This window comes from Paenibacillus sp. J22R232, assembly GCF_056269165.1.
On the sequence record NZ_JBWDNK010000003.1, the window covers coordinates 288,204 to 403,546 of the forward strand.

A 115,343-nucleotide genomic window follows, 5' to 3' on the forward strand; every position below is an offset into this window, starting at 1 on the left:
CAATACGGGATTAAGCTGTTGCGGAATGAATCGGTATCCGAAGCGGATTTTCAATTAGTCGGGATCGATGATTACGGTACGGGACACAGTAAAATCAACAAATCATTTCAGGACGTAACCGGTTCGAAGCCGATTGTGATCATTACCCACGATCCTAATATCGTACTGAAGCTTAAGCGTCCATACGCTTATCTAATGGCGGGCCACTTGCATGGAAAGCAGCTGAATGTGCCATTCTTCTTCAGGTTTAAACCGAAAGGCCCGCTTACTAAGAAAGGGATATATAAAGGGCTTCATTCGGACGAGAACGGCTTCTATTACATATCCAAGGGAATCGGGCAAGCGGGGGTCAATGCGCGCTTTATGGTTCGAAGCGAAATCACGCTGCACCAGCTATAATATCAAATCAGAGCGCATCGTATGCAAAAGGATCAGTCTGGCTCGCTTCGCCTGGCCTTCCGATAAGCCGCCGGAGGCAGGCCTTTGGCTTCCGTAAAGGTTCTAGTGAAATAATGGACAGACGAGAAGCCGCAGCTTTCTGCTATGTTTTTGATAGGAGCAGCCGTCTCGGACAGCAGCTGCTCGGCCGCACGAATTCGTTCGTGCCGGACAAGAATAGAAAATGATTCATGCACGCTTTGGGAGAATAGCCGGGACAGATGCCGCTCCGAGATATTTATATAGCCGGCAACCTCCGCTAAGCTCAGTTGAGCCCCTAAATTATCACGTATATACAGCTTGGCGCGACTAATCAGCATGGCGGTATTGGAACCAGGCAATATGGTTTCGGGAATGCCTTTTTTCCCGCCGATAACCGACTGGAAGCTTACGATAAGCGAATGCGCAAGCTGCTGCATAATCGAAATCGGAATAGGGGAGCAATCACCGCTTGGAATAAGCAAGGAATGCCAAATATGAGAAGTAGGCGAGTGCTGCTGCATGTCAATCCAGATAGGACCGCTGCTCAGCGTTTGATTGAAATAGTCGTATTCATCTTGCTTGGACAGCTTCTTGTCGAGCTCGAACGCAACATATAATAAGTCCAATCGGTCGACATCTCGAATCTGGTGCATCACGCCCGGCCTTGAGCAGAATAATACGCCTTCCCGCAACTCATATTCAACATGGTTTTCTTCATAAATGCCAGTTCCCCCAGCAACGTAGCAAACCTCGTAAAAGGAATGCTTATGCCTGATATTCTCGATTAAGCTTGGAACCGCTCCCCAGTAATAAACATGCATCGTTAAGCTCTCACCTTGCAGCAACCGTGCATAACGGTTTAAGCGTTCCTCGCTTTTAGCCCAAGCATACATCGGTACAATCAACTCCTATGGCGTAATTGTGCAAATAGTAGTCTTTGCCAGACAAATACGATTTCCTTATATACTGTCTATAATAAAAGTATGTTCAAACTAATTATAGATTAAGGAGAATGAGGATGTCCGTCAATGATAATGCGCAATTTTACAAAGAAAATGGTTTTTTTCTGGCACGAGGAGTTTTTAATGAAAGCGAAGTGCAGGAGATGAGAGCTGCGGTCGAGAAGATCGTTAAGCGGGCAGCATTGGCGCAAGCGGATGACAATCATGCTTGGCAGGGTGATTTCTTGCCGCCGGAGCAGCTGAAGAAGCTTGTGCTGAAAGGGTTCCATGATGTGCATTATCATGATGCTGCTTTCACGAGAGCGGCGATTCATCCACGGATGGTAGAAGTATTAAACGACCTTATCGGTCCGAATGTTCAACTGCATCATTCCAAAATGCTCGTTAAGCCTCCAGCTAACGGTGCCGCTTTCCCTATGCATCAGGATTATCCGTATTTTCCTCATGCCAATCATTCCATGCTGGCTGCCAGCGTTCATTTGGATGACGCGGATGAAGAGAACGGCTGCTTGGCTGTCGTGCCAGGCTCGCATTTGCAAGGTCCGCTACCGCATGTTGGGAAATACTATCTCAACCATAAGGAGCATCCGATTTCATCGGGAACGCTTTGCCCGGCCAAAGCGGGCGATGTACTGTTTTTCAACTATTTGACCATCCATGGCTCGGATGTGAATCGGAGCGAGAGAACAAGAAGAAATGTTCTGTTCCAGTATCGTGATGCTGACGATAAGCCAACGGAACAGGTGCATTTTGACTGGGGGATGGGTCTGATGGTAAGCGGCGAGAACCGGGATTTCCTGAACGTGAAACCAAGCTTCGAGCTGAAATAGCCACTTGCAGGCAAAGTCTTGTTGGAAGCGCATAACAACAAACGTTCATAATAACGTTGACAAAATGAAAGACACTCGTTAATATTTGAATATAACCAAGTAATTCAATGCGATAATATGTATTTAGTGGAATGATGTTTTCATATGCTTTTCATGCGACCGTAAAAACGGAGGTGTCCTTTTCTAAAGGATTACCTCCTTTTTTTATTCAGAATGGAGGAATGGTGAATTTGGCAGAGAAAACGATCGTATCGGAAGCATTTGAAATTAAGCTTAGCGAGCAGCTTTTTTTGCGGGGAAAGGTAAAGACGCTTGAGGGAGGGTCAGCAAGGCCTGCCGTTATTGTTGGGCATGGCTATAGAGGCTTTCAGGATTGGGCATTCTGGCCGGAAGTAACGGACCGTCTGGCTGAGAATGGCTTCTATACCGTAAGCTTTGATTTCTCGCGTATTACGGCAAAGGAAGCCGGAGGCGACGAGGCTGTCATTGCAAAAGCGAGTACGGTCTCGCAGGAGCTTGCGGATCTGGATGTTATTCTTCAGCACGTGAAACAGAAGCTGCTGCCGCATAGCGAACGGGCTGATCCTACGCGAGTTGCACTGATCGGCCATAGCAGAGCGGGGAGCAGCAGTTTAATTCTAGCAGCCGAGCAGCCAGCGGATGTGCAGGCCGTCGTCGTTTGGAATGGTGGAGCGGCGCCTTCCGGTACTGCAGCGGAACAGAACGCTACGCTGCTTCAGCAGACGGTGGCGCAAGACGCGGAAGCCAATAAAATTCGCTTTAATGTGCTGGAGCATTTCGGGTCATTGAAGCAACCGGTGCTGCTCGTGCAAGGAAGCAGCGATAATGAGCGGCTTCTAGCGGTTAATGAGAAGCTGAAGCAAGCGAATCCAGAGCAAACCTTCGTTTCCATCGAGGGCGCTGATCATGTGTTTGGCGTGCGGCATCCTTACGAAGGAGCAACGCTATATTTATCAGAAGCTTTGCAAGCTACTTTAAGCTTTCTAAACAAGGTTTATTAATTTCTTAAATGGTTAACAAAAGACGCCGCACAACCGGTTAATATCGGTAATGCGGCGTCTCTTGCTGTCATTATGCTAGCAGCCCAAATTGAAGGGAAGGTTTCCTCGTTGCTATGAAGAAGAAATTTCATATTGACACAAAGGAAATAGCGGTGATATATTGTTTTCAGTAAAGCGCAGTAATCTCATCGGAATTATATTTAATTAATTTCCAAGTTAATTAGTGCGTTGCAGAATAGAAAATAGACAGAGGGGAAGATTGTCGCATTATGGAAAATAATTTATTAACGGCGCTAGAAAACAACTGGATTACGCTGCTCGTTTCAGCGGTGCTATTAGGCGGGCTTTACTTTCTGGCTAAGAAGCGTGTCGGTTTCGGAACGAGGGTTCTAGTCGCGCTTGGGCTTGGATTGGTTGCGGGCATTCTATTCAATAATTTTGAATTGGAGACGGAAGGCGTAGGCACGATTGGATCGATCTACATTAACCTAATCCGAATGATCGTTATCCCGCTCGTGTTTGTTCTTGTCATCAACAGTATTATCTCGATAACGAACATCGAGTTTTTACGCAAGCTGAGTGTTAAGACGATCGCTTGGTTTTTAGCTACGACAGGCGTAGCGACGATAATCGGGCTGCTCGTTGCATCTGCTATTAATCCAGGAGCCGGATTTGAGCTAACGACTCCGGAAAACTTCGAAGCGCGTGAAGTACCGAGTTTTTTCAAAGTTATCCTGGATCAAGTTCCATCCAATCCAATTAGCGACGCGGCTGACGGGAAAGTTGTGCCTATTCTCATATTCGCCCTTTTCATCGCGGTTGCGATTGTCAAGGTAGGAGCCAAAAACCCGGATTCCGTTCAGCCTTTCAAAGCTTTTATTCAATCCGCAACGGTTATTTTGCACCAAGTAGTTAAATTCGTACTCCGCTTTACGCCATATGGCGTGTACGCACTGATTGCGGTTATGGCAGCCAAATACGGCTGGGAAACGCTTGAGCCGCTTGCTATGCTGATAGCTGTAAGCTATATCGCGCTTATTCTTCATTTCATATTCGTATTTGGCGGCTTGGTGACGTTCGTTGCCAAAGTTAATCCGCTGAAGTTTTTCAGAAAAGCATATCCGACGATCGCAGTAGCCTTCACGACGCGAAGCAGCTTTGCTACGCTTCCGATCAACTTGGAGGTCATTACGAAACGCCTGCGCATATCGCCGAAGATTGCGAGCTTTGTAGCTCCGCTTGGGGCAACGATGAACTTTAACGGCTGCGGCGGCGTGTGGCCGGCTGTTGTGTCCGTTTTCGTAGCGCAGGTTTACGGCGTGGCTCTTACTGCAACCGATTATGTGCTTATCGTAGTCGTAAGCGTCATTTCTTCAATCGGCGTTGCTGGCGTACCTGGACCAGCATCCATCTCGACAACGGTTGTTTTGACGGCAGTTGGTCTTCCGCTCGAAGGGATCGCGCTTGTAGTTGCCGTTGAATCTCTCATCGATATGGGACGTACAGCGGTTAATGCAACCGGTACGACGGTAACCGCGTTGCTCGTTGCGGATTCCGAAGGAGAATTCGATCGCGAAGCGTTCAATCGCGGAGACGAGGACGACTTGGAGCTTAATCCGGCATAAGGATAAGATCGATTTAACCGCTGCCAGCATATGCTGGCAGCGGTTTTTCTTTTTTATTGGTCCGTGCACTCGGATATAGGAAGAAGCCCGAATCGAAAAAAGTCCCTGCCAAGCACGCTTGAAGCGTGTGGGCAGGGACGATGTGCAATTACGGTTCGTCGTGCACCTCGGGGAAGGAATGGTCGTATTCGTCTTCACCGGGATAATCTCGCGGCAGTCCGTCGTGCAGGGCTCTATTCTCGTAGTAAAAGCGGTTGGATGGTCTTTGGTCTACTCGCCAAGGCGTGCTTTTGCCCAGCGATTCCATGAGCAGGTCGGAGCCATACGGGCCATCCGGAAATTCCTCCGGAACCAGGTCGTTGCGCTGCGATTCTACCGTCGAAACATCGGTATACGGCTGGCGATTTTCTTTCATAAATCGATCCATCGGCAGACTCCTCCCAAAACGGTATGTCATTACCATTTCAGTGTACCCTGATTAATCGGTAAAATGCACCGTTCCAACTACAAAATACAGAAATTGAGCAAGCTCGGAAGCCTCTTCCTCCGTCAGCTTAAACGTATGTTCCAGATATCCTTCTTCTTCTAGGTCATCGGGACCGATGATGGCGGTTTTGCCAAATTGGAGATCGGTTATCAGCTTCTTTCCATAAAAACGGCTTGTCGAAGTGATGGCAAGATCAAAGCGTTTTAAGCTTGGGCCGATAAATGTCACATACCTTGTTGAGGTTTCTTCCGTTGAATCGGACATAAAATCAAAATCGGGCAACAGCATGTTGTATGGCCTCCACTTCATTAATACAGTCATTATACAATAACAAAATGCTTGTAATAAAGAAATCATTATGATAGCATGAAGGCAATCGAATAATTGAACGTGGAGGAAGCACCTCCTTTGCCTTAGGGCAAAGGAGGTGCTTTTTTTGTTTTACGGCATCCCCTCTTTCATTTGAAGCGGCTGCCCTCGTTCAAGCCATTCGCGAAATCATGACTTATTGGAGGATTGAGTAGAACATGCAAATCGTATTTTTAAACACGTTCGAGAAACCGACCGAAGAACAAGAGATCGTAAGCGCACAGCTTTCCATCAGCGAAAGCCAAGGCATTTGGTCCGTGCATTGGATGGAAGGCGAGGATGAGAGCGGAAGTCCGCATACCTGGTTTGAGGGAACGTCATGGGAGGAAATGATCGTAGCCTTTCGGCATGGGATCGCTCGCGTCATGGGAGAAGGCTATACGCCGGTTATCGATGGAATGCTCGATGACCGCAGGCCTTCTTCGGGCAGCTTCGTAACGATGCTGCAATGCTACGGCGAGCTTAACCATGATCCTGATCTTTTCCAAAAGCTTCGCGAATGGCGGCGTGCCACTGCCATTGCAGAGAAACGCTCTGCTTATCTCGTTGCAACGAATCGAATGTTGTGGATGATTAGCGCATTCGCTCCGAAGTCAGCGGATGAATTGTCCCAGATTCCCGGATGGGGCAGTGCGAAGCATGCCGCCTACGGTGCGGAAATGCTCGCGATCATGGAGGAAACGGAACGAGCAACGTCCTTCCCGTTGCAATGGGTAACGGAGAAGCTGGATACAGGCATATACACGCAGTGGCTGTACAAACAGAAAGAAGCCAAGTACAAGACGCAGATGGATCGGCAATTGGTTAAGAAGCACATTCTAGCGACCGTGCATGAAGGCGGTTCGCTTGAACAGCTAGGTACTGAGCTAGAGCTCTCCAGGCGCGAGCTAATGGACCGGATCGAGCAGCTGGAGCAGGAGGGCTATGATATGGATTCCTTAATTTCAAGGGAGCTCCATACCGTATCGGAGGACGAGCAGCTTCTGGTATGGGAGGCGATGTCACAGGTAGGAGATAAATATTTGAAGCCGGTGCTGCAGCAAGTGTATGGGACGACGGAGGCGTCGCAGCTGGATAAGCCGGTTGATGTCTTATATGAACGCTTGCGTTTGATTAGGCTGCGTTTCCGGAGAAGCTTGGCGAGTAAAGCCGTGTAACCAATCGGGGGCAATGAATCGATTGCTGCCGTGAACAAAGGCGTCTTCGCTAGGAAGACGCCTTTGTTATCCCTATTTGGTCAGGCCATACCGTCTCCGCGAATCGAATGCGCGTATCAGACTCGCAAGAAAGCCCGGTTTCATAAGAGCGGTTGCTGATCAGGGTAATTGCTTGCTCGCGCAGTTCACGCACCGATGAACGATCCTCCTTGGTAAGCTGAGGGCCCTCGTGAGCTCTTAGCCAGACGAGGATAGCGCGAATGACCTGAGTGCCATCCAGAAGGGCATCTTTCCATAAACTCCATACGCTCTCATGGTTGTAGGCAGTTCCGTTTACCGGATCAAGCCAAGGCTCTTCTGATAAGTTTAACACATCAAAGGGAAAGGGCTCCTTCTTAAAGACGAAGGGTTCAATTTGACCGAGTGTGAGCGTCCTTTTTATTCCCGTAGGATCGTGGAACAGGCGCTGTGCGGCAATGAAATCGCGGCATGCTTGATTGAAGTCCTCCCGCTTGACCATTGGCGCAAGATCGCCGTAGTAATTTGAAACAATGGACTCGAACGCATCCAAGACAGGCGAAGGAAACGAACCGTTAGTGTCGACGTATGTCCAGACTGCGGTTTTCCACGTTTCGACTCCCCACAATTCTCTCGCGATAATCGTATCCATCATGATCTCAAAGCGTTGATGGTCCCATTTGCGGAAACCGGATTTACTGAAAACATAGGGGTGCAAATTACGGTCTAAGATATGATGCAGCACAAAACCAAGTGAGTATAGGATAGAGGGATCAGGACTTTTAGGGCATGCTTTCCTCCCATTGACGCTATCAAGCAGCTCAACGAGGACGGGACCGCAGTGGAAATTATGCATTTCGGTGCCTAAACGGTTTAAAGCCGCGCTTCGCTGCCACGGAAAGAAACGATGATAGAATAAAAAGTCAGGTCCCTGACAGCCCAAATTAAACATGTTTTTATGCTCCTTCAATTGAAGAAGCTCGCTTTCGCCTAGCTTTTCAAGCACAAGCTGTCCGAATATGAAATGAGCCCATACGTTTGGCAAGCAGAGAACCCTCCAGTCATTACGGCAGTTTACCGTTTTCGAAAAGAAAACATAGTTCTTTAGGTATATATATTTTTTTTATAGTATACTTGTCCTAATGAATTAAGTATAATATAAATTAAACAAGACAAACCGCGAATTTTGTCGAAAAGGAGCGTATCTTCATTATGAAGGCAGAATACATTAACCCGTTTCTTGAATCCGCAAAAATCGTGATTGAGCAAGTCGTTCAAATACGTCCTGCGACTGGTGAGCTTGGCCTCAAGGATATCAAGTTTGTAGAGAACTATATTTGGATTCAAATTGGACTCAATGGACAGATGAACGGAGACATTGTATTCGGGCTAAGTGAAGAAGTAGCTATGAAAATGGTTTCTGCGATGATGGGCGGATACGTAATTTCTGAAATCGACGAAATCGTGAAAAGCGCTATTTCTGAGCTCGGCAATATGATTAGCGGGAATGCCAGTACCATGTTGTTTAATCAAGGAGTGCGCGTCGACATTACGCCTCCGAAGGTTATCCAATCTGCGCAATCAGCAGGCTTCACTGCGCAGAAGGCACTTACCATTCCGCTTATTATGGATGGAATCGGAGAGCTTGACATCCAAGTTTTAATCGCATCTTAGCACAGAAATGGCTCCTTAGGGAGCTTTTTTTGCGTCTGCAGAAGCAATCAAGTAAACTTGTAAATGGGTGATGTTGGATGTTAAAGGACAAAGTTATATTCATCTCCGGGGCATCGAGCGGGATCGGGGCGTTAACGGCTATCAAGCTGGCGGAACGCGGTGCAATTCCCATTCTGACAGGCCGGAATGTCGGGAAGCTGAAAGAGATTGCCTTGAGCATGAAAGGCAATGTTTCTTATTATCAAATGGATGTAACCGACAATAAGCAAGTGCAGCAAACGGTCGAAGCCGTCATTGCGAAATACGGTAAAATAGATGTGTTGTTGAATAATGCCGGATACGGACAATTTGAGCCTTTCGCGAGCATGCCTGTCGATCATTTCGAACAAATGATGGATACCAATTACATGGGCGTCGTGCGGTGCACAAAGGCAGTCATTCCGCATATGGTGAAACGCGGAAGCGGGCATATTGTTAATATCGCATCGCTGGCAGGTAAGATTGGCACAGCCAAATCAACCAGTTATACGGCTACGAAGCATGCGGTGCTCGGCTTCACGAATTCGCTCAGAATGGAGCTTCGCGGGAGCGGCATACAGATATCGGCCGTCAACCCGGGACCGATCGATACGCCCTTTTTCTCCTTGGCTGATCCTTCCGGCTCTTACGTGAAAAACGTCAGTTGGTTTATGATGAAGCCAGAGTACGTAGTCGATCGGATCGTGAAGCTGATTGAACGTCGAAAAGACGAACTGGATCTACCTAAAAAGGCGGCGGTTGCCATCAGGCTCTACCAGCTGCTGCCGCGCACGATTGATCGGCTCTTCGGCGGTATGCTGAATCGAAAATAAAGGTTTATTTGAGAGAGGATTAAAGAATGAGTAAGCACACTTGGAATGAGATTGGTATTAATGAGCTGCTTGAAAGCAAGCTTGCGGCGAACGGGATATTGGAACCGACAGATGTTCAAGCGGAGACGATTCCGATTCTGCTCGGAGGCAGCGACGTATCAGCAAGATCCCAGACTGGCACGGGCAAAACGTTAGCCTATTTGCTGCCAATGCTGCAAAAGCTGAATTCGTATTCGAATGCGGTACAGGGCGTGATCCTAGCTCCCACACAGGAGCTGGCGATGCAAATTGTACGCGTTGCGGAAATTTACGCGGAGCCGCTTAATATTCGCGTTCAACAGCTTATAGGCGGTGCGGCGCTAAAACGCCAGGTTGAGAAGCTGAAGCTTCGTCCTCAGCTTGTAATCGGCACGCCGGGACGTATCCATGAGCTGCTTAAAATACGAAAGCTTAAGCTAAACGATGTCAATAACGTCGTCGTGGATGAAGCGGATCAAGTTTTCCAGCTGGGCTCCACAAAAGAAGTCGAAGTGATTCTTCACAATATGGGCAAAGGGCGGCAAATCGCGTTTTTCTCGGCCACTTATCCGGATCAGATGGCTCGGTTCGAAGGACGCTGGATGAAAAACCCGGTGCGCATTCAAATAACGCCGGAGCACAGGGTGTCCCAAACGATTGATAATTATTTCGTAGTCAGCGATAAGCGAGATAAGACGGATACGGCACGCCGCCTCGTGCGGTTGCTGAATCCCTCTTCGGCATTGCTTTTCTTGAACGATACCGACAACATCTCCAACTGGGAATCGAAGCTCAGCTATGAAGGCTTTACGGTCGAGGCTCTTTACGGAGATGCCGACAAGCAGCGCAGGGCGGCGACGCTAGCCCGGTTTCGCGAGGGCCGCTGCCAGCTGCTGCTCGCTACCGATGTCGCTGCACGGGGCTTAGATATTGAGGGCTTGCCACTCGTTATCCAGTTGGATCCAGCAGCCGATGCGGACCATTACGTTCACCGTGCAGGCCGTACGGGACGTATGGGACGAGCCGGGACGGTCATTTCCATCGTCATGCCTCAGGAGCTGTTTATTATGGAGAAGTTCCGGAAGCAGCTTGGCATCGATCTCTCGGAGCGAACGATGTTTAGAGGCAAGCTTCTGTCTGCGGAAGAGCTGAGGGAAGCCACTCGCCCATTCGCTGCACGGCATGAAGCGAAGCTGGCTGAGCGCTCGGAAGTTCAGTCGAAGCGATTGCAGGAGCGCAAGGAGGCGCCGGCAGCAGCAGCTGCCCCGGCCAAGGAAACGAAGCTTGTTGAGGTTCATGCGGCAACGGCTGCTCCTAAACCGAAGGCTGCCGCTAAAGCGGCTCCCAAGCCATCTCCAAAGAAAGTGGAGCGCAAGCGCGAAGGGAAAAACAAAGGTGCGCCAAAATGGTTGAAAGCAAAGCGCGAGGCCGAAAAAGAAAAATAAAATAAAAAAATGTTGAAAGCCACCCTCTTAAATCGAACTGCCTCCCCCGAAACCTATGGGCGAAGGTAAAAAATGCGGCAAAACCCGCAATCGAAAAAGGAGAGTGGCTTTCTTGATGAAACAAACGATGTGGAAAAAGACAGCAATATCCTCGCTTGCGCTGCTAATGCTTGCAGGCGGAGCAACGTCAGCTTTTGCAGATGGTGGTGGCAAAGGCAAAGGACAGGGAGGCGGCCGTGACGACGATAAAGGCCGACACGAGGATAAGAATGACAAGAACGATAAAGATGATGATTATAAGGTAACATGGAAGTTCGAAGATGAGGATGACCTGAAATGGGCAATGGAATACATTATGCGGCTTGCATCCAAAGGTGTATTCACTGGTTACGAGGATGGAACCTTTAAGCCGAATCAAAAAATTAGCCGAATCGAAACATTGACTGCGGCGATTAGGCTGATGGGACTGCGTGCCCAAGCAGAATCGACAGAAGAAATGAACACGGACCTGCAGTTCAAAGACGCTGACAAAATCGAGAAAAAATACCCGTGGGCTGTCGGCTATGTAGCGGTTGCGCTGGAAAACGATTTATTCTCCGAAACGGAAACGGAAGTGAAGCCGGAGGCAAACGCAACAAGGTTGTGGTCTACGATCCTGCTTGTAAAAGCGCTTAAATTGGAAGATGAAGCGAAAGCGCTCAACAATACGAAGCTGGACTTCAAGGATGCGAAAGAGATACCTGCAGGCTCTGTTGGTTATGTCGCCTTGGCACTCAAAAAGGGCATCATTACCGGCTACGACGACAAGCATGGCAAAACATTCCGTCCGAACCAGCCGGTTACTCGCGCGGAGCTGGCAGCTTTGCTGGACCGTACAGATACTGAAATGCCGGATCAGGATGCACAAGCCATTACGGGCAAGCTGAAGGCAGCTCCAGAGGGCGGCAAGCTGACCATTATCAAAGCGGACAAGTCCGAGGCTGCGCTTGCTATTGATTCGAACGTATTTATTTTCCGCGATGACAAGAAAGCTCCTCTGAGCGCATTGCGCGCAGGCGATGAGGTTCTTGTCCGCACTTATCAGAACAAAATCGTATTTATAGAGGTAACGAAATCCGCTCCTGCGGTAACGGCTTTCTCGGAGCTAGGCATCATTAATTCGCTTACGTTCAATGCGCAGGCGAAGCTTGCGACGATCTCCATTTCGCGCGTTGAGAACTCGCAAACCGTTATGCTGACGTACAACGTGGATGCCAATGTAACGATTGCGGGAGACGCTTCGCTGTTGAAGGCTGGACAGCTCGTGCTGGTAAAGGGCGACAACGCCTTGGCAAAAGCAATTGAAATCAAATAATGATTATGGAGGAGCGTCATCGCGATCGATGATGCTCCTTTTTATTTGAATGGTAAAGAGCAAGCAGAAGTGGCGAAAACAGGGTGTTTTTATAATTCCGACAAAAACGATGGGATAAATTAAAATAATCGTTGACATGGCATTCTTTGGGTAATAGAATAAACATGTAATCAAAATGCGTTGGCTAACCATTTTGTAGGATAACTAAAGAAGAATAATCTACTGGACCACCAGAGATTCGATGAGCGCGCCATAAGGCGTCTTGTTGAGTCTCCTTTTTTTTATCCAAGCAAAGTTAAGCAAGGGGGAAGAACACAGGCCTTTTAAACAACATTTGTATTTCTCAAAAGGGTAGCACCAAACAAGCATGAAACGAAACAACAATAAAACGACGCTCAAGGAGCGAAGCGAAAGGGATGTTCACACACATGAAAAAACTGACATTAACATTGATCTCCGCAACGGTAGCTTTCTCGGCACTCACTTACGTAGCCGTATCTGCGAAACAGGCCCAAGGGGCTCCGGTTCCGAAGAGCAGTACCGCTGTTACTGCTCCTGTACAAGAAGAAACACCGGCAGTAATTGAAACGCCCGAGGTGAAAACGGCTGCAGTTGTAGAAGAAACAAAACCTCAGGCAGACGCTGCCGTTGTAGCGGTAGAAGCAGCAGCTCCACAGGCCGAAAAAGCATCTGAACCAGCAGCAGAGCCAAAAGCGGAAGTTAGCGCTGCTCAAAAAGACTCCGCAGCCAAAGAAGTTAAAGCTGCAGCAGTTGAAGTGAAAGAATCGGTACAACCAAAAGCAAGCGCATCGGCAGCCAAACAAGAAACACCTAAAGCCGCTGCACCTGCCGTAAAAGAAGTGAGTGCGCCGAAGGCTGCTGCTACAGCGGCACCGGTCGTTAAAGAAGAAAAACCAGCTGCTGCTGTGAAGGAAGAAGTGAAAGCAGCGCCAGCAGTCAAGGAAGAAGTAAAAGCTGCTCCAGCTGAAACGGCACCAAAAGAAGAGAAAAAGCCCGTTACGATTATTAAAAAAGATGCGGCACAGCCTAAGGCTCCAGCTGCTTCTAGCTCTTCATCCTCGTCAGGCTCCTCTTCAGCACCTGCTGATTCCGGCACAGCCGTAGAAGAAATTTGCTAATCCGTAAGTATGCGAAGAAGCTTCGTACGAAATTCGTTTCTTAAAAAGCAGTATACAGGGGAATGGGCGGCTAATACCGCCCATTCTTTCTTTTTTACGATTACATTGCTAGCATGCTTCTTAACGAGATTTCATATAGGGGGAAGAGGGTTTGGACTATTTATTGGCTTTTTCGGCGGGGCTGCTGTCTTTTTTGTCACCATGCGTGCTTCCGCTCATACCTGTCTATTTAAGCTACATCATTGGCTCCTCGCTTCCGGGAATAGATTCGGGCAAAGCCAAATTAAACGCAGGCGCCAAATCGGTATTTTTTATTATCGGTTTTTCACTTGTATTCATAATATTAGGCGTTTCAGTAAGCTCGATAAGCAAGCTATTTGCCGATCAAATGGTTCTGATCAGACAGGCCGGAGGCATCCTCATTATTATTTTTGGATTACATATGATTGGTCTGTTTAAAATTAAATTTTTGTATGCGCAGAAAAGGTTTATGCCCTCCGCGCCAACCAATAAAACATGGAGCTCTTTCTTGCTCGGGATGGCGTTCGCCGCGGGCTGGACGCCTTGCATTGGGCCGATTCTGTCAACGATCCTAATCTATGCGGGCAGCATGGATACGATTGAGAAGGGCGTATCGCTGTTAGCTTTGTACTCGCTTGGCATGGGCTTGCCGTTCTTTCTATCGGCTCTGCTTGTTGATCGCCTGACCCATTATTTGAAAAAGATATCTAGGTTTATTCCAGCCGTATCCATCATCAGCGGCTTCATCCTGCTTGCGATGGGCATTCTTGTTCTGACCGACAAGCTGGACATGATCAACCAATCGTTCAGCTTCTTTGGCTAATCATAGGTCGAATGCGTTTGACCGCTGTTCAAGGAACCCAAAACATTGTTTTTTTGATATTGGCCCCATAATTCGGTATGCTGTTTAATAGCTTATACCAATTTGCAATGTTGAAGGTGATAGAATGGAATCCATATTGAAGGTTAGCGGATTAACCGGGGGTTATAGTCCAAGAAGACCCGTGCTGCACGATATTACCTTCGAGGTAAAAGCAGGGGAAATGATTGGGCTGATCGGGCTTAACGGTGCAGGGAAAAGCACGACGATCAAGCATTTATTAGGTCTGATGAAGCCGCAAGCCGGCGATGTACGGATTGATGGCGTGACCCTGGAGGAGGAAACAGAGCGATACCGATCCGCGTTTGCTTACGTGCCGGAGACGCCCGTGCTGTTCGATGAGCTGACGGTGGAGGAGCATTTGCGCTTAACCGGCATGGCTTACAGCGTGAAGGACGAACATTATGAGGAGCGGGTGGAAGAACTGCTCAAGCAATTCCAAATGGTGCCGAAACGCAAAGCATTTGCTTCCCACTTGTCAAAGGGCATGAAGCAGAAAGTGATGATTATGAACGCGCTGCTTGCGGAGCCGCCTTTGTACATTATCGATGAGCCCTTTCTAGGGCTTGATCCGCTCGGCATTCGCTCCTTGCTCGAACGGCTTGTAGAGGTGAAGCGGAAAGGCGCAGCCATTCTTATGAGCTCGCATATTTTATCCACCGTGGAAGCCTATTGCGACCGATTTATCGTCATGCACCATGGGAGAATCGTTGCGATAGGCACGCTGGAGGATGTTAGAAGGGCAGCGGGAATGGAGATGCGCGGCGGTTCGCTGGAGGATGCCTTCTATAAGCTCGTAACAGGAGGCAATGCTTAATGGACAATGATCGGACGCTTGAAGCGTTATGGCATCGCCGGGGGAAGGCGTTCCGCGAGGAGGCATTTCCTTATTTTCGCTACATGGGGCAAAGCGGCTTTCCTGCATTTATGTCTTTGTTCGTTATTTCCTCAGCTATTGGTTATATCGGATTGATTCGCAATATGCCAGCTGATTTCCCTTTTGCTGCGGTAGGCATAATCGCTTTGACGCTTGTGCTGTGCTGGAGTCCGCTTCGTACATGGCTCGCTGCCGGAGACACCGTATTTCTTATGCCGAGGGAAGCGGAGATGAACGCATACCTACGGCTATCGTTCCGTTATACGACGATTGGCTGTTCCGTACTGGCAGCTATCGTGTTTCTACTGTATTTGCCTATTTACTCGCAAGGCCAGTCGCTAAACGGGGCATGGATGCTTGCTGCCGTTGCTGCGGGCTTGAAGGCTGCCAATGTATGGGGAGCATGGAAAGAGCGCCAGATGGGCTGGCCGGGCATGAGACGGCTTCTTCGCGCGCTGCGCTGGGCGATGACGGCGTTAACCCTTGCGGCTTGGCTCTCCAGCGTGCTGTGGCAGGCGGCTGCCTTTACGCTGCTTCTCGGGCTTCTTTACGCGGTGCTCTACCGGCTGCCGAGCAAGCATCGTTTTCCGTGGGAGAGGCTGATCGATGAGGAAGCGCGGACACGGAAACGCTATTATGCTTTTTTTGGACTGTTCATTGACGTACCGACGCTGCCATCCAGCACGGCCAAACGTTCCTATTTGACTTGGCTGCTCCGGATGATCCGATACACGAATCGCCACACATTCGTGTATCTCTATTCGGCATCGCTGATGAGAACGGAAATGGGCGGCATTATCGTTCGGCTGCTTTTCCTAGGCTGCTTGATTACGTATTGGTTTGCTGAGGCGGTTTCGCTGTCAGGGTACGGTAGCGTCATCTCTTTCGCCGTGTTTATGGGCTTAATAGCCGTTCAATTAGGCGGGCTGCGGCATGTCCATCGCTACTCGGTTTGGAAGCATGTGTACCCGCTACCGGAAAAGCAAAGAATCGATCAATTTCTTAAGGTAGATCGCTTCGCTATGCTGCTGTGCACGGTGCTGCTTTGGCTGTTTGCGGCATTGCCCCTTGCTTTGTCAGGCGTGTACATGCCTTCGATTGTCGCAGCAGCGCTGGCTGCTGCTTATCTGATGATTCGGCCAGGCCGCTTGCGCAAGAAGCTTTCATTAGACGAAGAAGAGGATTAATGGAGCTTGAAAGGGAAAGTTAAAAAAAAACGTGCTCGAGTTTGTCAGCAGACAAGCTTCGAGCACGTTTTTTTTGCAAGCAGATTGCTGTTAGGCGATCAATTCATTAACAGCTTTGAATATGGTATCGAACAATTCTTCAAGGTTTTCTTCCTCAATGCAAGAGAAGGCAACACGCAGATCCGTTTCGCCGAGCGCAATCGTACCGATGCCATATTGGTTCAGCAAGTGAACTCGCACGGCTTCTGCCGTAACGCCGCTTAGCTTCAAGCACATGAAGTAGCCGGAGTTAAACGGATAGTAATCCCACACGTCGCCATAGCGGCCGCTATCGAGCAAGTCTTTGACGCGGTTGGCGCGGCCTTTCATAATATCGTATTTCTCTGCTTTCTGAGCATCAAAATCAGGCGACTTCAATGCGCGCAGCACGAATGTTTGCGAAGGATGCGGACCGCTTGAAATCGTTGCACGGATAATGCCTGTCGTTTTCTGCTCAAGTGCGGCAAGAACGGCTGCAGAGGCAGATGCATAGGTGATAAAGCCTACGCGGAAGCCCCAGACGTACTCCTCTTTCGTTGCTCCGTCCACTTTAATGGCAAGAACGCGAGGATGAAGGTCGGACAGCTTGGCGAACAAGGACTCATGCAGGGAATCCTCGAAGAACAAGCCGAAATAAGCGTCATCGGTTACGACAACCACGTTAATACCGGCTTCGGCGGCATCACGGATCGCAGCGACGATTTCGTCGCCTTCTTCGACTCCCGGCGTATAGCCTGTCGGGTTATTCGGGAAGTTCAGCACCACGATGGCTTTTCCTTTGTCCTTCTGAGCGAGCAATGCCTCGCGAAGACCCGTGCTGTTGAAACGGGTTTGTTCATTATAAAGCGGGTACTCCACGATCTCGGCGCCGCGGCGGATTCCGAAAGTAAGCTCGTAGTTTTCCCAGTTTTTATTTGGAATAATAACGGCGTCCCCGGCATCTGCGAATAAATCGGCGACGATGCTTAAGCCGTGGGTCAAGGCATTGGTTACGACTGGATTGCCGAAGCTCTTGGACTCAAGCGACGGATTGTCTTGGATCATCTTGGTGCGCCAAGCAGCGCGAAGCTCAGGCTTCCCGCCGGGCGGCGCGTATTCATATATATCTTTCGGATTGTAAGCAGTGAGCGTCTCTTGAATAACCTTGAGATGCATAGGCTGTCCGCCTTCTGTGGCAATTCCGATCGTTGCGTTAAATTTAGTTGCTTTCGTTTTCGCTTCGGCGGACTGACTGAGTATGCCCTCCTTCGGGAAATAAATCGCTTTGCCTAAGGTTGACAACATCGCATAGACGTTCGGACTTTCCGATTGCAACGTCTCGTTTAACTGCTGAGCAAGTGGGTTCATGGACTTTATTCCATCCTTCCGAAATCATTCATTTGAATTGGGTATTATTAGGCTTGAGCCGTTTTCGCTTGTCGGGTGCTATTATAACATTTTTTCGAAGCTGCAAACCATTCTCAAAGCAAATTTTTTCGTAACTTTGTGCGGCTTGCGCAAAACTTTGCCGCTGTTGTATGATGACGGCATAGATTTGTACAGGAGGTTGCATGATGCTGCACATTTCGCCGGAATCTTTCGTACTGCTGCCTGCCTTTGCCAAGATCGTATGCGAGCCTGGCTGGAGATGGGCGAGACGTGAGAAGCCAATGGCTAATTTCGACTTATTCTATGTATGGAGCGGAGAAGGGGAGGTTGAGGTTAACGGTACCCCTTACGAAGTCGGACCGGGAAGCTGTTTTTTATTCCGTCCCGGCGATTATACAAGCGCTACCCATATTCCTCAGCGCCCGCTCGTATTATCCTATATTCATTTTGCAGTGAGCGAAACGATTGCAGCGGTACCGAACCGTTACAGGCAATTGCATGATACCGTGGATTTTGAATACATGCTCTCGCGATATGTGAGGCTTTTTCTCGTACAGACGTATGCGGCAGAAGAAGAAGCGCAGCTCGTTCTGAAGCAGCTGATGATTCATCTGCTCAGGGAAGACAAGCAGCTCCCCGTGGAGAAGAAAGCAAGCAATCAACTCACGGAGGCCATTCACGAGGTCGCCAACTTTGTTCGCCAGAACCCGAGCATTGCGCATCGCGTGGAGGACTTGGCCATGCGTGCCCAGCTCTCGCCCCGGTACTTTTCGATGAAATTCAAAGAGCTGATCGGAATGTCCGTGCAAACCTACATGATCCGTACCCGGATTGAACGCGCGCAGCATTTGCTGATGCATGCGGGAATGAACGTAACGGAAGTAGCGGATGCGCTGGGCTATCGCGATATCTTTTTCTTCAGCCGCCAGTTTAAGCAGTATACGGGGCGCAGCCCGTCGGAAATTAGATAGCCCGACAAGGACTGTCCCTAGCGCCCATTTAGAAATGTAAGTGCCTGCTTTGTTCATAAATAAGGGATTAAAAATAACCTTCGGCTCCGCTTTTTAGTGGCGCCGAAGGTTATTTTGTGTACGTATTGGACTATCCCGTTATAGTTGCTCTTTATGGGATAGCACTTATCCTATTCATCGTGGAGGGTGCCAAGCCGCTCGCCCATTCGGACCTTTGCGCCAAGCAAGCCGTTCTCTCGCGGCGTGAAGGTGCTGTCCTCAAGCAGCAGAACGACAGTGGAGCCGAACTCGAAGTAGGCCAGCTCATCGCCTTTATGCATCTCTTCCTTAAGCGGCTGCACGTATTGAATGCTGCTGACGTTCATCGCGCCGACCTTAACGACTGCGGTCTCGCCCGCCGGATGCTGCATATAAGTGATAAGCCGCTCGTTTCGGCTCAATACTCGGCGCATATGGCGCAGGCCAAAGTCGTTAACGGGATATACCTTGCCCGCAATATGCTCGCGTTCAACGATTCGCCCGCTTACTGGGGCATGGATGCGATGGTAATCGGTAGGACTCAAATAAAGGACGAGATAATAACCGTTCATGTAATTAGCCGTTCGCGGCGATCGGTTAAGCAGCTCATCGATCGTGTAGTCCTGTCCTTTTACATTGACAATCGTTCCGCTGCTAATCTCTCCAGCGCCCGTGATGAGCGCGTCTACCGGGCTTACTAGCGCATCCGTGCCTTCATGGACAGGCCGGAGCCCGGGTTTTAGCCGACGGGTGAAAAACTCATTTAGCGTCTTATATTGAGACAGAGGCATTTCTGCTTCCTCCGTTTTTATGCCGTATGCTGTGGCGAAGCGCGAAATAAATCGGCGGCTGGCAGAAGAATGCGCCAATTTGCCTGTTATGCGGGATATCCACTTGCGAGAGCTTAATTCTGTCATGGAACGAAGCAGCCATTTCATCATACGTGAACCGTCACGTCCTTTCCTGCATGGGCCAATCGTACTGATACCCAACACACAGTGTGACATATCCGGTTCTTTTTTTCAATATGCTGCCGCTTTCCTTTTATTCGCGATGATTAGAACATACACGGCAGTTGCTGCCAGAAGCGCTGCGAGGATAATCGCCGCTATAGTGACATCGGCTTGCTGGCCGCCCTTGACGGCGATGGCGATGAAGGACCAAATAAAAACAAGGATAAACGCAGGGTCAAGGTAGGTGAAGCCGATCGCGACGGCTAGCAGGGTAGCAACGACGAGCAATATAATCGTCCAAATGACATCAGATAAGCCAAAACCGTTCCAGTTGGTGGCAGACAACGCAACTGTAATGTTGACGATTGTAGCGGTGCTAATCCAGCCTAGATAGATGCTGAACGGAAGCTTAACGAGGTAGCGATCGCCCCAAGCGAGTGCCGGCTTATCTTTTCTTACGGCCGTGTAAACCGAGATAAGCGAAAGCAGCAGGGCCAGCATGACGAATACGCTGCTTCCTAGTTTTTCATAATGCCAGACAAGAATCCAGGCAACGTTCAGCAGGCAGCTGATTAGAAACCAGGGTCCAATGCTCTGGACGAGCTTGCTGTTAGTGCCTTTGGGGCTTAGCTGATAAGCAACGAAACCAATGAGCAGCAAATAAATGACGGACCATATCGAGAACGCATAAGGTGCCGGGGTAATGAGCACTGGATATTTAGCGGACAGCTCGCCTGTCGTTTTGCCATTGATCGGAAGCCACTGCGCCAGACCATTCACGATAAGCACGGCAGCGAGTCCAATAACATTCAACCATCGATAGCTATTTTTCATAGTCGATCCCTCCATAAATTCATTGTTTGCTTAAACCTCTTGTATCATATGTAAACCATTCCGCCTCCAATTATTCACGAATCCTGAATAGCGGTTGTCGGGACGTTGTTTAAGGCGGCAGCAATTAACCGATCCTGACACTAGAGGTGATGATCAAAATGATGATCTGGATTGGTGCCGCACTTGCAGCCGGGACGGGGTTGCTTGTGTGGATTAGCAGACTAAGCGGCATGGCCAGCCGAATATTCGACGGCGTCGCGGTTATTGCTGCCTTTTTGTTTTTTGTAACTGCGGCGGATGCGGTGGCAGAGACGCTGCTGTATGATACGGTATTTATGACTGAGGTGCACCGCGTGCTTGCAAACCCGGTTTTCTTAGCAAGCGGAGCCTACCTGGGGCCATATGCGCTGGCTAGAATCGCGATGCTGCCGGCCTATTTGTTCGGTCCTAAATAGAGCTGCAGGCTTGCGATTAATTCGTGAATTCCAGTATGATAAGAGCAGACTTTGAAGGAGGATTCATTCATGAGCGAGCAAAAGCTTCGATTGCCGGAAGCGTTAATATTTGATATGGACGGCACGCTGTTTGAGACGGATACGCTGCTTGTCCCCGTACACCAGCGCGTGTTCGCTACTTTAAGAGAAGAGCGGCTATACGAGCACGAAACGCCGCCGGTGGAACGGCTGTTAAGCTGTTTGGGGATGCTTCTCGAAGATATTTGGCGCCAGGTAATGCCAGATAGCACGGAGGCGGCAAGAAAGCGCGCGGACGATTTGCTGCTGCAGTACGAGCTCGAAGGACTTGCTTCCGGCGAAGGGGAGCTTTATCCCCATGTGGAGGCCACGCTGCGTGAGCTGAAGCAGCGCGGAATGAAGCTGTTCGTTGCCAGTAATGGGCTTGAGGATTACGTGAAGGGCGTCGCGCGCTATAAAGGCATTGCGGAGCTGTTCGACGGTTTGTACAGCGCTGGTGAGTACGCGACCGCAAGCAAGGTTGATCTGGTTGCGCGTCTTCTGCAGGACCATGGCATCCAATCGGCGTGGATGGTCGGCGACCGCTCCTCCGATGTGGAGGCAGGCAAAGGAAACGGCCTCGAAGCAATCGGCTGTGCTTATGCAACCTATGGCCGAGCTGCCGAGCTGGATGGGGCAGACGCGTTGATTGGCGATTTCCGCGAGCTGATAAAGCTGCTGGATACTTAATTGATTAATCCCGGCTCTACCGGCAGCTCGCGGCAGCTGGCGGATGGAGCGCGAGGCTGAAGGAGCGTTAACATGGTTCAAGCAAGCAAAGAATCGGAACTTATTGTGACTGCGGATCAATTGAAGGAAATTGTAGGCACGCCGCATGAAGCGGTTGTCCAAAAAAGCGTATCCCGAATGGAAGAACATATACGGCACTTCTTATCGTTATCCCCTTTATTTTTCTTGTCATCTTCAGATGATTCAGGCCGCTGCGATACGTCGCCGCGCGGCGACGAGGCTGGCTTCGTGAAGTCACTCGACGATTTCAGGCTCATATTTCCGGAGCGACCGGGCAACCGCCGAATCGACTCCCTGCTTAACATCATTGAGAATCCTCAAATCGGCATGCTGTTTGTCATTCCCGGCATGCAGGAGGTGCTTCGCATCAATGGGCGTGCTTCGATTACGAAAGACGCGGAGCTGATTGAAAGCATGGGCTGGAGCGGGAAAGCACCCGAGCTGGCCGTTATTGTAGAGGTGCAGGAGTGCTTTATCCACTGTCCGCGCGCGCTTAAGCAGTCTGGCATCTGGTCTGCGGACTCATGGCCTGTTGCCGGGGACATGCCATCAACCAAAGAAATGTTCAAGGCGCATTTGCTGATGAACGGGTATGAGCTATAGCGGGAAATGGGAGACGAAGCCTAAAGATGGACAGTCTCGCATCACGTGAAAACACCTGCCGGGTATGCTGCGTTTTCGCGCTGCTTACCGGCAGGTGTTTTTTTGGCGCATATGATAAAAGAAGATTACGGCTCCGGGCGTCTAATCTGAATTCCAATCGAAATCGTATTCCGACCGGACATCCGATACGGCAGCCGACTTATCTTTGCTTTTCTTGCGTTTCTTCTGATTGTGAAGCCAGAGCGCATATTCGAGAGGACGAATAATCGCTTTGCGGTAGACTTCCTTTTCCCCGGCTTGGGAGAATACTTCTCTTGCGGGCTTCGGATTGACCTCCAGCAGCCAGATGCCGCCTTTGCGATCGATCGCTAAATCAAGCGCAAGCTCGCATAGCCTTCCGTAGTTGTGCTCCAAATAGGAGGCAACGGCTACTCCGAACTTCTCCGCTTCTTCCTTGACCTGCGATACCCGTGCCTCGTCGCGCAGCCATTCTTTCAGCAAGGCGGTCATCGTCGCGGCGTGACCGCCGCCGTGAAGGTTGGACGTAATGCTGCCAGCGGCGCCGATCCTGCCAGCGCAGCCGGTCACTTCCCATTGGCCCTCGCCGTTTTTTTGAACGAGCATCCGATAATCATGCACGCGTCCGTTCGCAAGCTTTATTTGAATACCCTGCTGGGCAATGTATCGGTTGCTCTTGAGCTGCCACGGAACCAAGTAGTCGTTTAGTTCTCCAGCCGAAATCTGCTGCGGCTTGATGATGCGCCTTTCATGGTCGCGGCCTTGGATACGCAGTTGACCGTCTTTACGCCGATCAATCCGAAGGATGCCTCTGCCGCCCGTACCGTTAATCGGCTTCAGGTAAACGAGCGGATATTTTCGAACGATGTCGGAAACGTCGCTGATTTCGTCAATATATCTGGTAGCCGGCAGATAGCCGCGAAACCGCGTGTCCTTCGATAGGACACGATGAATCGTCCATTTATTGCGAAGCGGGCGATTCAAAAACATTAAATGGCCGTATTTGCTGCGGAACTTAAGCAGCTGCTCGAACCGATAGGTTCGCTGAATACGGCAGCGATCATAAATCATATGCGGGAAAACGGTCCATTTGCGTGACCAAGATTTCGTCTCTACATTATAGAAGAGCGCATGAATCTTGTTTTGCGTATAGTTGACATCCTTGGGCGTGAATACGAAGACGCTAAGGCCCAGCTTCTGCCCAGCGGCGGTCATTTTTTGATAAATGGATCGTTCCTCCAGATACCCTGCTTCATTGAGGTATAAAGTCAGGATGCCTAGGACGGGCTGAGTCATTGGCGGATCCCCTTTCGAAACGAAGCGTCGGTTTGCCTGTCGGACCTCTGTGCATGGATACGGCAGTCATGCCAAGCCGAAAGCATAGCGCCATGCTGGCGGTATTGTCCGCCGCGACATTGCAGCTTAGCTTGCCTAGGCGCTGGATCATGGCCTGAACGAGGGAACCGCCGATTCCGAGGCTTCTCGCTTCTGGATGAACGACGACCATGCAGGCTGCCTCGCCGCCGGCTTCCGCAAACCCGAAACCGACGATGCGGCTGCCATGTTTTGCAATGATAGCCGCCGCCCCGCACTGTCCGTTCAAATCAGGCTGAAGCAAGGAGGGATCTAGCTTGCGCAGCGCATGGATGGTCGAGACTGCAAGCCGCTTATCTCCGAACCGAATGGAAAAGCCGATTAGTCTTTTTTGTTCCGCCAGCCATGTTTCAGGTGTAAGCAGCTCTAGATCCATGTTACGCGCCTCCCGCTTTCTCTGTTTTTAATCTTGCTAAATATGCCCCGTAATGAAAAATGCGTTCCAGCGATTTTTGGCGGATATGCGGCTCGTCGAACTTCATTGGCTTGGAGTTCGCCTCGAAAAACCACATATTTCCCGCGCTGTCCACTCCTATATCCATCGACATTTCGCCAAGCAGCTGCCCGGAAGCGCGCTCGATCTGTTTGGCAATCAATACGGCGGTATTTTTCGCTTTTATTAGCAGTTTACGCGCTTGTTCCTCATTAAATGAATTAACGAGCAGCTTCTCCGGGTCCTCGATCATTCCGCCGCGGGGAACATGGGTCGTGATGCTGGAAACGCCGGCAATTCTCGCTCCGATTCCGGTAATGTCCCATTGGCCGCGCTGGTTTTTTTGAACAAGCGCCCTGAGGTCGAATCTTCTCTCATTGAAGGAGGCTAGCTTGATGCCTTGCTGCGCAATGTAAGCCTCCCCGCCGCTTTGCTTCTGAATCCGGCTCCATAGCTTGTAGATCGTCGCGCAGTTATAGGTGGCGCTCTTTTTGTTCTCTTGAATTTTCAAGCGGTAGGGAAGCTGCTTCTCGGCATGAACTTTGATGGTCATGATGCCCTTGCCTGCTTTCCCGCTTTCCGGCTTCAGATAGAGGTACGGATGCCTCTGCATCATCCGGCCAAGGCCAGCAACAGAGATCAGCTTGCGCGTGGTAGGAATATAGGGTTTGGTCGATTTGGAAAGACGGAGCCATTCGAACAAATCCCATTTATTGAAAAAGGCAGGATTAAACAAAGTAACGCGCGGATGTTTTTTGCAGGCATTGATCTTCATTCTGACCGAAGGCTGGATCTCATCCTCGCGCAAAGGAATGCGGTTATAAATGATATCCGGGAAAGGCAGCAAACGCAGCTGCCAAATATCCTCGGATTCATTGTAAACGTAGCCCTTCAAGCTGCGTCTCGTGAGCAGAAGGTTTTTTACGGTCAGGACGTAGACGATGAAGCCCATCGACTGACCGGTCCGAATTAAATCAATGAAGTTGCTGCGGTTGCCGCGAAAAAGCTGGGCATCGTCCTCGATCGTAAGAATGGCGAGTACGTTTCGTCCGGCACGAAGCTCTCTGTAGTCGGCGTCATCTGGAAACATGCTGTCCATCAGCCATTACCTCCCTGACCTTGGAAGCGGCTAAGATATAAACAATGCTCTAAAATATAGGATAGCGATGCACGCCCCTCGGAGCGCAGGGCAGGATGCTTGAAGATCGAGCGTCCCGGCTTCGCGTTGGCTTCGAACATCCATACTTCGCCGTCTTTATCTATGCCGAGATCAAGCCCCAGCTCGCCTAAGCGATGGGGGTAGTTGCGTTCGATTGCCTCCGAGAGCTTGATGGATGCAAGCTTTGCCTTCTCCAGCACGGCATCTGCTTCGGAGCCGAATGTTTTGCTAAGCGCCTGCTCGGGCGTCATGAGCGAGCCGCCGTTTTTGACATGGGTCGTGACGCTGCCGCGTCCCGCTTTCTTTGCGCCGATACCGGCAGGAATCCATTCGTTATTGCCGTTTTTATGCATATGAAAGCGGAAGTCGAGCGGGCAGCTATCTATTTCAACAAGGCGAATGCCTTGCTGCACGACGTAATGGTTCAGGCTGCTTCCGTGCTTAGCCTGCAGCATGCGCATGAGGCTGCTGAAGGTGTTAAAGCGCAGCAGCACGTTTTGGCTGCCTTTCCTGTAGCGGGCGAAATAGCCGCGTTTCGGATGATAGGTTAGGCGGTAAATGCCCATGCCCAGACTGCCGGCAGTCGGCTTGAAATATAGAAACTGATGCTTCTCGAGCATTTCCTTCATTTTCTCAGCTGACGGGCCCGACACGGATTCAGGTAGATGGTTCAGCGCTTCCGGGTCGTTGTCCAGAAGCTTATAGACGTCGGCTTTATTGAAGAAGCTCCAGTTGAAGAACGGAATTTTGCGGCGTACGAAGCGTTCGCGAAGCGCGTTAATGGAAGCAGAGGTTTCTGCTTTTCGACTTGGCAATCGGTTGTACACAACATCCGGAAGCGGTACGATTTTACGATACCAGCCGCCTTGAGGATTGAGGAAGTAACCGTTAATCGTCTCCTGCTGCCAGTTGATGTCGCTTGGCGTGAAGCCGAATAGGTAAGCTTTATGCTCACCGGTCCGAATGACCTGCTTAATAAAGCCGGTTCTTGGACCGAAAGGATTGCTCTCGGACCGGATCGGGTTGTCGCTTAGTATTCCGACCAGCGGCCCGAGCTGAACTTCGTTTTCACCGGAATTGAGCACATACACGTTGCCGGATTTGGGAACCTTGATGGACTGGCGGACGCCTGCGGATAAATACAGATGATTGCCCGGCCGCTTGAGCTGCTTGATTTCCGCTACGATTACCTCATTGCCCAGCTTGAGATGAATCGATTTTTTGCCGGAGAGCTTCAGCTGCTTGAGGAGCGGGCTGGATAGATAAACGATTTTATTCGATTGCTGCGAGAAATGTACGTTACAAGTTGTCAAACTCATCGATGAACCTCCTGAACGTTGAAAGGCCGTAATAGGTTGTTGGGGCTTGCGTGAAGAAGACGGCCGTTTGCGGATTCATTGGCTACAAAGGACGGTGATAAACGCCTAGTCAGTGTGCGTGCGTATAGAAGCGGTCTCTCGATTGAAAGCCGCTCGGCCTCTTGGTCGCCATTGCGTTGAAAGGAAGAGCGACCGGGCTTGGCGTTGGCTTCAAGCAGCCAAATTCGGCCGCTTCGGTCAATGCCATAATCTAATCCGAGCTCGGCAAGTCTGCCGAATTTGCTTTCCAGCTGTACGGCGGTTTGCTTGCTTATTGTATGGATTTGTTCTAGCAAACGTTCGGATTTAGCCTTTCCAAATTTGGAAGAAAGCAGCTGCGCGGCTGGATGAGCCGCTCCTCCTCCGTGCAGATTGGAGGTGAGCGAGCCGGCTATGCCCGATCGAACCGCAACGCCGGAGACCAGCCAATTGCCCCTCTCGCCCTTTTGAATGAGCGCTCTCGCGTCGAATGGCTTCCCGTCATCGCCGCTCAGCTCCAAGTACGGCTGAATCAGATACTTGGCGTGATGGACGAAGCGGGTTAACCAATGCTTGAAAGCGTCATCGGTTGAAAAAAACAAGTCGAAGGAGCGGTTTTGACGGCTGCGTCCCTTAACATGCAAGGTCCCCTCAAGCGGATTTCGTGTGACATGGAGGATCCCTCGGCCCTGCATGCCGGACGAGGGCTTGAGGATAATGCCAAGAGTCTGGCGTTTAACGAACGCCAGAAGCTGCTCAGCCGTTTGGAAGGATTGGGTATGAGGCAAATGCCTCGCAAGAGCCTCATTCTCCTTCAGCGATTCATAAACGTCCAGCTTCGACGGCAGCCTGCCGTTAAGCTGCTGATAGGGCTTGATAGCCGCAAGCCTGTCAAGCATGTGCCGGCAAGCAAGCCGTTGTGCCGGATCGACGAAAAAACAGCGGTCGTAAACAATATCAGGCAGCGGAACCGGCTGCCGAATAAAACGGTCGTACTCCCAACGGCAGCCGTAGAGCTCGCGAGCATGCGGAGGGAGTCCCGCAGCGTCGAATACGTAGACGTCGATACCGTGCTTCTTGCCTGTCAGGCAAAGCGCCCTGTAGAACGAAGGCTCCGGCATGATTGGCTGTTCTGCATGGTCAATGGCAATGGCTGCGACGATAATGCCGAGACGGATCTGTTGCGTACGCATAGGCACCTCCGTTAAAAGCCTGATAAAAATCTGGAGTATTGGATCATCATGCGGACAGACGGACGGATTTTGTTGTCATTCAGCGGCGTATTATCGTTTTTGGAAGGTTTCGAGTTGACTTCCAGCAGCCACACGCGTCCGCTTGTATCCATGGCAAGATCGATGCCAAGCTCCCCGAAATGAGCAGGGATCTGAGTATCGACGCCGCGCGCGATATTCAGGGCAGCTTGCTGGAGCCGGTGCGCAGCATCCTGCCTGCTGACCCCGGCCTGCAGGTTGGACTTCGCTACAGCTTCGCCTACCGTGCTGAGCGTCCCGCCGCGCGCCAAATTGGAGACGAAATGGTGGTTTCCGGCCGTTCGTGCAACGATGGAGGTAATCGTCCATTTCCCTGCTGCGTTTTTTTGGACGAGGGCACGGAAATCAACGGGCCTCTTCTGGATTTCAATCAGCTGCAGCCCCTGCTGAATCTGGTACCGAACGGTTTTCATTTTGACCGAGATGGTAGAGAACAGCTTTACAAGGCTGGTGTAGGGCTGCTTCCGAGTGCCGGCCGCGGTTGCGTACATCGCTTGATAGCCTCCGGTTTCGAGCCGCGATATCCGTATGATCCCTTTCCCCAAGCTGCCGCGAACGGGCTTGAGGAACACGTTGCTGTACCGCGAGCACATCGATTTCAGCATCGTGAAGTTGCGAAGCAAATGGGATTCCGGCAAATAGCGTACCAATGTCTCATCCTTTTTGAGCGCATCGAAAACCTCGGTCTTATCCAAAAACTTTTCGTTGAAAACGGTCGTCTGATGCTTCAGTTTTACTTCCTTCATGAAATGTTGTACGCTGGGTCTATTCTCCAGTTTCCGAGAGGTTAGACGGTTATTGACGACGTCGGGGACTGGCATCGTGACCTTGCGCCAACCGTCTGAATAAATCCAGCCGTCGATATTGTCGAGACTTGCGCCAATCTGGTTGGGCGTGAAAAAATAAACGTATGCGCCTTGCGCCGTACAGGCTTCAACAAGCTCCCTGCAGAACATCGTAATGGAACCAAAGGGTTTATCCGGCATATGCGGATAATCCCGGCTGACGAGCACGCCGATCAAAGGTCCCATAACAAGCGTCGCCGTGCTGGCTTTGTATTGCAGCCGAATAGCGGTGCCGCTTGTTAATCCCATTAGTCTGGCTAAGCTTTGGCTCATTCTCATTCCGTCATACTTTGCGACGGGGATGATCTTCACATGCTGCCGAAACGCGCCGAACTTCAAGATGATATGTTGGCCTTGAGGGATTTTCCACTGCTTCACTTGAGCTTCGCCAAGCATGAGCGTATCTTCCGGAAGCATGCCGGAGCTGATCACCTGTACGGCTACTTTCGATTTGAGCATCATAAATCTCCTTCCAAGCAGGAGGTGACGATAAGTGGTCAGCGGCCTATAGGTGTTTTACACGAATTACTTCATCATATGAGGACATCTATCCCTTTGTGAATCGAAAACGAGTCTAGATTATTAGGGAACAAGGAATGGGAGTGATACGAATGAATGTATATGACAAAGCTTATGAATTAGCGAAGGTGCTCAAAGAGAGCGAAGAGGCCAAGCTGCTGAAGCTAGCGAAGGATGAAGCGGAAGCCGATCCGGAAGCAAAGGGGATGCTGGACGATTTCCGCGAGCGCCAGACGTTCCTGCAGCAAAAAATGATGGCTGGGGAAGAGCCTTCTGCTGCGGATATGGACAAGATGAACGCCCTTTACGAGTTGATATCGCTTAATCCGTTGATCGCCAAGCTGCTTGATGCCGAGCGCCGTTTCGCAGTGGTATTCGAGGATGTGAACCGGATCATGTCCGACGTGCTGAAATCGATCGTGGACTAACGGCAGTCATATAACCTGTCCTTCCTTCATAGAATGGTCATGCGGACAAGTGGACTTGGACGCATACAACCCGATGGAGGAGTTGAATGAAATGTTTTCAGGAAAAGGACGCCACGTCTTATATTTGCTTATAGCGCTTGCGATGCTCGTATATGCATTTCCGCGGCTGGAGCTGAGCGCGCCATGGAGCTTGTTGAGCGTATTTGGGCTGGTATGGCTTGTGTTCGCGTCATTAATTATCATTGCCAATATCAATGCGCTTCTAATGGGCGAAGAGAAGCGGAAGGAGCTGGCTCGCATCAAGAAGGCGAAGGCATTGCTGTGGGAACAAAAGCTCATTCAGAAAGCTTCTGCTTCGCGAAGAGCACGCGGTTAGGGTGGCTTCAGCCCAGGCAGGTCGAATAAGCCTGTCAAAAAACGAGGTAGAGGGATCCTGCTTTTTTTGAAATATAGGAAAGTATATCCTTAGGAATTACAGGCTCTATATTTCTCGGAATGAAACGCGCCTTTCCGTTTCACCTTAAACGACTGGTTTTTGATGCAACCAAGAACAGGGGCTGTCCAATCGTCATCATTGATGACGATTGGACAGCCCCTGTTTCTGTATATGCGTATTCCTATTATTCTCGTTTAATGAATCTCTTTGAACTGCACGAGCTGCTTAACGAAACGGTAGACGGCTTCCTGCTCCTTTATGCTGAGACCGTTCATTTGATGAACGACTTTCGCCGCGTATTCATCCTCATGAGGCTCTTGGGAAGAGTCCGGCAAGGATACGACGTCAACGAGTTTTTCGAGCGGCGTTTGAAGCGCGAATGCAATTTTGCCCAGCACGTCAATGGTCGGGTTTTTCTCGCCGCGCTCAACCTGACCCATATAGGATGCGTTTATGTCAGCACGCAAGGCGAGCTGCTCCTGGCTAAAGCCTCTTTTTTTGCGCAATTGACGAATGTTTTCTCCAACAAGCCCCGCGATTTCACTCATGATTTCACCTCAGCCTAACGATAAAACTTTAGTAGTCTATCAACAACGTCCTATAGAGCATAATAATAAAAGTGACTATAGTCATTGACTAATAGATGGGCTCTTTACTATAATTGTGTAAAAAAGTATCATTCTAATATTATGATTACCTGTTAAGGATCAATTTACCAATTCCGATATTGATGATAGGATAATATAGGGCAAATGGTAGACGCGAGGAGGTTGCACCATGGTTGATGAATTTGAGTTTTTCAGAAAAGTTCGCGCGTATTACAATAATGTCCCTTTCCTGGTCCAATTTGCCTATCGCTTGTCTCATCGCGTTGATAAAGCAGTAACGGCACGCGGTTCCTTCAGCTGTCGCGTAAATCCGCATACCCAAATCGTAGAATATGTGCTTGATCTGAAATCTGACCCGATCTCTAGGCCATATAGCGAGCATAGCTCGTTTTTATTCTCGAATATTTACGATGAGATTCCGCAGCAAGTGATTGAATTTGAACAACATCCGATTCAATCCTTACGATATCCGCTTCCGATTGAATATGACTGGCAGGCTTTTATTATGTCGGGCGCGGAGGATTCGATAAACGCACAAACGATCCAGCAGCTGTTTCGCAAATGGAGGTTCAAGCGTTCCGATGAGCAGCTGGTTGACGGGAAGCTGAAGGTAGAGCAGGTACTGCTGCAATGGCAGCTTTAACTCCTTACAGAAGGCCCGGGCATGACTTGTCCCGTTCTTTCATTTATAATAGGAGATGAAGATTGCAAGTTGGACGGAGGATACAAGTTGGCTCCAATCGGACCGGGAAATGAGACCAGCACGAAGCATGAGCAGATTCTAAATTATATTCAAGGGCTAAAGATTGGAACGAAAATATCGGTTAGAGCCATCGCCAAGGCGCTCGGCGTAAGCGAGGGGACGGCGTACAAGGCATTCAAGGAAGCGGAGAGCTCAGGGCTCGTCAGTACGAAAGAGCGAATCGGAACGGTTCGAATCGACCGTAAGCGCAGAGAGGCGCTAGACCAGCTGACGTTCGGGGAAGTAGCGGAAATCGTTGAGGGCAGATTGTTTGGCGGAGCTGCCGGGCTTGATAAGTCGCTGCACAAATTCGTCATAGGAGCGATGGAGCTTGATGCGATGCTGCGCTACATTGACGAAGGAAGCCTGCTCATCGTAGGCAACCGAATCGGAGCGCACCGCTGCGCGCTCGAAGAGGGAGCGGGCGTCCTTATTACCGGCGGCTTCGAGCCAAGCGCAGAAATTATCAAGCTGGCGGATGACCGCGTGCTTCCGATTATTTCTTCCAGGCATGATACCTTCACCGTGGCTTCCATGATTAATAGAGCGATGTATGACCGCCTAATCAAACGCAAGATCATGCTGATCGAAGATATCGTAACGTTCAGCAAGCCGGCAGACGTGCTTCGAATGGGCCAATCCATTATAGAATTCCACAGGCTATCGCGCGAAACGGGTTACTCCCGGTTCCCGGTTGTCGATGACCGCAGCAAGGTCGTGGGCATGATGACGGCTAAGGATGCAGTTGGCATGCCCGAGGATGGCACGATCGATAAAGTGATGACAAAACATCCGATAACGGCAGCTCCCAATATTACCGTCACCTCCGCTGCCCATACGATGGCGGCTGAGGGCATTGATTTACTGCCGATTGTGGATCGGCACCGCAAGCTGCTTGGCGTAGTTACCAGGCAGGAAGTTCTGGATGCCATGCGATTTGCCGGCAAGCAGCCCGAGTCAGGCGAAACCTTCGAGGATCTGATGTGGACGGGATTCATGGCAACGGCAAACGTGAGCGCTGCAGGGCAAGACGAGCTGGGCTTAGCCTACAAAGGTACGATTACGCCCCAAATGTCAGGTGCGCTCGGGATGGTATCGGAAGGTCTTCTGGCAACGCTTATGACACAAGCGGCTCGCAGAATGATAAGAGAGACAGCCAAGCGTGATTACCTGCTGGAGAGCATGACGACGTATTTCGTGAGGCCGGTGCAGATCGATAGCGAAGTGACGATTATACCGAGGGCGCTCGAGATGAGCCGGAAGTTTACGAAGCTTGAGATTGAGGTGAAGGATGCTAAGGGGTTGGCCGCCAAGGCGATGATGACGGCCCAAATGATTGATCCCTATTGATTTGCGGTTATTGCCTAGAGGCGCTATACGCGCCAAGGTTGCGGAGCCCGGCGAATAGGTTGAAGACGCCGATGACCAAGAAGATTGCGCCAATAACGATGCGGAGCGTAGATTCTCCCGATAGGAAGAGCTGTACCAGTGCGATAAACATAAGCATGATGCCCATGCTAATATTCATTCGCGCGGAGAACAGGCCTCTCGTTCTCGCATCGGAAGCACGACGGGATTTGAAACTGAATATTGCAGAAAGCACAAGCGTAATAAGAATGCCCGGAACGAGCACCCATTGCAGAAGTTGATCCAAGCCATGCAGCTCCTTTAATTGAGGTTCTAACAGCCATATATCGTGAATAGTCAGCACTATTGTATCACGAATGAAGGACGTTTGCTTAAGCAGGCGGCTTTGTGTAGCCCCGAACCTCAATCCACACTTGAAGGACATTGTCCACGACAAGAATCGTTTTCATTTTAATAGTGTAATCATTGTTATAAACATCCGTATATACCTTCTGCTCAAGGAGGCTGCGCGCCAGGCTTGCATCGGAGTCGATCTCGTAAATGCTTCTCCCGATAAAGATTTTGAGATCGGCTTTAATCCGCTTAATAAGCTCAGCTTCCGTAACCTGGTCTAGCCGCGGCCGTTTCGAATCCTGTCCGGCTTCTCTCTCTATGCGCGGCAGCAGGCTTTTGATAACCGTATGCTGTTTTTCAAACTCTTTTAGATGATTCATATCCTGCTCATATTGCTCGAGCTGGACTTCAAGCTCGCTCTTCAAGCTGATTAACGCCTCGAAACGCGCAATAAAGATTGAATTGTATATGATGGCGCCAATGATCATGCCTAATATCAGAACGCCCGCCATCTGCAATCCTCTAACAAACCTTTCAAACGGCGGTACGCGCATCTTACGCGGCCCCTTTGCATATCAAACGAACGAGCTCCGTCGCTAAATGCGCCCCAAGAAATGCGATGATGATAAAACAAATCTGCTGCGCCGCAGGAGACAAATGCCCCTCCATAATATTGCTTTCAATGACGCGGACAGGATCGATCGATCCGCCAATGGCGGCTACGATCGCCCATATTTTCAGTCTTGCAGCCGTGTCGAGCATCGTTGCCGCCGGAGGTAGAAGCATGAAGACGGAACCGATCCCCGCAAGCGTAGACCCTCCAATGACAACGCCAAACGCAATAAAGAAATCAAGCCCTGCTTTGGACAAGAAGTAGCTCATCTATATCCCTCCACGATTATGAATGTTGGATCCCGACAGTCTGCGCCGTACGCCCTGCTACCATTCTATGGGCGTGTCCACTGTGATTATGATAAAATAGAGTTAACTTATTTGGACGATACGGAAAGGATCGGATGCGATGAGCAGTCAGAACGAACAATCTTTCGTACATTTGCATGTTCATAGCGAATACAGCCTGCTTGACGGCGCAGCTAGAATCCGTGACCTTACGGCAAGAGCAGCGGAGCTTGGCATGAAGGCGCTGGCATTGACTGACCATGGCGTAATGTACGGAGCCATTCCCTTTTATAAAGCGTGCCGGGCGAATGGCATTAAACCGATAATCGGCTGCGAGCTTTATATGACGACAGGCTCCCGGTTTGAGAAGGGAGCACGGAAGGACAATCCAACCTATCATTTGATCGTGCTTGCAAAAAACGAAACCGGCTATCGGAATTTGATGAAGCTATGCTCGATCGGTCATTTGGAGGGTTTTCACTATAAGCCCCGCGTGGATTTTGAAGCATTGCGAAGCCATTCTGAAGGTTTGATTTGCCTTAGCTCATGTCTTGGAAGCGAAATTTCGCAGCATTTGCTGCATGATCGGATAGAGGAAGCGCAAACAAGCGCACTCCGTTATAAAGAGATTTTTGGCGATGATTTCTATTTGGAGCTGCAGGACCACGGCTTGCTGGAACAAAAGAAGGTCAATGCATCTATGATTAAGCTCGCAGGCGCCACGGGAATTAAATTGGCAGCAACGAATGACGTGCATTACATGCAGGCAGAGGACGCTGCGATGCAGGATGTGCTTATTTGTATCGGCACAGGTAAAACGACGGAGGATGAAGGCCGCCTACGGATGCTCTCAGACCAGATGTACTTGAAAAGCACGGAAGAGATGGCGCTGCTCTACAGGCATGTGCCGGAAGCCATTGCGAATACGAGCGAGATCGCCGATAAATGCGAATTGGAGTTGACGCTTGGCCGTGCCGCGCTGCCGGTATTCCGGCCGGTGCCGGCTGGGATGAGTTCCTCTGACTATTTGATCGCGTTATGCCGAGACGGCTTGGCGGCAAGATATGCGGGCTTGCCGGAATGGGTAAATGAGGCCGGATTCAGAGAAAAAGCGGAACAGCGCCTCGAATATGAGCTGTCGGTCATTGAAAAGATGGGTTTCAGCGATTATTTCTTGATCGTTTGGGATTTTATTCGCTTTGCCCATGAAAGAGGGATACGAACAGGGCCGGGACGCGGCTCCTCCGCGGGCAGTTTGGTTGCTTACACGCTGCGTATCACGGATGTCGACCCGCTGAAATATAAGCTGTTGTTCGAGCGGTTCTTGAATCCCGAACGGATTTCGATGCCTGATATCGATATCGATTTCAACGATGAGCGCCGGGACGAGGTTATCGCATATGTGGCAGCCAAATATGGAGACGAGCATGTCGCCCAAATCATTACCTTCGGAACGATGGCGGCAAAGGCTGCCGTCCGGGATGTAGGGCGAGCGATGAACGTCCCATTCCAAGAGGTGGATCGGGCAGCTAAGCTTATTCCTAATCAATTGGGTATTACGCTGGATGAAGCGCTGCGCTTGAGCAGCGAGCTTCGTGAAGCAAGCGAGCGACAGCCCCGAACAGCGGGCATGTTGAAAATGGCCGTTAAGGTTGAAGGCATGCCTCGGCATGCCTCGACGCATGCTGCGGGCGTTGTCATCTCCCAAGAGCCGCTTACGAACTATACGCCTATACAGACAGGCAGCGAGCAAATACCGCTTACGCAATATTCGATGGAACATTTAGAAGCTATCGGGCTGCTCAAAATGGATTTTCTCGGCCTGCGCACCCTCTCTATTCTAGAGCGCGCGCTGAAGGCGGTGAAGGAGCAGCACGGCAAGGTTATCGATTTTCATACGATTAGCGATAATGATCCCGCGACGTATGCGATGCTCAGCCGCGGGGATACGACCGGTATCTTCCAGCTGGAGTCAGCTGGCGTCAGGCGAGTTCTCAAAGAAATGAAGCCAACGGATTTCGAGGATATCGTCTCGGTGCTTGCATTATACCGTCCGGGTCCCATGGAATTTATTCCGAAATACATTCAAGGCAAGCACGGCCTGGTTACGGTGGAATATCCGCATCCGTCGCTGGAGCCGATTCTATCGGATACCTACGGAATCATTGTGTACCAGGAGCAGATTATGCAGATCGCATCCCTGATGGCGGGCTTCTCTTTAGGCGAAGCCGACCTGCTGCGTCGCGCCGTTTCCAAGAAAAAGCGGGAGGTGCTGGATGAGGAGCGTGCCCACTTCGTGAAAGGGAGCCTAGCTGAGGGGTATTCGGAAGCTGAGGCGAACCTGGTCTACGATATGATCGTGCGGTTCGCCGATTATGGCTTTCCGCGCGCGCACGCAGCGGCCTATGGCGTGCTTGCTTTCCAGACGGCGTGGCTCAAAGCGAACTATCCGATCCCTTTCATGGCTTCCATGCTGGCTTCGGTTACCGGGAATCAGCGCAAGACGGCCGAATACGTAGACGAATGCCGCCGCATGGGCATTGAAGTGCTGCCCCCCGACGTCAACGAAAGCAGCGTGTCCTTTACACCTACGGACAAGGCCGTTCGATTCGGCCTGGCAGCAATCAAAAACGTTGGGACGCAGGCGATCGAAGCGCTTATGAAGGAGCGCGGCGAGCGGCCTTTTGAGAGCTTACTTGATTTATGCCAAAGGGTTGATTTGCGCGTCGTAAACAAACGGGTTCTGGAATCGCTCATTCAAGCAGGAGCTTTCGATACGCTGCCGGGACACCGCGCCCAGCTGCTTGCAGCGCTTGAGGAGACGGTGGAAACGGCAGTCAAATGGCGCAAGGAACGCGAAGAACTGCAGATCGAAATGTTCGGTCTGGATGAAATCCAGAACTGGGATGTCGAGCTTCCGGATATCCGGCCGTATACAACGGGACAGAAATTGGATTTCGAACGCGACCTGCTTGGCTTGTATTTATCGGGACATCCGCTTGATGCGGCGGAGCAGCAGCTTTCGCCGCTCGGTCTTGATCGGCTGCTTGAGCTAAGCGACGCAAAGGACGGAACGATTGCCATAGTCGGCGTAATGGTTGTGTCCATAAAGCCATTTACGAATAAGAAAGGCCTTTCGATGGGCTTCATCGAGCTGGAGGATCGGATTATGCGGGTTGAAGCCGTCGTTTTTCCTGCGATATGGAAGCGGATCGGCAGCAAGCTTGAGAAGGGCGGACTCGCTATCGTGCAGGCAACCGTTCAACAGCAGGATGACGATTATAAGCTGCTGGTGGAGGATTGCGTGCCGATTGAGCCTGGGCAAACGGACCTTGTAGAGCAAGTAGCCAGACTGCAGAAGCAGGCGAAGGCGCGGGCATCACGGACGAGCGGGAGCGCTGCTACTTCAGGAAGAACGGTACAGAGCACAGCCTATCCGAAACGGAGCCAGCAACCCTCGGGCAGCAGCCCGAATGCCAAAGCTGGAACGGGCGAGATACGGGGCGATCAAGGCGGATCGGTGGTCGTGGCTCCCCATGCAGAGCGAAAACCGCAGCGTGTATACATCAAAATCATGTCCGTAAAAGAGCAGCCTGCGATATTAGATCAGCTCAAAGCGCTGCTCGCAAGCCATCCCGGCCAGCTGGCAACCGTCTTATTCTATGAACAAGGACAGAAATCGATTGCGCTAAGCGACAGCTACCGCGTCAAACCGTCCATGGCGCTTATCTCGGCAGTCGAGAGTCTGCTAGGACAGGGAACAATCGTAGTGAAATAAAGCTCTCTCCCGATCTTGCAAACAAAAGTATTTCTTATGCACGTCAGGGCTCGTACGCGCATATGTTTAGAGATACATGTGACGGTGGCAATGAAGCTTTTCCTATAGGATCTCCATCGATAGGACAATGCCATCTGCGCACGCCAATGTTTCCAAGATAGACGTACAAGCAGTTACGGGAGGGATGAGTCCTATGATAGGAATCGAGAAATGGCTCTTAAAACGCGGGGTAGCGATCGATGATGTATCCGAAATCGTTTATACACTGCAGCGTCCCTACAATCCTGATTTAACAATGGAAGAATGCGAGGAGAGCGTAAGAGCGGTGCTCGACAAGCGCGAGGTTCAATATGTCATGTATACGGGAATCGCTCTGGATGAGCTCGCAGAACGCAAATTATTGCCTGAGCCTTTGCAATCGATCATGGAAACGGACGAGTCGCTATATGGCGTAGACGAGACGCTTGCGCTTGGCATAACGAATGTTTATGGCATGATTGGATTGACGAGCTTCGGATATTTGGATAAAGTAAAACCCGGTATTATTCGTCAATTGAATGTGAAAGGCGAGCGCATTCATGTGTTTTTGGATGACTTGGTTGCCGGATTAGCCGCTGCTGCATCGGCCAGAATTGCGCATCAGGACCCGAAAGCGATCCGATATGATTTGCCGGATTCGCCATGACTATGGTATCATTATGAGATCATATGGCCTGTTACCGGGATAGCTATGCTTAGTAAGTGAGCTTTGCGGAAGCAAAGTTTTCAGGAGGTACCATGATGTGGACGGTCATTTATATCGCACCAACAGCTAAAATCGCAGATAACATCAAGAAGCGGCTAACGGAGGAAGGATTTTTGGTGAAAATCCGCTCTGTCAATCTGTCCAAACAGCAATACGAGATACTGGTTCCATCAGGCGAGTTGGAGGAAGTACAAGAAGTATTTAACTCCATAATGAGGCCTTTATGATGGATAGCTTTATACTATTGCGCCTTGAGAGGTGTCACACGTGCAAATAAAGGATCTATTTACGAAGAAGAAGTACGCGACCATACCATCGGAGCCGCGCAAGCGCGAGGTTCCTGAGGGCTTGATGAATAAGTGCTCCAAATGCGGCACCATTCAGTACAGCAAAGAGCTTGAGAAAAACTTGAAGGTGTGCTCCTCCTGTGGACATCATTTCCGGCTGTCCGCTTTGGAGCGCATCGCATTAACGCTCGATGAAGGACATTTGCTAGAATACGATGCGGATATGGAATCCGTCGATCCTCTTAACTTCCCTGGCTATGCGGGCAAGCTGGAACAGCAGAAGAATAAATCTAGTCTTCGCGAAGCTGTCATCACAGGAGAAGGGCTGATCGGCGGTTTTCCGGTTGTTGTAGCCGTAATGAGCTTTGATTTCTTTTCGGGAAGTATGGGATCGGTCGTTGGAGAGAAGATAACGAGAGCGATTGAAGCGGCCCACGCCAAACAGCTGCCGCTTCTTATTTTCTCGACCTCTGGCGGCGCCCGGATGCAAGAAAGCATAATCAGCTTGATGCAAATGGCCAAAACAAGCGCAGCGCTTTCGAAATTTCAAGGCGCAGGTGGTTTGTTTATTTCGATTTTTACCGATCCTACTACAGGTGGGGTATCGGCTAGCTTTGCAAGCTTGGGCGACTACAACTTGGCCGAGCCTGGCGCGCTGATCGGTTTTGCCGGACGGATTGTCATCGAACAGACCATTCGGCAGAAGCTGCCGGACGATTTCCAGACAGCTGAGTTTAATTTGCAGCATGGCCAATTGGACAAGGTCGTCCACCGGAAAGATATGAAGCCTACGTTAACGAAGCTGCTTGATATGCATGTCGCAAGGGGGGAAACATCCTATGGCGGGTGAACTGCCTTTCGAGAAACCGTTGAATGATTTGCGGCAGAAGGTTACGGAGCTGAAGACCTTAAGCGTGGAGAAGGGGATTGACTTCACCGAAGAGATTCGAGGTCTTGAGCTGAAATGCAAGCAGCTGGAGGATGAGTTGTACAGCGAGCTGTCTCCTGCCCAAAAAATGCATATGGCGCGTCATCATCAGCGCCCAACCTCACTCGATTTCATTCAAACGGTTTTTACCGATTATATGGAGCTTCATGGAGATCGTTTGTTTGCGGACGATCTTGCAATCGTGGGGGGGCTAGCCAAGCTGAACGGCATCCCCGTTACAGTCATCGGCCACCAACGGGGCAAGGATACCCGTGAGAATATTGCCCGTTTTTTCGGCAGTCCTCATCCCGAGGGCTTCCGCAAGGCGCTTCGCCTTATGGAGCAAGCGAACAAGTTCAAGCGCCCGATTATTACCTTCATCGATACGAAGGGGGCTTATCCGGGCAAAACTGCCGAAGAACGCGGCCAGTCAGAAGCGATTGCGCGCAATTTGCGGGAAATGGCAGGCTTCGGCGTGCCTATCGTATGTGTTGTTATCGGTGAGGGCGGCAGCGGCGGCGCGCTTGCGCTAGGCGTAGGCAACCGCGTGCTCATGCTGGAGAACGCTATTTATAGCGCCATTTCTCCGAATGGTGCGGCATCCATACTTTGGAAGGATGCTTCCAGAGCGGATCAAGCCGCTGAAGCGATGAAGATTACAGCTAAGGATTTGCTGGAGTTCGGCATTATCGAAGATATCATTCCTGAGCCGCAGGGCGGTGCGCATAAGGATCTGGCGTATCAAGCAGAGCAAATCAAGGATAAGCTGTGGCTGCATTTGCAGGAGCTTCTCCCTTTGACTGCCGAAGAGCTGATCGAGGACCGTTATAATAAGTTCCGGAAAGTCGGATATTTCAAAATTGCAGAGAAGCCACTTGAGGCTTCAAACGAGCAGGCTGCTGATCGCAACCAAGCTCAGGTGGTCGATGAGGCGGAGCAAACCACCCCTCAAACACAGGTGGCAACACCGACCATTCAGTAAATTATATGTAAAATTGATTATTTCGCTGTACAAGCAGTGGAGTGTCGTGTCAGTATAGTATAGAATATCAGGCAATTTACGGAGGAAACTTAACATGCGCAAAACAAAAATCGTTTGTACAATCGGTCCATCCAGCGAATCGTTGGAGAACACAAAGAAACTTATTCATGCAGGAATGAACGTTGCCCGTCTTAACTTCTCCCACGGAGATTTCGAAGAGCACGGCAACCGTATCAAAAACATCCGCCTCGCAAATGCTGAGCTAGGTACTTCAGTTGCGGTATTGCTTGATACGAAAGGTCCTGAAATCCGTCTAGGCAAGCTGAAGGAAGAGCCTATCGAATTGAACCAAGGCGAAACGATTACGTTGACGACCGAGGAAATTCTAGGCGATCGCAACCGCGTTCCCATTACTTACAACAACCTGCCAAACGATGTATCCATCGGCTCGACGATTCTAATTGACGATGGCTTGATCGGTTTGACGGTAGAAGAGGTTAAAGGAACTGAAATCTTGTGCCGCATCGTAAACAGCGGTCCAATCAAAAGCAAAAAAGGCGTTAACGTACCTGGAGTGAAGATTTCTTTGCCTGGTATTACCGAGAAGGATGCGAATGATATCGTATTCGGAATCGAGCAAGGCGTAGATTTCATTGCAGCTTCTTTCGTGCGTAAAGCAAGCGACGTGCTTGAGATCCGTGAGCTTTTGGAGCGTCATAATGCAGGACATATCCAAATCATTTCCAAAATCGAAAACCAAGAAGGCGTAGACAACCTTGATGAGATTCTTGAGGTTTCTGACGGCTTGATGGTAGCGCGCGGCGACCTTGGCGTAGAAATTCCAGCCGAAGAGGTTCCTCTCGTTCAGAAAAATATGATTAAAAAAGGCAACCGCGTTGGTAAGCCGGTAATCACGGCAACGCAAATGCTTGATTCCATGCAGCGCAACCCACGTCCAACTCGCGCAGAAGCGAGCGACGTTGCCAATGCGATTTTTGACGGTACGGACGCGATCATGTTGTCCGGTGAAACAGCTGCGGGACGTTACCCGACTGAATCCGTGCAAACAATGGCTCGTATTGCAGAGCGTGCAGAAGCGGCATTGGAATACCGCGAAATGTTCACGAAGCAAGCCAATGCACAGCAAACTTCCGTTACGGAAGCAATCAGCCAAGCTGTTGCAAACTCAGCGCTTGATTTGAGAGCGAAAGCGATTATTACTTCGACTCAAAGCGGCTTTACTGCTCGTATGGTATCGAAATACAAGCCTAAAGCACCGATTATTGCGGTTACGACTGACGAGAAGGTGTTGCGCCGTCTATCCCTTATCTGGGGCGTGTTCGCTGTTCTTGGTCCAGATGCGGATACAACGGACGAAATGTTCGAAAACGCAGTCAAAGGCGGCATGAGCACTGGATTCCTAAACCTTGGCGATACGGTTGTAATCACGGCGGGCGTTCCTGTTGGCCGTGCGGGTACAACAAACCTTATCAAAATTCACCATATCGGTGAGCTTCTTGCCCAAGGACAAGGTATCGGCAGCCAAACAGCTATCGGTAAAATCGTTGTAGCCCGTACACCGGAAGAAGCCATCGCAAAAACGACTCAAGGCTCCATCTTGGTTACGGTATCGACAGACAAAGAATATATGCCTGCCTTCGAGAAAGCGGGAGCGGTAATAACTGAGCAAGGCGGGATTACTAGCCACGCAGCGGTAGTTGGCCTTAACCTTGGAATTCCGGTTATTCTTGGCATTGCGAACGCAACCGAATTGCTTAAAGATGACATGGAAGTTACCATTTATGGTGAAACAGGCGTTGTTTATCACGGCCAATCTAAAGTCCTTTAAGCTTAAAGGCACTTTTCTAACAATTAGATAAGAAGCAGACGAAAGCGATGGTGATCTCACCGTCGCTTTTTGTTCATTCGACATGCTTTTTAGAGAGTTGGTTAAATTACGTTTAGGAGGGTCATCATGCTTACACAAGCTAGCTGGTTTACGCATCCGCTGCGTGTACGGTATCAGGAAACGGATCAGATGGGTGTTGTTTTTCATGGGAATTATGTAACTTGGTTCGAGATCGGACGTACAGAATGGATAAGAAACGCGGGCTATAGCTATAAAGAGATCGAAGCCAACGGACTGCTGCTTCCTGTCGTTGATTTGGAATGCCGCTATCGCTTGCCTGCCCGCTACGACGACATGGTCATTGTATGTACGCGGATTGGAGCTTGCACGCCTGTGCGGGTAACCTTTGAATCGCAGGTGAGAAGGGTAGGGAAAGAAGAGTTCGAAGCAGGATCGTTTGCCGGGAGCGATCCGCTGCCTGGTGAGCTGCTCGTCGAGGGCGGTACCAAGCATGTATGGGTGAATGCCTCCTGGCAGCCGGCCCGGCTTAATAAAGCGATGCCTGAATTATATGACTTGCTGCTGACGAAGTAAGCTTGCTTAGCCAACCAGGCTTATGCCTAGGAAGCAAGTATGCTTCTCTAACCAGGCTTATGCGCAGGGAGCAAGTATGCTTCTCTAACCAGGCTTATGCGCAGGGAGCAAGTATACTTCTCTAACCAGGCTTATGCGTAGGGAGCAAGTTTGCTTCGCAAACCAGACTTATGCGTAGGGAGCAAGTTTGCTTCGCAAACCGGGCTTATGCTTATGTAGTAATTTTGCTCCGCAAAATGTTTAGGAGGTCCAATTATGTACAAATGGCTGTTGGCGGTTTTTATAATCGTACCCGTAATTGAGCTTTGGGGTATTTTTCAGATGGGCAGTTGGATTGGCGGATGGAATACGTTTTTTATTCTAATTGCGATGGGACTTGCCGGAGCATACTTAGCGAGAGCGGAAGGGCGCAGAGTATGGGGAGAAGCACAGCGCCAAATGCAGGCCGGACAAATACCGGGGCAGACCTTGCTGGATGGGTTATGCGTACTTGCGGGCGGTATTCTGCTGCTCATGCCGGGTTTTTTATCCGATATCGTGGGCGTTACGCTGCTATTCCCGGCAACGAGAACTTTTTATAGGCAAATGATGCTGCATTGGATCGAAAAGCGAATGAGAAACGGCAATTTCAAGATTGGAAGGTTCTAATATTTACGTCATATTTACAAAAGGTTAACATGGAACTAATAGTTATGCTTCATAATGTAAGAGATCGTTGTCGTTTCCTGCGGCAGTCTTGATCGGCATACTGGAGCGTATGCTATAAAAGCAGGTTAATTTCGCAAAATTACTCAGGAGGCGTGAGAAATGACCAAGCTTTTGTCCAACTATGTAAATCGTGACCTAAGTTGGATCGAGTTCAACCGAAGAGTTCTCCAAGAAGCGCAGGACCCGAACAATCCCCTGCTGGAGAGAGCAAAGTTTCTAGCCATCGTGACAAGCAATCTCGATGAATTCATGAGCGTGCGAGTCGCAGGCATACAAATGCAGATGAGAGCAGGCTTATCTAAAACTGATTTTACTGGATATACGCCTTCCGGACTTTGGAAGCGGCTTATTAAACGTGCCACGCAAATGGTAAATGATCAATATCGTACATACAGAGAAGTTTTTCGCGGATTAAGCCGCGAAGGCATATTTATTCGTTCGCTCGAAGAGCTCAACGTATCCCAGACGAAGGCGGTCTCGGACTATTTTCATGAAATCGTATTTCCTGTCTTAACGCCGATGGCTGTCGATCAAAGCAGACCTTTCCCGCTCGTTCATACGAAAGAATTGTATTTGGCCGTACTCTTGAGACAGGAAGGCAATTCCGTTGAGGACGAACCGTTGTTTGCCATCGTGCAGGTACCCTCTATATTGCCGAGATTCGTTCCCGTACCGGGAAGGATTAATAGCAAAAAGACGGAGTTCGTTCTGCTTGAGGACTTAATCCAGCAATTTATAGATACGTTGTTTAACGGTTATATTCCGTTTTCGGTTAATCCGTTTCGACTTACGAGAGACGCGGATATTACGCTGAATGAGGAAGACGCAGAGGATTTGCTGGAGGAGATTGAGAAGGAGCTGCGCAGGCGCCGCTGGGGCATTCCGGTGAGGCTTGAAGTAGCGAAGGGGATGCATCCTTACGCGCTTGAGATGCTTACGGAAGAGCTGGAGATCGAAGATAATTTATTCGAGATTGACGGGCCGCTGGATCTTAGCTTTTTGATGAAATTCGCAGGCGCCGTTCCCGGCAATGACAATTTGCGCTACGAGAAGCTTGAGCCAGTCTACCCGCGGGAGTTTGACGATACGGATGATATGTTCGAAGTTATCCGCCAGCGTGATGTGCTGATGTACCACCCGTACGAATCGTTCGATGCAGTGAATGATTTCGTTATGCAGGCAGCCTATGATCCCGATGTCCTTGCCATAAAAATGACCTTATACCGCGTCAGCGGCCAATCTGCACTCGTTCAGGCGCTTGCCAAGGCAGGAGAGGCTGGCAAACAGGTAACGGTCGTGGTCGAGCTGAAGGCAAGGTTTGACGAGGAGCGGAATATTGCATGGGCACGGCAGCTGGAGAAGGCTGGCTGCCATGTCGTATACGGCTTGGTTGGATTAAAAACGCATGCCAAAATATTATTGGTCGTAAGGCGGGAGCAGGGCACGCTGCGACGGTACGTTCACGTTGGAACGGGCAACTACAATGACAGCACGGCTACCTTGTATACGGATATCGGGCTGTTTACTTCCCATCCGATTATCGGTGGCGATGCTTCCGCATTGTTCAACGAGGTTACAGGCTATTCGTCGCCTTATGAATGGAAAGCCTTTGGCGTTGCGCCCTCCGACTTGAAAGAGAAGCTGTACCGATTGATCGACCGCGAACGTTTAAATGCGATTGCAGGCAAGCCGGCTCGTATTATTGCCAAAATGAACTCGCTGTCCAATCAGGAAATGATTGATAAGCTTTACGAGGCATCGCAAGCGGGTGTGAAAATCGTATTGATCGTGCGAGGGGTATGCTGCTTGCGTCCAGGCGTGCCGGGACGAAGCGAAAATATACAGGTTATAAGCATCGTAGACCGGTTCCTCGAACATGCGAGAATCATGTATTTCCATAACGGCGGGGAAGAAGAAGTATATCTGTCCAGCGCGGATTGGATGACACGCAACCTCACAAGAAGGATAGAGCTCATGTGTCCGGTATTCGATCCAACGCTTAGGCAAATATTGATCAAGATGCTTCACTTAAATATTGATGACAACGTGAAGGCGCGCGAGCTGCAGCCGAACGGTACTTACGAGCATATCTCTAACGTCGATAAGCAGCCGTTCCGCAGCCAGTTTGAAGCCAAGGTTATATCGTCGTGGAAGGGACTTGCGTAGCCGAATAATCGAGACTCGGCGTGTATGCCCACAGCTTCTTGAATTCGGCTGCAAGCTCATCGACCTCACGTCGTTCTACGTCAAGAGTCCCTCGGGGCTGAACGGGCCGAAGCAGCAGCTGATTGCCTGATAACTGGACGTTTAACTGCGCGATGGCTTGTGTCTCTCCGCGATCCAAGGCGGCAGACAATTGAAGCAAAGCTCCCAGCTTATAAATAATATCAAGGTCGGAATCGTTCAGCAGCTCTTTATATTCGGAAATATGCTGACGTGCCCGGCCTTTGCTTTTGTATGATGCGATAGCGGCTGTCATGATCATTTCCCGGTGAGTAAGTCCGTTCAATTGGGAATTGATAATGAGATAGAAGGAATGCCGGGCATACTCGTAATAATCGATGGAAGCCCCGATCCGGAACAGCTGCGAGGCGGTGTCGAGCAATACTCTCGTCTGCGATGGCAGAGCATGCTCGTAATGGAGCACATCGTATATCTCGAGCGCAATGCGGTTCACCTGCATCACATGCTGCTTAGGCGCTTCAGGATGCAAAGCGCTTAAATTCGTTAGGCTGTATTTCAGCACGTCGTCTAGCTTTGGGTGATTCGGAAATCGAGTAGCATGGAATAATCCGTCCCGCAGTCCTGCACCGCAGATGCGGTAGTAAGATGCTTTCGTGGCACGAAACAAGACACGAAGTATGGCAACGCCAGGCACAACTACGTCTGCGCGATCTTTGGACAAGCCTGGCAGCTTGCGCCTTTTGTCAAGCGGCAGTTTTCGCATTTGATGAAACAGATCATCCACGTGCTCGGACGTAGCGGGATAATTATGCGTTTGCGGGAAGGGATATTTGTAAGCAGCCTGATGCATTTTTCCGAGCGCTCGCACGGTGCCTCCGACGCCAACTAATGGCAGTCCAGGCATCCCGCCAATCCAAGGCTCATTCTTCACGGCCTCAATGACTAACGTTTCTAGCGCTTTTAGCTCCTCATCGAGCAGCATGCCTTTGGCGCCAAAACGCTTGTTGAGGCTGACGCATCCGAACGGGAAGGATACGGAGCGAACGAGCGCGCGGTTGCGAAATAGCGATAGCTCGGTGCTTCCGCCGCCGATATCAATAAGGAGCCCGTCTTTGATATTCAGGGAGTTGATCATTCCTAAAAAACCATAGGAAGCCTCATCCTCACCGGATAGCAATTCAATGGTTAAGCCGGTTTCAGCTTTAATCCGTCCTAGTATCTCGGTACGGTTATGGGCGTTTCGAATAGCCGCGGTAGCGACTGCTCGAATATTGCTTGTATGATTGTGTGTGCAAATCATGGTAAAATGGTTCAGCGTGTCTATAAGCTCGTCGATTGCTGGAAGGGTAAGACAGCCGTCTTCGTCAATGCGTTCGCTTAATCTAGCAGGCCGTTTGCTGCTATCCGCCACACGATGAGCACCGTTTGCTGTCCTCTCGTATACGACAAGCCGGACTGAATTGGAGCCTATGTCAATAATCCCGATGCGTTGTTTAGTCATGTAGCGCCTCCAAGTACAGCGAATTTTGCTCGTTTTGTTCTCTATATGACATTTTACCACTATATTCGCTTCTGTAAAATTAGTTTATGCTGCGGCTAAAAATAGGGCGAATAGGGAAAAATGCAGCTGGAGCCTACGATACGATGTGGTGAAATAATAAGCGAAAAAAATATTAATGATGCCGATAAAGCATTTTTATGTCCGTATTTGTTCACTTCGGTGCCGAAATCATTTATGATTAAAGGCGATGGTACAAAACGAATCCCTTTTATTGTTAACGAAATCCCATGTTAAAGGAGAGAGAACGATGACAGCAACTAAAGGTTTGGAAGGAATTGTCGCCGCGGCGTCCTCCATCAGCTCGATTATTGATGGCGTACTGACCTACCGCGGAATCGATATTGACGATCTCGCTGAGAACGCTACATTTGAAGAGGTCGCTTATCTGCTGTGGTACGGAAAATTGCCAACTCGTTCTGAACTTGACGGTCTGCAGAAGCAATTGGACGAATTTGCGGCAGTACCCCAAGGCGTAATTGACCAAATTAAGCTATATCCAAAAGATACAAATTCCATGGCTGCTCTTCGGACAGCAGTCTCCAGCCTAGCATTGTACGATGCTTCCGCTAATGATATGACTCCAGAAGCGAACCAAGTGAAAGCCATTAAATTGCAAGCACAGCTTCCAACCATTATTGCTGCATTCGCGCGTATCCGCCAAGGCTTGGAGCCTGTTGCTCCTAAGCAGGGCGTATCAATCGCTTATAACTTCCTATATATGCTGACTGGCAAAGAGCCGGCTGAAGTTGCTATCAAAGCGCTTGACCAAGCTCTTGTGCTGCATGCGGACCATGAGCTTAACGCTTCTACGTTCGCTGCACGCGTTACGGTTGCAACGTTGTCGGACATCTATTCGGGCGTAACGTCCGCGATTGGCGCATTGAAGGGCCCTCTTCACGGCGGCGCGAACGAGGCTGTTATGGTTATGCTGGAAGAAATCGGTTCAGCAGCTAACGTTGAAAGCTTTATTAACAACGCACTGGCTAACAAATACAAAATTATGGGCTTTGGACACCGCGTTTACAAAAACGGCGATCCACGCGCGAAGCATTTGCAAAAAATGTCGCGTGAGCTTGGCAAATTGACAGGCAATATGGAGCTTTATGAAATGTCCGTCAAAATTGAAGAGCTCGTAACGGGACAAAAAGGATTGAAGCCTAACGTAGACTTCTATTCTGCCTCCGTATATACAACGCTTGAAATTCCACGCGATCTGTTTACGCCTATCTTTGCGATCAGCCGCGTATCTGGTTGGAGCGCACATATCCTTGAGCAATACCAAGATAACCGCCTGATTCGACCGCGTGCAGATTACGTTGGACCGGTTAACGCGAAGTATATTCCAATCGAGCAGCGCTAATCGCTTATTTGAGATACAATGGTTAGGGAGCGAACAAGCTGTTTGTTCCCTAGGCGTTCATATAGTCTTTTATATTGCGGTACATATGGAAGGTTATATACAGCAAGCACTACCAATCATTTGATCTGCTCGATAAGCAGATCCCAATCCAAGGAGGATTTCATTCATGGCACAGTTCGAAAAATTCGCGCTTCCAACAGAAGGCGAGCAAATTACAATTGACAATGGTGTTCTTAACGTACCTAACAACCCAATTATCCCTTTCATCGAGGGTGACGGCACTGGCCGCGATATCTGGAAAGCTTCGAAACGCGCGCTTGATGCAGCGGTAGAGAAAGCTTACAACGGCGAGAAAAAAATCGCTTGGTACGAAGTTTTTGCAGGCGAAAAAGCATTCAACGAATACGGCGAGTGGCTGCCGGCTGATACGCTTACAGCAATCCGCGAGTATATCGTAGCTATTAAAGGACCATTGACTACGCCTATCGGCGGCGGTATCCGTTCTTTGAACGTTGCTCTTCGCCAAGAGCTTGATCTGTACACTTGCTTGCGTCCGGTTCGTTACTTCACTGGCGTACCATCCCCAGTAAAACGCCCTGAGCTTGTTGACATGGTCATTTTCCGTGAAAACACAGAGGATATCTACGCGGGCATCGAGTACCAAGAAGGTTCAGCAGAAGTGAAAAAAGTGATCGAGTTCCTTCAAAATGAAATGGGAGCAAACAAAATCCGTTTCCCAGAAACATCCGGTATCGGCATCAAGCCAGTATCTAAAGAAGGCTCGCAGCGTCTTGTTCGTGCAGCAATTGAATATGCGATCAAGCACGGCAAAAAATCCGTTACCCTTGTACACAAAGGCAACATCATGAAATATACAGAAGGCGCGTTCAAAAACTGGGGTTACGAAGTGGCTGAGCAAGAATTCGCTAACGAAACGTTCACATGGGGCGAATACGACCGCATTAAAGAAGCAGAAGGCACTGACGCGGCTAACAAAGCACAAAAAGACGCAGAAGCTGCTGGCAAGCTGATTGTTAAAGACGCGATTGCTGATATCGCATTGCAACAAGTTCTAACTCGCCCAACTGATTTCGACGTTATCGCAACGTTGAACCTTAACGGTGACTACCTGTCCGATGCTCTTGCTGCACAAGTTGGCGGTATCGGTATCGCTCCAGGTGCGAACATCAACTACTTGACTGGACACGCAATCTTCGAAGCAACGCACGGAACGGCTCCGAAATATGCTGACCTTGACGTAGTAAACCCAGGTTCCGTAATCCTTTCCGGCGTAATGCTTCTTGAGCACCTAGGCTGGCAGGAAGCGGCTGACCTTATCTATAAAGGTATGGAAGCTTCGATCAACAACAAAACCGTAACTTACGACTTCGCACGTTTGATGGAAGGCGCAACTGAAGTAAAATGCTCCGAGTTCGCTGATCAAATCATCAAAAACATGTAGTCCAATCTTTAACTAAATAGATCAAACCACAAAGAATGTGTCCCGAAAGGGGCACATTTTGCTTCAATTCCTAGAGCATTTGTTCATGGCCTAGGAATAGACGTCTCGCAAGAGACGCACTCTACACTTCGTATTAGCTTAGCTCTCGATCTAGGAATGGATGTCCCGCAGCGACCCGTTCTGCATGAACTCATGCAGTTGACCTTGGAATGGATGTCCCGCAGGGACCCGTTCTGTATGAACTCATGCAGTTTATCTTGGAATGGATGTCCCGCAGGGACCCAATCAGCACTACTCAACCTTGATCTGGGAATGTCGGTCCCTTAAGGGACCCATTCTGCACTTCTTACTGGCAGTTGATCTGGGAATGGAAGTCCCACAAGGGACACATTCCCAACAAGCGAGCGTAAAGCGTGTCCCAACGGGACGAGAGCGATCCAAGCTCAACAGTCCCAGTGATGCGCCGTTCAATCTCCCACGTTAGTCCGGCGGGTGTCCAGAGGGCGCAGCGCCTCGGGGTCCTCCCTTGGAAGGGAGGATTTAGGTGGGTTCGAAATCCCTAAATGGAGGTTTTATTCAAGATGGCGATTAAACGTAAAAAGATCACGGTAGTAGGGGCGGGCTTTACCGGCGCAACTACTGCGCTTATGCTTGCTCAGAAGGAACTTGGCGACGTTGTTCTCGTTGATATCGCGCCGCTTGAAAACCCGACAAAAGGCAAAGCGCTTGATATGCTGGAGGCAACGCCGGTGCTTGGGGTTGATGCCCATATTACCGGTACGGCTAATTACGAGGATACAAAGGATTCCGATGTCGTTATTATTACAGCGGGCATCGCACGTAAACCAGGCATGAGCCGCGATGATCTTGTCAGCACCAATGCCGGAATCGTGAAATCCGTATGCGAGAACATCAAGTCGACCAGCCCGGATGCTTATGTCATCATCTTAAGCAATCCGGTTGATGCGATGACGTACGCGGCGTTCCAAGCGCTTGGTTTTCCTAAAAACCGCGTAATCGGACAATCCGGCGTGCTTGATACGGCTCGTTATTGCACGTTTATCGCGCAGGAGCTTAACGTGTCTGTCGAAGATGTTCGCGGCTTCGTGCTGGGCGGCCACGGCGATGATATGGTACCCCTTGTTCGTTTCTCGAACGTAGGCGGCATCCCGATCGAAAAGCTGATTCCGGCAGATCGCATTGAAGCGATCGTGCAACGCGCACGCGTTGGCGGCGGCGAGATCGTTAACCTGCTTGGCAATGGCAGCGCGTATTATGCGCCAGCCGCTTCGCTCGTTCAAATGACAGAAGCTATCCTTAAAGATAAAAAACGCATTATCCCAGTTATCGCTTTGCTTGAAGGCGAATACGGCTATGACAATTTATTCATGGGCATCCCGGCCATTATTGGCGGAGACGGCATCGAAAAGGTAATTGAGCTTGATTTGACCGCGGAAGAAAAAGCTGCGCTCGATAAATCTGCCCAATCCGTTCGCAATGTCATTCAAATTGTAACAGGCTAATAAATGTGCCGCACGCAGGTTGAAATATACGAACGCGTTTGGGAGGACCCTGACAGATTGCTGCCAGGGTCCTCTCTGTTTATGTTTGCGGCACGATAGGTTTATAGTTGTTTTGGAGGTGGGAGAGTTGATCGAGCAAGCGAGACAAGCACTGAAAAAGGTATACGGCTATGATTCATTCCGCAAAGGACAAGAAGATATTATTTCGGGCATATTGAATGGGCGGGATACGCTTGCGATACTTCCAACCGGCGGCGGGAAATCCATATGCTACCAGATTCCTTCCATGCTGCTGCCAGGCACATCGTTAGTCATTTCCCCGCTCATATCGCTGATGAAGGACCAAGTTGACGCGCTGCGGAGAGTAGGCGTTTCTGCCGCGTATCTGAACAGCTCACTGGGAGCGGCGGAATATCGGGATGTGATGCGCAATGCGATGCAGGGCGAGTACAAGCTGTTGTACGTAGCGCCGGAGCGGCTTGATGCGCCTATGTTCCAAACCTTGTCAGAGCAGCTTGCCATCCCGCTCATAGCCATTGACGAGGCCCACTGCGTATCGCAATGGGGACATGATTTCCGTCCAAGCTACCGGCAGCTTGCTGGCTGGATCGCCCGCATGAAGGACCGGCCGCTCGTTGCGGCATTTACGGCTACGGCCACGACAGAGGTTGCGACCGATATTTCCGATATGCTGAAGCTTCGTGAGCCCAGTATATTCGTAACCGGCTTCGCGCGGCCTAATCTATCGCTATCCGTCGTAACCGGCGTTGATAAGAAGAAGTTTCTTGAAAGTTTCTTATCTGGGCGCAAAGATCAATCCGGCATTATCTATGCGGCCACACGCAAAGAAGTGGAGAACGTATATGAGCAGTTGACGCGAAGGGGCATTCAAGCCGGCAAATACCACGGCGGCTTATCGGATGCCGAAAGAGCGGACACGCAGGAAAAATTCCGTTTTGATGATATTCGCGTCATGGTTGCAACGAATGCATTCGGAATGGGAATCGACAAGCCAAATGTCCGTTTCGTGCTGCACTGGCAGATGACGAGTGACATTGAGTCCTACTATCAGGAAGCGGGCCGGGCAGGCCGCGACGGTGAAGAGAGCGAATGTGTTCTCTTATTCGAGCCGGCTGACATGCAGGTGCAGCGCTTCCTCATAGAGCAGGGGACGGGAGATACGGATCGCAAGTCCATTCAGCTTGCCAAGCTGCACACGATGATGAACTTCAGCCGTACGCAGCGCTGCTTGCAGCAGTTTATCGTTGATTATTTCGGCGAGACGGGGGTAGGCGCCTGCGGCAAGTGCAGCAGCTGCCTCGACAAGAGCGAGCCCGTTAACCGGACAGAGGAAGCAAAGATGGCGCTCTCCTGCGTCGGGCGCATGAAAGGACGCTTCGGCGTCACGATGGCTGCCAAGGTGCTGAAGGGCTCGAAGGACAAGCGCTTGCTCGAGTTTGGGCTGGACCGTTTGACTACATACGGCCTAATGCGCCATCTGCCGGAGAAGGAAATCGCGGATTGGCTGTATTGGCTCGTTGCAGAAGGTTATTTGAAGCTGAGCGAAGGACAATATCCGGTCGTATCCTTAGCCGCAAGCGCGCTTCCGGTGCTGGAAGGACGCGAGTCGATTATGCAAAGGGTGCGGGCAACCGTAAGGCAGGCTGCTTCAGCCGATCATGCTGCTGCATCTCCGCTATTCGACGCGCTTAAGCAATGGCGTAAGGAGAAAGCCGCTTCGGAGGGGGTTCCGCCGTTTATGCTGTTCTTCGATGCAACGCTAAGGGAAATCGCGAACGCACAGCCCCAAAGCGTCGATGCATTGCTCGGCGTGAAAGGAATCGGTGCCGCGAAAGCCGATAAATACGGTGGCGATCTCATCGCTATCATTCAGTCGCTGGCAGGAGACGGGAGCTTCGTCCCTGCTGAGCCAAGAGCCGCAAGGCAGCCTGCCGCTTCAGGGAAGACCGCGAGCGGCAGCGACGAGCAGCCAAGCCACCTGGCGACACTCGCGTATTTTCAAGCGGGACAGGAACCGGCTGAGATTGCAAAGGAACGCGGCTTAAGCAAAGTGACGGTAGAGGGCCATATTATTCGCTGCGCAGAAGAGGGCGAGGAGGTCGATTGGAGCCGAATCATACCCGCTGAATACGAGGAGCTGATTGTCCAAGCGATAGGCGAGCAGGGCATAGAGAAGCTTCGTCCGATCAAGGATGCGCTGCCGGAAGAGGTTACGTACTTCGCCATTCACGGGGTAATGAGCAAGTACGGCTTGAAAGGATCCTAACGCCTTTGTTTTTTAGCAGACGGTGAATGTCGGCAAGGTGTGAAAATTTCGGGAACGATTCGCAATAAGCACGGAATTATGGCCCGTATAGGGAAGATCTGGGAGCGTTGTTATTTGAAAAAAATCTCGTTTCTGATAAACTAATCGATATACACAATATTGGCAGGTGTGGTTCGCTGAATACGTTTTACCAAAACAGGAGGAGTAAAAAATGGAGAAGGTTATGGTATTTTTGCATGTATTAGGAGCAGTGGGAATGGGCTTCTATATCGTGCTGCCGATTATGGTAGGAAGAGCGTCCAAGCTGGCTGGCGTTGGACAAGGCGGTCTTGCAGAGGGACTATTGTCAGCTAATCGCATCGCACAGTACTTTCTAATTCTACAATTGCTAACGGGCGGCTATTTGATCTCAAAGGCAGATTACACAGTACCCTGGATGATTATTGTCGTCTTGCTGTTCCTAGCGATTGCTGCGCTTGGCGGGATCATCTCGAAGCCGCTTAAGCTCGTGGTCGCTTCTATCCAAGACGGAAAAAGCGCAACCGCGCATATCAGCAAAGCGCGTGTCATGAGTATCATCGTGCTGGTTCTATATATCGTAATTGTTTACTTCATGAAATTCCCAATGTACCAAGGTTAATAGCGTTTATCCAATAAAAAGCTGTAGGGGGACATTAACGTGCATGGATCAACACCGGAAATTGTAACGTTTGGCGAAACGATGGCTCTGTTCATGCCTCAGGAGCATAAATCGATTGAACGTGCTGCGACGCTTGAGCAAAGCTTCGGCGGAGCGGAAAGCAATGTCGCTATCGGGCTTGCGCGTTTGGGCGCCTCTGTCGGCTGGTTTGGATCTTTAGGCGACGACCCGTTCGGCAAAATCATTCTCAAAACGCTGCGCGGCGAAGGTGTCGACGTATCCCGCGCGCAGCTAAGCACGGAAGCTCCAACGGGTATGATGTTTCGCGAGCATGTAGCGGGCCGTTTGGCCGTTCATTACTTCCGCAAGCATTCGGCTGCCAGCCGCATGCTGCCGGAGCAATTGGACGAGAATTATATCCGCAGCGCCAAGCTGCTTCATGTAACCGGTATCACCGCTGCGCTTAGCGAGGATTGCCGCAGGACGCTTCGCCGCGCCATCGATATTGCCAAAGAAGCTGGCGTTCTGATTAGCTTCGATCCTAACCTGCGGCTAAAGCTATGGTCGATCGAAGAAGCCAGAGAAGTGCTGCTGCCGTTTGCGGCGGATGCAGACTACTTCCTGCCAGGCTGGGACGAGCTCAAGCTCCTTTATGATACGGATGACTATGAGCATGTGAAAGCACAATTAACGCAGCTGAAAGCTGTTTCGATTATTAAGGGCAGAGGCGATACGACTGTCGTATTGAATAACGGCCAGGAAGAGAGCTTGCCCTTCTACCCTGCCGAGCAGGTCGTGGATACCGTTGGCGCAGGAGACGGATTCTGCGCGGGCTTTTTGGCTGGCATCATGAAGGGCTTGTCTCCGGTTGAGTCTGTGCGATTAGCGAGCATCAACGGCTCATTGGTCGTACAAATGCGCGGAGATTGGGAAGCATTGCCCGAGTGGAGCGTCGTCGAGCAGCGGCTGTCAGCCAAAGCATGGGTGGAGCGCTGATAATGGCTGAAGCAAATGGCAATAAGGGACAGCGGCGCCGTGAAGCCGTTCTGCAGCTTTTAAAGCAGCAGGGAAGAGTGACGATACCTGAGATGGTTGAGCGCTTTGGCTGCTCGGAAGCCACGGCTCGCCGTGACTTGGAGCAAATGGAAGCCGAGCATCCGGTCATTCGGACGATAGGCGGAGCGATGTACGATGGCCTGAATACCGTAAGGGACTTGCCATTCGCAGAGAAGGAAGGCCTGTCGATCCTGGAGAAGGAGCATATCGCAGCGCTTGCAGCGTCATTGATCGTTGAAGGCGATGTAATCGGGCTCTCGGGTGGCACAACCAACTTCCTTATCGCCAAGCTGCTCAAAGCACGCAGAGGGATAACCGTCGTCACCAATGCGGTTAATATCGCGATGGAGCTTGCAGGAAGCGATATTCAAGTTGTCGTAACGGGCGGCATTATGCGCCACAACAGCTTCGAGCTGTGCGGCCCGCTAGGCGAGGGTATGGTAGCCCATCTGCATATCGGCAAGATGTTTATCGGTGTGGACGGTATTTCCGCAGCTGGCGGAATCACAACGTATTCGGAGCAGGAAGCGCAAATCGCCAAAGCACTTATTAAGCGTTCGCAAGCGGCATATGCCGTATTCGATCATACCAAAACAGATCGTACCTCGTTATTTTCTATTGCCTCTCTTGCAGAGCTTCGCGGCGTTATAACGGATGTTCCGCTTGCCAAGGAGCTGGCAGCTGTGCTTGAGGAGCATCGTATTTCGGTGCATGTGACCGGTTAGCTGCAGCGCCAGCTGGGATCCAAGAGCAATCAGCAACGGAAGACTTCTCGATAAGGCTGGACAAGCCTATCTAGAAGTCTTTTTTTGCTGTAAGATCTCCGTTTATCCAACTCGATTATCCGACAGGATTGTACAAAAAAGAGCACGCGGCAATCATGAATGCCCGTGCTCTTTTCTATTGTCATTCTATAAAGTTAAGCCTCGCTTGCGCTAGCTTCGAATACCGAACGTCCTTGTACCCAGGTTTGCTTGATTTGCAGCTCGCCATCCGTCCAGACCAAGTCGGCCTGCTTGCCGCTCGCGATTGAGCCTGTAAGCTCGCTCATGCCGAGCTGCTTTGCGGCATTTCCGCTTGCGAGCCTGCTGAGCTGCTCCAGCGGCAAGGCAGTATGCTCGCGCATAAAGCGGAGCGCGCCGATCATCGTCAAACAGCTGCCTGCAAGGGCATTCCCTTCGCGCAGGCGTGCTTCCCCATCCTTCACGACAACGGCTAATCCGCCTAAGCTGTATTCGCCATCAGGCATGCCTGCGGCAGCCATTGCATCCGTAATGAGAATAACTTTGTCAGCAGGCTTGGCTGCAAGCAAAAGCCGGATCGCTGCCGGATGAACATGTACGCCGTCAGCGATAAGCTCGGCAGCAATGCGGTCATCGGTCAGCACTGCACCGAGCGTTCCAGGCTCGCGGTGATGCAGCCCGCGCATCGCGTTATAGGTATGAACCGCTTGAGACAAGCCTGCGTCAGCCGCGGCAATGATTTCTTCATATACGGCATCGGTATGGCCGCATGCCGTATTGATGCCTTGTTCAGCGAGCCAAGCAATCGTCTCCTTTGAGCCTTCCTTCTCGGGAGCCAAAGTAAGCTGCCGCACGAGCCCTGGCCAAGCCGATTGCCATTGCTGCATCCATACAAGCTGCGGTGTTTTAATGTATGCAGGGTTCTGGGCGCCAGGCCACTTCTCGCTAATAAATGGCCCTTCTAAATGGACGCCGTATAATGCCGCATATGGCATGTCAGAGTTGCGGTAATCAGATACCGCATGCAATACGGCTTCAATCGCTTCTTTCGATGCGGTCATTGTAGTCGCAAGCATGCCAGTCGTGCCTTGCGACGCGTGAAAGCGGGTGATCGTATCGAAGCTGCCTTTGTCGGCATCCATGAAATCTGCACCGAAGCCGCCGTGAACATGGACATCTATGAAGCCGGGAAGCAGGTATCCATTCTCGCCATCGATGGCGGTCAGCCCGCTTTCAGCAGCAATTGCAGCTGCATCAGACGAATCCTCCGTAATCAATTGCGTAATTTTACCATTCTGAACGATCACGCTGCCGTGAGCTACGCGATCCTCAAGTACGACATTCACATTATGAATAAGCCAGTTCGCACTATTTTTCATCGGTTAGGCCAACATCCTTCCAGCCTCGCGATCAAGCAGAACGATGACGCGGGCATGTGTTTGGAGCAAGGAAGCAGGAACGCTGGTCGTAATCGGCCCAGTTAAAGCTTCCTTGACTATTTGCGCTTTGTCGGCGCCGCGAACGACCAACAATAGCGTGTTTGCTTTGAGAATGGAGCCTACGCCCATCGTAATCGCATATTCAGGAACTTCATCCATGGAAGCGAAGAAGCGGGCATTGGCTTCGCGGGTTTCTTCTTTCAGCTTTACAGCATGCGTGCCCCCCGACAACTGAACGTCGGGTTCATTGAAGCCTATATGGCCATTATGCCCAAGGCCAAGCAGCTGAATATCGACAGGCTGAGCTTCAAGCATCGCATCGTAACGCGCGGATTCCTCATGCATGTCAGCCGCCATACCGTTAGGCAGGTGAGCATTTTGGGCAGGCATATCGATATGGGAGAATAAGTGCTTGTTCATGTAATGCGCATAGCTTTGTTCATTTTCAGGCGCTATGCCGACGTATTCATCCAGATTGAAGGAGGTTACGTTCTTGAAGCTGACTTTATCGTTTTTGTGGGACTCTACTATTTTGTCATAAATGCCGATAGGTGTCGATCCAGTTGCGAGTCCAAGCACGGCGTTAGGTTTTTCGTTAACGAGATTTATAAAAAGCTGAGCTGCATAAGTGTCAAGTTCCTCTTGCGTTTGAAAAACGATCATTTCCATGTGAATGCCCCCTCGGTGATTTCATTATCTTTATTTTATAGGAAAATTGACGAATTAACAATATAAAATGATTGTAAACATCATATTTATGATTGTAAAAATCATTTATCGAAGAAGGACAACTTATGGGTAAATCTCTAATAGTATTCATAATAGGAGCTTAGCATCGTGTAGCGGAGTTTCCATTTACAGCCTTAAAAGCTGAATGTATAATGTGTGTATAATATTTGTATAAGGTGAGGTGAAGCTTTGGACAAAGGTAAACGAGTTATTGTCATCGGCGCAGGACCAGGCGGGTTAGCCTCGGCCATGCTCTTATGTGCTCAAGGCTATCAGGTCACCCTATTAGAGAAGCAATCCTACGTTGGCGGAAGAACATCTGCGCTAAAGCAGGCAGGCTTTACATTTGACCGAGGCCCTACTTTTCTGATGATGCCGCAACTGCTGGAAGAGCTATTCCAAACAGCAGGACGGTGGCTTCACGATTACATAAAGCTTATTGAATTAAATCCGCTTTACCGGCTGCAGTTCGGCGATACGAGGCTGGAGCTGTCGACCGACAGAGAGAAGACGGCCGCAGAGATTGATCGCGTCTTCCCGGGGGAATCTAAGGGATACCTTGCGTTTTTGCAGCAAGAAGGCGAAAAGTTCGAGCGGGTTATGCCCTTGCTCCAGCGCCCCTTTGCCAAGCTGGCGGATTATATGCGCATGGACACCTTACGCGCATTGCCCAAGCTGCATTTGAATGAGCATGTTTATGGGAGGTTATCGCGTTACTTTAAAGATGAGAGGCTGCGTTACGCCTTTGCTTTCCAGTCCAAATATTTAGGGATGTCGCCTTGGAATTGTCCGGGCACCTTCACTATTCTTTCTTATATCGAGCATGCTTTCGGGCTCTGGCATCCGATTGGCGGGGTGAACCGGGTGTGCGAGGCGATGGCTGAAGTCATTCGGGAGTACAACGGGGATATTCGGCTCGAGACGGGAGCAAAGCAGGTTTTGACGAAGCAGCGCAAAGCAGTTGGCGTTTTGCTGGAGAACGGAGAGACCTTGGAGGCGGACCATGTCATCATCAATGCGGATTTCGGAACGGCGATTACCAGCCTATTTCAGCCGGAGCAGCTAAAGAAGTGGAAGCCGGGAAAATTGGAGAAGCTGAAATGGTCGATTTCAACTTATATGCTTTATCTCGGAATAGACCGCAAAGTGAATATGCCGCACCATACGGTTATGTTTGCGGATGATTATAGTCAAAACCTGAAGGAAATGGTCCAAGGAAAGGTAAGCGCGGATGCGTCCGTATATGTACATAATCCAAGCGCCATTGATCCGACAATGGCGCCGCAGGGGAAATCGGCGCTTTATATACTCGTGCCTGTCCCTAATCTAGACGGTGATACGGATTGGTCGCTGCCAGAGACGCTTGATGCGATGCGGTCGCGGGTTCTTGAGCGGCTTGAGCGAGAGCCGGAGCTGCAGGGCTTAAGCAGCTGGATTGAAGCAGAAAAAACCATCTCGCCGCTTGATTGGGAGCAATCGATGTTCGTGTATAAGGGAGCAGCCTTCAATATGGCCCATTCGCTTGACCAGATGATGATGCTTCGGCCGCATAATCGATTCGAGGATGTGGCGAACTGCTATTTGGTCGGCGGAGGGACGCACCCGGGGAGCGGTCTTCCGACTATTTTCGAATCGGCACGGATCAGTGTCAATCTGCTGCTTGAGCAGGACGGAAGGTCGCTGCCAGCCAGGCAGCCGGCGAGTCAGGAATATCGCAAGGAGGCAACGGCATGGAGGTAGCTATTATCGGCGGCGGGCTAGGCGGAATGGTAAGCGCGCTATTGCTTGCCCGAAAAGGGATAAAGGTAACTTTATTTGAACGGCAGGAAAGACTAGGGGGAAGACTCGCGTTCGAGGAGGATCAGCGCTATCGAATCGATCGGGGGCCTACGATCGTATTACTGCCGGAAATGCTGCAGGGAATTGCTAGAGAAGCCGGCATAGGCGACGATGAATATGAGCTTATTCGCTGTGATCCGATGTATCGCTTCCACTATCCTGACGGGACGCAGCTAACGAAATGGACGGATACGGATCGGATGTCGGAAGAATTGGATACGGTCTCCGATAGCGATAGCCGGGCTTTCCGCAGGTACATGCAGGATATGGATCCAGTGTTTCATGAAGGCAGGGAGCTGTTCCTGGAGAAAACATTTTTACAGCGCAGGACCTTTTTCTCTTGGCGGAATATGAGGCTGCTGGCTAAGCTGCGCGTGTACCTTAATGTCCGCCAGATGGCGGAAAGCTATTTCGGAGATAGACGGGTCATAGACGCTTTTTCTTTGCAGACGCTTTATGTTGGCGGACTGCCTTCCGGGTCCCCTTCTCTATATACGTTTATTCCTTATGCGGAGCACGCGTTCGGCATCTGGTATATGAAGGGAGGGTATGCGAGCTTTGCCGATGTGCTGGAGAGGGCGCTGTATCGGGAGAACGTTCGCGTGTATAAAGGCGCGCAAGGCGCTGTCAGGCAAATCACAGTATCCGATGGCACCGTGCAAGGGTTGCTGCTCGAGGACGGTACAAAACATCATTTTGACAGCGTGATCTATAACGGGGATTTCCCTCATTTGGCCGGCATGCTCCAAGGCGTCCGGGAGCCGATCAAGCAGCGCGCGTTTACGCCTTCCTCAGGCTGCGTGCTTGCGTATATCGGAGCAAATAAGCAGTGGGAAAAAGGGAGAGAGAGAACGACGCATCAATTTATGATGCCGGAATCCTTTCAAGAGAGCCTGCGTACAATAGCGGCTAACAAGAAATTGCCCGGAGCTGATGAACAGTTGCCGGCCTACTACATCTTTAACCCATGCGAAATCGATGAGGACGCGGCTCCTCCCGGTGAAACCGTACTTTATATGCTCATTCCGGCGCCGATTCCGGTGGAGCCGCATACGAATTATGATTGGAAGACGGAAAGCGAGCAGTTGGTTGAGCGCGTACTCGCCGACGCGGATAAGAAGCTGTTCCCGGGGCTAGTGGATGCCATCGTATGGAAGAAGATAAGGACGCCGCAAGATGGCGCCAATGAAGGGTGGTACAGGGGTGGGAGCTTCGGTATTGCCCCGACTTGGTCGCAGTCAGGCGCCTTTCGCCCCCAATACGCGCCTTATGACATTAAAGGATTATACAGCGTAGGCGCTTCTGTCCATCCCGGCGGCGGCGTTCCGATCGTAATGCAGGGAGCAAAAATGCTCGTTAATCATTTGGCAGAGGAGTGGGCAGCTTGGAAAGCCAACTGAATATGAACCTTAAAGCTTGCGAGGCAATGATACGCGAGGGCTCCACTACGTTTTACAAAGCATTTGGATTTCTGGACAGCCCGCGGAAGGAAGCCGTTTACGTCATATATGCATTTTGCCGGATGATTGATAATGCCGTTGATGAGCCGGACCGTTCACCGTACACGCTGGATGAGCTGGAGCAGCAATTCAAACAGCTTGAAGCGGCGGAAGGGCATTTCATATGGCCGGCGCTGCGGTGGCTGTTCGCAACGTTTCCAATAACGAAAGGGCCGTTCGTTAGGCAAATAGAAGGACAGCGGCTGGATCATCACCTGACGCATTACGATACACTCGAACAATTGGAAACCTACAGCTATTTCGTTGCGGGGACGGTTGGCGAGATGCTTCTGCCGATTCTGCATGACGCGCCGGATGAGAAGGTAACCGCCTCCGGGATATGGCTGGGCAAAGCGATGCAAATCGTGAATATCGTGCGTGACGTTGGCGAGGATCAAGGAAAAGGGCGAAGATACGTACCGCTGGAGCTGCTCGAAAAGCATGGCTATTCAGAGCAAATGTGGCAGGAAGGCATGATAAACGATGCGTGGCGAAACGTCATTATGGAGCTGATCGCGCTTGCCCAGAAATGGTTTATGAAAGGTTTAGCCGATATTAGCCTGTATCCCCGAACGAGCAGCTTCTGCGTGGAGCTGTCCGCACGCATGTACGAAGCCATTCTGGACGATGTCGTCGCTCATGACTTCGACGTATATAACAGAAGAGCTTTTGTTCCCAAGCTCAATAAGGTGTCCATTATGACTTTATTGAGGCTGCAGCATGGGATGAACGCTTTGCAGCTTAAAGTAAAAACGAGCAGCGCCGTCTCATGAAGGCAGCCCGTTATGTATTCTGGTGCTGGCTGGCTATCGGCTTAACGTTGATGCTATTTTTTGAAGTGCCTGAAGCGCTTGGTTTCAGCAATGGTCTCTTTCTCATATTTTTTGCCATTTACGCGTTCTTCTTAGAGCAAGAATCTTTGGGTGGCTTCAATAAGGCAGCACTAGCGAGGGCATTATTTGTTGGTGCTTTCACGTTCGTACTCGAATGGGTCGGCACGGAAACGGGCTGGCCCTTTGGCCGTTATGAGTACACCGAAACATTAAGGTTCTGGGATGGAGGCGTACCGCTTGCGATAGGCTTCGCTTGGATCGGGGTCATGTCCAGCGGCGTCTTGCTTTCCACCGGGTCGTCGAAGCTGACTCGGGCCATTCAAGTCGGTGCATTCGCTCTCCTATTTGATTTAGTCCTCGATCCTGTTGCTTTTGCCCAGCAGTTCTGGCTGTGGAGCGAGGCTGGCTCGTTCGGCCAGTATTACGGCGTTCCCTTGCAAAATTTCGCGGCTTGGTTTATGACGGCGGCGCTTCTGTCCATGCTATACCCTCTACCAAAGAAACAAAAACGTCTCAGTTATTTCTTGCATAATGAGGCCGTTCGGCTGTATCAAGGGATGCATGCCATGTTCGGACTGTTAGCCTGCAAGCAAGGCCTTTGGGGTCCGTTTATTCTGGCAGCCATTGTTGTCGCAGCACTGGAAGGAGGACTTTGGCTTGATCGAAGCAAACAAAAGCAGAGGGTTTGACCGAATATTCCGTCGGTACAATGAAGGGTATTTGCTGCGCAAGCATTTTCACTTTGTGGGCTTTAGGGGGGAGCTTGATCCTTGTCCGAGCGAGGGCGTGCTCTACGTGATGAATCACAGCTCATGGTGGGATGGCTTGCTCGCCTATCAGCTGTTCCGGTCCCGTTCCGAGGGAGACCATTACGTGATGATGGATGAGAAACAGCTTCGTCATTTTCGGTTTTTTCGGAAGTTGGGTGCTTATTCCATCGATAAAATAACGCCTCAGGCCATGATTCCCTCGCTGCGCTATACACGCAAGCTGCTGCAAGCTGGCAAGCGGGTATGGATGTTCCCGCAAGGAGACATCGAGCATTTGGAGCAGCGGCCGATTGCGCTTAAGGATGGTGCCGCGCATGTTTTGAGGCAAAGCCCGGATACGGCGGTCATTCCGGTAACGGTCTACTATTCGCTCTTTCACCATCAGAAAGCGGAGGCGACGATGCAAGCGGGTAAGCCGATTCGGCTTGACTGGAAGCGAATGGAGAAACGGGAGATTACGGAGCTGCTGGCTAAGGCGCTGGAAGCACAGTTGGATGAGCATAAGGCGGCCATGGTAAATGGACATGCCATGGATATGATCGGATATGAACGCATAGCGAAGCCGGGAAGCTCCACGAGTCAGGCTTTTACTTCATTCAAGAGGAGGATGACGGCATGGAAATCATTCTTTGGACGATAACGGCACTGCTTTTGCTGCAGTTATCGTTCGCATGGTGGAACATCCGGCAGCTTCCAGCTTTTGGCCAGCTTGGCAGTCCCATAACGAGCGGACCGAACGGTCGAGAAACGGCTGGAGCAGGAGGCGGCATTTCGCTTTCGATTCTGATTCCGGCACGAAACGAGCAGCATAACATCATCGCTTGCCTGCAATCGATTCAGCAATGTTTAGTAGAAGACGGAGCTGGCGGGCAGCTGGAAATCATCGTGCTGGATGACCGTTCCGAGGATGAAACGGCATGTATGGTGGAGCGTTTCAGCAAGGAGGACCCCCGTTTCCGAATCGCTTACGGGGCTGAGCCTCCTGCCGGCTGGGTGGGAAAAGCATTTGCCTGTCACCAGCTTGCACAGCTTGGCAGGGGAGAATGGCTGCTTTTCGTCGATGCGGATGCGAGGCTGCTTCCTGGGGCGATCCTCTCTGCAAAGCAAGCGATTGCCGGGAGAAAGACCGGTATGATTACAGGGTTTCCGCTTCAGCAAACCGGCAGCTGGCTGGAGAAGCTTGTGGTGCCCATGATGGGATTCACCATCGCCTGCCATCTGCCGATCAAGCTTGTCTCTGCTACATCCGATCCCCGCTTCTCCGCCGCGCATGGGGCATGGATTGCCATCAGCAGGCAATCGTATGATGCAGCCGGCGGCCATGAAGCGAGTAGAGGAAATCTCGTTGATGACGTTGCGCTCATGCGTGCGGTTAAGCGGGTAGGGCATCCCGTTATTTTGGCGGATGTCAGGCAGCAGGTGACGATGCGGATGTACCACAACGCGCCAGAGGTATGGAACGGCTACAAGAAAAATATTTACGCCGGGGTTGGCAGAAGCGGGCTGCTGCTGTTCGCTGTGCTCGCAAGCTATGGACTGCTGTATGTACTTCCTTTTGGACTCCTGTTATCCTCGTTTCTCCTTCCCTCGTTATTTCTACCGTCTTTAGCTGCTTATTTAATGGGCGCCGCGGTCAAGGCGACGGCTGACCGTATTCAGGGGCAGTCGGTTCTGCTCGCTTTGTTTATCCCTTTCTCCGTTTGCGCAACGATTGCGATCGGAAGCGCTTCTTGGCTGTCTGCCAAATGGGGGGCCGGTTATGAATGGAAGGGGAGATCTTACCAATGAATCTAGCTGCGCCTAAAAAGGTGATTATCATTGGAGCAGGATTAGGAGGTTTATCCGCTGCCATCCGGCTGGCCCATGCCGGCTTTCAGGTACTTGTGCTTGAGCAGCAGGAGACCATAGGGGGAAAGCTTCAGCGTGTAACGGCCGAGGGTTATCGGTTTGACCGGGGGCCAAGTACGATTACGCTGCCGCATCTGTTCGCGAAAGTGTTTGAATCAGCAGGGAAACGCATGGAGGATTACGTTACCATCGAGAGGCTGGAGCAAGCGACCCGCAATGTGTTCGCCGATGGATCTGTCGTTGACCTAAAGGGATCGGCTGCCGATATTGCGGATCAGATCGCTGCTTACAGTCCCGAGGATGCGCGGTCATACGGAGCATTCTGCGAAGAAGCGGCCCGTTTGTATCGCTTGTCGGATGAGCGGTTTCTCAATCGCTTGCTGCTTGGCCAAAAGGATAAGCTGGACCCTCGATTAGCGGCAGGCTTCCTGCAGGTCAAGCCGCTTACTTCGCTGCATAAGCTGCTAAGACGGTATTTCCGCCATCCGAATACGCTTGCGATGCTGGGCAGATACGCGACCTATGTTGGCGCATCACCGTATGCTTCGCCCGCCATATTCGCAATGCTTGCTCATGTCGAGAGCGAGCTAGGCATTTATAGCGTCAAGGGCGGCACTTACGCGCTTGCCGAAGCCTTTGCCAAGCTGGCAAAAGAGCTCGGAGTTTCCATTCAAACCAGCACTCGGGTGAAAGAATTAATCATCAAAGCAGGCAGCTGCGCAGGCGTACGAACAGAGCATGGCGATATCGTATCTGATCTCGTGCTTGCAAACGGCGATGCATTAACCATCTACCGAGAGCTCGTGCCGGCAGAGCATCGTCCGTCCTTCTCCGATGCTAGAATCGACCGTTACGAGCCGTCCTTGTCTGGTTTTGTACAGCTGATCGGAATAAAGCGGATCTATGGCCAGCTCCTCCATCATACGGTTTTTTATCCGGCGCGCTATGAGGAAGAGTTTACTGATATTTTCAAAGCGCTTAAGCCGCCAAGAAACCCGGCTATCTACATATGCAATGCTGCGTTGTCTGATAAAAACGCCGCTCCAGAGGGTGCAAGCAGCCTATTCGTGCTGGTGAATGCGCCATATGTGTCAAAGTCATGGAGCTGGGAGCGAGAAACAGAAAATTATGCTATGCTAGTACGAGATCGTCTTGCTGGATTTGGTTTGGATTTCTTGGAGCAGGCAGACGTAACCATTACGTATACGCCGGAACAGCTTATGCGCGACACATCTGCGCACCGCGGTTCTATATACGGCATTTCCTCTAACGGTGCCAAGCAGACCTTTTTCCGTCCGGGCAACCGCGCTGCCGATATTAAGGGGCTTTGGTTTACGGGCGGGACAACGCATCCGGGAGGCGGGACGCCAATCGTGGCGCTTTGCGGTCAGCTTGTCGCCGAGGAGCTAATCAAACAGTATAAGATATAAAATGATAGAGAAGCGGAATGTGAGCGGCAATGCCATAGCATAGCTGCCCGTTTGCGCTTGGGAGGTACGAGCATGTCAGTTGATCAGCAAGCAGCAACCGCGAAGCGAAAAGGAGAGCATATACGAATTTGCCTGCAGGAGCAGGTAAACAGCGTAGGCATCGAGACGGGGCTGGAGCGGTACCGATTTAAGCACAATGCGCTTCCGGAACTTTCCTTCGGCGAGATTAGTTTGGAAACAGAGTGGTTTGGTAAGCGGGTTGGCGCGCCGCTTCTCGTAAGCTCCATGACTGGAGGCACTGACGAGGCCGGAGCGATTAATCGCCGCTTGGCGATCGTTGCAGAGGAGCGGGGCTGGGCAATCGGGCTTGGCTCGATGCGGGCAGCCATCGAAAACGAAGAGCTGGCCAGCTCCTTTTCGATTCGCCGGGACGCGCCATCCGTGCCGGTCATTGCGAATATTGGCGCCGTACAATTCAACTATGGATTCGGCGTGGAATCATGCCGCAGAGCGGTAGATATTGCGGAGGCTGACGCGCTCGTCCTTCATCTCAACAGCATGCAGGAGGTATTTCAGCCCGAGGGAGATACCGATTTCCGCAGGCTGCTGCCCGCCATTGAACAGGTATGCAAATCGCTGCATGTTCCGGTAGGGGTGAAAGAGGTTGGCTGGGGCATTGACGCGGACACGGCGGAAGCGCTTGCCAATGTCGGGGTTTCCTTTATCGATGCTGCCGGAGCGGGCGGCACCTCATGGAGCCAGGTCGAGAAATTCCGCTCCAGCGACGAGCTGCGGAGACAGGCAGCGGAGTCGTTTGCCGATTGGGGCATTCCGACTGCCGAGAGCGTGATAGAAATCCGCGACCGGCTGCCGAACGCGGTCATTATTGCCAGCGGCGGCTTGCGTACCGGGGTTGACGCAGCCAAAGCCATCGCGCTTGGCGCCGATCTTGCGGGATACGGACGCGTCCTGCTTCCCCAAGCGGCCAACGACAGCAGCATCCTATCGCAGGAGCAGCTTCGCCAGCAGTTCGAGCGGATTGAGTTCGAGCTGCGAACAGCGATGTTCGGCATTGGAGCAGGAACGATTAAGGAACTGAAGGAAACGAAGAGGCTGCTCCGCAAATCATAAACTGCTTCTAAGCAAAGTGCCGCTAGGGAAACTCCCAAGCGGCACTTTGCTTATTTAATAAGACCAGTGCCCTCAATTCGGATATCGGCATTTACTTTAAACGCAATATTCGGGTAAATGGATTTCCATTGCTTCCATACGTCTTTGCCAGGGTGGTTTGCGCGGTAGCGCAGGCCAAAGCCGATAGGATCGACGTTGGCTTTTTGGATTTTTTTAAGCAGGGCCATACAGGATTTGGCATATTCCTGATTGAGGCTGATCTCAATCGGTCGCCACTGCTCGTCATAAAGCCCCTTCGGCGCTTCCTCAAACACAACCCTCATTTTAATATTCATCGTTATGGTATCTTCGCCATTTTGTTTCCCGATGCGGAAGTTCGAGTGGATTTCGGTTATGGCGACGACGAGGTCCATCCCTTCGAACATGCCGTGCATCGAAGATTTGGTGAAATCATTGGCAAGCTGATTATAAAGCTGCGATTCGGAAGACGATAAAACCAGTTTTACTCTTTTTTTGTTGAGAAGAGCGGTACGGTTGATTATGAAGCTTTCTTTATTGTCTTTATAGATAACAGGCATCAAGGGATCAAGCCCTCTCTCGGAGGCGCGTCTTGAGAAATCGGATACAGATTCCACATAGGTGTAGGAGGATTCCGTTCCGTCTGCCCCAAAGCTTAGAAATAACGTGTTGCCTGGATAGCGCTCTGACAAGGGCTGCACCTGCAGCAGGGATTCTGCGTCAGGCTTGCCGATTGCAATGTCAGCGACGCTTTGGATATCCCTTCTTCTGGACATCCACTGCAGTAAGTTCTGATAGTCTGTTCGTGCAAGCTTCTCGCCGATGAGAAACACTTTGCAGTGACCGAAATCAAGCTCTTTATCAACGTATGCCTTCAGCATGCGGACGCCTTCCGCAATGCTTTGAGAATCAATCGTTTCGATTTGCGTTTTGGAAGCGCCAGGTTCAATTTTAGGTGAAGGCACGGCAAGTTGGAGCGTGAGCCGGTAAGGCTTCTTCTCGTTATCCGACTGGTCTATTCCGAGGGCAACGACGAAGAAGCGCTTGTCGATATCCTTAAAGCCGCAGCCGCCGAGCAGGCTGACCGCAAACAACGCCAGAAAGATCCGGATGAATAGTCTCACGCGGTTTTTGCCCCCTTTCTGCTTAAAACGAATACCCAGACCACGATAAAGAATTCAACGAACAAACGAACGATAAGCCAATAGGAAGTGACCATCATATTGATTTTTTCGTTCGTCATGACGAGATAGAGCACGCTAAGCAGGGCAAAGATCCCGACAATGACATAGTTGGCTACAGGCGTTTTGGGACTGTCGATTTCAGGCTTATAGCTTGGGAAGCAGCTCTTGACGAACTCCATCGCTTGATGCCAGCCTGACATCGTATATACGAGTGTCAGATTCAAATAGACAATTAGGAATAGAAACAACACACGTTCGATAAAACCGTATTGCATCAGCAGCGAGTCAGCTGTTAGGCTCCACACATATATGTACTGTCCTACGCCTTCTGTACCGTGAAAGCCGATCGGAACAAAAAAAGTGATCAGCAGGATCAGGGCACCGAAGAGCGGGTAGACAAACCGGAATTTAAAGCGAAAATTAGGCGGGAACAGCCGATTGAACAGCGACAAATTAATGTAACCCGTAAAAATAAACGATGCTGCCGCTATGCAGGTTAAGGTAGGCATCGCGGTTACGTAATTGGCTACGATATGGATGGCATCCCAATTAAGCTGCGTACTGCGCACCGCTTTAAACAATACAAAAAGGATGACAGGCGCATTGATGATCAGCCCAATCTCAACGACAAACATGACCGACAGCGTCGACCGGGTAGCCGCATAGCCGCAGGCAAGGACTAGCATAATCAGAATGACGATCGAATTGGCATCGGGATTAAAGAAGCGGTTGATTAGCACCGCATAGGCTACGACTACGACGGTCGTCGCGAACCACCACATGATCGCGAAAAAAAACATCAAGATCGAGACAAGCCATTTGGGACTATACAGCTTTAAGATTTCAGGCAGCCCTTTGCCTGGGAACCGGGCCATGGCGCTTGTATACAGGTAAACCAGAATCGTGCCGATTAGAATGCCGATGACAATCGAAGATACGGCACCTGTATAGCGGTATTGAATTAAGATGTGGGGAACATAAAGCATCAGGTTGATAAAGCTGACAAGAATAAAATTATAAAAAACATAGCGGTTCATTTGATTTTCACCTGCCCGACATCACCTTCCAAAGGTCTTAATTTTCCGAAAATACGCATGTATGGTTTTCCGAAGCTTCTCAGGTTGCATAGATAGGCAATATAAACGAACAAGCCGACCGCGACGCCGGAAATACCGAAAAATATGGAAATGCAGATGAGCGGATATTTCAAGAAACGTATGGCAAACGAAAGTGAATTGACGGGAATGACGAAGTTAGAGATTGCCACAACGGATGTCACAATGATCATGATGCTGCTTACCAAACCCGCTTGCTGGGCTGCTTGTCCGAGAATAAGCCCGCCAACGGTCGTCGCTGTCGAGCCTATGTAGCGCGGCAAGCGAATGCTCGCTTCAATAAGCGTTTCGATCATAAAAAGCATAATAAACACTTCAATAAACGATGGGTAGGGGACAGCGGAGCGGCTTCCCGCAATCGAGAAAGCGAGCTGCACGCGAAACAGCTCCGGGTTGTAGGATACAACCGAGATATAGAGCGCTGGCAGCGTAATCGTCAATACGATAGAAGTGTACCTAAGGAAGATGAGGAACCGTGTCATCCAATAAGCGTCGTAATCATCTTCCATCGCATGCATGAAATCGAAAAAGGTAGCCGGCAAAATAATCGCAAACATATTTCCTTTGAGCAAGATAATGATTTTCCCTTTGGAAAGGGCTTTGGTAATCCGGTCAGGACGCTCCGTAATAAGGATGGTCGGGAACAAATGCTTGCGTTTCCCGACGAGCAGTTTCTCCAATTCGCCTGCCGCATGCAGCATTTCCACGTTGATCGTCGTGAGCTTCGTGCGAACGCTATCGAGTACCGTAGGATCTACGCGCCTTTGATCGAATAAAGCAAATACCGGCGTTTTGGACAAAGAACCGATCGTATGCTCCTCTACGGACAAATCTGCTGAAGGGTACATGCTCCGGATGAGATTCAGCGAGATGTTCACGTCTTCGCTTAGAGCGAGCTGAGGACCCTGAATTGCGCTCTCAACCTGCGTTTGCGGGTTTTCGATACTGATGATGCGGGAAGCTTCAAAGGAATAAATAATGCCGTCGGCTTCTATAAGTACGTTTCCTCTTAACATAAGATCCTGCCATTTGGCGACATCGTCGACCTTGCGGTAATCGGGATTCGTTTTGAGCTGGCTTTCGAAAGGATAGAAATCCTTGGTGAAAGGGACGATGATGAAATCATTGATTTTGTTTTCCTCGCAAAGCGGTGCAATATATGCGATTTCAATCGTCATTTCGTTGTTGTGCAGAACCTCGAGCTTGATGTCTACGGCTTCAGCGAACAACAAACGGATACGTTCGTTCATGGGTAGATCCTCCTTCCTTGCATGCTGTTTGAGCGATGACTGCTGGATAAGCTTCCATAGTTTGCACATAAAGCCATAAAATATGCTTGGATTGATCCGTTTTGCGAGTATGCATGAATTCAAGTACAATGAAACAATCATATCGTTTGGGTTTGGAAGGTTCATAATGAAGGAGAGCTACATAATGAAACCATGGTACGAACAGAGCTTCGGCTCTGATTATATGCTTGTTTACAAACATAGGGATTGGGAAAACGCCAATGAAGAGGCCCGTAAAATGATCGCTTGGCTGGATCTCCCGAAGGATGCCCAGATGCTTGATATTGGCTGCGGCATGGGACGGCATGCATTGGCGTTAGCAGGCTTTGGTTACTCGGTAACGGGAATAGACCTTTCTCAGACCTTGCTTGAAGAAGCAAGGAGGCATGACGAGAAAGGGCTGGTCGATTGGAGGCAGGGCGACATGAGGGAGCTGCCCTTCGAGCCAGGAAGCTATGATTGCACCGTCAATTTATTTACGTCCTTCGGTTATTTCTCGGTGGAGGAAGATAATGTGAACGTGCTGAGGCAAATCGCGAAGGTACTCCGCAAAAACGGATCCTTTCTTATCGATTTTCTAAATCCTGCTTATGTAGAGAAAACGCTAATTCCAAGCTCGGACCGGGTCGATGAGGAAGCGGGCATCCACATTCAAGAGGTGCGCTCGATTACGGATGGTTGGGTTCAGAAGGAGATTACCGTCACGGAAGTGGACAACCCGGAAAAACCAAGGCAATACCTAGAGCGTGTCAGATTGTATCCTCTTGCTTGGTTCGAGCGCAATCTGGCAGCTGCGGGGCTTGAGCTGGAGCAATTGTATGGCAGCTATGACGGCAGTGAATATGAGGCGGTTCATTCCCCGCGAATGATTATGACCGGAAGGGCTAGATGACGATGAGCGCGCATGGGAACCGAGTAAAACAAACTGAAAACGGAGCGGATGCTTCTTTGTACACTACTGCTTGGCATGACGGCTGGCTGCAGATCAAGGTACCCGTACCCTTCTCTCTGAGATGGGTCAACAGCTACCTAATACCTGAGCAGACGGGCTATACCATTATTGATCCAGGACTGCGCACGGATGAAGCGATACAGGTGTGGACGTCGGTTTTGCAACACAATGGCCTGCAATGGAGCGATATTTCACGTGTCATACTTACGCATCAGCATCCTGATCACTATGGGCTGGCGGGTTACGTACAGGAAAAAAGCGGGGCGCCCGTATACATAACGAAAGCTGCGCATGACTATGCGGTAAGACTATGGGGGGAAGAGAGCGGCTTTTCTCAGCAATTGCAATCGCTTTATGAGGAGCACGGCATGCCCTCGCAGGAAAGGGAAGCGATAGCCGATAACCTCGAAACGTTTGTAGCGATGGTGACGCCTCAGCCGCAGGTTCATTATTTCGAAGCGGGAGAGCAGCTGCGGCTAGGCGGATTAAGCTGGCGTTTAATAGATGCGCCGGGGCATGCGAATGGTCAGCTGTGCTTCTATCAGCCAGAGCGGAAATGGATGATATGCGGCGACCAAGTCCTTCCTCATATCACGCCTAACGTAAGCGTCGTTCCTTGGGAAGACGGCGATCCGTTAGCCGATTTTCTCCAAAGCTTGCTTGTGCTCAAGCAATATGAGGTTGCGCTTGCCTATCCGGGACATCGTGATCCGTTTACCGATTTCCGCGGACGGATCGACGAGCTGCTGCAGCATCATGCCGGCAGGCTGGACAAAATGGCAGCGATGCTCGGCAAAGAGCCCCGCACTGCCTATGGCTTGTGCGAGGCTCTGTTTGGGAAAAGGTTAAACGGCAATGCCCATCAATTGCGCTTCGCGATGTCGGAGACGATTGCGCATTTGGTTCATTTGGAGGGAAAGGGCAGGGCAGCCTCGTTCATTGTATCGGGAGCCCGTTTCTATTCCTCTGCGGGGACTAGCGATCTCGAAATTCCTGAGGCGTAATGCCGTATCGATCCTTGAATACTTTGATGAAATAGCTTGTTTTCAAATAGCCGACTTTCGCGGCGATCTCGTAGATTTTATCAGGCGTGGTACGAAGCATATGAGCGGCCGTTTCCATCTTCAGCCGCGAAATATATTCGCTGATGCCCTCGCCGGTCTCCAACTTATAAATTTTGGACAAGTAGGACGGGTTCAAGAAAACATGGGCAGCTATCGATTGCAGCGATGCATCCTCCAAATGGCCGGACACGTATTCCTGTACCTTCTGAACCGTACTGGAACGGGAATGCTGCACGCGGCTGCTCATATGGCTCCGGTATGCCGCGAGTATGCTTTCCGTCCAGGAACGAAGCTGCTTGATCGTGTGGAAATGGGGGCCGCTGAGCAGCTGGTTGAACTCGGCTCCCATGATGTCAGCCATCCACAGCTTGTTTTTGTGAATCGAGAAGCTAAGCGAGCTTACGATCATGAAATACGTTTCTAGAATATGCTCGTGTGATTCTCCCCATTTAAGCTCAAGCTCTTCGAAAACGAGCCTCAGCTTCTCTTCGATTGCCTCCCATTGGCCCGCTTCGAATAAATGAATGAAAAGCGGCGGATTGTAAAGGTGAGAGAGGGAATTGGCCTCTCCGTGCTTCGCCTCCTCGGTAACGGTTAACAAAAATCCGCGTTCGCTTCCGATTCGCTGCCTGAAGTTAATTAACGAGAAATCATATGTTTCGTGCATGGCAAGCGGGAAAGCATCCTGCTTCGTTAGCACGAGCGAGACGGTCCCCTTCAAATACAGCTTGACGTAGTGCTGGAGCTGCGCCGCTTTTTGCTCCATTTGGTGCAGCAGCTGCGTCTGCTCCTGCCGCGCTTCGGCTTTGCTCATGATGACAAAGACATAATAGCCATGGCCATCCTTCGTATGCCAAAGCTTGTACTCCTCGGAGAAGATTTCTTCCGCGATATTGCATACGGCATACTCCAGCAGGGCGCTGTCGCGCTCGGTTTGCTCGTAGAAATAATCCTCCATCCGCATAAGCATCAAGCCGTATGGCTCATCCATAGTAAAGGAAAAGTCGAGCATATCCAGCTTCTCTGCCAGCTTCTCGCCGGTGAAAGCCTCGCCTTGCAGCAGAGACAGCAGCAGATGGCTTCTTAGAATCGGCAAGTTATCCTTTAACGAATGCAGCGCGCTATGATGCGAGCTGATTGCTTGCCAATGCTCTTCCAGCTGCCCGGCAGCTTTCTTCACTGCCTGAAGCAAATCCTCGTCCTCGGCAGGCTTGAGCAAATAGTCCGTTGCCTGATGCTGCAGCGCTCTTTGCGCATATTCGAAGTCATTGTAGCCCGAGAGCAGGATGCATTTCACGTTGCTCCAAGAGGCTCGTATTTGCGCGATTAGATCGAGCCCGGACTGCCCGGGCATATGGATGTCCGTAATGACGATATCGATGGGGGTGGCGTTCATGATCTCAAGCGCCTCCGCTGCCGAATGCGCTTGATATACAGTTGCAATCCCTACCGATTCCCATGGCAAGTTGCTTGCGAGGTCCTCTACCAGATCAGGCTGGTCATCTACAATTAATAGTTGATACATCCTACACAGCTCCTATTGATTCATCTAGTTGGAATAGTTTTCATGCGGCCAAGACAGGTGAACGGCAACGCCGCCTTCATCGCGAATTCGGAAGGTTATGGAAGCCTCCTGGCCGAACTGGAACAGCATGCGCTGGCGGATGTTCCACAGCGCGCAGCCGCTTGAGTCATCGGGCGGATTCATTATTTTTTTCTCGAGCTTGCGCAGCAGCTCCTCGGTCATGCCGATCCCGTTATCGGCGACAATGATGGTATGATAGCGGTCATCGCTTTCTCCGGTAATCGTAATGAGCCCGTCTCCATCGAACCTTTCTATGCCATGCAGAACGGCGTTCTCTACGATCGGCTGCAGGAGCAGCCGCGGCAGCTCGGCGGACAGCAACGTCTCTGGAACCTGAATGTGGTAGGAGAGATGCTGGATATGGAATTGCTGGATTTCCAAATAGCTTTCGACGAGCTGCAGCTCCTCCTTAAGCGTAGCCGTAAGCTTCTCTACCCTTGTCGTATAGCGGTAATAGGTGGAGAGATGCATCGCGAGCTTCATGACGGATTCCTTCTTGCCGAGCCGGGCAAGGCTGCGAATGAGCGCAAAGCAATTGTATAAGAAATGCGGATTAATCTGCGATTGCAGCTGCTTCACGTTAGCCTCGCGCCTGCGCAGCTCCTCCACGTAAACCTTCTGTATGAGCTGCTCGGTATTGGCGGCCATATCATTAAACCGCTGGAATAGATAGGTGAACTCGTTTTTGGGATTAGCGGTAATCCGGGTAGCGTAGTTCCCCTCTTGAAGCCGCTTCACGCTGCGGATAAGCAGGCCAATGGGCCGCTGTACGTTCCGGTAAAGCAGGTAACCGGCAAGCAAGCTCATAATGAGCAGGAGGCCGACCGAGCCGTAAAATAAATTCCGGCTCTTGACGATCGGCTTCAGAACGTCCGCAAGCGGCACATAATCGATTAAATACCAGTCCAGCGTTTTGACATGCGCCGAGGTTACGAGAAAATCATTCCCGCGAATCGTAATGATCTGGTTGGAAGCCTCGTTGACTGTCGCTTGCTGCATCAAAGCTTGGATGCTTGCTGTCATTTCCTTGTCGGCGGTACGGTTTTTGATCATGCTTCCGTCTGCATGCAGCAGGAAAGGATCTCCTTTGCCTGCAAGCTTGAACGTATCCAAATCCTTGATGAGATGCTCCTCGGGAAACGAAATCTCGACGATAATTCCGGCTTTGTCCAGATTGCTCTCCAAGCGCTTCGGTTTGACGATATGACGAACAAAGCGGTTTTGCTTTATGCTTTGGATCGTCATCTCCTTGTACATCCAGTTAGGCGTAAATATTTTTTTGATAGAATCCAAATCATAGGACAAATACGTATTGGTGGATACAAGCTGCTTGCTCGCAGGAGCCGTGATGCTGTACTGGGTATCCCAGCGCTGGGCGACGTTCAGCAGCCGCAGCCGCTCGAGAATGCGCAGCTTCTCGTCATTGCGCTGGTAAGCGCTCTCAATGAGATGCAGGTTTTGCAGCTGCTGGATATGGATATCCTCGCTGAGCAGGAAGCCAAGCGTTGACAGCGTGGTCACGCTTTTATCGATTTCGCTGGCGAGAAACGTAATGTCCTTCTGCTTCAGCGATTTCATCTCATCATTGATAACCCCGATGCTTGTCTGAATAGAAAGCGTATACAAAACGATGATCGGGATAAGCAGCAGGATGATCAAGGTAATCATTTTGGCAAACGTATTTTCGCGTAAACGCATGCTTGGGACCTCTCTTTTTATGAAAATAAAGTTACATATGTCTACAAAGTGGCATGCTTCCAAAGATCGTGGTCTATAGAACAGGAGAGACTGCTGATAAAATTAATCATACAGGAGAGATGATAAAACACAATCAAATTTTGTTTGGAAAGGGGCAGATCAGTGGAAAGCGCGCTAAACGAACCGCTGCAGCAAGAAACGAAACCAAAGCAACAAAAGGAAAAAAGAGCGAGAGAATTATTTAGCCGCACTTGGCCCTTGCATCTCATGCTGCTACCGGCAGCGATCATTACCTTCATATTCGCTTACGTGCCAATGAGTGGACTTATTATGGCGTTCCAGGACTTCAAGCCATATGACGGTATATTTCATTCGAAGCTTGTCGGTTTGGAGCATTTTCGGTTTATGTTCGAATATCCGGACAGCAAGCAGGTTATTATGAACACCTTGATCATTTCGGGACTCAAAATCGTGTTTGGCCTCGTGGTGCCGTTCACGTTCGCGATTCTGCTGAATGAGGTTCGCAAAATGTTTTTCAAAAGGGTCGTTCAAACGCTCGTGTACTTGCCGCATTTCATCTCATGGGTCATTCTAGGCGCGATCCTAACGGACATGCTCGGAAGCAAAGGCATCGTTAACCAGCTTCTCAACACGCTCGGATTAGAATCCGTATTCTGGCTCGGCGAAGGCAACTGGTTCCGATTCACGGTCGTCGTCAGTGACATCTGGCAAAACTTCGGATTCAATACGATCGTGTTTCTGGCGGCGCTCTCAGGCGTGAACCCTTCCCTTTACGAGGCTGCGGAGGTAGACGGGGCGACAAGGTGGAAGCAGACGATGCATATCACCGTTCCTTCCATGATTCCGATTGCGGTTGTGGTAGGCACGCTGTCGCTTGGCAATATTCTAAACGGCGGCTTCGATCAAATCTTTAATCTATACAATGCGCTTGTATATGACAAAGGAGACATTATCGATACGTTCGTATATCGTACGGCCATATTGAACGGTCAATACAGCTTCGGTACGGCGGTCGGCTTGTTCAAATCCATTATTGGCCTTGTCATGATCGTGTTCTCGTACCGCATGGCTTACAAATACGCAGGATACCGCATCTTCTAGAGAAAGGGGGAGGGAGTTAAAGCATGTATTACAAAACATCAGGTTATAAAGCATTCTCGGTATTCAACTACATTTTGCTAGCCGTCATTTGCATTTCCTGCATCATTCCGCTCGTACACATTCTTGCGGTCAGCTTAAGCGCCAGCTCGCCGGCGAACGCGAACCTCGTCAAGCTATGGCCGATCGGCTTCAACTTTGAAGCGTATTCCAAAACGCTGAACAACGATAACTTCCATAATGCGCTGCTCGTAGGCCTGCAGCGAACCGCGCTTGGGACGGTTGTGGGCATGTCGCTTATGATACTGGCGGGCTACGCTTTGTCCAAGGATGGACGGACATTCAAAAGCCGTTCTGTCTATACGTGGTATTTCCTCTTTACGATGCTCTTCAGTGGTGGTATTGTTCCTTCGTACATGCTTATCCGCAATTTGGATTTGATGAACTCGATCTGGGCGCTCGTTCTTCCCGGTGCCATCAATGTATTCAATATGGTACTGCTTATGAACTTTTTCCGAGCGGTTCCGAAAGAGCTTGAGGAAGCATCGCTAATCGACGGCGCAGGCCAATTCCGAACGTTGTGGAGCATCTTTTTACCGATATCGATGCCCGCTCTTGCAACGATTTCATTATTCACAATGGTTACACATTGGAATTCATGGTTTGATGGTTTGTTATATATTACAGATTATAGAAAATATCCATTATCAACTTTTTTGCAAACGATTATTGTTCAGCAGGATTTCAATAAAATAAATCCCGATGTCAATGAGCTGAAGCACATCTCGCAGCGCACGGTCAAATCGGCGCAAATTTTTATCGGGACGCTTCCGATCCTGCTCGTGTATCCGTTCCTGCAGCGTTATTTTGTAAAAGGAATCATTCTTGGAGCCGTGAAGGAATAGCGCAAGAAAAAGGCATCAATAACAAAAAGTTGGTCTATCGAAGCAGCAAAGCGAGCTGTATATTGGAAACAAGCGATATAACAGATATCGTAATTAATAACAAAATATAACTTACGGGGGGTAAAGGCATGAAGAAGTGGCTTTCGGTCTTATTGGTACTATCATTTATGCTAGCAATTGCGGCATGTTCCGGTGGCAACAACACAAACAAAGGCACGAACGCACCGGCAAGCAACAAGCCAGGCAATGAGCCTGCACAAACGGAAGAAGGCAATGCAGAAGGGTTTGCCGATGGCAAGTACACGACACCAGTCACCTTAACGACAGTGTGGGGACTTAACCAAAACGGATCGGTCTTCAAGGAAGGCGAAACGATCGAAGACAACGTTCATACTCGCCTTGTTAAAGAAAGACTGGGCATCGACATTAAATACAACTGGGTCGTAACGAACACGAACGACGCTTACAAAACGAAGCTGCGCCTCATGCTGTCGTCGGGCGAGGAAATGCCGGATGTGGTCACTTACCGCGGTGACTTGGAAACGGTTAACATGCTGATCGACTCCGGACAGTTCATGCCGGTAGGCGACTTGGTAGACAAATATGCCAACGATACTTATAAAGCAGGTTTAGATCTTGATCCAACCATTTGGCTGCCGATCAGCCGTGGCGCAGACAAAATGGCATTGCCGATTCTAGATTACGCTTACAATGCGGATCATGTGATGTGGGTTCGCGAGGATTGGCTGACAAAGCTTAATCTGAAAGCGCCAACCACGCTTGCCGAGATGGAAGCGGTAATGGAAGCATTCGTGAAAAGTGATCCAGACGGAGACAGCAAAGCGAATACGCTGGGCCTTGCAACGGGCTTCAAAAACGGTTTTGCGAACTGGATGACCGATATCGGCTTCATCTTCGGCGCGCATGGCACCATGCCTGGCCAATGGAATCAAGCGGCAGACGGATCACTCGAGCACGGCTCTATTAATCCGGCAGCCAAAGCGGCATTGTCCAAATTAAAAGAATGGCTGGACAAAGGCTACATTTCACAGGATTCCGCATTGCTTGACGAAACAACGGGCTCGGAGCTCTTCACTAAAGGCGAAGCGGGCATTATGTTCGGACCGAACTGGCTTCCAGCATGGCCGTTCCCTGACCTTCTGAACAACGTTCCATCCGCGAAATACAAAGCGTATCCAATTCCGGCTGGTCCTGACGGCAAAATCGGTTCCGCAGGCGGCAACCCCCCGGCTAACGGTTACGTATTCGTAAACAAAAAAGCTAAAAATCCGGAAGCGATCATTCATTACTATAACTGGTTCTTCGATAATATGGCTAATCCGCAGCCAGGCAGCGAGTTCGAAAAAGGCTTTGCAGAGGGCTATGACTACGCAACGCTTCCTGATGGCTCCATCACGGCTGATATTGCGAAATATCCGGATCTATTCCCTGGCTTGAAGGATCAAACGGCACCGCCGCTATTCTACACGCTGACGTTTGAAGGCGCTCGTATCCCGACATTGTACGCAGAAACGCATGTGAAGCTTGCAGGCGGCGCTGAAGCGGTTACGCCATACGAGAAACAAGAGTTCAACACGCGTTTGAAAGAGAATACGGATGCCATGAAGGTTGTTATGGACCAAAACGCGATTCGTATGAAAAATTACTACATGGGTCCTTTGACTGAAACGATGCAAAGCAAAAACGAGCTTCTGAATAAACTGCTTAACGAAACGTTCAACAAAATCGTCTATGGCCAGCAGCCTGTCGATTCATTCGATACGATGGTTGACAACTGGAAAAAATCCGGCGGCGAACAAATTACGAAGGAAGTTAATGACTGGTACAATAGCGTTAAATAATCGTTTGCAGAAATACTTGCTTCCTGCATAGGAAGCATAACTGAATCGACCGAGCGAACAGCCTGTCACGTTGCAGTTTCATTATTGAACTGTAAGATGCAGGCTGTTCTTCTGAAAAAATAGGTAAGCGTTTGCATTGAAGCAATTCAAATGGAAAGGAAGTAGAGAGGGAATGAATAAAAGGTTTATTTCAATCATGCTCGTGTTTATGATGCTGGCAAGCAGCCTGCCTATCGCAAACGCAGAGAGTGCTTCGGATGACGGCGCAGCCCATTGGGGCGAGAAGACGCTAGTGAAATGGATAGACAAAGGCATGCTTGGCGGATACCCTGACGGCAGCATGCAGCCGGATCGTCAAGTGACGAGAGCGGAATTCACAAAGCTTGTTAACGCAGTGTTCCGGTTAAACAAGAGCGATGGCAGCTTGTTTACGGATGTTGCGCCAGACGCTTGGTACAGCCAGGATATCGCATCCGTAAAGAATGCCGGTTTCATCACCGGATATCCGGATGGCAGCTTTAAGCCAGGCGCGTCCATTTCGAGGCAAGAGGCAGCAAAAATCGCTGCGGGATTGTTCAAGCTTGAAGGCGCGCAAGACGACAAGCTTGCTGTTTTTAAGGATAGAGAGCAAGTGCAGGCTTATGCGAAAGCTTCGCTTGGGCAGCTGCTGGCCGGCGGATACATAAATGGTTATCCGGATCAAACGCTAAGACCTGCTAACCCAATTACGCGAGCGGAAGCAATCGCCTTATTGGACCGTTTGGCCGTGGAAGTCGTGAATAAAGCAGGCAGCTATGACAAATTGCGCGTCTCTGGTAATGCCGTGGTAAATACGGCTGACGTTAGGCTAAACGACGCGGTAATTGAAGGTAATCTTTTTCTGACGCAAGGCATAGGCGAGGGCGATGTTTTTTTAACGGATTTGGAGGTTAAAGGCACTGTTTACATTCAAGGAGGCGGCGTTAACAGCATTCATTTCATTAATTCCAAGCTGAATAAGCTGAATGTTAACAAAGCGACCGGCGAGGTAAGGGTTTTATTCTCCAATAAGACGGACGCGAAGCAGCTCATCATGGAATCACCAGCACAGCTGATGCTGGATGCTGCTGCGAGCCTCTCGCTGCTTCAGATTAAACAGACGGCTGCAGGATCGAGCGTTAAAGCAAAAGGAAATGTGCAGCAGATTATGAATGAAGGCGCAGACATCGTTGTTAATGAAAAAAAGCTCGGTAAAGGCGACAAGGCCGTTATTCAGAATGGCGTCTTGATTAGCGGGCAGCAAGCAACGCCTGGGCAAGGCGGCGGAGGTACTGGAGCAACCCCGACTCCTGCACCACCAACAACGGAACCAACAACAGTACCAACAGCGTCACCAACAACCGCACCAACAACGGCGCCTGCGGATGAGTGGGAGCTTGTATGGAATGACGAATTCGATGGGAGCGGTGACAACGTAGACGCGAACGGAGTCAACTTGGACAAATGGGCGTATCAGCTCGGGACAGGTTCACAATACGGATTGGACGGCTGGGGGAATAACGAGGAGCAATACTACCGCGCCGAGAATATAACGGTCGCAGACGGCAAGCTGACGATTACGGCTGACGACGACGGTTACGGCGGCAAAGCCTACACGTCGGGCAGGCTGTATACGGAGCCGACCTTTAACAAAACGTTTGGTAAGTTCGAAGCCCGTATGAAGCTTCCTGTAGGAGAAGGAATATGGCCGGCATTCTGGATGATGCCGAAGGACAGCGAATATGGCGTATGGGCAGCTTCAGGAGAGCTCGATATTATGGAAGCGCGCGGACGTTTGCCGAATGAGGTAGGCGGAACGATACATTATGGAAGAAACTGGCCTAACAACAAATCGACCGGGGCGGAATACGAGTTCGGCACGGATACGGACATAACCGATTATCATACGTATGGCGTGGAATGGGAGCCAGGGGAAATCCGGTGGTACGTCGATGGCGTGCTATTCCAAAAGCTTAACAACTGGGACAGCTGGGGAGCGGACCAGCCTGCCAAATATGCATTTCCGGCACCGTTTGACAAACCGTTCTACATGATTCTGAATTTAGCGGTTGGAGGCAATTACGATGGCGGTAGATTGCCCGCTGCGTCGGACATTCCGAGCAAGATGGAAGTGGATTATGTGCGGGTGTATGACATTGCGAATAGGCCTTATAAAACGCCGGTGGAGCCTTCTTTTGAAAAAGAGCCTTATCCAACCGAATATAAGCAGCCGATCGCTGGCAATTTCGTACATGACAGCAGCTATGCCGAACCGTTCACAACGATCGCGGAGCCGGATCAGGCGCTGGATACGGAATTTTGGAATTTTGCCCATGTCAGCACCTTCCAAGGCAATGGTTCCATCATGGTGGAACAGCTGAACGGCTTACCTTTCGCGAAAGCGGATATTACAGCAGGCGGGAATGCCGCACATGCCGTTCAATTGATCCAGAACGTGACGCTTGGCAAAGGCAGATGGTATAAGCTTTCATTTGATGCCAAATCCAACGCGAACCGCAATATAGCGGTGAAGTTCGGCGGCGGGGAGAACAGAGGCTGGACCACCTACTCCGATAGCCTTGAAGCAAGGCTGTCGAACACGCTTCAATCGTATGAGATGGTTTTTCAAATGGGGGCGGAAACCGATACGCTCGCAAGGCTGGAGTTCAATCTGGGCTTAAGCACGAATCCGGTATGGCTCGGCAATGTGAAGGTAGAAGAGACGATTGCGCCGGACCCCTTCCATGACAACGATCCGAAGGAGCCGCTGAATGGCAATCACGTGTATAACGGAACCTTCGATATCGGACGGATGGACCGACTGACCTATTGGAACTTCGCTGCGCTTGGCGGCAGCGCTTCCGCAGCAGTAGATGCGGCTGATCGCGAGCTTCAGGTTTCGATTACGGACGGCGGTGCGGAGCGGGATGCTGTTACGCTCACGCAATCCGGCATGAATCTAGTGGAAGGAAATGACTATAAAGTCACGTTCAAAGCGAGAGCCGCTTCCGAGAGAACGATTCAAGCAGGCATCGGCAAAACAGATGGCAGCTCCTATGCCAGTCCCGAGACGTTCCCGTTAACATCGGAGATGACGGAGCATACGCTGCTGTTCACGATGGGGAAGCCAACGGACGTGAATGGCCAATTGTCCTTTCTGCTCGGCGGCGAGCAGGGAACCGTATTTATCGATGACGTTGCGATGGTCCGTCTGACCAACCACAACATCGGCGAGCTGGCGTTGAACGATCAGTTCCCGGTTAAAAACGGTGACTTCTCGAGTGGCAAGGCAGGCTGGGCGGAACATGTGCAAGGCCGGTATGACGGCTGGGGCTCAAGTGCCGTATTCGCAGCGCAGGACGGCGAGCTGAAGGTGGCAATTGCGAGCGAAGGCAACAATCCGTGGGATGTCATGCTGATGCAGACAGACTTTGATCTTTTTAAAGGCAATACCTATACCGTTTCGATTGATGTAAGAGCATCCAAAAACCGCGAAATGGAAATTGTGATCGACAGCAATAATACGCGTTATTTATCGGAAAAGGTACAGCTCACGGAAACGAAGCAAACGTTCAGCTATGAGCTTCAGGCAGTGAACGACATTACGCCGTCCTTTAAGCTGCTGCTTGGCAAGCTGGAAGGGGCGAATGCGATCGGCGAGCATGACGTTTATGTCGATAATATCCGGATTGAGCTTAAAGATGCAAGATCCAAAGCTTTTTTGCTCCAAAATGGTTATTTCGATGAAGGGATGCAGGACTGGTCCAGTCATGTGCAGGGAGTATACGACGGTACGTCAAGCGCGGCTATTACGGCGGATAACGGTGCCGCAAAGGCAGCCATTGCGAATACCGGCGCGAATGCCTGGGATATTATTTTGCAACAGGGCTCGCTTGCTCTTGCCAAAGGGAAGACCTATATCGTATCCTTTGCCGCAAGATCGACCATACCGCGCACTCTTGAAGCCGTTGTAGAGAACGGTACGTATGTCCGCTATTTGAACGAGAAGGTGCAAGTGGATGACGTAACGCAAACATACAGCTACGAATTTACGTTGGATAAGGATGAGTTGGCAGGCTTCAAGCTGCTAATGGGCAATCAGCCGGGAGCGCCAAGCGCCGCTCATGACGTGTATATTGACAACGTGCGCTTGGAGCTCAAAGGCGCCAAGGAAGCTGCAGGGGAAAAGGCGCGCAGCACGAATGACATTACGCTCGCTTTGCCCCCGGTGTTGTCGCCGGATGCCTTGGACAATGCAAAGGGCCTCGATATCGATATTGCGTTTGCGGATAACGAAGCCTGGAGAAATGCCGTTTCGGCAGTAATCGTAGATGGCAGCAAGCTTCCGGTGGAAGCTTACACACTGTCTGCTGGCAAGCTGACTATCGACAAATCGGTATTTCAAGCAGCAAAAGCGTACACGATAGCCGTTAAGTCAGCAGGCTACGAGCTGGCAAATGCGCTGCAGGATATTCAAGAGGAGATCATGTGGAGCCTCGTATGGTCTGATGAATTTGACGGCACTGGCACGAACGTAGACACGAATGGCGTCAACCTTGATAAATGGGGCTACCAGCTTGGCAACGGCAGCGATTACGGAGTAGCCAACTGGGGAAATAACGAGGAGCAATATTATAGAAAAGAAAATATTAAGGTAGAGAACGGCGAGCTTGTCATCCAAGCCAAGAGCGAGAGCTTTGGAGGGAAGACCTATACCTCGGGACGCCTGTGGACCAGCCCGACCTTCAGCAAAGCCTTCGGTAAATTCGAGGCACGCATCAAGATGCCGGAAGGCGAAGGCATCTGGCCGGCATTCTGGATGATGCCGAAGGACAGCGAGTACGGCGGCTGGGCATCCTCCGGCGAAATCGATATCATGGAAGCGCGCGGCCGTACGATCGGCGAGGTCGATGGCACGATCCATTATGGCAAGAACGCGCCGAACAACAAAGCGACCGGAGCGCAATACCATTTCCCAGAGGGCCAGGATATTACCGGCTACCATACGTATTCGTTAGAATGGGAGCCTGGGGAGCTTCGGTGGTACGTGGATGGCAATCTTTTTCAGATGATTAATGACTGGCATAGCTGGGGAGCCGATCAGCCGGAGAAATATGCTTTTCCAGCTCCATTCGACAAAGAATTCTATATCATTCTGAATCTCGCCATAGGCGGCAATTACGACGGCGGACGCAAGCCGGACCCTTCTCTCCTGCCCGCGGAGATGCAGGTTGATTATGTCCGTGCCTATGAGCTGACGGGTAGAGCTTACAAGCAGCCCGCCGAGCCTACGCTCGTGAAGGATACGTTTCCTGAAGGCGGTAAAGCTGCAATAGACGGCAACCTTATTTATGACACGTCCTACAGCCAAGGCGTGAAGGATATTACAACGGCAGCTCCTGAGCTGGACTATCAATATTGGAATTTTCTTCATGGCGCTGAATTTGGAGGAGCGGGAAGCGTCTCTGTCGATTCCGGTGCAGGTGCAGGCTCGCCGTTTGCAAAGGTAGATATTACGAATGGCGGAAATGTGCCATATTCCTTGCAGCTCATTCAATATGTAACGCTAGTGAAGGGGCAGGCTTATAAGATCAGCTTCGATGCGAAGGCATCCGCGCCGCGCAGCATGAGTGTCAAGCTCGGCGGCGATGCGGATAGCGGCTGGGGCATTTATTCCGACAATTTCGAAGCAGCCTTGAAGACGCAAACGGGCCATTATGAATACCGGTTCCTCATGACGGCAAACACAAATGCCAAAGCTCGCGTGGAATTCAATCTCGGTCAAAATACGAATGACGTGTGGATCGGCAACGTTCGTCTGGAAGCTATTGATTCCTTGAACGAGCCTGGTGCCGCGAAGCAGCCGCTTAACAACGGCAACCATGTGTATAACGGGGGCTTCGATCTTGGCACTATGGACCGTCTGCTCTATTGGAATGCGCTTGCGGCGGATTCTGCGGTCGCAACGGTCAGCGTTGATCCCATGACGCGCAAGCTTCGTGCCGTCATTTCGAACGGCGGCGCAAACGAAGCTAGCGTGCGGTTGGTTCAGGAGGGGATTAATCTTCTCCAGAAAGATACGTACGAGCTTACCTTTGATGCTCAATCTTCGGAGGCCAGTCCAATCGGCGTCCAGCTTGCGAGCAAGGACGGCGATATGATTTATAGCGGTCCTCATGGTATTTCGTTAACGGCGGACAATAAGAACTATAAGGTTACGTTTACGATGCCTGAAGGCGTAACGGATGAAGAGGCACAGCTGGTCTTTTTGCTCGGAGGAAGCGCGAGTACTGTGCAGCTGGACAATATTCAGCTCGTTCGCACGACAAATCTAAATGTGGATTTCACGGGTGTCGATTTGTTCCCGCTCCAGAACGGCGACTTCTCTTATGCGCTGAACGGCTGGGAACCGTTCACGCAAGGCGGCGCGGCCGTCTTTGCCGAAGACAATGGCGCAGCCAAAATTGCGGTAACGAACGTTGGCGGGGAAGCTTGGAACGTCATGCTCAATCAGTCAGAGCTAAACTTGACGAAAGGGCTAACGTATACGCTCTCCTTTGATGCGAGATCAACCGTCGGGCGCGATATCGAAGCGGCTCTCGAAAACGCAGGTTATACGAGACGGTTTTACACCGGTCCCCTCATGCTGACGAATACGATGCAGCATTTTGAATTTTCATTCAAGATGGGGGCAGACGATAAAGTCGCCTTGAAATTCCTGCTTGGCAAAACGGCTCGGAGCGCAACGAGTCCTCACGATATTTTTATAGATAACGTGGTGCTTGAGGTTAAGGATGCTCCAGTGCTTAGGCCTCCGACACTCATTCCGGATTCGGCTGCGAATCGGGTCGGCGAAGCGGTGGAATTACGTTTCACCGATCATGAAGGATGGCGAACGGCCATCGCCGCGATTGAAGCAAACGGTGCCGTAATTGCCGAAGGGCAGTATATGATCAAGCCTGGTGCTATCTTGATCGACCAGTCGGTATTTACGAGCGATCGAACTTACTTGATTAAGATCAAAGCAGAGGGCTTCGGCGATTCCGACGTCAACCAAGTCATATTTCCGGCTGATGGCAACCTCGTACTGAATGGCAGTATGTCAAACGGGATGGCAAGCTGGGAGCATTGGTTCGGAGACGGAGGAGATTCGAAGGTTGAGATGAAGGACGGGGCTGCGCGAGTTGATGTTTATTACAATGGAGGCATGCACCCCGAATGGAAAGTGCCGGTCGGCTGGTCCACTCAATTCATACAGAGCGGCATTAAGCTAACGGCCGGAAAGGTCTACGAGCTTAGCTTTCAGGCATGGTCGGCAGCAGAACTTCCAGCTCCAGGTCCGTTTGACCGTCCGATTGCTCTCGAACTAGGCGGCTATAACAATAATCAATCGGTCCTTTTCAATATCACCGGCGATCAGCAAGCCGTGTACAAAAAAAGTCTCTTACCAACGAGCGATGTAAATCTAACGCTTAAGTTTCTGCTTGGAAACGTCGTGAACGGAGCCTTCGTAACACCAGACGGCGAGCATGTTATCTATATAGATAACGTAGCGATTCGCGAGGTTGCTGCTCCGCCAGTTCTAGTTGCAGACTCTTCGGACAACAAGGTCGGTCAGCCGATCGAGCTTGGATTCGTTGATTCGCCTGCATGGCGTGCGGCGATCACAATGCTAACGATTGACGGCGTAGCCGCGGATGGCGGCAGTTATTCGGTAGAAGCGGGCAAAATCAAGCTAAATGCCGCTTTATTTCCCGCGATCAAAACGTACGCAATCGCCATTGCAGCAGCTGGCTACGGGATCGGCGAGGTACAGCAGCAGGTGAAGACCGCTGCGGCAAACGTGGCTCTTCATAAAGCGGCGACAGCCTCAACCGGGCCGCAGCCTGCTGCCAATGCCGTTGATGGAAACAGCAATTCTAGATGGGAATCCGCCGTTTCCGATCCGCAGTGGATAGCCATTGATTTGGGTGCCCTTTATTCGCTGGAGAGCGCAGCGCTAAGCTGGGAAGGTGCTTTTGGCAAAGCCTATAAGCTTCAAGTGTCCTCGGCAGCGGTCCCAGGCGAGAATGACTGGACTGACGTATTTGCTGAAGTCGCGGGAAACGGTGGCGTTGACCCCATTGCCTTGAAGGGGGAAGAGGCGAGACATATCCGAATGCTGGGCAGCGCACGCGGGACGCCTTACGGTTATTCCTTGTGGGAGTTCGAGGTATACGGCACGTGGGTGAGCGGCGGTTCAGGCAGTGGTACGGATCCGGAACCAGAGCCGGAACCGGAACATGGGACGAATCTGGCACTGAACAAACAAGCCTTTGCATCCAGCTTTAATGATGTTTTTCCTGCGAATTTGCTAACGGACGGGGACGCGGGCACCAGGTGGGAAGCGAAGTGGAGCGACAATGCGACTGCTCCTTACAACGCCGAGTGGGTTTACATTGACTTGAATCAAACATATGACGTAAGCAAAATCGTATTGGTGTGGGAAGCTGCTTACGGAAAAGCTGCGGTTATCCAGGTAGCGGCAGCAGGGAGCGATTTGTCTGCCGAAAGCGCGGATTGGCAATCCGTGCTTTCGCTGAACCGGAGCCTGAGCGCTGCCGAGTACACGGAAGCCGTAACGCTTGAGAGCAGCACGGCAGCCCGGTATGTGCGCGTTTTGATTACGGATAAAGCCATGCCGCCGTACGGACCATCGCTTTACGAAATTGAGATTTATGAATAGCAGATGATTATGCTTCCTTGATTTTTAAGATAAAGAGCGTAACCGCGCAGAGCTTGCTCTGTGTCGGTTCGCTCTTTTGTCGTTCTATAACCTGTAGATGATGGATGATAAGCATGTATCAATCCATTAATGATGATTTAATGAAGATTTTAAATAAATATTGCGACATATATAAATATATGATACATATTAAATAACGGAAATGACTTCAACATGTACGCTAATGATCTGTTCCGTCATATGAGAGTAGAGGGAGACTGGATGACATGGAGAGAGAATTGGCATTAGAGCTTGTGAGGGTAACGGAGCTTGCGGCACTCGCATCGGCACCGTGGATGGGGAGAGGCGATAAGAATAGCGCGGACGGCGCGGCGACTTCCGCCATGCGTTACATGTTTGATTCGGTATCCATTCGCGGCACGGTTGTCATTGGCGAAGGGGAAATGGACGAAGCGCCGATGCTTTATATCGGCGAGGAAGTAGGCAGCTTGAACGGACCGGAGGTTGACGTAGCCGTAGATCCGCTTGAAGGCACCGAAATAGTCGCGAAGGGTCTAAACAACGCGATGTCCGTCTTGGCAGTGGCAGGGAAAGGCCAACTGCTCCACGCACCGGATATGTATATGGAGAAGCTGGCTTTCGGTCCTGCTTTAGTCGGGAAATTGTCTATTACCGATCCAATGGACGTGACGCTGCGGAAAGCGGCGGATGCATTAAATAAAAAGGTTTCGGATTTAACGGTCATGATACTGGACAGAACGCGCCATGAATCTATCGTAAAGGTGCTGCGCAAGGTCGGCGTACGCATCAAATTTCTTTCGGACGGCGATGTTGCGGGAGCTATGGCCCCTGCATTCCCTGAGGCGGGTATTGATTTGTATGTGGGCTCCGGCGGAGCTCCTGAGGGTGTCATTGCCGCTGCGGCGCTGAAGTGCTTGGGAGGCGAGCTGCAAGCGCGGTTGATGCCTGCCGACGGCAACGAATATAATCGCTGCGTTCAAATGGGGATCGAGGATCCGTACCGCGTTCTGACGATGGAGGATATGATCGGTACGGGAGACGTGTATTTTGCGGCAACAGGCGTGACGCCGGGCGAGTTTCTAGGCGGGGTTCAATATTTCCCGGACCAGCGGGCAGAGACGCATTCCATTGTCATGCGTGCGAAGACCAAAACCGTTCGTTTCGTTCGCGCGCTGCATTACTTGCCAAACAAGTCATTTCTAAACAGCGGCAAGTAAAGGAAGAAACGTATTCATTCGTTTTCCAGCACTAAGAAAGTAAATGCCTGCTCCTTATCCTGCTGCATATGCGCGGGGATGAGGAGCTTTTGGTTCGCAACCAGTAACACGTCTCCCGGCATGCTGGCTCAAAATAGAGAAAGCCAGCATGCCGGGAGACGTGCTGGCTTTAGCTTATGAGTCCTGGTTATGGCTAACGCATGCGGTTCAACAGCAGGTGGTTAGCTGCCGCCGGGAATGAATTTTTTCAGCCAGCTTCCAAAGCTTGCCGGATTTCGGCTCTGGATAAGCACGACCCCCTCGCCCCGAAATCGGCAAACGAGACCTTCACCGCTCGTAATGCTGGAGAGCCAGCCTTTGGACGCTTTTTCGATCGTGTAGTTCATGTAGCCCGGCCACGCAACCAAATGACCGTTATCAATGATGACTTCTTCTCCCGGCGCTAAGTTAAGCGCATGGATAGCGCCATAGGAGGAGAGAAAAACGGTGCCTTTCCCGCTGATTTCCACGATAAAAAAACCTTCGCCAGACAAAAGTCCCCTGCCTAGGTTTTGCATCTTGGTATTGACCTCAATGCCGCTTGTACCGGCCAGAAAGCCATCCTTCTGCACATAAAGCTTGTATGAGCCATCCAGCTCAATCGCTTCGATATCGCCGAGTGAAGGAGGAGCAAGGTGAACTTCACCTTGTCCCCTGTTTGCCGTCATTTCCTGAAAGAAGAACGTTTCCCCGCTTAGCATTCTGCCGAGTCCGCGCATAAAGCCGCCATCCGTCGTGCCTTTGAGATCGATGCTCGGCGACATGGAGACCATTGCCCCCATCTCAGCCTTTACGCTTTCCCCTGGATTAAGCTTAACCTTCAGCATGGCAAAAGCGCCTTTGTAGAATATATCGTAGTTCATGTAGGGAACCTCCTAAAGGTTTTGCGAAGCAAAATCCAACATCGAAAGCATATGCTTAGGTTTTGCGAAGCAAAATCCAACATCGAAAGCATATGCTTAGGTTTTGCGAAGCAAAATCCGGCTTCGAAATCCCGGTTTAATCGAGGGGCGGCTGCGTTACGCCCTCTCGCTCCGCTTGCCTGCGGTGAGCGATCCGGCTGGCGGCCGATGCGGCGATTGCGCCGACGATGTCGTCTAGAAACGTATGGATTTCCCCGTCGCTTTTGTCATTCAGCTTAACCAATATGCCCGGTTTGAGCTTGTCGACATATCCGAAGTTCGTAAAACCGATGCTGCCGTAGACATTGACGATCGACAATGCCAATATCTCATCGCATCCATAAAGGCTTTCATCATGCTTGATCATATCTTGAAGCGGAGCCATGAGCTTGCCTTCCTCTGCAAGGATGTCGAGCTGTATGCCCGTCAATACGGCATTCTGAACCTCCCGCTTGGACAGGACGGCGTCGACATGAACGATGCAATCCTCAGGCGTCAGGTCAGGGAAATAATCCTTTTGCAGGAAATGCACGAGCTCGGCGATCGCCATCTTTGTTACACCGCGCTTGATGAGCCATTCGTCTGTAGCCTCTGCCACTTTGCGGCTATTAAGGCTATAAATTTCGGGATTGGACATGTTTTTGTTCCCCCTTAGGATTTTATGGACAAAACTGGTCTAAAAAAGGGAAGGGCTCGTATACATAGTACTACAAATAAGGAGTTGTACAAAGCCGCCAGGCAAAACTCGATTAGGGAGGAAAGGTCAATATGATTCAAAAAAGATGGATTAGGGGTGCCGTACTTTCAGGAGTTCTCGTGTTGCCGATTCTTACATCCGGTTGCGGATTATTTTCTCAGGAGACAAGCCAGTCAATCGACCCGCCGCAGATTGAGGTTAAAGACGGGGTAGACAATGCTGAAACCGGACAGGCAGTCGTTGGAGGAGAAACGCAGATGACGGTATACCTCGAGGATCGGAACGGCTACTTGGCGCCGATCTCTCTGCAGACTACGCTTGGCGCTAACGAACAAGCAGGTCAGAAGGCGCTTGAGATGATGGTCGAGAATGGCGCGTATGCCAGCCAGCTTCCGGAGGATTTCCGCGCCGTCATCCCGCAGGGCACGCAAATTATGTCTTACAAATTCGATAAAGAGCAAAAGCTGGCAACGGTCGAATTCTCTGAGCCTTTCGCCGATTATAACGCACAGGATGAGCGCACGATCGTAGAAGCCATTACATGGACGCTGACGGCCATGACAGGCATTGAGGGCGTCGAGATCTGGTATGAAGGCGCCAAGCTGCCGGAAATGCCGGTAGACGGCTATCCGCTGGATGAGAAGCTTACGCGGGCGGTAGGCATTAATATCGAAGCGGCTGAAGGCGTCAATTATGGACAGTCGACGCCGGTCACGCTTTATTTCTCCGCTCAAACCTTGAACGATGAGCAATACTACGTACCGGTCACGCGGCTAGTCGCCCGCTCTTCGGATCCTGCCAAGGCAGCGCTCGAGCAGCTGATATCCGGACCGCTTAACAAAAAAGAGCTGACCAGCGTGATTCTTCCTGACGTACTCGTGAACGACATCGTTCGGGAAGGGAACACGGTGACCGTCGATTTGAAGGACGAGGCGTATCAAGAAGGACAGAAGCTGCCGACTGAGATGCTGCAAGCTCTCGTGCTCTCGGTCACTGAAAGCACTGGCGCGGCTGCCGTTCAGATTAAAGTGAATGGGGAAGCGAACATCGTGGACATGAAGGACCAATCCTACAGTGAGCCGGTAAGCCGCCCGCATCACGTTAACGCCATTAAGTCATAATTAAGCTATGATTGCATAATTAGACTGAAGAGGCTGACACAAAAGAGGGTCGCTCCCTGAAGAAGCAGCTCACGCAATCGAAAATAAGAAGAAATTCGCATTAAACAAGCGTTGCAGAGAAGCCCTCTGCAACGCTTGTTTTTGATTTTGGTCCCTTGCTGATTTATTTAGAAAAAGATGGTAAACGGAGCATGTAAATGATTCTGGAGAAGCGTCAGCGTTCGTTTTTGTGAGGGAATTCCAACCTTTTCAAGTTGATTCAAAGGAATCCCTGAGCAATGACGATCGGAAGAACATTTAAATGTGCAGTTTATGTTCAGTTTGCGGTTTCCCCTAAATGACAATGTGTATATTGCATTTGTAAACGGAGCATTTAAATGATTCTGGAGAAGCGTCAGCGTTCGTTTTTGTAAAGGGATTAGGGCCTATCCTCGTTGATTCAAAGTTATTCCTGAGTAATGGCGTTCGGAAGAATATTTAAAAGTGCAGTTTATGTTCAGTTTGCGGTTTCCGCTAAATAACAACGGTTATATTGCATTTGTAAACGGAGCATTTAAATGATTCTGGAGAAGCGTCAGCGTTCGTTTTTGTGAAGGGATTCCAACCTTTTCAAGTTGATTCAAAGGAATCCCTGAGCAATGGCGATCGGAAGAACATTTAAATGTGCAGTTTATGTTCAGTTTGGCGTTACAAAGGAATCCCAGAACAATGGCGATCGGAAGAACATTTAAATGTGCAGTTTATGTGCAGTTTGCCGTTTAAGCTGAATAATAAAGATATTACATCGTCAAACTACTGACTTATGGGACAGCCCCTTTTTGTATTTTAATTAGGCTCGTAGGCCAACGGCAGCACTTGGATATCTTTTTCGCGGGCGCGGATGCAATTCAAAGGTTACTTTGTTAGAATAGGAAAGATTGTACGATGGAATCCAAGGATTATCTAAACTATATTACGCATGACTCAGGAGGAAATAACAATGAGAAACGACGGTCGGCAACCGAACCAGCTTCGGCCGGTAACCATAACGACAGGCGTCAACAAATATGCAGAAGGGTCCGTGCTTATTGAGGTCGGAGAAACGAAGGTGATTTGTACGGCCAGCGTAGAGGACCGGGTTCCGCCTTTTATGAAGGGGCAAGGTAAAGGCTGGATTAATGCCGAGTATGCCATGCTGCCGCGGGCAACGCATTCACGCAACATCCGCGAGGCAGCCAAAGGCAAGCTTACGGGACGGACAATGGAAATACAGCGTCTCATCGGACGCGCGCTGCGTTCGGTCGTAGATTTGCAAGCACTCGGCGAACGTACGATTACGCTGGATTGCGACGTTATCCAAGCCGATGGAGGAACGCGTACGACTTCGATTACCGGAGCATTCATTGCGCTAACGATTGCAGTGAACAAAATTTCGGAGAAGGTCCAGTTCGCCAAATACCCCATTACTGATTTCTTGGCTTCGGTAAGCGTTGGCGTAATTCAGGAGAAAGCGATGCTGGACCTGAATTACGAAGAGGACTCCAAGGCAAAGGTCGACATGAATGTCGTCATGACTGGCAATGGGAAATTCGTAGAGGTGCAGGGCACTGGCGAGGATGCGCCGTTCTCCCGTGAAGAGCTTAATCAGCTGCTTGCTCTCGGAGAAGCGGGCATAGTGGAGTTGATCGGCAAGCAGCGCGAGATTCTTGGGCCATTGGCTGCTCGTATTGGAGGCTAACCGTTATGTCAAAGCAACAGCTGCTTCTGCATGAGAAGATTGTGGTGGCTACCAAAAATGCGGGCAAGGTAAAGGAATTCGCGCATGCGCTTCAGAAGCTTGGCAAGGAAACGCTAAGTTTGCATGATTACCCGCAGATTCCCGATATTGTGGAGGACGGCGACACATTTGCGGCTAACGCGCGCATCAAAGCCAAGACGACCGGCGACACGCTTGGCGTGCCTGTGCTGGCTGATGATTCAGGCCTACGCGTAACGGCGCTTAACGGCGCTCCCGGCGTGTATTCGGCGCGTTATGCGGGAGAGCATGCATCGGACGGAGACAATAACGAGAAGCTTGTACGCGAGCTTAAACGATTGCATCAGCAAGGCAGCTTGCCGGAACTCGGCAGGCTCGATGACGGCTCACAGCTGCTTAGCGAGGCTCAATTCGTTTGCGCGCTAGCGCTGTATGATCCGGCGACCGGGCTGTTTATTGAAGCAGAAGGAACGGTAGACGGCGTGATAACGGACAAACCACATGGCGATGGCGGGTTTGGCTATGATCCTTTGTTTTGGTTGCCTCGTTTAAACCGCGGAATGGCTGAGCTGACGAAAGAAGAAAAACAGCAAATCAGCCACCGCGGCGAAGCGCTGAGAGTGCTGCTTCCCCAATTGGAGCAGGCGTAAGACTCGAACCAATGAAACACCCCCAGCAGCAAGAATGCCGTTGAATAGGCATCCCAGCAGCCGGGGGTGTTTGATTTTGTTTGCTAAGAGAGCAGAGCGTACGGTTAACCGATGACAACTTTATATTGCTTCAGCCAGAGGTTCACTTGGTACAAGTACGCGAACAGCTGGGGGCCTGACATGAGCTGACCGAACCATGGGATATTCGACTTTGCGGAATCCGATTCGGCAAGCTCCCTAACCTTTGCGACATTAATGAGAGGAAGCAGCGGAGAAGCCGGATCATTCAGTACGTCCAGCAGAAGGCCTTTGACCGCCGCCAAATAATTGGGGTTATGCGTTTTAGGGTAAGGACTCTTTTTACGGGTCAATACGTCGTCGGGAAGAACGCCGCGCAGCGCCTTCCGCAAAATGCCTTTTTCCCGGTCGCCGGACGTCTTGATTTCCCAAGGGATGTTCCATACATATTCGACGAGCCGATGATCGCAGAAAGGCACCCTCACCTCAAGTCCAGCCGCCATGCTCATGCGATCCTTGCGATCGAGAAGCGTTGGCATGAAGCGGGTAATATTCAAGTAAGACATTTGGCGCATTTTGCGCAGCTGCTCGTTTTCTCCGTCAAGATGGGGGACTTCCCCGATTGCTTGCGCATATCGGTCTCCGATATAGTCGATTGGCTTGATCCAGGCTGCGACGTCCGGGGCAAGCAGGTCAGCGCGCATGGCTGAGGCGAGCGACCAAGGGAACGTGTTGGCATTAAGCGCCTCCTCGCGATGGAACCACGGATATCCTCCGAAAATTTCGTCAGCTGCTTCCCCGGATATCGCGACCGTCGCATCCTTTTTAATCTCATGGCAGAAGAGCAGCAGCGAGGCATCGACGTCTGCCATCCCGGGCAGATCCCGTGCGAGAGTAGCTGCTTTCAAGGCGTTGACCAGCTCCGGGGTATCGAATTGGATCGGGTGATGGATGGTTCCGAGATGTGTAGTCATCCTCTCGATCCATGGCGCATCGCTGTTGGGTTGGAAGGCATGCGCCTTGAAATGCTTGTCATTATCCGTGTAATCGACCGAATAGGTATGCACGTTCCCTTGCCCGTTTTCATTGTAGTATTGGACGGCAAGAGTTGTTAATGCGCTGGAATCGAGACCCCCGGATAGAAGCGTGCATACGGGGACGTCTGATACGAGCTGGCGCTCGACGGTATCCTTCAACAGTTCTTTTACCTGCTCTGCCGTTTCCTCGATGCTCTGCGCATGCGGAGAGCTCTCAAGCTGCCAATACGTAACGGTCTTGACGCCGGAGTGATTGACCGTCATGCAGCGGCCGGGCCTAAGCTCGCTAATTTGTTTATATACACCGTGGCCGGGGGTTCGCGCAGGACCGAGAATGAATATTTCGGCAAGACCTTCCGCGCCGACCTCAGGCTTCACAGCAGGATGCGCTAATATGCACTTTTGTTCCGATCCGAATATGAACAAACCATCCTGTACGCTATAGAACAAAGGTTTTACGCCAAGCCGGTCACGCGCGAGAAATAATTCCTGTTCAGCAACGTTCCATATCGCAAATGCGAAAATCCCATTAAAACGCTCCACGCAAGCTTTGCCCCATTCCATATAGGCAACCAGCAGTACTTCTGTATCGCAATTTGTCGTAAAAGCTCTACCTCTGCCCTCAAGCTCCTTGCGAAGCTCAGGTGCATTGTACAATTCCCCGTTATAGACAACGACATATTTGTCATCGCCGGTATGGCGTATCATTGGCTGTGCGCCGTTCTCCGGGTCAATGACGGATAATCGGCGGTGGCCTAAAGCGCAATGCGCCGATATCCACGTACCGGAAGCGTCGGGACCGCGCGGTGCAAGGGTGTCGGTCATCTTCTCTAAGCTTTCGCTTTGCTTAGTCAGATCACGGTTCCAATCGATCCAGCCCGTAATTCCACACATCGATCTCATTCCTCTCTTTTGCTGGTCTCAAATTAGCGATAATATCAGTTATATGCAGAAAAAGGGATAAAATGTCTGTCCGATGGGGGATGCTAGAGGTGTCTGTATAAAGCCTAGATACAAAAAAAGGAGCGTGTGAGACGTGGTTGATATGGAAGCAGGCGGAGTGGAGCGCAAGAGCTATTATGTATCCGTTCAGGCGGGGCAAATATTAGAGGATCCGCAAGCGGCGGCTTACGAGCTTGAAGTCAGCCTGAGCGAGGAGGAGCATATCAAGCTGCGGGAGCTGTTTGACGAGCTGTCCAGCATGGATGAGGCAGAGATGTTCCATTTCTCCCATTCGCCGTTTGGATCGGCGAGCGACAGCGAAATTAACGGGGGATATGACGACCTTATCCAACGAATTTACAAAAATCTGCATGCGCATGGAACCGAAACGACGAAGCGCCATATTGAATCGATGCAGCTGTTATAGGCGGGTATAAGCAGTCCGGCCGCTGGCGAGAGGCAGTCGGACTATTGAACGAAGATGAATAGAAGCCTTGCATTGTTGAAGCATGATCCTGTTCTATTAAAATCAAACAAAAAATGATATACTTCTACAAAAATAGTGGAGGTTTATCGCTTTGCAAAAGTTGGTTTTTTTCGTGGGAGTAGCAGGCACAGGCAAGACAACGGTAGCGAGGAAGCTGGCAGATCGCATTCCAGCGGCATTTCTGGATCGTGATACGATCGGGGGCAGATTTGTCGAAGCAATACTCGAGCTTAACGGACTAGACAAACGGGATCGCGATTCGGAGTATTACAAGAAGCATTTGCGCGATTTGGAATATGACACGGCGAAGGATGTATGTATCGAGAATCTCGCTGCGGGGCAAAACGTGTTTATGATCTCCCCGTTTACGGCGGAGCTCAAAAATAAGCAATGGATCGAAGAGGTCGTTGAATCGGCGGGCTTGTCGCTCCAAACGGTAGACATAAAGGTTGTGGTCGTGACGCTTCAGGATATGGAGCTGCAAAAGAATCGAATTATCGGGCGGCAGACGGAGCGTGACCAGTGGAAGCTGGACAACTGGGGCGACTTTGAGAAGCGCATTGAATTCGTACCGCAGATCAATTGGGATATCCCGAGCTCTTCCATTCTTATTTTTGACAATAGCGGCGAGCTGACAGCGGAGAAATCAGAGCAATTATACCATTTCGTTAGCGAGAAGAAAGCAACGATGACTGCATAGATGCTTGTTGATACCGATTCAAACGCAGGGGTGTTCCAAAGGATAATGTCCTTCAGGAACACCCTTTTTTATTGTAGTTTGCCAGGCATGCTTGGACTTCGAGCCGACAGGAGTATAGAACTACCCACCACTGCCAGAAGCAATTGCCCCGCCGCCCGTTAGAGGTGTCCATTCTAAATGGCCTTACAATACAGGGTTGTTCCAGCGGCAGCAACGGTGAAAAGACTGCTTCTCGCTTTTTACGGTTGAGGGCAGCCTTTGCCAAATCAAATATGTGGTTCACTCTATAGAAACAGCAATGCATAGGGTCCATGGAATGGCCCTATGCAATATAGTTCTAAGAAATGAAGCAGTCCGAACGCATGGAGGTTACGTCATGACTATTTTATTCATAGAAATTAGTAACCGCCGAAACCAAAGCCAGTACCGCGAGAGATAATTACCAGCAAAATGAACAATACAAGGATAAAACCGATACTGTTGGCACCACCGACATAACCACCCATTAAACATCCACCTCCCAGCAACTTGAGTACAGTTTAGATTATGCGAGGACGGCGGTCGGTGTTTGGGTGTTTGTGATGTAATGATATTGGCCTATCGGCTTTGCCATGGCCTATACTTGAATGATGCGGCATGTTTCATGCGTGTAAAAAAAGTGTAAAATGAAAGGAAGGCGGACAGGCGATGGCAGAAGCTGTACATAAAAAAAGCCGCAAATCCTTTGAAAACGAAAGGAATTGCAGCTTTGTATTAAAGCAAGATTCAATTTGTTGTTAATGGCGTCCCGGAAGAGATTCGAACTCCCGACCGACGCCTTAGAAGGGCGTTGCTCTATCCAGCTGAGCTACCGGGACACAAGCAATAATATATCATAAGAGAATATTTTATTGCAAGCTTTATTTTGTTTTTTTGCTTTTTTAGATGGAAATCGGTTAAAAACCCTTAAGAAAACGACATTTGTTTTTTCTTTTGATTGTACATGGTATAATCGAACGCAAGATTGTACGTATGAACAAACGGCGTGACCATAAGGCGGTGTTATCATTACAACTCCCAATGACGCACAAAGCGACAACAAGGACAACGTTTATTTGTTCCCTAGCATGCTGGACCATTATCAGGTACAGTTAACCCGTATGCTAGAAGCGGAGCAATACGGGGAGGCCAAGGAGTTGCTGCGGTTTTTGCTGCAATGCCAGGGCGAGGACGCGCGCCATTATGAAGAGTGGGACAGTCTTCTGACATGGCTCGATATGGCTTTCCCTGAGGATGGGAATGCAGAAGACGGTGCGGGATTTATTGCAGCCAAACGGGAAAAGGAAGAGGATGAAGCTACGATACGCGAGCAGCTTCTCAATCCTCCTGACCAGGATGAAGCTTATGTAAATCAAGTGCTCTACATCATGCAGAATCATCCGATGATCGATCAGCAGATTCTTGCCCTTGAACGCGCAGCCTATATTCAGGCGCCGGACATGGACGAGACGATCAAAAATTGGCTGGTCACCCAGCAGGTTCATCCGGTTGTGCAGTTCAAGGCGCTGCAATGCTTGAGGAAGCGCGGGGCGACAGGCACGATTACGCTGGAGAGGCTCGGAGAAACGACTGAGCTTGACCTGGAGGTTATACCGCTTTCTATGGACGAGTTTCCGAATCCGATCATCCGGATATTGGAGCGAACCGAGCAGGTTGCCGAGGTCGATGATCCGACATTGCCGCATTTCGCAAGAGAATTATGGAAGGAAAGTTTGCAATTTTTGTATGGTACGGCTGCATATCATTGGATGCTGAGAGACGATGACGATACGGTGGATTATTTCGCTGCTGCGCTGCATTTGACGCTGCTTCTCACTGTATACGGCTCGGCGAACGATGACGATATTCGTGATACATACGGCATTACCGAAGGCTTGAGATTCCGTTATGAGCAAGCTTGCAAGGCATTAAGACAGGTTGCTGTGCTGCAGCAATCCGGAGATGATGAACCAGAGTCTTGATAATCTGGCCCAGCTTGTTTATAATAGAATGGTTTATGAAACGTGATAACTACTGATGCATGAGCATTTTCGGAGGGGAAGGCATAAAATGAAAGCAACTTGGGAAAAAATAGACAAGAACATCGTGTCGATCGACGTGGAGGTTGAAGCGGAGAAAGTCACTGTCGCTCTTGATCAAGCATTTAAGAAAGTCGTTCAAAAAGTAAACGTACCTGGATTCCGTAAAGGTAAAGTGCCGCGCGGCATTTTCGAATCCCGTTTTGGAATTGAAAGCCTGTACCAGGATGCAATCGACATCCTGCTGCCTGACGCTTATTCCGAAGCAGTAAGCGAGCACAATCTTGAGCCGGTTGACCGTCCTGAGATTGATGTTGAGCAATTCGCTAAAGGCGAAACGTTCAAGTTCAAAGCAAAAGTCATCGTTAAGCCTGAAGTTACGCTTGGCGAATACAAAGGCCTAGAAGTTGAAACGGCTGTAGCTGAAGTTACCGAAGAAGAAATTGCTGCTGAGCTAGAGCGTCTTCAACAACGTCATGCTGAGCTTTCCGTAGTTGAAGAAGGCGCTGCGCAGAACGGCGATATCACTGTCATCGATTTCGACGGCTATGTAGACGGCGAAGCATTCGAAGGCGGAGCAGGCGAGCGTTATTCGCTTGAGCTTGGTTCGAATTCCTTTATCCCAGGCTTCGAGGAGCAAGTCGTAGGCATGCAAATCGGCGATTTCAAGGATGTTGATGTAACATTCCCTGAGACTTACCACGCAGAGCACCTTGCAGGCAAGCCGGCAGTGTTCAAAGTGAAGCTTCACGAAATCAAACGCAAGAGCCTTCCGGCTCTAGACGATGAGTTTGCCAAAGATGTCAGCGAATTCGATACGCTTGAAGAGTACAAGCAGGATCTTGTTAGCAAGCTTCAAGAGCGTAAAGTTCAAGAAGGCGAGCAAGCTCGCGAAGTTGCCGTTGTAGATAAAGCAACAGCAGCAGCAGAAGTTGAAATTCCTGAGCCGATGATCGTTTCCGAAACGGACTACATGATCAAGGATTTCGAAAACCGTCTCAAAATGCAAGGCATGAACATGGATCTTTACTTCCAGTTCTCCGGCCAAAATGAATCCGTGCTTCGCGAGCAAATGCGTACAGACGCTGAAAAACGCGTTCTAAACAACCTTGTGCTTGACGCGATTGCCAAAGCTGAAGGCATTGCAGCTAACGACGAGGATTTAAATGAAGAGCTAGAGAAGCTATCCAAATCGTACAACCGTCCTTCCGAAGAGCTGCGTGAAATCTTCTCGAAAAACGGTAACCTTAACAGCCTTCAAGAAGATATTGCGCTTCGCAAAACAATCAAATTCTTGCTTGAAAACAGCAAAGCTGTTTAATAAGCCACATACGTATAACTGAATAAAAAGCTTCACTCAGGATAAGGCACGTCATTGGTACGTGCCTTATTTTGACCCTACATATGAAATTGTGCTTGCTCTGGAGGCTAATCTCCGTACATATCGAACGGACGTCGTCGTATAATGTATAAGTGGAAAAATGACATCATTACGACTACGTGTTACAATAAGTAAGTAACCAAAGTCATAAACGAAAAGAGGTTGGTCGCATGAATCTGGTACCGATCGTAGTCGAACAAACGAATCGCGGGGAGCGTTCTTACGATATTTACTCCCGTCTACTGAAGGACCGCATTATTTTCCTTGGGAGCGCAATCGATGATGATGTTGCAAACTCCATCATTGCACAGCTGCTGTTTCTGGCGGCCGACGACCCAGAGAAAGACATACATCTGTACATTAACTCTCCCGGCGGCTCCGTGACTGCGGGAATGGGTATTTTTGATACGATGCAATATATTAAGCCTGAGGTATCCACCATTTGCATGGGGATGGCAGCCAGCATGGGTTCGCTTCTGCTTACTGCGGGAGCTAAAGGCAAGCGCTTTGCGCTTCCTAATGCTGAAGTAATGATTCACCAACCGCTCGGCGGCGTACGCGGCCAGGCGTCGGATATTAAAATCCATGCGGATTGGATTTTGAAAACGAAGCAGAAGCTAAACCAAATTTATGTAGATCGCACCGGACAGCCATATGAGAAAATCGACCGCGATACCGACCGTGACAATTTCATGAGCGCGGAAGAGGCTCTTGCCTACGGTTTGATTGACAAGGTGATTACAGCACCGGTATCGACGATTTAATCGAAGGGGTGATTACATGTTTAAATTCAACGACGAAAAAGGCCAGTTGAAATGTTCATTCTGCGGCAAATCGCAGGATCAAGTACGTAAATTGGTTGCCGGTCCCGGCGTCTATATATGCGACGAGTGTATCGAGCTGTGCACTGAAATTGTTGAGGAAGAACTCGGCAATGAGGAAGAGCTTGATCTTAAGGATATTCCGAAACCGAAAGATATCCGGGCCATCCTGGATTCTTATGTCATCGGTCAAGAGTTTGCGAAAAAATCGTTGTCTGTAGCGGTTTACAACCATTACAAACGGATTAATTCCGGCAGCAAGATCGAAGACGTCGAGCTGCAAAAGAGCAATATTTTGCTGTTAGGTCCTACGGGATCCGGTAAAACCCTGCTTGCGCAAACGATGGCGAAAATTTTGAATGTGCCGTTTGCGATTGCGGACGCAACTTCGCTTACGGAAGCGGGATATGTCGGCGAGGACGTTGAGAATATATTGCTTAAGCTCATTCAGGCTGCGGATTACGATGTAGAGAAGGCGGAACGCGGCATTATCTACATCGATGAGATTGATAAAGTAGCCCGCAAATCAGAGAACCCGTCGATTACCCGCGACGTATCTGGCGAAGGCGTACAGCAAGCCCTTCTCAAAATTTTGGAAGGCACGGTTGCCTCTGTTCCACCGCAAGGCGGTCGGAAGCATCCGCACCAAGAATTCATCCAAATCGATACAACGAACATTTTGTTCATTTGCGGCGGTGCGTTTGACGGCCTCGAGTCTTTGATCAAACGTCGTATCGGCAAGAAAGTGATCGGCTTCAGCTCGACTGGCGAGCTGCAGAAGGATTTGAAGGCAGGCGAATACTTAACGATGGTATTGCCGGAAGATTTGCTGAAATTCGGTCTTATTCCGGAGTTCGTAGGTCGGTTGCCGATCATTTCCACGCTTGAACCGCTTGATGAGCCTGCTCTCGTTCGGATTTTGTCCGAACCAAAGAATGCGCTTGTGAAGCAGTACCAGAAGCTGCTTGAAATGGATAACGTGAAGCTTGATTTCGAGCCTGCTGCGCTTGATGCCATTGCAAAGGAAGCGATCAAACGCAACACCGGAGCTCGTGGCTTGCGTGCCATTATTGAGAGCATCATGCTTGAAGTCATGTATGAAGTGCCTTCGCGAGATGATCTGAGCACTTGTCTGATTACTGAGCAAACGGTGCAAGAGAAAATTATGCCGGAGCTTACTGCTAAGAAAAGCAAGAAGAAGGAAGAGAGCGCGTAAGCTAGCGTTCAAATAGATGGGCTGTGAGTTTGGGCGATATGCTGGGCTTGCAGTCCAACTGCGTAACGAGCGTTTGTCGCCAATGACGGCTTTGCCGATTACGCTTGACTACCGTCATTGTTTCCACCCAGCCGCGCGGCGTCATTGCCGCCAGTCAAAGGGTGGACTTTGACGTTCATGGGAGAGATTAGCTTATGTATTTGCGTCAGGATACAGTGGCGGTTAAAGTCGGTAATCTAACGATTGGCGGCAGTAACGAGGTCATTATTCAAAGTATGTGTACAACGAAGACAGCTGACGTCGAAGCGACTGTTGCGGAGATTTTGGGACTGGAAGAGGCGGGCTGCCAGCTTGTCCGAGTTACGGTCAATAACAAAGAAGCAGCTGAAGCAATCAAGGAAATCAAAAAACGCATTCATATTCCTCTTGTAGCAGATATTCATTTCGATTACCGCTTGGCATTGCTTGCGATCGAGAACGGCATAGATAAGGTCCGGATCAATCCGGGCAATATCGGCCGTCGTGAGCGCGTGGAAGCAGTCGTAAAGGCATGCAAAGAGAAAGGAATACCGATTCGAATCGGCGTTAATGCCGGTTCATTGGAAAACCATCTCCTTGAGAAATACGGTTATCCTACGCCGGAAGCGATGGTAGAGAGCGCGCTTTTCCATATCGGAATTTTGGAAGAGCTTGATTTCCACGATATTATCGTTTCACTCAAAGCTTCCGATGTGCCGATGGCTATCGCAGCTTACTCTATGGCTGCAAAAGTGATCAAGTATCCGCTTCACCTTGGCATTACAGAGGCGGGTACGCTGCACACGGGGACGATTAAGAGCTCGGCGGGCATTGGCGCGTTACTGGCGCTTGGCATCGGCAACACGCTGAGAATCAGCCTGAGCGCGGATACGGTTGAAGAAGTTAAGGTAGCTCGGGAGCTGCTCAAAACATTTGGGCTTATAACGAATGCGGCAACGCTGGTATCTTGTCCGACCTGCGGTCGCCTTGATATCGATTTATTCTCTATTGCCAATGAAGTCGAAGAATATATTTCCAAAATCAAGGTGCCGATCAAAGTATCCGTCCTTGGCTGTGCGGTAAACGGCCCAGGCGAGGCGCGGGAAGCCGATATCGGTATCGCAGGCGCTAGAGGCGAGGGCATGCTGTTCCGTTACGGCGAGCTTATTCGCAAGGTACCTGAAGCTGAATTGCTAGCCGAGCTGAAGAAGGAAATCGACGAAATTGTGCGCGTGTTTGAAGCAACCGGAGAAATTCCGGGCCGGAAACACCATGCGCCAGCATAAATAAAAAATAGGCTTATTGCATCCAATCTGGATGCGGTAAGCCTATTTTTTTTAATATGAGACTGTATGGGTTTCACGCGATAACGTATTTTTCTACTTCTCCGAGAAACGGATATCCTCCTCCTGCAGAGGACGGCTAAGCCGTTTCTTCCTGACGTATAGGAAAGGATATGAGTTTGCTCATCCTATCTCTATATGTTTCGCCGAATCGTTGGCGTCTATTGAAAGGACGCCGTCAGGCGTTTCTTCTTATTTGCAGCGAATACAGTTACTTTTGCCAAAGACGCATAATTTACGGAATTGAAGGAAAAATATTGATTACATCTCAGAAATAAAGGCGGGGAGAATTTGGAGCGGATTAGTCTCAATCAGCTTGGATCCATGATCGTATTGTTTCTGATCGGCAGCTCCTCGTTGTTTTTGCTCGCTAGTGATGCTTCCAAGGACGCTTGGCTTGCCGTAATAGTTGGAATGCTCTGCGGCTTGCTCATATTAGGGGGCGTTAATTTAACCTTGTACCGTTTGATGCCGCAAAAAAATTTAGTGGAAATCATTTTCGAATTAATGGGAAAGCCTCTCGGTTATGTGGTTTCCATCACCTATGTTTTGTATTTCTGTTATAAGTCGATCCGGAACGTCAGAGAGTTCGGCGATTTGATGATTATGTATTTGCTCCCGCAAACCCCTCTGCCCGTACTCATACTCGTGGTCTGCCTATTGGCAACCTATACGGTTTTTCATGGCGTGGATGTTTTTTTCAGAATGGCCGAAGCGATTCTGCCCGTCGTTATCATCATTTATATTTTTTTGTTTTTATTAGTCGCATGGTCAGGACTGCTGCATGTTGAGAACGTAACCCCTGTGCTTGACGATGGTTTCAAACCGGTATGGGAAGCTGCCGTGCCAGAGCTTATTTCATTTCCGTTCGGCGAGCTCATTTTGTTTATGATGTTTTGGAAGTATTCGGAGCATAAAGGAAATATGGTGAGCCTGGTCATAAAATGTTTTTTGTTTTCTGGTTTGTTTATTACATTTACGAATTTCTTTATTCTCGCGGGCCTGGGCAGCCTCGCCGGCAAAGTGACGATTCCCTTGATGCAAATGACGAACTTGATCGATTTCGCTCAGTTTTTAGAGCGGATTGATCCGCTGGTAGCGCTTCTCCTGTTTACGGGCGTGTTTTTCAAACTTACCGCGTATTATTTCGGAGCGGTGCTGGCTATGAGACAAATGACGAATGCACCTATGACTGCTGCCGTTCTGACAATAGGATCAATCATTTATTTTGGTTCTTTTATGTTCAGAAACTATATGGAACAAGTGTGGTTCGGATTTCAATATAACGTAAAGTATCATTTCCCCATCCTGCAAATATGGATTCCCGTACTGCTTCTTGTGCTGGCCATCATCAAAAAGAGACGGAGTGAAAAGGTGCATGCAAAATGAGTGAGGAAAAAAAAGACGGCAATGTTAAGGATGATAAAAAAGACGGTAATTCTAAAAATGAAAAAAGGGACAGCAATGCTGAGCGTGAAAAAAAGGACAGCAATGCTAAGAATGAAGAAGATATAAAACGATTGTCGACCGAATTGGATCTGAACATAAAAATGGTTACCGACGAGCTAGGCACCCAGCCTGATATCATCATTAGACATTTGCATATGTTCAAAAGCAGCAAAGCGGCCCTGCTGTACATTGCCGGCATGACGGATGTGAATGCGGTCAATCTGCTTGTGATGAGCATGATAGCGGAGCCGCCACTGAGCAGCGGCTCCGAGCAGGAGGAATCACCCTTCGATTGCGTGATGTATCGTTCCCTGGCGGTAGGGGGCGTGCGAAAGCTTGATAGCATTAACGAAGTACTGCATGCGATGCTTGAAGGCAATTCAATCGTGCTGCTTGATGGATATAAGGAAGCAATTGCGGCATATACCTGCGGAGTGGAAAAACGATCTGTCGAGGAGCCGAGTACGCAAACCGTCGTTCGCGGTCCGAAGGAAGGCTTCACCGAAACGCTTCACATTAATACGGCGCTAATCCGCAACAAGATTAAGTCAACGAATTTGAGCATGGAATACAAAATAATCGGGCATCAGACGCGTACAACGATTGCGCTCGTTTTTATGAAAGGAATAGCTGACGATAAAGTCATTGAGGAAGTTCGCCGAAGATTGGATTTAATCGATACGGACAGCATTTTGGAGAGCGGGTATATCGAGGAGTTTATTCAAGACAAAACCTTTACGCCGTTTCCGCTGCTGCAGAACTCCGAACGACCTGATGCGGTAGCGGCAGGGTTGCTTGAGGGGCAATTCGCTATTGTCGTAGACGGTACGCCGTTCGTGCTGCTCGCCCCCGTTACTTTCGTTAAGTTTTTTCAATCGAGCGAGGATTATTATCAGCGTTATGATATTTCCACCTTTTTGCGGATCATTCGTTTCTTTTCTTTTTTTGCATCGATGCTGCTGCCATCCATTTATATTGCGATCACGACCTTTCACCAAGAAATGCTGCCAACCCAGCTGTTAATCAGTATCGCCGCTCAAAGGGAAGGGGTTCCTTTTCCCGCTTTAATTGAAGCGATGATCATGGAGGTGACGTTCGAAATCTTGCGTGAGGCCGGCGTAAGAATGCCGCGCATCATTGGACCCGCGATTTCGATCGTCGGCGCCCTAGTCCTAGGTCAATCAGCTGTACAGGCTGGGCTTGTTTCGGCCGCGATGGTTATCGTCGTATCGTTTACGGCGATTGCGAGCTTCGTTATTCCATCCGTCAACATGGGTACCGCTGCCCGTTTGATCCGTTTTCTGCTTATGATTCTTGCGGGCACTTTCGGTGTCTTCGGGATTTTGGCGGGCCTTATGATGATTTTGACCCATTTGTCAGCGCTGCGTTCGTTTGGCGTTCCGTATTTGGCGCCGATCGCGCCGCTTATTCCTGGCAACTTAAAGGATGTCTTTATTCGGGTTCCTTGGTGGGCGATGAAGAAACGGCCGAGCCTCTATCAGAATCAAGCGGGAACCGTACGTCAGAGCACGCCTAGCAGCCTTACGGAAACAGATGATGAGCATACTCAAAAAGGGGGCGGACAGCAGTGAAGCAGCGTATAACGACCTTGCAGGCGATCGTTATTGTCGTGGTCGCAATCGTTCCCAGCTCTTTGTTCTACATACCAAGCTTTGTGATTCAAATTGCGAAACAGGACGGCTGGATTTCGGTAATGCTGGCTCTGGCTGTTTCACTGCTGCTTGCGGTTGTAATCGGACATACATGTATGAAAGGGGATCGGCAGCCGCTGCTGAAGTGGCTCCAAGGTCGGTTTGGGAAAGTGATATCCACCGGGCTTGGGCTAGTACTCTGCGTATATTATTTTGTAGCTTCGGTCGCGATAGTCAGGCAATTTTCCAATTTCATGTCCGAGCAGGCGCTTATGACTACGCCGATGGTCATGCTCGCAGGAATCATCGTGCTAGTTTCCGTATACATCGCGTCGCAAGGAATCGAATCATTGGCCCGCGTCATTTTTGTCGTATTTTTGTTTTTTATGTTTTTTGTAGGCTTTAACATTTTGTTGATATGGGGACAGTTCGACTTCAATCAATTTCTGCCGATCATTGAGAGTCCGCCAGCGGATCATGTGGAAGCGATGCTTATGCCGCTCGGATGCCTCTCCGAAATCGCCGTTTTGCTTTTGCTTATGCCTTACTTAGAAAAACCTGCCTCAGCCATTAAAGTGGCCATTTGGGGGACAGTAATTTCCGGCACCATATTTATGTGTGTCACGATGGTCACAATCGCGGTATTCGGAACCAAGATCATAGGAGCGATTTCATATCCTGCTTTTGCGGCGATCGGAACGGTTGAAATCGGTCAATTCATTGAGCGGGTTGACGTGTTTCTCATTTCGGCTTGGACGGCCTCCATGTTTGCTCAGGTGTCCATCTTTACGTTCGGTTTTTTTCAGCTCACGGAACAGACCTTTAAGCTCACGCCTCATTTCAGCCATTATGCAGCCGGAGGCGTTTTTATTCTTGCTACTGCCTTGTTTGCCTGGCCAAGCAACGTGGTCGTAGCCGAATTCAGCTATACGACGTTGACCCTTTACTTTCTGCTCAACAATTACGCCGTATGCATCCTGGTTTGGGCAGGTCTGCATTTGACGAAGCATAAGGCGATGCCGTCTTTGGAGGGCCTATGAGAAGAGTCCGAATTTGGAGTGCTGCAGCAGTATATGTCCTTTGCTCGCTTCTACTCACTGGCTGCTGGAACCGAATCGAGCTCAATGAGCTTGCCATAACGTCGGCTACCTCGGTAGATAGGAAAGGCGAGGATTGGCTCATTTCCTTTCAAGTAGTCATCCCGTCTTCAATCTCATCTGGCATCGGTATAACAGGAGGAGGAGCAGGGGCGCCAGTTAACGTATATTCGACCACGGGGAAAACGATTAGGGAGGCAAATGCGCGAAGCTTTTTTGAAAGCCCCCGCAAGCTGTATTTTGCACATAACCGGGTCTTGATCGTCAGCGAAGATACGGCACGCCGTGGGCTGAATCCCGTATTGGACGTCTATTTGAGAAACACAGACGCGCGTGAAACCGTTGATGTGCTCATCGCCCCCGGCAGCGCCCGCAGGATTCTAGAGCAAATGATGCAAATCTCAAAAATTTCTGGTGACGGCATTAGGGAAATCAATCACTTGGAGTCTAAATTCACGTCTGTACTGCCTGAGGTGAAGCTGTATCAGCTGGCTATGAATTTGGCTAGCGATTCAGGAAGCGCGCTGCTTCCCGAAGTTTTCGTAGCAGGTAATTCGGATGCTTCCTCGCTTAAGGTTTTTGAAAGCACAACCTTGCCCGCCAAGATCAAGCTAGGCAGAGTAGCCGTTATTAAAAAAGATAAAATGGTTGGTTGGCTCTCGCGCAAGGAGTCGCTCGGCGTAGCGTTTTTACGCAATGACGTTAAGAATACGATGCTGACGTTTGCTTGCCCGAACGAGGAAAACAAGTATTTGACTCTACAAATTTCAGATTCCTCTACGGCGCTTCAGCCATCTTTGGAAGAGGGGAAGATGACGGTGAGAGCCCACATTAAAGGAAAAGCCGTGCTTTCCCAATCAGACTGTTCGTCCATGGATTTGTATAAACCCGAGATCGTCGATGCATTGGAAACCGCGGCGGAGAAAGATGTGCAAAGTTTCACGAACGCAGGATGGAAAGCGGCTCAGCGCTTGCAAACCGATGCAGTGGGTTTTGCAGATATGGCGCATAGAAAGTACCGCAAGCAGTGGCGAGAATGGAAGAAGGATTGGGATCAATATTTCTCTACGATTAAACTCGAGGTGTCAGCTGAAATTACGATTACGAATGTAGGACTCAGCAATCAGCCGATTGACGTCAACAAATTAAGAGAGGGCAAAAAATAAGGAGAATGAGCATGAGTTATATTACCGTATGGTTTGTTTTGACGCTTGCTGTTGCGATGGGGATAGGGTACAGGCTGTTAATAAAAAAAGGCTTGTACCGCAACTTTATTGTCTACTCGGTCATGCTACTATGGACGGCGTATCTCCTAGGATCGAAGTGGTATAACTGGCCAGCGATTACAGTCATTTCGCCAATCACGCTATTCATTGCCCCGCTCAAGCGTTTCATGAACATCATGAGCTGGATGGGTTGAGGTGCGCTTATTGTAAAATTAACGGCAATTAACGGTTATTACCACTTCGTAGGGGCAATACTATCCAATACGAGTGAAAAATACGGAAAGCATGCTCATCTGGCAACGAAGAAGGTGCTCCATAAATAAGTCGAAAAAATAATAATGGAAAAATTAACAATATTTCCATATAAGTTCGCGAATACGTGGGCTGATCCGCATATCCACAACTCCACGGTTACGACCGTTTACGCTTGAAATCGAAGCATGGGGCATTTCTCCATGAGCCTTCGATTTCTACGCGAAACGAGTCTTCACTATTACACGGTTACGACCGTTTACGCTTGAAAGGAGCGGAATGTTATGAGTTTAAGTGTTGTGTTGATGTTGATCCAAGTTTTTTTTGCCGTTGTAATCGGCTTGTATTTCTGGAATTTGCTGCGCAATCAGAAGACGAACCGCTCTGCGGTCGATCGGGAGTCGAGGAAGGAAATGGACAAGCTTCGGAAGCTGAGAAGCGTGTCCCTAACGAAGCCCCTTGCGGAGAAAACAAGGCCACAGGCGATGCAGGATATCGTCGGCCAGCGCGATGGACTGCGTGCTCTCAAGGCAGCTCTATGCAGCGCTAATCCGCAGCATGTGATCATTTATGGCCCGCCAGGCGTCGGTAAAACCGCGGCTGCGCGCGTCGTGTTGGAGGAAGCGAAAAAGAATCCTTCCTCGCCGTTTTTGCCGGAAGCAAAGTTCACGGAAATCGATGCGACTACGGCTCGCTTTGACGAGCGCGGAATTGCTGATCCGTTGATCGGCTCGGTCCACGATCCGATCTATCAAGGCGCTGGAGCCATGGGCGTGGCCGGTATCCCGCAGCCGAAGCCTGGTGCAGTCACGAAAGCGCACGGCGGCATATTGTTTATTGACGAAATAGGTGAATTGCATCCGGTTCAGATGAATAAATTGTTAAAAGTGCTGGAGGACCGCAAGGTTTTTCTGGAGAGTGCCTATTACAATTCCGAAGACTCCAACATCCCGGTGTACATCCATGATATATTCCAAAACGGACTGCCGGCGGATTTCAGGCTTGTAGGCGCGACAACGCGCTCGCCGCAGGAAATTCCGCCAGCGATCCGCTCCCGCTGCATGGAGGTGTTTTTTCGCCCGCTGCTAGCGGAAGAAATTGGATTGGTCGCCGAAAACGCAGTGAAAAAAATCGGCTTTGCGCCTTGCCCGGAAGCCATCGATGTCGTCAAACGCTATGCGACGAATGGCCGTGAAGCGGTTAACGTCATACAATTGGCCGCTGGCGTGGCTTTGTCTGAGAAACGCGATAGCATTGCTGCCGGGGATATCGAGTGGGTAGTGAACAGCAGCCAGATTCCTCCGCGTCCCGACCGCAAAGTGCCGGATGCGCCTCAGGTTGGCTTCGTGAACGGCCTTGCCGTGTACGGCCCGAACATGGGGACGTTGCTTGAAATCGAAGTGAGCGCGATTCCGGCGGCTGCTTCCAAAGGGCAGTTCACGATTACAGGCGTCGTGGATGAGGAAGAGCTCGGCGGCGGTTCACGAACGCTGAGAAGAAAGAGCATGGCGAAGGGATCGGTCGAGAATGTGCTTACCGTCTTGCGGCGCATAGGTCTAAATCCGCAGGATTTTGACCTGCACATTAATTTCCCGGGCGGCACTCCTATCGATGGGCCTTCCGCAGGCATTGCGATGGCGACCGCCATCACGTCGGCAATCAAAGGAATTCCGATCGACAATAAGCTGGCTATGACCGGCGAGGTCGGCATTCACGGCAATGTGAAGCCGGTCGGCGGCGTATTGGCCAAGGTTGAGGCTGCATTTCAAGCTGGAGCGAATACGGTCATCATTCCAAGAGAAAATTGGCAGGCGATTTTCGCGGACCTGGAAGGTCTTAAGGTGATTCCGGTCGAAAAGGTAGAAGAAGTATTCAAGTATGTATTTCCTGGTGCGGAAAACTCCTCGGTACGGGTGGAAGCTCCGTTTGGAACCGATCTTTTTATCGCTTCCGCCGTTCCCTATTTGCAGGCTGATTCCGTAGAATGATAAACTAGGGTAGACGTTAACAATTGGAGGTGCTGGTGTGGGACCTAGTAAAACGAAAGGCCGTCGGCTGCCCTTGCTTCCGCTGAGAGGGCTACTCGTTTATCCCAGCATGGTGCTTCACCTTGATGTGGGTAGGGACAAATCGGTGCGGGCGCTTGAGCGCTCGATGGTCGAAGATCATATGATATTGCTTTGTTCACAGTCTGAAGTGAACATCGAGGAGCCGACGGAGGAAGATATTTATAAAGTCGGCACCATTGCGAAGGTAAGGCAAATGCTGAAGCTGCCGAACGGCACGATCCGCGTATTGGTGGAGGGCGTGTCGCGCGCTGAGATTTTGGACTATTTGCCGAATGATGAATTTTATGAAGTGTCCGTGAAAGAATTGCCGGAGCAGGAGACGGATGATCCTGAGGTTGACGCTCTTATGCGCTCCGTACTGAACCAGTTCGAGCATTACATCTCTTTATCGAAAAAGGTTACGCCCGAAACCTATGCGGCCGTATCCGATATTGATGATCCAGGCCGACTTGCGGACGTGATAACAAGCCATTTGTCACTCAAAATCAAGGATAAGCAGGATATTCTTGAAACAGTGGATGTCGGGGAGCGTCTAGAGAAGCTGCTTGATATTCTCAATAACGAGCGCGAGGTACTTGAGCTGGAGCGTAAAATCAACCAGCGCGTAAAGAAGCAAATGGAAAAAACGCAAAAGGAATATTATTTGCGTGAACAGATGAAGGCGATCCAGAAGGAGCTTGGCGAGAAAGAGGGCCGCGCTGGCGAAGTAGAGGAGCTGCGCTCACAGCTCGCGGAAGCGGGGGTGCCTGAACAGGTTAAAGAGAAAATCGAGAAGGAGATCGATCGTCTCGAGAAAATGCCGTCTACCTCTGCCGAAGGCGGCGTCATTCGCAATTATATCGATTGGCTTCTTTCCCTGCCGTGGAACAAGACGACGGATGACGATTTAAGCTTGAGCAAGGCCGAAGCGATTCTTAATGATGACCATTACGGATTAGAAAAGCCAAAGGAGCGGGTGCTTGAGTATTTGGCTGTTCAGCAGCTTGTAAAGCAGCTGAAAGGGCCGATCCTTTGTCTAGTCGGTCCTCCGGGTGTCGGCAAGACGTCGCTGGCGCGCTCAATCGCCAAGTCGCTCGGCCGTAAGTTCGTGCGTATTTCGCTTGGCGGCGTACGCGATGAGGCCGAGATCCGCGGACATCGCCGCACCTACGTTGGAGCGATGCCTGGCCGCATTATTCAAGGAATGAAAACCGCTGGATCGTTGAACCCGGTCTTTTTGCTTGACGAGATCGACAAGATGGCACAGGATTTCCGCGGAGATCCCGCATCTGCGCTATTGGAGGTACTAGATCCCGAGCAGAA

Annotated in this window: 98 protein-coding genes and 1 tRNA gene (2 of these 99 cut by a window edge); 69 read left to right on the forward strand and 30 right to left on the reverse strand. The window is 50.3% G+C overall.

Annotated elements, in window-relative coordinates; all coding sequences use genetic code 11:
- On the forward strand, positions 1-399 hold the 3' portion of the coding sequence (locus AC0YN3_RS12280) for a metallophosphoesterase (RefSeq protein ID WP_475775337.1). 390 nt of this gene lie to the left of the window's left edge; the window shows 399 of its 789 coding nt (coding positions 391-789); the start codon falls outside the window, past its left edge; the stop codon is at positions 397-399.
- Between the two features lie 32 nt (positions 400-431).
- On the opposite strand, the gene AC0YN3_RS12285 is transcribed toward AC0YN3_RS12280, so the two are convergent.
- A complete protein-coding gene (locus tag AC0YN3_RS12285; protein WP_475775338.1) occupies positions 432-1,313 on the reverse strand; it encodes a helix-turn-helix domain-containing protein in 882 nt (293 codons plus the stop codon).
- 125 nt (positions 1,314-1,438) lie between these two features.
- On the opposite strand from AC0YN3_RS12285, the gene AC0YN3_RS12290 reads away from it, so the two are divergent.
- The 3 genes from AC0YN3_RS12290 to AC0YN3_RS12300 all read left to right on the forward strand — a co-directional run bounded on the left by AC0YN3_RS12290 (position 1,439) and on the right by AC0YN3_RS12300 (position 4,859).
- Positions 1,439-2,212: a phytanoyl-CoA dioxygenase family protein gene (locus AC0YN3_RS12290; RefSeq protein ID WP_475775339.1), complete on the forward strand. Its 774-nt coding sequence runs from the start codon at positions 1,439-1,441 to the stop codon at positions 2,210-2,212.
- Positions 2,213-2,442: 230 nt separating this feature from the next.
- A complete protein-coding gene (locus AC0YN3_RS12295) occupies positions 2,443-3,234 on the forward strand; it encodes an alpha/beta hydrolase family protein (protein WP_475775340.1) in 792 nt (263 codons plus the stop codon).
- 269 nt (positions 3,235-3,503) lie between these two features.
- The gene (locus AC0YN3_RS12300) at positions 3,504-4,859 is read left to right on the forward strand and encodes a dicarboxylate/amino acid:cation symporter (protein WP_475775341.1); all 1,356 of its coding nucleotides are present in this window, start codon (positions 3,504-3,506) and stop codon (positions 4,857-4,859) included.
- 148 nt (positions 4,860-5,007) lie between these two features.
- Here the strand turns inward: AC0YN3_RS12300 and AC0YN3_RS12305 are convergent, their stop codons facing one another.
- Positions 5,008-5,286 carry a hypothetical protein gene (locus AC0YN3_RS12305; RefSeq protein ID WP_475775342.1) on the reverse strand — a complete coding sequence of 93 codons (279 nt, stop codon included), beginning with the start codon at positions 5,284-5,286 and terminating at the stop codon, positions 5,008-5,010.
- Positions 5,287-5,337: 51 nt separating this feature from the next.
- Positions 5,338-5,634, reverse strand: a complete 297-nt coding sequence (locus AC0YN3_RS12310) for a DUF3055 domain-containing protein (protein ID WP_183557386.1) — start codon at positions 5,632-5,634, stop codon at positions 5,338-5,340.
- 239 nt (positions 5,635-5,873) lie between these two features.
- Between AC0YN3_RS12310 and AC0YN3_RS12315 the strand changes: the two genes are divergently transcribed.
- Positions 5,874-6,872: an HRDC domain-containing protein gene (locus AC0YN3_RS12315; RefSeq protein ID WP_475775343.1), complete on the forward strand. Its 999-nt coding sequence runs from the start codon at positions 5,874-5,876 to the stop codon at positions 6,870-6,872.
- Between the two features lie 49 nt (positions 6,873-6,921).
- On the opposite strand, the gene AC0YN3_RS12320 is transcribed toward AC0YN3_RS12315, so the two are convergent.
- Complete coding sequence (locus AC0YN3_RS12320) at positions 6,922-7,935, reverse strand: zinc dependent phospholipase C family protein (RefSeq protein WP_475775344.1); 1,014 nt, start codon at positions 7,933-7,935, stop codon at positions 6,922-6,924.
- A 167-nt stretch (positions 7,936-8,102) separates the two neighbouring features.
- On the opposite strand from AC0YN3_RS12320, the gene AC0YN3_RS12325 reads away from it, so the two are divergent.
- The 8 genes from AC0YN3_RS12325 (at position 8,103) to AC0YN3_RS12360 (ending at position 16,336) form a co-directional block, all read left to right on the forward strand.
- The gene (locus tag AC0YN3_RS12325; protein WP_138752488.1) at positions 8,103-8,564 is read left to right on the forward strand and encodes a chemotaxis protein CheX; all 462 of its coding nucleotides are present in this window, start codon (positions 8,103-8,105) and stop codon (positions 8,562-8,564) included.
- Between the two features lie 77 nt (positions 8,565-8,641).
- Positions 8,642-9,415 carry an SDR family NAD(P)-dependent oxidoreductase gene (locus AC0YN3_RS12330; protein WP_475775345.1) on the forward strand — a complete coding sequence of 258 codons (774 nt, stop codon included), beginning with the start codon at positions 8,642-8,644 and terminating at the stop codon, positions 9,413-9,415.
- A gap of 26 nt (positions 9,416-9,441) precedes the next feature.
- On the forward strand, positions 9,442-10,878 hold the full coding sequence (locus AC0YN3_RS12335; protein ID WP_475775346.1) for a DEAD/DEAH box helicase: 1,437 nt from the start codon (positions 9,442-9,444) through the stop codon (positions 10,876-10,878).
- Between the two features lie 115 nt (positions 10,879-10,993).
- Positions 10,994-12,232 carry an S-layer homology domain-containing protein gene (locus AC0YN3_RS12340; protein WP_475775631.1) on the forward strand — a complete coding sequence of 413 codons (1,239 nt, stop codon included), beginning with the start codon at positions 10,994-10,996 and terminating at the stop codon, positions 12,230-12,232.
- 428 nt (positions 12,233-12,660) lie between these two features.
- Positions 12,661-13,371 (forward strand): hypothetical protein, encoded by a 711-nt coding sequence (locus AC0YN3_RS12345; protein WP_475775347.1) that lies wholly within the window; start codon positions 12,661-12,663, stop codon positions 13,369-13,371.
- A gap of 151 nt (positions 13,372-13,522) precedes the next feature.
- Positions 13,523-14,215: a cytochrome c biogenesis CcdA family protein gene (locus AC0YN3_RS12350; protein ID WP_475775348.1), complete on the forward strand. Its 693-nt coding sequence runs from the start codon at positions 13,523-13,525 to the stop codon at positions 14,213-14,215.
- Positions 14,216-14,339: 124 nt separating this feature from the next.
- A complete protein-coding gene (locus AC0YN3_RS12355; RefSeq protein WP_475775349.1) occupies positions 14,340-15,089 on the forward strand; it encodes an ABC transporter ATP-binding protein in 750 nt (249 codons plus the stop codon).
- Positions 15,089-16,336, forward strand: coding sequence for an ABC transporter permease (locus AC0YN3_RS12360; protein WP_475775350.1), 1,248 nt, complete (start codon positions 15,089-15,091; stop codon positions 16,334-16,336). Before AC0YN3_RS12355 ends, AC0YN3_RS12360 begins: the two co-directional genes overlap by 1 nt.
- A 90-nt stretch (positions 16,337-16,426) precedes the next feature.
- Here the strand turns inward: AC0YN3_RS12360 and AC0YN3_RS12365 are convergent, their stop codons facing one another.
- The gene (locus AC0YN3_RS12365; protein WP_475775351.1) at positions 16,427-17,722 is read right to left on the reverse strand and encodes an aminotransferase class I/II-fold pyridoxal phosphate-dependent enzyme; all 1,296 of its coding nucleotides are present in this window, start codon (positions 17,720-17,722) and stop codon (positions 16,427-16,429) included.
- 206 nt (positions 17,723-17,928) lie between these two features.
- Here AC0YN3_RS12365 and AC0YN3_RS12370 point away from each other — a divergent pair, with 206 nt between their 5' ends.
- Positions 17,929-18,714, forward strand: a complete 786-nt coding sequence (locus AC0YN3_RS12370; protein ID WP_475775632.1) for a helix-turn-helix domain-containing protein — start codon at positions 17,929-17,931, stop codon at positions 18,712-18,714.
- A gap of 170 nt (positions 18,715-18,884) precedes the next feature.
- On the opposite strand, the gene asd is transcribed toward AC0YN3_RS12370, so the two are convergent.
- Positions 18,885-19,673, reverse strand: a complete 789-nt coding sequence (asd, locus tag AC0YN3_RS12375; protein WP_475775352.1) for an archaetidylserine decarboxylase — start codon at positions 19,671-19,673, stop codon at positions 18,885-18,887.
- Positions 19,674-19,754: 81 nt separating this feature from the next.
- Positions 19,755-20,519 (reverse strand): TspO/MBR family protein, encoded by a 765-nt coding sequence (locus AC0YN3_RS12380; RefSeq protein ID WP_475775353.1) that lies wholly within the window; start codon positions 20,517-20,519, stop codon positions 19,755-19,757.
- Positions 20,520-20,677: 158 nt separating this feature from the next.
- Between AC0YN3_RS12380 and AC0YN3_RS12385 the strand changes: the two genes are divergently transcribed.
- From AC0YN3_RS12385 to AC0YN3_RS12395, 3 genes are all read left to right on the forward strand, one after another.
- Entirely contained in the window at positions 20,678-20,974 is a 297-nt protein-coding gene (locus tag AC0YN3_RS12385; protein WP_475775354.1) for a hypothetical protein, read from the forward strand.
- A 69-nt stretch (positions 20,975-21,043) separates the two neighbouring features.
- Positions 21,044-21,721 (forward strand): HAD family hydrolase, encoded by a 678-nt coding sequence (locus AC0YN3_RS12390; protein WP_475775355.1) that lies wholly within the window; start codon positions 21,044-21,046, stop codon positions 21,719-21,721.
- A gap of 72 nt (positions 21,722-21,793) precedes the next feature.
- Positions 21,794-22,384 carry an MSMEG_1061 family FMN-dependent PPOX-type flavoprotein gene (locus AC0YN3_RS12395; RefSeq protein WP_475775356.1) on the forward strand — a complete coding sequence of 197 codons (591 nt, stop codon included), beginning with the start codon at positions 21,794-21,796 and terminating at the stop codon, positions 22,382-22,384.
- Positions 22,385-22,525: 141 nt separating this feature from the next.
- Here AC0YN3_RS12395 and AC0YN3_RS12400 read toward each other — a convergent pair whose 3' ends face one another.
- The 6 genes from AC0YN3_RS12400 to AC0YN3_RS12425 are packed head-to-tail and all read right to left on the reverse strand — an operon-like array spanning position 22,526 to position 29,280.
- Positions 22,526-23,698: a YheC/YheD family endospore coat-associated protein gene (locus AC0YN3_RS12400; protein ID WP_475775357.1), complete on the reverse strand. Its 1,173-nt coding sequence runs from the start codon at positions 23,696-23,698 to the stop codon at positions 22,526-22,528.
- Entirely contained in the window at positions 23,655-24,152 is a 498-nt protein-coding gene (locus AC0YN3_RS12405) for an N-acetyltransferase family protein (RefSeq protein WP_475775358.1), read from the reverse strand. Before AC0YN3_RS12405 ends, AC0YN3_RS12400 begins: the two co-directional genes overlap by 44 nt.
- A gap of 1 nt (position 24,153) precedes the next feature.
- Positions 24,154-25,308, reverse strand: a complete 1,155-nt coding sequence (locus AC0YN3_RS12410; RefSeq protein WP_475775359.1) for a YheC/YheD family endospore coat-associated protein — start codon at positions 25,306-25,308, stop codon at positions 24,154-24,156.
- Positions 25,308-26,687 carry a YheC/YheD family endospore coat-associated protein gene (locus AC0YN3_RS12415; protein WP_475775360.1) on the reverse strand — a complete coding sequence of 460 codons (1,380 nt, stop codon included), beginning with the start codon at positions 26,685-26,687 and terminating at the stop codon, positions 25,308-25,310. Before AC0YN3_RS12415 ends, AC0YN3_RS12410 begins: the two co-directional genes overlap by 1 nt.
- The gene (locus AC0YN3_RS12420; RefSeq protein ID WP_475775361.1) at positions 26,684-27,898 is read right to left on the reverse strand and encodes a YheC/YheD family endospore coat-associated protein; all 1,215 of its coding nucleotides are present in this window, start codon (positions 27,896-27,898) and stop codon (positions 26,684-26,686) included. The genes AC0YN3_RS12415 and AC0YN3_RS12420 overlap by 4 nt, the downstream gene beginning before the upstream one ends.
- Before the next feature lie 11 nt (positions 27,899-27,909).
- A complete protein-coding gene (locus AC0YN3_RS12425) occupies positions 27,910-29,280 on the reverse strand; it encodes a YheC/YheD family endospore coat-associated protein (RefSeq protein WP_475775633.1) in 1,371 nt (456 codons plus the stop codon).
- Positions 29,281-29,432: 152 nt separating this feature from the next.
- On the opposite strand from AC0YN3_RS12425, the gene AC0YN3_RS12430 reads away from it, so the two are divergent.
- Together AC0YN3_RS12430 and AC0YN3_RS12435 are read left to right on the forward strand one after the other, a co-directional pair.
- Positions 29,433-29,768, forward strand: coding sequence for a YlbF family regulator (locus AC0YN3_RS12430; protein ID WP_475775362.1), 336 nt, complete (start codon positions 29,433-29,435; stop codon positions 29,766-29,768).
- A 91-nt stretch (positions 29,769-29,859) separates the two neighbouring features.
- A complete protein-coding gene (locus AC0YN3_RS12435) occupies positions 29,860-30,144 on the forward strand; it encodes a hypothetical protein (protein WP_183557446.1) in 285 nt (94 codons plus the stop codon).
- Positions 30,145-30,398: 254 nt separating this feature from the next.
- On the opposite strand, the gene AC0YN3_RS12440 is transcribed toward AC0YN3_RS12435, so the two are convergent.
- Positions 30,399-30,752 carry a helix-turn-helix domain-containing protein gene (locus AC0YN3_RS12440; protein WP_475775363.1) on the reverse strand — a complete coding sequence of 118 codons (354 nt, stop codon included), beginning with the start codon at positions 30,750-30,752 and terminating at the stop codon, positions 30,399-30,401.
- Between the two features lie 229 nt (positions 30,753-30,981).
- Here AC0YN3_RS12440 and AC0YN3_RS12445 point away from each other — a divergent pair, with 229 nt between their 5' ends.
- Together AC0YN3_RS12445 and AC0YN3_RS12450 are read left to right on the forward strand one after the other, a co-directional pair.
- Positions 30,982-31,455 (forward strand): hypothetical protein, encoded by a 474-nt coding sequence (locus AC0YN3_RS12445; RefSeq protein ID WP_475775364.1) that lies wholly within the window; start codon positions 30,982-30,984, stop codon positions 31,453-31,455.
- An 87-nt stretch (positions 31,456-31,542) separates the two neighbouring features.
- A complete protein-coding gene (locus AC0YN3_RS12450; RefSeq protein ID WP_475775365.1) occupies positions 31,543-32,904 on the forward strand; it encodes a DRTGG domain-containing protein in 1,362 nt (453 codons plus the stop codon).
- 7 nt (positions 32,905-32,911) lie between these two features.
- Here AC0YN3_RS12450 and AC0YN3_RS12455 read toward each other — a convergent pair whose 3' ends face one another.
- The 3 genes from AC0YN3_RS12455 to AC0YN3_RS12465 all read right to left on the reverse strand — a co-directional run bounded on the left by AC0YN3_RS12455 (position 32,912) and on the right by AC0YN3_RS12465 (position 34,137).
- Complete coding sequence (locus AC0YN3_RS12455; protein ID WP_183557456.1) at positions 32,912-33,208, reverse strand: YtpI family protein; 297 nt, start codon at positions 33,206-33,208, stop codon at positions 32,912-32,914.
- An 85-nt stretch (positions 33,209-33,293) separates the two neighbouring features.
- Positions 33,294-33,809 (reverse strand): sporulation membrane protein YtrI, encoded by a 516-nt coding sequence (locus tag AC0YN3_RS12460; protein ID WP_475775366.1) that lies wholly within the window; start codon positions 33,807-33,809, stop codon positions 33,294-33,296.
- 1 nt (position 33,810) lies between these two features.
- Positions 33,811-34,137 (reverse strand): YtrH family sporulation protein, encoded by a 327-nt coding sequence (locus tag AC0YN3_RS12465; protein WP_475775367.1) that lies wholly within the window; start codon positions 34,135-34,137, stop codon positions 33,811-33,813.
- Between the two features lie 139 nt (positions 34,138-34,276).
- Between AC0YN3_RS12465 and AC0YN3_RS12470 the strand changes: the two genes are divergently transcribed.
- From AC0YN3_RS12470 to ppk1, 9 genes are all read left to right on the forward strand, one after another.
- The gene (locus tag AC0YN3_RS12470; RefSeq protein ID WP_475775368.1) at positions 34,277-37,933 is read left to right on the forward strand and encodes a DNA polymerase III subunit alpha; all 3,657 of its coding nucleotides are present in this window, start codon (positions 34,277-34,279) and stop codon (positions 37,931-37,933) included.
- Between the two features lie 193 nt (positions 37,934-38,126).
- On the forward strand, positions 38,127-38,618 hold the full coding sequence (locus AC0YN3_RS12475) for a phosphatidylglycerophosphatase A family protein (protein ID WP_475775369.1): 492 nt from the start codon (positions 38,127-38,129) through the stop codon (positions 38,616-38,618).
- 95 nt (positions 38,619-38,713) lie between these two features.
- Positions 38,714-38,905 carry a hypothetical protein gene (locus AC0YN3_RS12480; RefSeq protein WP_053374720.1) on the forward strand — a complete coding sequence of 64 codons (192 nt, stop codon included), beginning with the start codon at positions 38,714-38,716 and terminating at the stop codon, positions 38,903-38,905.
- A gap of 40 nt (positions 38,906-38,945) precedes the next feature.
- Complete coding sequence (gene accD, locus AC0YN3_RS12485; RefSeq protein ID WP_475775370.1) at positions 38,946-39,815, forward strand: acetyl-CoA carboxylase, carboxyltransferase subunit beta; 870 nt, start codon at positions 38,946-38,948, stop codon at positions 39,813-39,815.
- Positions 39,805-40,875: an acetyl-CoA carboxylase carboxyltransferase subunit alpha gene (locus tag AC0YN3_RS12490; RefSeq protein ID WP_475775371.1), complete on the forward strand. Its 1,071-nt coding sequence runs from the start codon at positions 39,805-39,807 to the stop codon at positions 40,873-40,875. Before accD ends, AC0YN3_RS12490 begins: the two co-directional genes overlap by 11 nt.
- Positions 40,876-40,969: 94 nt before the next feature.
- A complete protein-coding gene (gene pyk / locus AC0YN3_RS12495; protein WP_475775372.1) occupies positions 40,970-42,724 on the forward strand; it encodes a pyruvate kinase in 1,755 nt (584 codons plus the stop codon).
- A 126-nt stretch (positions 42,725-42,850) separates the two neighbouring features.
- Positions 42,851-43,318, forward strand: a complete 468-nt coding sequence (locus tag AC0YN3_RS12500; protein WP_475775373.1) for an acyl-CoA thioesterase — start codon at positions 42,851-42,853, stop codon at positions 43,316-43,318.
- Positions 43,319-43,573: 255 nt separating this feature from the next.
- A complete protein-coding gene (locus AC0YN3_RS12505) occupies positions 43,574-43,966 on the forward strand; it encodes an FxsA family protein (protein WP_475775374.1) in 393 nt (130 codons plus the stop codon).
- Between the two features lie 159 nt (positions 43,967-44,125).
- Positions 44,126-46,192, forward strand: coding sequence for a polyphosphate kinase 1 (gene ppk1, locus AC0YN3_RS12510; RefSeq protein WP_475775375.1), 2,067 nt, complete (start codon positions 44,126-44,128; stop codon positions 46,190-46,192).
- On the opposite strand, the gene AC0YN3_RS12515 is transcribed toward ppk1, so the two are convergent.
- Positions 46,164-47,711, reverse strand: coding sequence for a Ppx/GppA phosphatase family protein (locus AC0YN3_RS12515; RefSeq protein WP_475775376.1), 1,548 nt, complete (start codon positions 47,709-47,711; stop codon positions 46,164-46,166). The genes ppk1 and AC0YN3_RS12515 overlap by 29 nt on opposite strands.
- A gap of 307 nt (positions 47,712-48,018) precedes the next feature.
- Here AC0YN3_RS12515 and citZ point away from each other — a divergent pair, with 307 nt between their 5' ends.
- From citZ to AC0YN3_RS12550, 7 genes are all read left to right on the forward strand, one after another.
- The gene (citZ, locus tag AC0YN3_RS12520; RefSeq protein ID WP_475775377.1) at positions 48,019-49,131 is read left to right on the forward strand and encodes a citrate synthase; all 1,113 of its coding nucleotides are present in this window, start codon (positions 48,019-48,021) and stop codon (positions 49,129-49,131) included.
- 166 nt (positions 49,132-49,297) lie between these two features.
- A complete protein-coding gene (icd, locus tag AC0YN3_RS12525) occupies positions 49,298-50,593 on the forward strand; it encodes an NADP-dependent isocitrate dehydrogenase (RefSeq protein WP_475775378.1) in 1,296 nt (431 codons plus the stop codon).
- 581 nt (positions 50,594-51,174) lie between these two features.
- Positions 51,175-52,116 carry a malate dehydrogenase gene (gene mdh / locus AC0YN3_RS12530; protein WP_475775379.1) on the forward strand — a complete coding sequence of 314 codons (942 nt, stop codon included), beginning with the start codon at positions 51,175-51,177 and terminating at the stop codon, positions 52,114-52,116.
- A gap of 118 nt (positions 52,117-52,234) precedes the next feature.
- The gene (gene recQ / locus AC0YN3_RS12535) at positions 52,235-54,403 is read left to right on the forward strand and encodes a DNA helicase RecQ (protein WP_475775634.1); all 2,169 of its coding nucleotides are present in this window, start codon (positions 52,235-52,237) and stop codon (positions 54,401-54,403) included.
- Positions 54,404-54,614: 211 nt separating this feature from the next.
- Entirely contained in the window at positions 54,615-55,043 is a 429-nt protein-coding gene (locus AC0YN3_RS12540) for a hypothetical protein (RefSeq protein ID WP_475775380.1), read from the forward strand.
- A 39-nt stretch (positions 55,044-55,082) separates the two neighbouring features.
- Positions 55,083-56,039, forward strand: a complete 957-nt coding sequence (locus AC0YN3_RS12545; protein WP_475775381.1) for a sugar kinase — start codon at positions 55,083-55,085, stop codon at positions 56,037-56,039.
- 2 nt (positions 56,040-56,041) lie between these two features.
- A complete protein-coding gene (locus AC0YN3_RS12550) occupies positions 56,042-56,824 on the forward strand; it encodes a DeoR/GlpR family DNA-binding transcription regulator (protein WP_475775382.1) in 783 nt (260 codons plus the stop codon).
- A 194-nt stretch (positions 56,825-57,018) separates the two neighbouring features.
- Here the strand turns inward: AC0YN3_RS12550 and nagA are convergent, their stop codons facing one another.
- On the reverse strand, positions 57,019-58,221 hold the full coding sequence (gene nagA, locus AC0YN3_RS12555) for an N-acetylglucosamine-6-phosphate deacetylase (RefSeq protein WP_475775383.1): 1,203 nt from the start codon (positions 58,219-58,221) through the stop codon (positions 57,019-57,021).
- A 3-nt stretch (positions 58,222-58,224) separates the two neighbouring features.
- Positions 58,225-58,950: a glucosamine-6-phosphate deaminase gene (nagB, locus tag AC0YN3_RS12560; RefSeq protein WP_475775384.1), complete on the reverse strand. Its 726-nt coding sequence runs from the start codon at positions 58,948-58,950 to the stop codon at positions 58,225-58,227.
- A gap of 249 nt (positions 58,951-59,199) precedes the next feature.
- On the opposite strand from nagB, the gene AC0YN3_RS12565 reads away from it, so the two are divergent.
- The 8 genes from AC0YN3_RS12565 (at position 59,200) to fni (ending at position 68,360) form a co-directional block, all read left to right on the forward strand.
- The gene (locus AC0YN3_RS12565; protein ID WP_475775385.1) at positions 59,200-60,750 is read left to right on the forward strand and encodes a phytoene desaturase family protein; all 1,551 of its coding nucleotides are present in this window, start codon (positions 59,200-59,202) and stop codon (positions 60,748-60,750) included.
- A complete protein-coding gene (locus AC0YN3_RS12570; protein ID WP_475775386.1) occupies positions 60,741-62,249 on the forward strand; it encodes a phytoene desaturase family protein in 1,509 nt (502 codons plus the stop codon). Before AC0YN3_RS12565 ends, AC0YN3_RS12570 begins: the two co-directional genes overlap by 10 nt.
- Complete coding sequence (locus AC0YN3_RS12575) at positions 62,234-63,121, forward strand: phytoene/squalene synthase family protein (RefSeq protein ID WP_475775387.1); 888 nt, start codon at positions 62,234-62,236, stop codon at positions 63,119-63,121. Before AC0YN3_RS12570 ends, AC0YN3_RS12575 begins: the two co-directional genes overlap by 16 nt.
- On the forward strand, positions 63,118-63,870 hold the full coding sequence (locus tag AC0YN3_RS12580) for a carotenoid biosynthesis protein (protein ID WP_475775388.1): 753 nt from the start codon (positions 63,118-63,120) through the stop codon (positions 63,868-63,870). The genes AC0YN3_RS12575 and AC0YN3_RS12580 overlap by 4 nt, the downstream gene beginning before the upstream one ends.
- Positions 63,839-64,591, forward strand: a complete 753-nt coding sequence (locus AC0YN3_RS12585; RefSeq protein ID WP_475775389.1) for a lysophospholipid acyltransferase family protein — start codon at positions 63,839-63,841, stop codon at positions 64,589-64,591. The genes AC0YN3_RS12580 and AC0YN3_RS12585 overlap by 32 nt, the downstream gene beginning before the upstream one ends.
- Entirely contained in the window at positions 64,567-65,739 is a 1,173-nt protein-coding gene (locus tag AC0YN3_RS12590; RefSeq protein ID WP_475775390.1) for a glycosyltransferase family 2 protein, read from the forward strand. The genes AC0YN3_RS12585 and AC0YN3_RS12590 overlap by 25 nt, the downstream gene beginning before the upstream one ends.
- Positions 65,736-67,229 (forward strand): phytoene desaturase family protein, encoded by a 1,494-nt coding sequence (locus AC0YN3_RS12595; RefSeq protein WP_475775391.1) that lies wholly within the window; start codon positions 65,736-65,738, stop codon positions 67,227-67,229. Before AC0YN3_RS12590 ends, AC0YN3_RS12595 begins: the two co-directional genes overlap by 4 nt.
- Positions 67,230-67,301: 72 nt before the next feature.
- A complete protein-coding gene (gene fni / locus AC0YN3_RS12600) occupies positions 67,302-68,360 on the forward strand; it encodes a type 2 isopentenyl-diphosphate Delta-isomerase (RefSeq protein WP_475775392.1) in 1,059 nt (352 codons plus the stop codon).
- A 50-nt stretch (positions 68,361-68,410) separates the two neighbouring features.
- Here fni and AC0YN3_RS12605 read toward each other — a convergent pair whose 3' ends face one another.
- The 3 genes from AC0YN3_RS12605 to AC0YN3_RS12615 are packed head-to-tail and all read right to left on the reverse strand — an operon-like array spanning position 68,411 to position 71,927.
- On the reverse strand, positions 68,411-69,502 hold the full coding sequence (locus AC0YN3_RS12605) for a Ger(x)C family spore germination protein (RefSeq protein ID WP_475775393.1): 1,092 nt from the start codon (positions 69,500-69,502) through the stop codon (positions 68,411-68,413).
- A complete protein-coding gene (locus AC0YN3_RS12610; RefSeq protein ID WP_475775394.1) occupies positions 69,499-70,599 on the reverse strand; it encodes a GerAB/ArcD/ProY family transporter in 1,101 nt (366 codons plus the stop codon). Before AC0YN3_RS12610 ends, AC0YN3_RS12605 begins: the two co-directional genes overlap by 4 nt.
- Complete coding sequence (locus AC0YN3_RS12615) at positions 70,596-71,927, reverse strand: spore germination protein (RefSeq protein WP_475775395.1); 1,332 nt, start codon at positions 71,925-71,927, stop codon at positions 70,596-70,598. Before AC0YN3_RS12615 ends, AC0YN3_RS12610 begins: the two co-directional genes overlap by 4 nt.
- Before the next feature lie 184 nt (positions 71,928-72,111).
- Between AC0YN3_RS12615 and AC0YN3_RS12620 the strand changes: the two genes are divergently transcribed.
- Both AC0YN3_RS12620 and AC0YN3_RS12625 read left to right on the forward strand, forming a co-directional pair.
- Entirely contained in the window at positions 72,112-72,858 is a 747-nt protein-coding gene (locus tag AC0YN3_RS12620) for a class I SAM-dependent methyltransferase (protein WP_475775396.1), read from the forward strand.
- Between the two features lie 2 nt (positions 72,859-72,860).
- Entirely contained in the window at positions 72,861-73,922 is a 1,062-nt protein-coding gene (locus tag AC0YN3_RS12625) for an MBL fold metallo-hydrolase (protein WP_475775397.1), read from the forward strand.
- On the opposite strand, the gene AC0YN3_RS12630 is transcribed toward AC0YN3_RS12625, so the two are convergent.
- Positions 73,894-75,507: a response regulator gene (locus tag AC0YN3_RS12630; RefSeq protein WP_475775398.1), complete on the reverse strand. Its 1,614-nt coding sequence runs from the start codon at positions 75,505-75,507 to the stop codon at positions 73,894-73,896. The genes AC0YN3_RS12625 and AC0YN3_RS12630 overlap by 29 nt on opposite strands.
- Positions 75,508-75,531: 24 nt before the next feature.
- A complete protein-coding gene (locus AC0YN3_RS12635) occupies positions 75,532-77,265 on the reverse strand; it encodes a sensor histidine kinase (protein ID WP_475775399.1) in 1,734 nt (577 codons plus the stop codon).
- A gap of 267 nt (positions 77,266-77,532) precedes the next feature.
- Between AC0YN3_RS12635 and AC0YN3_RS12640 the strand changes: the two genes are divergently transcribed.
- The 5 genes from AC0YN3_RS12640 to glpX all read left to right on the forward strand — a co-directional run bounded on the left by AC0YN3_RS12640 (position 77,533) and on the right by glpX (position 91,132).
- Positions 77,533-78,387, forward strand: coding sequence for an ABC transporter permease (locus tag AC0YN3_RS12640; protein ID WP_475775635.1), 855 nt, complete (start codon positions 77,533-77,535; stop codon positions 78,385-78,387).
- 23 nt (positions 78,388-78,410) lie between these two features.
- On the forward strand, positions 78,411-79,289 hold the full coding sequence (locus AC0YN3_RS12645; RefSeq protein ID WP_183557542.1) for a carbohydrate ABC transporter permease: 879 nt from the start codon (positions 78,411-78,413) through the stop codon (positions 79,287-79,289).
- 128 nt (positions 79,290-79,417) lie between these two features.
- Entirely contained in the window at positions 79,418-81,151 is a 1,734-nt protein-coding gene (locus AC0YN3_RS12650) for an extracellular solute-binding protein (RefSeq protein ID WP_475775400.1), read from the forward strand.
- 172 nt (positions 81,152-81,323) lie between these two features.
- Positions 81,324-89,894 (forward strand): carbohydrate binding domain-containing protein, encoded by an 8,571-nt coding sequence (locus AC0YN3_RS12655; RefSeq protein ID WP_475775401.1) that lies wholly within the window; start codon positions 81,324-81,326, stop codon positions 89,892-89,894.
- 266 nt (positions 89,895-90,160) lie between these two features.
- On the forward strand, positions 90,161-91,132 hold the full coding sequence (gene glpX, locus AC0YN3_RS12660; protein WP_475775402.1) for a class II fructose-bisphosphatase: 972 nt from the start codon (positions 90,161-90,163) through the stop codon (positions 91,130-91,132).
- A 221-nt stretch (positions 91,133-91,353) separates the two neighbouring features.
- On the opposite strand, the gene AC0YN3_RS12665 is transcribed toward glpX, so the two are convergent.
- Together AC0YN3_RS12665 and AC0YN3_RS12670 are read right to left on the reverse strand one after the other, a co-directional pair.
- The gene (locus AC0YN3_RS12665; protein WP_183557556.1) at positions 91,354-92,034 is read right to left on the reverse strand and encodes a TIGR00266 family protein; all 681 of its coding nucleotides are present in this window, start codon (positions 92,032-92,034) and stop codon (positions 91,354-91,356) included.
- A 136-nt stretch (positions 92,035-92,170) separates the two neighbouring features.
- A complete protein-coding gene (locus AC0YN3_RS12670; protein WP_183557559.1) occupies positions 92,171-92,710 on the reverse strand; it encodes a phosphatidylglycerophosphatase A family protein in 540 nt (179 codons plus the stop codon).
- Positions 92,711-92,841: 131 nt separating this feature from the next.
- Here AC0YN3_RS12670 and AC0YN3_RS12675 point away from each other — a divergent pair, with 131 nt between their 5' ends.
- The 3 genes from AC0YN3_RS12675 to AC0YN3_RS12685 all read left to right on the forward strand — a co-directional run bounded on the left by AC0YN3_RS12675 (position 92,842) and on the right by AC0YN3_RS12685 (position 96,276).
- Positions 92,842-93,891, forward strand: coding sequence for a GerMN domain-containing protein (locus AC0YN3_RS12675; RefSeq protein ID WP_475775403.1), 1,050 nt, complete (start codon positions 92,842-92,844; stop codon positions 93,889-93,891).
- Positions 93,892-94,870: 979 nt separating this feature from the next.
- Positions 94,871-95,608 carry a ribonuclease PH gene (rph, locus tag AC0YN3_RS12680; protein WP_475775404.1) on the forward strand — a complete coding sequence of 246 codons (738 nt, stop codon included), beginning with the start codon at positions 94,871-94,873 and terminating at the stop codon, positions 95,606-95,608.
- Positions 95,609-95,613: 5 nt separating this feature from the next.
- Positions 95,614-96,276, forward strand: a complete 663-nt coding sequence (locus AC0YN3_RS12685; RefSeq protein WP_475775405.1) for a non-canonical purine NTP pyrophosphatase — start codon at positions 95,614-95,616, stop codon at positions 96,274-96,276.
- Between the two features lie 104 nt (positions 96,277-96,380).
- On the opposite strand, the gene asnB is transcribed toward AC0YN3_RS12685, so the two are convergent.
- Positions 96,381-98,225, reverse strand: a complete 1,845-nt coding sequence (gene asnB, locus AC0YN3_RS12690; RefSeq protein ID WP_475775406.1) for an asparagine synthase (glutamine-hydrolyzing) — start codon at positions 98,223-98,225, stop codon at positions 96,381-96,383.
- Between the two features lie 151 nt (positions 98,226-98,376).
- Here asnB and AC0YN3_RS12695 point away from each other — a divergent pair, with 151 nt between their 5' ends.
- Positions 98,377-98,700, forward strand: coding sequence for a hypothetical protein (locus AC0YN3_RS12695; protein WP_475775636.1), 324 nt, complete (start codon positions 98,377-98,379; stop codon positions 98,698-98,700).
- Between the two features lie 151 nt (positions 98,701-98,851).
- Complete coding sequence (locus AC0YN3_RS12700) at positions 98,852-99,460, forward strand: P-loop nucleotide/nucleoside kinase family protein (RefSeq protein WP_475775407.1); 609 nt, start codon at positions 98,852-98,854, stop codon at positions 99,458-99,460.
- A gap of 398 nt (positions 99,461-99,858) precedes the next feature.
- Here AC0YN3_RS12700 and AC0YN3_RS12705 read toward each other — a convergent pair whose 3' ends face one another.
- Positions 99,859-99,966: a dihydroorotate dehydrogenase gene (locus AC0YN3_RS12705; protein WP_212758534.1), complete on the reverse strand. Its 108-nt coding sequence runs from the start codon at positions 99,964-99,966 to the stop codon at positions 99,859-99,861.
- Positions 99,967-100,240: 274 nt separating this feature from the next.
- A tRNA-Arg gene (locus AC0YN3_RS12710) sits at positions 100,241-100,317 on the reverse strand.
- A gap of 237 nt (positions 100,318-100,554) precedes the next feature.
- On the opposite strand from AC0YN3_RS12710, the gene AC0YN3_RS12715 reads away from it, so the two are divergent.
- From AC0YN3_RS12715 to lon, 12 genes are all read left to right on the forward strand, one after another.
- Positions 100,555-101,460, forward strand: coding sequence for a hypothetical protein (locus AC0YN3_RS12715; protein WP_475775408.1), 906 nt, complete (start codon positions 100,555-100,557; stop codon positions 101,458-101,460).
- Positions 101,461-101,548: 88 nt separating this feature from the next.
- A complete protein-coding gene (gene tig, locus AC0YN3_RS12720) occupies positions 101,549-102,838 on the forward strand; it encodes a trigger factor (protein WP_475775409.1) in 1,290 nt (429 codons plus the stop codon).
- Positions 102,839-103,068: 230 nt separating this feature from the next.
- Positions 103,069-103,662 (forward strand): ATP-dependent Clp endopeptidase proteolytic subunit ClpP, encoded by a 594-nt coding sequence (clpP, locus tag AC0YN3_RS12725; RefSeq protein ID WP_053374767.1) that lies wholly within the window; start codon positions 103,069-103,071, stop codon positions 103,660-103,662.
- Between the two features lie 16 nt (positions 103,663-103,678).
- Entirely contained in the window at positions 103,679-104,935 is a 1,257-nt protein-coding gene (gene clpX, locus AC0YN3_RS12730) for an ATP-dependent protease ATP-binding subunit ClpX (RefSeq protein WP_076271649.1), read from the forward strand.
- A gap of 194 nt (positions 104,936-105,129) precedes the next feature.
- Positions 105,130-106,239 carry a flavodoxin-dependent (E)-4-hydroxy-3-methylbut-2-enyl-diphosphate synthase gene (ispG, locus tag AC0YN3_RS12735; RefSeq protein WP_183557585.1) on the forward strand — a complete coding sequence of 370 codons (1,110 nt, stop codon included), beginning with the start codon at positions 105,130-105,132 and terminating at the stop codon, positions 106,237-106,239.
- A 348-nt stretch (positions 106,240-106,587) separates the two neighbouring features.
- A complete protein-coding gene (locus AC0YN3_RS12740; RefSeq protein ID WP_475775410.1) occupies positions 106,588-107,685 on the forward strand; it encodes a GerAB/ArcD/ProY family transporter in 1,098 nt (365 codons plus the stop codon).
- On the forward strand, positions 107,682-109,337 hold the full coding sequence (locus AC0YN3_RS12745) for a spore germination protein (protein WP_475775411.1): 1,656 nt from the start codon (positions 107,682-107,684) through the stop codon (positions 109,335-109,337). Before AC0YN3_RS12740 ends, AC0YN3_RS12745 begins: the two co-directional genes overlap by 4 nt.
- Positions 109,334-110,437 (forward strand): GerAB/ArcD/ProY family transporter, encoded by a 1,104-nt coding sequence (locus AC0YN3_RS12750; protein WP_475775412.1) that lies wholly within the window; start codon positions 109,334-109,336, stop codon positions 110,435-110,437. Before AC0YN3_RS12745 ends, AC0YN3_RS12750 begins: the two co-directional genes overlap by 4 nt.
- Complete coding sequence (locus AC0YN3_RS12755; RefSeq protein ID WP_475775413.1) at positions 110,434-111,660, forward strand: Ger(x)C family spore germination protein; 1,227 nt, start codon at positions 110,434-110,436, stop codon at positions 111,658-111,660. The genes AC0YN3_RS12750 and AC0YN3_RS12755 overlap by 4 nt, the downstream gene beginning before the upstream one ends.
- Positions 111,661-111,671: 11 nt before the next feature.
- Positions 111,672-111,914 carry a hypothetical protein gene (locus AC0YN3_RS12760; RefSeq protein WP_475775414.1) on the forward strand — a complete coding sequence of 81 codons (243 nt, stop codon included), beginning with the start codon at positions 111,672-111,674 and terminating at the stop codon, positions 111,912-111,914.
- 342 nt (positions 111,915-112,256) lie between these two features.
- Entirely contained in the window at positions 112,257-113,960 is a 1,704-nt protein-coding gene (lonB, locus tag AC0YN3_RS12765) for an ATP-dependent protease LonB (RefSeq protein ID WP_475775415.1), read from the forward strand.
- A 37-nt stretch (positions 113,961-113,997) separates the two neighbouring features.
- Positions 113,998-115,343 carry the 5' portion of an endopeptidase La gene (gene lon / locus AC0YN3_RS12770; protein WP_475775416.1) on the forward strand. It continues 1,024 nt past the right edge of the window, so 1,346 of the gene's 2,370 nt are visible here — the first part of the coding sequence; it begins with the start codon at positions 113,998-114,000; the stop codon falls past the right edge of the window.

Bases quoted from the DNA above. Each gene is read 5' to 3' on its own strand.
- AC0YN3_RS12285 (WP_475775338.1), bottom strand. From the start codon at position 1,313: ATGTATGCTTGGGCTAAAAGCGAGGAACGCTTAAACCGTTATGCACGG.
- AC0YN3_RS12290 (WP_475775339.1), top strand. From the start codon at position 1,439: ATGTCCGTCAATGATAATGCGCAATTTTACAAAGAAAATGGTTTTTTT.
- AC0YN3_RS12300 (WP_475775341.1), top strand. From the start codon at position 3,504: ATGGAAAATAATTTATTAACGGCGCTAGAAAACAACTGGATTACGCTG.
- AC0YN3_RS12305 (WP_475775342.1), bottom strand. From the start codon at position 5,286: ATGGATCGATTTATGAAAGAAAATCGCCAGCCGTATACCGATGTTTCG.
- AC0YN3_RS12310 (WP_183557386.1), bottom strand. From the start codon at position 5,634: ATGCTGTTGCCCGATTTTGATTTTATGTCCGATTCAACGGAAGAAACC.
- AC0YN3_RS12315 (WP_475775343.1), top strand. From the start codon at position 5,874: ATGCAAATCGTATTTTTAAACACGTTCGAGAAACCGACCGAAGAACAA.
- AC0YN3_RS12325 (WP_138752488.1), top strand. From the start codon at position 8,103: ATGAAGGCAGAATACATTAACCCGTTTCTTGAATCCGCAAAAATCGTG.
- AC0YN3_RS12330 (WP_475775345.1), top strand. From the start codon at position 8,642: ATGTTAAAGGACAAAGTTATATTCATCTCCGGGGCATCGAGCGGGATC.
- AC0YN3_RS12335 (WP_475775346.1), top strand. From the start codon at position 9,442: ATGAGTAAGCACACTTGGAATGAGATTGGTATTAATGAGCTGCTTGAA.
- AC0YN3_RS12340 (WP_475775631.1), top strand. From the start codon at position 10,994: ATGAAACAAACGATGTGGAAAAAGACAGCAATATCCTCGCTTGCGCTG.
- AC0YN3_RS12345 (WP_475775347.1), top strand. From the start codon at position 12,661: ATGAAAAAACTGACATTAACATTGATCTCCGCAACGGTAGCTTTCTCG.
- AC0YN3_RS12355 (WP_475775349.1), top strand. From the start codon at position 14,340: ATGGAATCCATATTGAAGGTTAGCGGATTAACCGGGGGTTATAGTCCA.
- AC0YN3_RS12360 (WP_475775350.1), top strand. From the start codon at position 15,089: ATGGACAATGATCGGACGCTTGAAGCGTTATGGCATCGCCGGGGGAAG.
- AC0YN3_RS12365 (WP_475775351.1), bottom strand. From the start codon at position 17,722: ATGAACCCACTTGCTCAGCAGTTAAACGAGACGTTGCAATCGGAAAGT.
- AC0YN3_RS12370 (WP_475775632.1), top strand. From the start codon at position 17,929: ATGCTGCACATTTCGCCGGAATCTTTCGTACTGCTGCCTGCCTTTGCC.
- asd (WP_475775352.1), bottom strand. From the start codon at position 19,673: ATGATGAAATGGCTGCTTCGTTCCATGACAGAATTAAGCTCTCGCAAG.
- AC0YN3_RS12380 (WP_475775353.1), bottom strand. From the start codon at position 20,519: ATGAAAAATAGCTATCGATGGTTGAATGTTATTGGACTCGCTGCCGTG.
- AC0YN3_RS12385 (WP_475775354.1), top strand. From the start codon at position 20,678: ATGATGATCTGGATTGGTGCCGCACTTGCAGCCGGGACGGGGTTGCTT.
- AC0YN3_RS12390 (WP_475775355.1), top strand. From the start codon at position 21,044: ATGAGCGAGCAAAAGCTTCGATTGCCGGAAGCGTTAATATTTGATATG.
- AC0YN3_RS12395 (WP_475775356.1), top strand. From the start codon at position 21,794: ATGGTTCAAGCAAGCAAAGAATCGGAACTTATTGTGACTGCGGATCAA.
- AC0YN3_RS12400 (WP_475775357.1), bottom strand. From the start codon at position 23,698: ATGACTCAGCCCGTCCTAGGCATCCTGACTTTATACCTCAATGAAGCA.
- AC0YN3_RS12405 (WP_475775358.1), bottom strand. From the start codon at position 24,152: ATGGATCTAGAGCTGCTTACACCTGAAACATGGCTGGCGGAACAAAAA.
- AC0YN3_RS12410 (WP_475775359.1), bottom strand. From the start codon at position 25,308: ATGGACAGCATGTTTCCAGATGACGCCGACTACAGAGAGCTTCGTGCC.
- AC0YN3_RS12415 (WP_475775360.1), bottom strand. From the start codon at position 26,687: ATGAGTTTGACAACTTGTAACGTACATTTCTCGCAGCAATCGAATAAA.
- AC0YN3_RS12420 (WP_475775361.1), bottom strand. From the start codon at position 27,898: ATGCGTACGCAACAGATCCGTCTCGGCATTATCGTCGCAGCCATTGCC.
- AC0YN3_RS12425 (WP_475775633.1), bottom strand. From the start codon at position 29,280: ATGCTCAAATCGAAAGTAGCCGTACAGGTGATCAGCTCCGGCATGCTT.
- AC0YN3_RS12430 (WP_475775362.1), top strand. From the start codon at position 29,433: ATGAATGTATATGACAAAGCTTATGAATTAGCGAAGGTGCTCAAAGAG.
- AC0YN3_RS12435 (WP_183557446.1), top strand. From the start codon at position 29,860: ATGTTTTCAGGAAAAGGACGCCACGTCTTATATTTGCTTATAGCGCTT.
- AC0YN3_RS12440 (WP_475775363.1), bottom strand. From the start codon at position 30,752: ATGAGTGAAATCGCGGGGCTTGTTGGAGAAAACATTCGTCAATTGCGC.
- AC0YN3_RS12445 (WP_475775364.1), top strand. From the start codon at position 30,982: ATGGTTGATGAATTTGAGTTTTTCAGAAAAGTTCGCGCGTATTACAAT.
- AC0YN3_RS12460 (WP_475775366.1), bottom strand. From the start codon at position 33,809: ATGCGCGTACCGCCGTTTGAAAGGTTTGTTAGAGGATTGCAGATGGCG.
- AC0YN3_RS12465 (WP_475775367.1), bottom strand. From the start codon at position 34,137: ATGAGCTACTTCTTGTCCAAAGCAGGGCTTGATTTCTTTATTGCGTTT.
- AC0YN3_RS12470 (WP_475775368.1), top strand. From the start codon at position 34,277: ATGAGCAGTCAGAACGAACAATCTTTCGTACATTTGCATGTTCATAGC.
- AC0YN3_RS12475 (WP_475775369.1), top strand. From the start codon at position 38,127: ATGATAGGAATCGAGAAATGGCTCTTAAAACGCGGGGTAGCGATCGAT.
- AC0YN3_RS12480 (WP_053374720.1), top strand. From the start codon at position 38,714: ATGTGGACGGTCATTTATATCGCACCAACAGCTAAAATCGCAGATAAC.
- AC0YN3_RS12490 (WP_475775371.1), top strand. From the start codon at position 39,805: ATGGCGGGTGAACTGCCTTTCGAGAAACCGTTGAATGATTTGCGGCAG.
- pyk (WP_475775372.1), top strand. From the start codon at position 40,970: ATGCGCAAAACAAAAATCGTTTGTACAATCGGTCCATCCAGCGAATCG.
- AC0YN3_RS12500 (WP_475775373.1), top strand. From the start codon at position 42,851: ATGCTTACACAAGCTAGCTGGTTTACGCATCCGCTGCGTGTACGGTAT.
- AC0YN3_RS12505 (WP_475775374.1), top strand. From the start codon at position 43,574: ATGTACAAATGGCTGTTGGCGGTTTTTATAATCGTACCCGTAATTGAG.
- ppk1 (WP_475775375.1), top strand. From the start codon at position 44,126: ATGACCAAGCTTTTGTCCAACTATGTAAATCGTGACCTAAGTTGGATC.
- AC0YN3_RS12515 (WP_475775376.1), bottom strand. From the start codon at position 47,711: ATGACTAAACAACGCATCGGGATTATTGACATAGGCTCCAATTCAGTC.
- citZ (WP_475775377.1), top strand. From the start codon at position 48,019: ATGACAGCAACTAAAGGTTTGGAAGGAATTGTCGCCGCGGCGTCCTCC.
- icd (WP_475775378.1), top strand. From the start codon at position 49,298: ATGGCACAGTTCGAAAAATTCGCGCTTCCAACAGAAGGCGAGCAAATT.
- mdh (WP_475775379.1), top strand. From the start codon at position 51,175: ATGGCGATTAAACGTAAAAAGATCACGGTAGTAGGGGCGGGCTTTACC.
- AC0YN3_RS12540 (WP_475775380.1), top strand. From the start codon at position 54,615: ATGGAGAAGGTTATGGTATTTTTGCATGTATTAGGAGCAGTGGGAATG.
- AC0YN3_RS12550 (WP_475775382.1), top strand. From the start codon at position 56,042: ATGGCTGAAGCAAATGGCAATAAGGGACAGCGGCGCCGTGAAGCCGTT.
- nagA (WP_475775383.1), bottom strand. From the start codon at position 58,221: ATGAAAAATAGTGCGAACTGGCTTATTCATAATGTGAATGTCGTACTT.
- nagB (WP_475775384.1), bottom strand. From the start codon at position 58,950: ATGGAAATGATCGTTTTTCAAACGCAAGAGGAACTTGACACTTATGCA.
- AC0YN3_RS12570 (WP_475775386.1), top strand. From the start codon at position 60,741: ATGGAGGTAGCTATTATCGGCGGCGGGCTAGGCGGAATGGTAAGCGCG.
- AC0YN3_RS12580 (WP_475775388.1), top strand. From the start codon at position 63,118: ATGAAGGCAGCCCGTTATGTATTCTGGTGCTGGCTGGCTATCGGCTTA.
- AC0YN3_RS12590 (WP_475775390.1), top strand. From the start codon at position 64,567: ATGGAAATCATTCTTTGGACGATAACGGCACTGCTTTTGCTGCAGTTA.
- AC0YN3_RS12595 (WP_475775391.1), top strand. From the start codon at position 65,736: ATGAATCTAGCTGCGCCTAAAAAGGTGATTATCATTGGAGCAGGATTA.
- fni (WP_475775392.1), top strand. From the start codon at position 67,302: ATGTCAGTTGATCAGCAAGCAGCAACCGCGAAGCGAAAAGGAGAGCAT.
- AC0YN3_RS12610 (WP_475775394.1), bottom strand. From the start codon at position 70,599: ATGAACCGCTATGTTTTTTATAATTTTATTCTTGTCAGCTTTATCAAC.
- AC0YN3_RS12615 (WP_475775395.1), bottom strand. From the start codon at position 71,927: ATGAACGAACGTATCCGTTTGTTGTTCGCTGAAGCCGTAGACATCAAG.
- AC0YN3_RS12620 (WP_475775396.1), top strand. From the start codon at position 72,112: ATGAAACCATGGTACGAACAGAGCTTCGGCTCTGATTATATGCTTGTT.
- AC0YN3_RS12625 (WP_475775397.1), top strand. From the start codon at position 72,861: ATGAGCGCGCATGGGAACCGAGTAAAACAAACTGAAAACGGAGCGGAT.
- AC0YN3_RS12630 (WP_475775398.1), bottom strand. From the start codon at position 75,507: ATGTATCAACTATTAATTGTAGATGACCAGCCTGATCTGGTAGAGGAC.
- AC0YN3_RS12635 (WP_475775399.1), bottom strand. From the start codon at position 77,265: ATGCGTTTACGCGAAAATACGTTTGCCAAAATGATTACCTTGATCATC.
- AC0YN3_RS12640 (WP_475775635.1), top strand. From the start codon at position 77,533: ATGCTGCTACCGGCAGCGATCATTACCTTCATATTCGCTTACGTGCCA.
- AC0YN3_RS12645 (WP_183557542.1), top strand. From the start codon at position 78,411: ATGTATTACAAAACATCAGGTTATAAAGCATTCTCGGTATTCAACTAC.
- AC0YN3_RS12650 (WP_475775400.1), top strand. From the start codon at position 79,418: ATGAAGAAGTGGCTTTCGGTCTTATTGGTACTATCATTTATGCTAGCA.
- AC0YN3_RS12655 (WP_475775401.1), top strand. From the start codon at position 81,324: ATGAATAAAAGGTTTATTTCAATCATGCTCGTGTTTATGATGCTGGCA.
- glpX (WP_475775402.1), top strand. From the start codon at position 90,161: ATGGAGAGAGAATTGGCATTAGAGCTTGTGAGGGTAACGGAGCTTGCG.
- AC0YN3_RS12665 (WP_183557556.1), bottom strand. From the start codon at position 92,034: ATGAACTACGATATATTCTACAAAGGCGCTTTTGCCATGCTGAAGGTT.
- AC0YN3_RS12670 (WP_183557559.1), bottom strand. From the start codon at position 92,710: ATGTCCAATCCCGAAATTTATAGCCTTAATAGCCGCAAAGTGGCAGAG.
- AC0YN3_RS12675 (WP_475775403.1), top strand. From the start codon at position 92,842: ATGATTCAAAAAAGATGGATTAGGGGTGCCGTACTTTCAGGAGTTCTC.
- rph (WP_475775404.1), top strand. From the start codon at position 94,871: ATGAGAAACGACGGTCGGCAACCGAACCAGCTTCGGCCGGTAACCATA.
- AC0YN3_RS12685 (WP_475775405.1), top strand. From the start codon at position 95,614: ATGTCAAAGCAACAGCTGCTTCTGCATGAGAAGATTGTGGTGGCTACC.
- asnB (WP_475775406.1), bottom strand. From the start codon at position 98,225: ATGTGTGGAATTACGGGCTGGATCGATTGGAACCGTGATCTGACTAAG.
- AC0YN3_RS12695 (WP_475775636.1), top strand. From the start codon at position 98,377: ATGGAAGCAGGCGGAGTGGAGCGCAAGAGCTATTATGTATCCGTTCAG.
- AC0YN3_RS12705 (WP_212758534.1), bottom strand. From the start codon at position 99,966: ATGGGTGGTTATGTCGGTGGTGCCAACAGTATCGGTTTTATCCTTGTA.
- tig (WP_475775409.1), top strand. From the start codon at position 101,549: ATGAAAGCAACTTGGGAAAAAATAGACAAGAACATCGTGTCGATCGAC.
- clpP (WP_053374767.1), top strand. From the start codon at position 103,069: ATGAATCTGGTACCGATCGTAGTCGAACAAACGAATCGCGGGGAGCGT.
- clpX (WP_076271649.1), top strand. From the start codon at position 103,679: ATGTTTAAATTCAACGACGAAAAAGGCCAGTTGAAATGTTCATTCTGC.
- ispG (WP_183557585.1), top strand. From the start codon at position 105,130: ATGTATTTGCGTCAGGATACAGTGGCGGTTAAAGTCGGTAATCTAACG.
- AC0YN3_RS12745 (WP_475775411.1), top strand. From the start codon at position 107,682: ATGAGTGAGGAAAAAAAAGACGGCAATGTTAAGGATGATAAAAAAGAC.
- AC0YN3_RS12755 (WP_475775413.1), top strand. From the start codon at position 110,434: ATGAGAAGAGTCCGAATTTGGAGTGCTGCAGCAGTATATGTCCTTTGC.
- AC0YN3_RS12760 (WP_475775414.1), top strand. From the start codon at position 111,672: ATGAGTTATATTACCGTATGGTTTGTTTTGACGCTTGCTGTTGCGATG.
- lonB (WP_475775415.1), top strand. From the start codon at position 112,257: ATGAGTTTAAGTGTTGTGTTGATGTTGATCCAAGTTTTTTTTGCCGTT.